The sequence below is a fragment of the Streptomyces sp. NPDC052225 genome, from assembly GCF_040679615.1.
GTDB lineage: Bacteria > Actinomycetota > Actinomycetes > Streptomycetales > Streptomycetaceae > Streptomyces.
The window spans coordinates 167,311-282,653 of the sequence record NZ_JBFAVD010000001.1; the positions used below are offsets into that span (position 1 = coordinate 167,311).

Genomic DNA, 115,343 nt, shown 5'->3' on the forward strand with positions numbered 1-115,343 from the left:
GTACGGCGGCGGCAAGCACACCACCCTCACTCAGAACTCGTCCGGCGTACCCGGCACCGCCGAGACCAAGGACAACTTCGGCTACGACACGGCCTACGGCGACTTCGACGGCGACGGCTACGACGACCTGGCCGTCGGCTCGCCCGGCGAGGACGTCGGCTCCGACACCAATGGTGGCACCGTCGCCGTCCTGTGGGGTTCCGCGAACGGCCTCACCAGCGGCACGACCATCGCCGACCCGCGCGTCCAGAGCCACGACTGGTTCGGCGCCCGTCTCGAAGGCGCCGATCTCGACGGCGACGGCAAGGACGACCTGGCCGTGGGCACGACCAACTCGGCCACGATCGACGTGATCCGCGGCGACGACGCCCGCACGGGCACCCTGGGCGGCCGCTACACCGTGAAGGCCCCGGTACAGAGTAGCGCCGAAGGAGTCGGCGTCATGAACCTGCACTCCGGCGACATCAACGGCGACGCCGTCGACGACCTGATCGTCAACGGCTTCGAAGGCGACGGAGAGGGCTGGGACGCCAACTACTACCTGCCCGGCACCACCGCGGGCGTCACCGCGAACGGCGCCGTGAAGCTGCCCTCCGGGATCATCACGGACGTCGGGGACGTGGACAGCGACGGCAAGGGCGACGTCGTCATCGGCATGAACTGGGACCCGGACACCGACGTCGCCGGCGCCCAGCTCGGCGGAGCCGTCCTGATCGCCCACGGCACCGCGAACGGCCCCGACGTCTCGGGGATCCAGACCATCGACCAGGACACCGCGGGCGTCCCCGGTGCCGGTGAGAAAGGCGACAGCTTCGGCGAGGAGCTCGACCTCGGCGACGTGAACGGCGACGGACGCCTCGACCTCGTCGTCGGCGCGCGGGGCGAGAACCTCGACGGCGTCGCCAACGCGGGCTCTGTCACCGTCCTGTACGGCGCCGCGGACGGCTCCGGCATCACCGGTGCGGGCGCCAAGTTCTACAGCCAGAACACCCCGGGCGTGCCCAACTCCAACGAGACGAACGACGGCTTCGGCTCCGACGTCCACGTCGACGACCTCGATGACGACGGCCGCGGCGACGTCGTCGTGGGCGCCTCGGGAGAGAACGGCTACAACGGCGCGGTCTACGCACTGCACTCGAACACGGACGACACCCTGTCGGCCTCGGCCGGCATCTACACGTCCACGCTGGGCATCTCCGCCTCCGGCTCGGCCCAGCTCGGCATCAACTTCGCCGACTGACCCACAGCTTCCGCGATTCGCACATCTCCAGGAGCACCCCCATGGGCAAGCACAGACGTATCCCCACCCCCTCCCCCACCCGCGTCCGCCTCGCCACCGCGACGGCCACCGCCGCCGCCGTCACCGGCGGGCTGATCGCCGTGTCCGCGGGCACCGCCGGCGCCGCCGACTCGGTCCACCACCAGGAAGCCGACTTCAACGGCGACGGCTACGGCGACGTCGCGTTCTCCGCGGGCAACGCGACGGTGGGCGGCAAGTCGGGCGCCGGCGACATCGTCGCCCTGTACGGCTCGGCGAGCGGCATCACGTCCACCAAGCGCCTCACCATCAGCCAGAACACCACCGGTGTGCCCGGCTCCGCCGAGACCAACGACGCCTTCGGCTGGGTGAGCGCGTACGGCGACTTCAACCACGACGGCTACGACGACCTCGCCGTCTCCGCCGAGCACGAGAAGGTCGGCACCGACGCCGACGGCGGCACCGTCGCCATCCTGTGGGGCTCGGCCTCCGGCCTCTCCGGCGGCACCACGCTCGCCGACCCGGCGGTCTCCTCGCACGACCGGTGGGGCCGGACCCTCGCCGCGGGCGACTTCGACGGCGACGGCGTCGAGGACCTCGCCGTCGGCTCGTCCGCCAGCACGGTCTACGTCTTCAAGGGCGGCATCTCCAAGTCCGGTGCCGTGGGCGGCCGTTACACGATCAAGCCGAACATCCAGAGCGGGGTTCCCACCGGCCCCCTCATGCTGTTCGCCGGTGACGTCAACGGCGACAAGATGACCGACCTCGTCGTCGACGGCTACGAGACGGACAGCGACTACGGCTGGAACACGAACTACTACGTGCCCGGCTCCGCCTCCGGCCTGACCATGACCGGCGCCAAGGAACTCAAGCGCGGCGTCATCACCGGCATCGGCGACATCAACGGAGACGGCTTCGGCGACATCGTCACCGGCCAGGACTGGGACCCGGCCAAGTCCGGTTCCGACGAGCCGTCCGTCCCCGAGTCGGTCATCGGCGGCCAGGTCCACGTCAGTTACGGCTCCGCCACCGGCCCCGGCACCTTCGCCAACGTCACCCAGAACACCGGGAACGTCCCCGGCGGTTCCGAGCGCGGCGACGGGTTCGGCGGCGAGTTGTCCCTCGGCGACATCAACGGGGACGGCTACGCCGACCTCGCCGTGGGCGCGATGGGCGAGGACCTGAACGGTGTCAGCAACGCCGGCTCCGTCACCGTCCTCTACGGCTCGGCCGACGGCCTGAACACCACGACCGGCGCCCAGTTCTTCGCCCAGTCCACGGACGGTGTCCCCGGCACGGACGAGACGGACGACTCGTTCGGCAGCGAGCTCAAGCTCACCGACGTCAACAACGACGGCAAGGCCGACCTCACCGTCGGCGCGTACTACGAGAACACGGGGAACGGCTCCCTGACCTACCTGCCGTCCGACGGCACGAAGATCACCACGACCGGCTCCCGCGGTATCTCCCCGTCCGCCGTGGGCGTCGACACCGCCGGCCAGCCCATCTTCGGCGGCAACGCCGCCAACTGACGTACACAGCACACCCGGCCGGGCCCGCGTCGCACACACGCGGGCCCGCGCCCGGAATGGGGCCGCACCGCGTACGGCGACTTCGACCACGACGGGTACGACGACATCGTCACCGGCCGACCGACCCCCTAGGTGGCCGTCCCCTAAGGGATGTCACAGCTCAGCCGCAATGCCGGGCCCGATTCCCGGCCCCGGCATCGGCCCCCGTAAAACCAGGTACGTTCGATACGTGGCTGGATTCAGGAACGGACGCGGCCGGGACAACCGCGAAGCGCCGCAAGGGCAACCGCAGTACTACGGCGGGCAGCAGCAGTGGCCCCAGAGCGGCAACGGGCACGGTGAGCCGGAGTACTTCGGCGGGCACCAGGGCCAGGGCCAGGGCGGTTACGACCCGTACGCGGCGAACAACCCCGGCCACACCCAGGCGTTCTCGGTGAACCCGGACGACCCGGACCCGTACACGCAGGGCGCCACCTACCAGGCGGGCGCGGCCCCGGCCGGGCCGATCGGCCCCCGCCTGCACTGGAAGCAGCTGCTCAGCGGAGTCGTGCTGCGCCCGGCCCCCACGTACCTCCAGATGCGCGACTACGCGATGTGGGCCCCGGCCCTCATCGTGACGTTCCTCTACGGACTGCTCGCGATCTTCGGCTTCGACGGCGCCCGCGAGGACGTGATCAACGCCACGCTCTCGTCGGCGATCCCGTACGTCCTCACCACCGGCGTCGCCGTCACGATCAGCTTCTTCATCCTCGGCGTGGTCACCCACACCCTGGCCCGCCAGCTCGGCGGCGACGGTGCCTGGCAGCCCACGGTCGGCCTGTCGATGCTGATCGTCGCGCTCACGGACACCCCGCGCCTGCTGTTCGGCATGTTCCTCGGCGGCAACGAGATGTTCGTCCAGCTCCTCGGCTGGGCCACCTGGGCCCTGGCCGGCGCCCTGCTGACCACGATGGTCTCCAAGTCCCACGACCTGCCGTGGCCGAAGGCGCTCGCGGCGTCGGCGATCCAGCTGATCGCGCTCCTGTCGATCATCAAGCTGGGCACGTTCTGACGCTCTGAGAAAGACATACGAGGAGGGGCCCCTCGCGACGGCGAGGGGCCCCTTCTCATATGTCAGCCGTGGCTCAGGCGTCGAGCACCTGCCCGCTGCGCTTCACCACGGGCGGCTCCACGCTCCACGGGAAGTTGATCCAGTCGTCGGTGCGCTTCCACACGTACTCGCACTTCACGAGCGAGTGCGACTTCTCGTAGACGACGGCGGACCGCACCTCGGCCACCGTGTCGAGGCAGAAGTCGTGCACGAGCTTGAGCGTCTTGCCGGTGTCGGCGACGTCGTCGGTGATCAGCACCTTCTTGTCGCTGAAGTCGATCGCGTTCGGGACGGGCGCGAGCATGACCGGCATCTCCAGGGTCGTCCCCACCCCGGTGTAGAACTCCACATTGACCAGGTGGATGTTCTTGCAGTCCAGCGCGTACGCGAGACCCCCGGCGACGAAGACACCGCCGCGCGCGATGCTCAGCACGACGTCGGGCTCGTAACCGTCGTCGGCGATGGTCTGCGCGAGCTCGCGCACGGCGACCCCGAACTTCTCGTACGTAAGGTTCTCGCGCACGGGGCTGACGTCACTCATGTCGCTGCTGCTCACACCTGGGTCCGATGGAAATTGAGGAAGGAACGGGAGGCGGTCGGCCCGCGCTGCCCCTGGTACCGCGAGCCGTAGCGCTCACTGCCGTACGGGAACTCGGCCGCCGACGTCAGCCGGAACAGGCACAGCTGCCCGATCTTCATGCCGGGCCAGAGCTTGATGGGGAGCGTCGCGAGGTTCGACAGCTCCAGCGTGACGTGGCCGCTGAAGCCCGGGTCGATGAACCCGGCGGTCGAGTGCGTGACGAGCCCGAGGCGGCCCAGCGAACTCTTGCCCTCGAGCCGCGAGGCGAGATCCTCGGGAAGCGAGATGACCTCGTACGTCGAGGCGAGCACGAACTCGCCCGGGTGCAGGATGAACGGCTCGTCGCCCTCCGGCTCCACGAGCCGCGTCAGGTCGGCCTGCTCGATGCTCGGGTCGATGTGCGGGTACTTGTGGTTCTCGAACACCCGGAAGTACCGGTCGAGACGCACATCAATACTCGACGGCTGAACCATCGACTCGTCGTAGGGATCGATGCGCACCCGTCCGGCGTCGATCTCGGCCCGGATGTCCTTGTCTGAGAGAAGCACGCACCGAGGATACGCAGAGCGCGCGGGCCCGCCACAATCGGCGGGCCCGCGCGCTTCACCTGGTCGGTACGACTGCGGCTACCTCTTGTCCGGTCCCACAGGAACGGCGTGCCGCAGCCGAGCGCACCGCGGGCACCGGATGAGCCGGCCGGGACCGAGGCGGTCGGCCTGCTGCATCGGGAACGTAGCGGTGCTGAACACGTGCCCTTCGGCACAACGGACGACGGTGCGTTCCATCGAGTCCATCAAGTCCCGGAGTCCCTTCCCCATGAAGCCATTGGGCCAGTTTCCTGACCGACGACGAGGGGTCACATTACGGGATGAAAGGGACGCCGATCCAGGCGACTCCCCGACCCTGGACAACCCTCTCGCGGTCCCCCCACCGTACGCCTCAACTCCCTTCACCCGCAGTCACTTCCACCCCCACACAACGCAGCCGGGCCCCGGCGCGGAGGCGCCCGGGACCCGGCATGAGGTACAGTGTCCGGCAGTACGGATCGCTTCAACGGCCGTACTACGCGGGTGTAGTTTAATGGTAGAACATAAGCTTCCCAAGCTTAGAGCGCGAGTTCGATTCTCGTCACCCGCTCCACGAAGAAGCCCCAGGCCAGCAGCCCGGGGCTTCTTGTTGTGCTCGGGGTAGGGGTTACGGCCTACGGGCCGACCGGCGGGCGAAGGCTCCGGCGGTGAGGGCCAGGGCTGCCAGGAGGACGGCGAAGAGGGTCCAGTTCCAGGTGCCGGTGTCGGCCAGGTGACCCTTGTCCCCGTGGTCGGGGGTGTGGTCGGGCTCGAAGGTGTTGGTGATGTCGACCGAGGTGGGCGAGGACACCGTCACGTCGCCGTCGTCGCCGCCGTCCGACGTCTTGTACGTGACCGTGTCGCCGGACGGGACGTCCGTCTCCTGCACGGTGCACGCCGCGCCCTGCGGGACGCCGATCGTGCGGGTCTCGCCGTCCGAGAGGGAGAAGGCGCGGTCGGCGTCGGCCAGGGGGACGTCGCCCTCGTCCGTGGTGCAGGAGAGGGTGAAGGAGTAGGGGCCCGCGTCCCCGCCGACCACGTGCTTGGTGACGGTCAGGTCGGCGGCCGGGAAGGTGTTCGTGATGGTGATGGAGGCCCCGGTTCCGGGTCGGTGCCCGCAGTGATGATCGCCGGGTTCGACGCCGTGCCGTGGTCCACGACCGCCTTCGCCGCGCCGCCGGTGCCCACCTCCTGTGCCCAGCAACGGGAGTTCACCGGAAGGGGCTTGATGGTCACCGGCTCGTCCGCGCTCACCTCGTACGTCTTGTCGAGGACCCGGTCGCTCGCGCCGCCGGCCGCGTTGGGCAGGGCGCAGGAGACCTTGACGTCGTAGGTGCGGCCGTCGGCGTAGGAGGCCGCGTCGCCGTCGACCGCCTTGTTCAGCTGGAGTGCGCCGAACTCGAAGGTGTTGGTGATGCGGGCCGTCCGGACCGAGGTCGTGCCGAGGCCCGGCTTGATCGTGACCTCGACCGGGTCGCTCCCGGGGTGGTCGGACTGCCCGCCGCGGGCCGCCGTCTCCCAGACCTGGCAGTCGGCGCCGGCCGGGATGCCGGTGACGGTGACGGGCTTGCCGGCCGAGACCCGGTAGTCCTCGTCGACGACCGTGCGGTCGCGGCCGCCCTGCGGGTGGATGACGCAGGTGACATGGAACGGGAAGCGCTGCTTCTTCAGTACGCCGTCCAGCTGGTCGGGGTGGGCGCCGAGCTGCTTGACCAGCTTCAGGTCCCCGTAGGCGAGGGCGACGCCGACCTGGATCGGTTCGTTGGGCTGGAGGACGCGCGGGGAGCCGGAGCGGTCGGTGGTCTCGTTGTGGGCGTAGGAGTTCCAGGCGATGGTCGGGTCGCCGTTCTTGGTGACGTCGAGCGGGGTGTCCATCGCGTACGTGATGTCGACCGCGCCGCCCGGGGCGAGCGGGGCGGGGAAGAGCAGGTGGAAGCGGGCGCCTACCGCGGCCGCGCCGAAGCCGTCGTCCCAGACCGAGGAGTCGCACTGGTCGGCGGTGGAGCCGGCGCCGCCCATGTCCAGGTCGTCGGTGCACAGCGGCTCGTCGTTCTCGTACGAGACCGTCATGTCGCCGGGGCCCGACAGGCGGGGCCGGGTGGCGAGGGTGGGGCGCTTGTCCCAGGCGGTGCCGCGCTCCTGGTCGAGGATGACGCCCTTGTCGCCCTGGACGGGGAAGCGGTCGACGATGCGCATGGCGGTACCGGACTCGGTGCCGGAGTTCTGGACGCGCATCAGGTAGTGGTAGCGGTCGCCGGGGTTGACCAGGGCCACGCACGGGCTGCTGGTGTAGCGGCGGCCCGCGTCGTCGGTGGTGGACAGGCAGGAGTCGTCGCCGGCCGGGACGGTCTCCTTGGTCAGGGCGTTGTACCAGCCGAGGCTGTCCCGGCCCGATACCCACTTGCGGGCCGTGAAGGCCGCACCGGCCTTGGCGGTAAGGGTCGCGGAGGCGACGCAGTACAGGCCGGTGCCGAAGCCGCCGTCGGTCTGCGATGTGCCGTCGCAGGCGAGGTCGGGGTCGGAGGAGGTGGCGCCCATCGTGTTGGTGACCACCTGGCCCGCGGTGATGCCCGCCTCCAGCTTGACGTGGATCTCGATGGTGAAGGTGGAGCCGGGCGCGAAGACGAACGGCTTCCCGCCGGCGTCCTTGGAGAAGTCCCAACTCAGGCCCGACACGCGGCCGTTGCTCGTCGTCTGCTTGAAGACGGGGGTCGGCAGGGCCGGAGTGCCGTCGGGCACCTTCGCGTCGTTGATCTTGTACGGCTGTCCGTCGTCACCGGCGAAGGTGTCCACGAACGCGATGCCGGGCGGGAGTTCGTCCTTCACCACGAGGTTCGGGACGTTCGCGGTGCCGGTGTTGGTGACCTTCAGGTAGAAGGGCGCGTCCTCGCCGGGGGCCAGGACCGTGTTCGGGGTCTTGCTGACGTCGAGGACCGGGTCGCCCTTGACCAGGTTGAGGGTGGCGTCGACGGGGTCGATGGACTTGGGGCTGTCCTCGTCCTCCACCTTCGTCAGGAACTCGCCGCTGACCGTGTCCTCCAGGTGCGCCGGGACCGGGTCGCCGCTGGAGCGCAGCGCGGGCCGCGGGCTGACGTCGAGCGTGAGGATGCCGGCGCAGCTGTTGGAGGAGCAGGGGGTGAGCGTGTAGCCGTCGTTGGAGGTGCTGGTGGAGGAGTAGGTGGCGCGGATGCCGGTGACGTCGGCGGCGTTCACCCCGGAGGGCAGGGCGGCGGAGGAGGCCGGGGTGCCGTTGACCCAGGCCCCGTTCACGTACGCGTCGATCTGTACGCGGTTCGCGCCGGCCGGCATCTGGTTGGACTTGACGGAGACGAGGTCGACGGCGTCGAAGAAGTCCGCGTCCTGGTCGGTCATCTTCAGGTACTTGGCCGACATGTTGCCGGTGTTGAGCACGGTCAGCGCCATGTTCGCGTGCTGGCGCGGCAACCCGGGTACGTACTCGGGCAGTTCACCCGGGCTGATCGACTTGTTGAGGGAGGCCGAGTCGTCGGCGGGGCCGGTGGTCAGGCCCGGGGAGCAGATGTCGGCGCCCGGCGTGTAGTCGCCGCCCGCGTCGATCGAGTAGCAGTTGTCGAAGGTCTCGCCGTTCTCGACGCCTTCGCGGCGCTCGGTGACGAGGTCGACGGTGAAGCTGGTCTGGGGCGGCATGTCGCCGTCGTACGCCGCCCGTACACCGGTGGCGCGGTGGCGTACGTCCTCGGAGGCACTGTCGTACGCGACCCAGGCGCCGGCGCCGCTGTCCGCGTCCGGGTCCCACAGTTCGATGGTGACCGGGGCGTCGGACGGGGACACGGACACGGAGTCGATCTGGAGGATGTCGAAGGGGCTCACGCCGGTGGGCTTGCCGTCGGGGCCGGCCGGCGGGTCGGTGAGCACCGGGTCGACGAGCGGCTTGTTGCCGTTGTTCTCCAGCTTGAGGTGCATGGGGATGGGCTGGCCCGGCGGCACGTCGGTCTGGTCGACGGTCTTGGTGCCGGAGCCCGAGGTGTGGGGCGCCTCGACGGGCAGGTTCTGGCAGGCCGTGCCGGAGGCGGTGCCGGAGCCGTCGGTGCGGCCCGCGTCGCCGTTGAAGCCGGCGCAGTTGTCGATGCCGGGGCTGGAGCCGGACGGCAGGTCCTCGTCGGTCACCTGGCTGTTCAGGGTGCCGTGCAGGTCGAGGCCCGCGTCGGCGCCCTCCTTGATGGTGGGGTTCCCGTCGCCGTCGACACCGGTGTACGTCACCTCGACCTGGGTGACGGTGGTGCCGCTCTTCGCGACGTCGACCGTCTGGTTCCCGGTGTACGTCTTCGTGGTCGTGGTGCCGTCCGCGTACGTGACGTCAGCTTCGCCTCGGTGGCGCCGTCGGGGAAGCGCAGCCGCACCCGCGAGATGTCGACCTTGTCGAACTCGCTGGTGGCCGTGGCGTCCGGCTCGGTGATCGTGATCGACTTCACCGGGAACGGCGACTTGTTCGTCACGTCGACCATCATCGAGACCGGCGAGTTCTCCCCGACGACCGCGTGCTCACCGGTGTCCTGCGTGAAGTCCCCGTCGGTGTCCGGGAAGAACTTCTTCGTGCCGTTCAGGATCAGCGTGTCCGGCAGGATGTCGTACGTGTCGCAGGCCTGGGCGCCGTCGACGTCGCCGTCGGTCTTCTCCTCGGCCGCCGGCGTCGCGCAGTTGTTCACCGTGATCTTGTCGGTGGGCTTGAGGTCGGAGCCGTCGGAGCGCTTGGTGTCGCGCAGCTTCAGGCCGACCTCGACGGTGCCGCCGTTCTCGTCGTACGGGAGCGGGTCGCCGGAGCTGTTGGTGAAGACGATCTCGAAGCCGGTGACCTCGTCCGGGTCGACGCCGCGCGGCAGCGGGAGTTCGCCGGGGGCGGTGATCGTGGCGCCGGTGTGCTCGGCGCCGTCGGCCGTGGTGACCACGAGGTGGGCCTGGTCGGCGCCCTTGGGGAACGTGGTCACGCTCGCCGACGTGAAGTCGAAGTACTCGAAGGTGTCCGCGGTGGTGTCGGACACCGACAGCTCGGTGACCTCGGCGGACGACGAGGAGTTGTTGCGCACGTTCAGCGTGAGCGTGGACTCCTCGCCGCTGCCCGCGACCGCGGAGCCGTCCTCCCACGTCTTGGTCGCCACCGGCTTGACGACGCGTGGGACGGAGACGGTGACGTCGGTGCTGGAGTCCTTCGGGTCCGCGTTGTCGGCGGACACCTCGGCGGTGTTGGTGATCGTCGTGCCGTCCGCGAGCCGGGTGTCGGCCGGCAGCCGCATCCCGATCTCGACGGCGCCCGCCTGCCCGGCCCGCAGGCCGGTCTTGCCCGCCGGGTTCTGGAGGGACTGCTTGTAGACGACGGTCAGCGTGCGCGTGCCCTCGTCGTACGTGACATCGCGCGTCGTCGTGGACTTCGGCAGGCTCGTCACGTCCAGGCCCTCGGGCAGGACGTCGACGACCGTGAAGTCGACGCAGTCGACCGTCAGGCCCGAGCACTGGCCGTTGATCGTGTAGATGAAGTCGTCACCGGGCTTGAGGGGGTCGCCGCCGGTGCTGTTGGTCTTGGTGATGCCGACCGAGCTCATGGGGTCGTCGGCCGCGGAGGCGAGGGGCAGCGCGGCGGCCTGGGAGCCGAAGATCACCGCCAGGACCGTCACAAGGGCCGCTGGTAGCCGGGCCGGCGTCGGCCGACGTCTGAACATGGATGATCCTCCGCCTCCGTCAGGGCAAGTCCCCGGAGAGTAGAGCGGGCGAAGGCGCATTCCGGCTCGATCCGGACGCTTTAAATGATGATCCGTCAGATATTTGGCCCATCCGGCCCAGCCGCGGCGCCGGCCCGCCCGCGCCGCGATCACACGAAGGGGCGCATTCCCCGTAACCGCACTCCGGGCGCGCGACCGCCGACCGAGGATCGCCCCAGGCCCACCCGCTCCCCCGCCCCGCGAAGGAACCGAAAACCCTGTGGAAGTCTGGCTGCTCAACCACCTCAGCACCCTCGCCCTCGCCGCGCTCCTCGTCGGCGGCTGCGTCTTCGTCGCCCTGGCCGGGGCGGTCTTCATGCGGCACAAGTTCCCGCGTCTCGTGGCGAAGGGCGAGTACAACGAGATGATCGGCGTCGTCCTCGGCATGTACGCCGCGATCTACGGCATCATCCTGGCGTTCGTCGTCGTCGCCGAGTGGGAGAGCCTGAACGCGGCGCAGACCAACGTCGCCACCGAGGCCACCCAGACCGCCGAGGTGCTGCGCGACGCCGACGCCTTCCCGCCCGGACAGCGCGCGAAGGTCCGGGACGCGATGGGCGACTACGTCCGTGCCGTCGTCGACGAGCAGTGGCCGCTGATGCGGTCGGGCACCCCCGACCCGTCCCTGACGAACCCTCAGGTCACCGCTCTGTACGGGGTGTTCCAGGACTACGAGCCGAGGACCGAGGCCGAGAAGACGTACTACTCCCAGTCGGTCGCCACCCTCGCCGACATCGCCTCGGCCCGCCGCGCCCGCCTCTCCGACGCCCAGCAGCAGCTTCCCCTGCTGCTGGCCGTCCTCGTCTACGGCGGAGCCCTCGTGATGCTCCCGCTGACCTGCCTGTACGGCATCCGCAGCGCCCGCGCCCACCTGATGTTCGTGGCCGCGGTCGCCGCCCTGATCGGCGTGAGCGTGCTGCTCTGCCTGACCCTGGACCGCCCGTACTCGGGGGATCTGGCGGTGAGCCCGGCGCCGTTCAAGGAGGGGGTGCTCGCGCAGTACTGGCGCTGATCCGGCCGCCGAAGTTGTTCATGTTCCTGAACAAGAAACACGTACGTAACCATTGACGTGTGCATGATCACAGCTCTAACGTCCGGAACTGAACGAGAGAGAGCGCTTTCCAGACCCCACCCCCTGCACCCTGGAGACGAACGATGAAATCGAGAGCCGTCATCGCGTCCATAGGCCTTCTGACCGGCACCGTCGCCGCGCTGGCGGGCGGCGCCACCTTCAGCCCGGCCGCGGCGGCCGAGAGCACCCTGTACGTCGCGCCCGGCGGGACCGACTCCGCCGCCGGCACCTCGTCCGCCCCGACCACGCTCACCTCGGCGATCAGCCGGGTCGCGGCGGGCGGCACCATCTACGTGCGCGGCGGCACCTACGCGTACTCGTCCACGGTCACCATTCCCGTCGGCAAGGACGGGACGTCGGCCGCGCGGACGAAGCTCGTCGCCTACGGGAGCGAGAAGCCGGTGCTCAACTTCTCGGCGCAGAGCGAGAGTTCGAGCAACCGGGGGCTTCAGCTGAACGCCTCGTGGTGGCAGGTGAACGGGCTCACCGTCGAGCGGGCCGGGGACAACGGCATCTACGTCGGCGGCAGCCACAACGTCATCGAGCGGACCGTGACCCGCTACAACCGGGACACCGGGCTCCAGTTGGGCCGGATCTCGTCCAGCACGCCCGCCTCGCAGTGGCCGTCCGACAACCTGATCGTGAGCGCCGAGTCGCACGACAACGCCGACTCGGACGGCGAGGACGCCGACGGGTTCGCCGCGAAGCTGACCACCGGCACCGGGAACGTGTTCCGCTACGCCGTCTCCCACAACAACATCGACGACGGGTGGGACCTGTACACGAAGTCCGACACCGGGGCGATCGGCCCGGTCACCATCGAGGACTCGCTGTCGTACAGCAACGGCACCCTCTCGAACGGCACCGTGAACACCAACGGCGACCGCAACGGCTACAAGCTCGGCGGTGACGACATCGCCGTCAACCACGTCGTGCGCCGCTCGATCGCCTTCGGCAACGGCCACCACGGGTTCACGTACAACTCCAACCCGGGCTCGATGACGATCTCGAACAACCTGAGCATCGACAACAAGGAACGCAACTACTCGTTCGACGCCGGGACGTCGAAGTACAGCGGCAACACCTCGTGCCGGTTCAACGTCAGCGGATCGAACGACAAGACCGTCGGAACCGTGGACAGCACGAACCAGTTCTGGACCGGGACCAACGGCTCGCGCTGCGCCAACTTCAGCGGCGCGCTCAAGTGGTCGTACGCCTCCGACGGCAAGCTCGCCGTGACGCTGGGCGGGCGTGCCGTGACCCTCTAGACGTACGGCTTGTGGGGAGCCCCGGGCAGCACGCCCGGGGCTCTTCGCGGCCTTCACGTCCTCCGGTCGCCGCCGCCGCGCCGGAGGTTGCCGCTCCCCGGCGCGGTTTCAGGGACGCACGGCCGCGGCTACGGCTTGCGGCCGACGCCGCCGAACATCGCGACCTCCGCGGGCGGTTCGCCGGTGGTGTCCTGCGGGCGCCAGCGCGAGCAGGAGACCACGCCGGGCTCCAGGAGCTCCAGGCCGTCGAAGAAACCGGTGATCTCCTGCGGGGTGCGCTGGTTGAGGCGCGGGGTGCCGTTCTCGTTCCAGAACGCCACGGCCGCGTCCACGTCCGGCATCGCCGGACTGGTGATGGTGTGGGACAGGACGAGGTGGCTGCCGGAGGGCAGGGCGTCGAGCAGCCGACGGACGATGCCGTACGGGTCCTCGTCGTCGCCGACGAAGATGACCACGCCGAGCAGCATGAGCGCCACGGGCCGGGTCAGGTCCAGGGTCTTGGCGGCGGTCTCCAGGATCTGGTCGACGTCGCGCAGGTCGGCGTCGATGTAGTCGGTGCGGCCCTCGGGGGTGCTGGTCAGCAGGGCCTGGGCGTGACGCAGGACGAGCGGGTCGTTGTCGACGTAGACGATCTTCGCGTCCGGGGCGATGCTCTGGGCGACCTGGTGCGTGTTGTCGACGGTGGGCAGGCCGGTGCCGATGTCGAGGAACTGGCGGATGCCGACCTCGCCGGTCAGGTACCGCACCGCGCGGCCGAGGAAGGCCCGGTCGGCGAGGGCGTAGTCGGCGATGCCCGGGTGGAGCTGCCTGATCTGCTCGCCGGCCGCTTCGTCGACGGGGTAGTTGTCCTTGCCGCCCAGCCAGTAGTTCCAGATCCGCGCGGTGTGCGGCCTGCTGGTGTCGATCCTGTCGCGCAGGCCGCCGGCGGTGGCGTCACTGGTCACGGAGTCCTCATCTCGCATCCGACGATCACCTTCCCGGGCCCAGCCTAGACGCTCTCCCTGGATCAACAGGTCGGCTGGGTACGGGGGTTGGCGGATGCGGGCGCGGGGCTACCGGGCCGGCGTCACCTCCACCGTCAGGTGCTTCATCAGCGGCTGGTCGCTCTGGGGGCTGTAATCACCCAGCGGGCACAGGGAGTTGAGCTCCGGCATGTAACCGATGGCGCAGCCGCGCGGCAGGTCGTAGGTGAGGGCGCGGTAGCCGTGCACGGAGCGGCGGCTGCCGTCCCTGGCGATGCTGGTGATGTCGACGAGGTCCATGTCGGTCAGGCCGCGCTCGCGCATGTCGTCGGCGCTGAGGAAGACGAGAGTGCGCAGGTTGCGCACGCCCCGGTAGCGGTCGTCGGACGAGTAGATCGTGGTGTTCCACTGGTCGTGCGAGCGGACCGTGGCGAGGGTGAGCAGGCCCTCGCCGGGGTTCGGGTCGGGCAGCGCCGCGAGGCTGAACTCGGCGCGCCCGGACGGGGTCTGGAAGATGCGCTCGCGGGCCGGCTGGCGCAGCCGGAAGCCGTGCGGGCCGCGCACCCGCCGGTTGAACGCGTCGAATCCGGCGAGGGCGTGCTCCATCGTGTCGCGGATCCGGTCGTAGTCGTCGACGTACGACTCCCAGGGCGTCGCCGAACCGGGGAGCGTGGCCCGCGCCATCGCCGCGATGATCGCGGGCTCGGAGAGCAGGTGCGGGGACGCCGGGCGCTTCATGCCCCGCGACAGGTGGACCATGCTCATCGAGTCCTCGACCGAGACGGCCTGCTCGCCGGCCTCCTGGAGGTCGCGCTCGGTGCGGCCGAGGCAGGGCAGGATGAGGGCGCGGCGGCCGTGGACGATGTGCGAGCGGTTCAGCTTCGTGGAGACCTGGACGGTCAACTCACAGTTGCGCAGAGCCTGTTCGGTGAAGTCGGTGTCCGGTGCGGCCCGGACGAAGTTGCCGCCCATGCCGACGAAGACCTTCGCCGCGCCGCTCGCCATGGCCTCGATGCCGTGCACCGTGTCGAGGCCGGGCTCGCGCGGCGGGTCGATGCCGCACGCGTCGGCGAGCCGGTCGAGGAACTCCTGCTTCGGGCGGTGGTCGACGCCGCAGGTGCGGTTGCCCTGGACGTTGCTGTGGCCGCGGATGGGGCAGGGGCCCGCGCCCTCGCGCCCGATGTTGCCGCGCAGGAGGAGCACGTTGACGATCTCGCGGACGGTGTCGACACCGTGCTCCTGCTGCGTGATGCCGAGGCACCAACTGATGATCGTGCGGAAGGAGTTGAGGTAGACGTCGCCCGCCGCGCGGATCTCGGAACGGGGCAGGCCGCTGGCCGCCTCCAGGTCCTCCCACGGGGTCGCCGCGCACAGGTCGCGGTACGCGTCGAACCCTTCCGTGAAGCGGTGGAGGAACTCCTCGTCGATCGCCTTCGGGTCCTTCTCGGCGGCCTCCAGGACGTGCTTGGCGATGCCGCGCAGCAGGGCGAGGTCGCCGCCGATGCGCGGCTGGAGGTTCAGGGTGCCGGTCGGGGTCGCCTTGAACGTGGCCATCGCGCCGAACTCGTGCGGCACGATCGTGCGCCCGGCCGCGGCCTCGATGAGCGGGTTGACGTGCACGACCTGGGCACCGCGGCGGTAGGCGTCGGCGAGGGCGGTGATCATGCGGGGCGCGTTCGAGGCGGCGTTGACGCCCATGACGAAGAGGGCGTCGGCGGTGTCGATGTCGTTGAGGTCGACGGTGCCCTTGCCGGTGCCGATCGCGGCGGTCAGCGCCCGGCCGCTCGCCTCGTGGCACATGTTGGAGCAGTCGGGCAGGTTGTTCGTGCCGTACTCGCGGGCGAAGAGCTGGTAGAGGAACGTCGCCTCGTTGCTGAGCCGCCCCGACGTGTAGAAGAGCGCCTCGTTCGGGGAGTCGAGGCCGCGCAGGGTCTCGCCGATGAGCGCGAAGGCGTCCGCCCAGGAGACGGGGACGTAGTGGTCGGTCTCCGGGTCGTACGAGAGCGGCCCGACGAGGCGGCCCGCGGCCTCCAGGTCGTAGTCCGGCCAGGTCGCGAGTTCGGAGACGGTGTGCGCGGCGAAGAACTCCTTGCCGGCGCGGTCGGGCGTCATCTCCCAGGTGGCGTGCTTGATGCCGTTCTCGCACAGGTCGAGCTTGAGGCCGTGCAGATCGTCGGGCCAGGCGCAGCCCGGGCAGTCGAAGCCGCCGTCCTCGTGGTTCATCACCGTCATCAGGCGGGTGCTGCTGACGGGCTCCTTCGCGCGGGCGAGGACCTTGCCGACGGACTTGGCGGCGCCCCAGCCCGCGGTGGGGTGCTCGTAGGGCTCGCGGGAGGGTTCGCCGCCGGTGGGGCCGTAGCCGCCGGCGGGGGTCTTGGTGCCGGGGCCGGTGCCGGTGCCTGCGTCGCTCTCGGTGGTCATCTCGTACGGGCCTTTCGCGCGGGGGTGGACACGGGATCCCAGTACCTCGTCCGCCTCCTTTCGAACGTACGCGGCGGGGGCCGGGCCCGCTCGGTGAGCGGGGACGGCGACAGGGCGCCGCCGGCGTTCGCGCCGGGGCCGGGAGGCCGGGCCCGACCGTGCGCCCCGGTGGCCACCGGGACCCCCTTCGCCCCACCTCTTGTCGCGCCCCGGCCCCTCTGACATCCTCCGGCGGATGGAGGTCACCGTGGAGATGTCCCGCAGACGCCTGCTCGCCGCCCTCGCCGCCACCGGGGTCCTCGCCGCCGTCCCGACGGGGTGGGCGAGCGCCGCCGAGGCCGACGCCGGGGCCGCGCGGCTGATCGAGAACACGGTGGGGATCTTCGCGGGCACCGCCGCCGCCAACAGCCGCCCCGAGACGGCCGCCAAGCTCGCCGCGATCGAGAAGACGGCCCGCACGAACCTCGCCGCGCTGGACGCCGCGAGCGGCGACGGCGAACTGTTCGCCGGGCTCCCGCTCGGCACCAGCGACCCGAACCTCAACAGCTCCTTCCAGCGGCTCTACGAGATCGCGCTCGCGACGCGCACCCCCGGCATCCCCCCCGACCTGTACGGGAGTCCGGCCGTGCAGGACCGCGTCCTCGACGGGCTCGCGTGGCTGCACACCCGCTTCTACGGGGACCAGTCGAAGGGGTACTACGGCAACTGGTTCTTCTGGGAGATCGGGATATCGCAGCACGTCAGCAAGACGCTCGTGCTGCTGGCCGAGCGGGCGCCCGCCGAGCTGACCGCCACGTACATCGCCTCCATGGACGCGTATCTGCGCAACGGCAAGGACGGCGACGTCGACCTCGACTCCCGCTTCCACACCGGCGCCAACCTCGCCGACATCACCACGAACCGCATCCTCCAAGGCGCCCTGACCGCCGACGAGGCGCGCATCCGCAAGGCGCTCACCGACCAGCTGACCGTCTTCACGACCATCGACCCGTACGCCCTCGACCACGGTGTGACGGACGGGTACTACGCCGACGGATCCTTCATCCAGCACGCGTCCGTCGCGTACACGGGCTCGTACGGGAAGGGGCTGCTCACGCGGGTCGTGCAGACGCTCAAGATCCTGGACGGGACCGGGTTCGCGCACGGCGACGAGCTGGTGCCGACCGTGTTCGGGTGGGTGCGGGACGGGTTCGCGCCGCTGATCTTCGAGGGCTGGATGATGGAGGCGGTGAAGGGCCGGGCCGTATCGCGCACCGGCTCGGGTTACGACGATGTCGCCGTGGTCGTCGAGGCCGTCGTCGATCTCGCCTCACTGGCCGAGGGCGAGCGGGCCGCCGCCCTCAAGTCCTATGTGAAATACGTGCGTTCGACGTCGCGGGCCGATCTCGACACCGCCGCCTTCGTGTCGCCCGTCAGCATCGTCCGCTACGCCGACATCCTCGCCGACGCCACCGTCCCGGCCGCCGACCTCAACCCGCCCGCCCGCTCCGTCGCCTTCAACGCGATGGAACGCACCGTGCACCGCCGCCCCGGCTACGCGTTCGCCCTGTCCCGCAGTTCGCGGCGGATCAGCAAGTACGAGTACATGAGCGGCGAGAACCTGCGCCCCTGGTTCCAGGGCGACGGCGCGCACTACCTCTACCTCTCGGGCCAGGACCAGACGCAGGCGTTCGGCGTCGACTACTTCACCACCGTGTCGCCGTACGGACTCGCCGGAGTCACCGCCCCCGTCGAACCGCGCCGCACCGTCCCGGAGCTGTACGGCCTTCCTTACTACGACAACCCCTCCCACCCCCTCAACTTCACCGCGTCCTCCGAGTCGCAGAACACGTACGTCTACTTCCCGACCGCCACCCAGGCCTACTCGGGCGGCGCCGTGCTCGGCGCCTACGGGGCCGTGGGCTGGGTCGCCTCCGACGACGTGCCGTGGCGGGACAAGCAGGCGGGCGTCCTGCCGGACGACTTCGTCGCGTACCGCGGCGCCCGCGCCACCCGGTCGTGGTTCCTGCTCGACGACGAGATCGCGGTGCTCTCGGCCGGGGTCGGGGACGCGCCGGGCGGCGGGCGGGCCGTGACGACGACGGTGGACGCGCGGATCGCCGCCGCGGGCGACCGGGTCGACGTCACCGAGGGCGAGGGATGGGTGCGGTACGCGAACGTCACGCGCGGCGCCGCCGTCGGATACGTACGGCTCGACGGGCCCGCGCCGAAGGTGCGCCTCGACACGGTCACCCGCAGCCGCCGCTCCGTCCGCACCGCGAACCCCGACACGGCGGTGACCAAGCAGGTCTTCTCGGTGAGCATCGAGCAGGCGGCCGGGGCCGAACTCGACGCGTTCGCCTGGGTGTTGATGCCGCACGCGACCGCGTCCGCCGTACGTGCCCCGTCCGCCGTACGCGTCCTCGCCAACACCCCGCGCCTCCAGGCCGTACGCCACGACGGCCTCGGCCTGACCGCGCTGAACACCTTCACGCCCGGCGCCCACCGCACCGCGGGCCTCACCGTCGACGGACCCGCGTCCGTCCTCGTACGCAAGGAGGGCGGGGAGACCTCCGTCGCCGTCTCCGATCCGACGACCGGACGGGACACCGTCTCCGTCGTGCTGCACGGGCGGGCGCTGCGGAAGGTGTCAGGGGACGACACGGTGCGGGTGAGCGCCGTCCCCGGCGGGACGCGGATCGAGGCCGTGACACGCCACGGCTACGGGCGCAGCCACCTCGTCACCCTGAGGTAGCCTCTGCGCTCTCCTCTGACAGGTCACTCCCACCAGGCGGCACGCACCCGTAGGGTCCCGGTGTCCGTGCAGCCGGCTCCGTTGGAGATCTCCTCGGTGTCCAGGTTCCAGCCGACGACACCGTTGCCCTTGCGGCCGAGTTCGATGAGGCGCTGCGCGGAGACCCGCGTGCCGTTCTGCACCTGGCAGTCGAGGACCGTCGTCCACGCCGTGCCGTCGAGCGCGGAGGCCGCGGCGAGGAGCGGGAGCGCGACGACCGTCAGCGCGAGCGCCACCCACTGCTCGGCGGCGGCGGCCCGGCGCAGCCAGGCGGGCGGCCGGTAGCCCTCGTCGTGGTGCGGCCCGTCGTGGTGCCCGCCGCCCCGGTGGTGCCCGCGGCGACCGGTGCGGTACTCGACGACGACGCCCTGCCGCAGCCCGTACGCCACGAGCGCGGTGGCCAGGCCCCACCACGGCCCGTACACGCACAACGCGATCAGGCCGACCGCGAGCGGGTTGGCGACGGTCAGTGCGAGCCGCCGGGCCGCCCCCTTCCAGCCACCGCCCGACGGCACCGCGCCGCGCGCCGCGAACAGCGCGAACACGACGCGCGAGACGACGACGCCGAGGACGCAGCCGAGCAGCGGGTCGGAGAGAACCATGCCGAGCAGGACGTCCGGCCAGTTCGACGGCTCCATCCCGAAGAACACGTCGCGCACGGCTTCACCGCCGCCGACGGTGTAGGCGACCTTCGCGACGGGCACGGCCAGCGCGAGCGCGAGCAGCACGGTGTGCCCGGGCCCGCCTTTCCGGTCGGCCTGGCCGCTCTGCCCGCTCCGCTTGCCCGGGCTGTCCGGATCATCCTGATGGCTCTGGTCGCTCACGCAGCCAGTGTCCACGTCACTCCGGCGGCCGCCCCACCAGCACCAACAGCGTGTCGTCCGCCGCTTCCCCGGCCCGGTGCTCCCGCAGCCGGCTCCCCAGTTCCCCGACGAGTTCGGCGCCGCCCCGGCCGGAGAGGTCCGCCGCCGCGTCCGCCACCGGGAAGAAGCGGCCCTTCGGGTCCCGGCATTCGGTGGCCCCGTCGGTCATCAGCAGGATGCGGCCGCCCGGCGCGAACGGCAGGTACGTCGTCTCCGCCCAGGTTCCGGCGACCCGGGCGAGGCCGAGCGGCGGTTCGGGCGGCATCGCGTCCGCCCATGCCGCGCGGCCCGCGCCGATCACGAGCGCCGGCGGGTGGCCGCAGCGCACGATCTCGCAGCCGCGTCCCTCGAAGAACGTCAGGAGTATCGCGGAGACGAAGAGTTCGGGGTCCTCGGCGGTGGCCAGGTCGTCGATCCGGCTGTCGAGGCGCAGGGCGATCCCGCGCAGCGTCGGCTCGCGCGGGCACAGCTGCCGCCAGTCGTCGATCACGCGCTGGGCGGTACGGGCGGCCGCGGGACCGCTGCCCCGCACATCGCCCACGATCATGCGGACCCCCGCCGGGATCGTCACGACGTCCCAGAAGTCCCCGCAGGGCAGCCCGTCGGCCTCCCCCGAACTTGCCCGCGCGTACACGTCGATACTCAGTCCGGGACAGGGCGGCGGCGGGCGGCCCGTGGTGTAGTACCGGCGTTCGTGTCCGTCCCGGTGGTCCTGTCCGTCCCGGTGGTCCTGTCGGTCCTGGCTCCGAGGGAGTTGCACAGCCCTCGCCTCCCTGGTGGTGCCGCCCCGTGCTGCCCGTGCGCGGGAACGCGGGCGAGCGTAGCGAAGCGCGGGAGCACGCACCGGCGGATGCGCCGGAAACCACCCGTCCTGGTCACCCGGCCGGATGGCGGAGCCTGCGGGCACCGTCAGTGGTTGCGCTCCCTGCGCCGCATCACCGTCTCCTGACCGGGCACGGAGCGCAGGCTCTCCAGGCCGAACTGGGCTTCCGCCGGGCCCAGTTCGAAAGCGTCGGGCGCCCGGCGCACCACCGAGGCGCGGACGAGCCCGCCGAGCGCCACGGGCACGTCCCGCTCCGGGAGCAGCCGGTCCGCGCACACCTCCGCCGCCCGCCGCGCCGTGAACGGTCCGGGGAACACCGCGAGCCGCGCCCACAGCAGCCGCTCCTGCGGGTCGCACAGCGCGTGGCTCCAGCCGACGGCGGCCCGCATCGACCGGTGCCGCACCGGTCTGCGCCGCGTCGTCTCGTCGGCGAGGCCGAGCAGTCCGCCGGGGGCGGCGAGCGCGCCGAGGACTTCCCCGGTGGTGTGCCGGCGCAGCTGCCGCGCCGCCAGTTCGACGGCGAGGGGCAGTCCGCCGAGCCGCTCGCCCAGCAGTCTGCGGGTACGGCCCGACGCGCCGCTCATGAACGGCGCCCGCGCGACGAGCAGCGCCTGTGACCCGGCCTCGGTGAGCGGTTCGAGCGGGATCACCCGCTCGCCGCCGACGCCGAGCGCCGCACGGCTGGTCGTGAGGAGGCACAGCCGGGGGCAGTCCGCGAGGAGCCGTTGCGCGCAGGCCGCCACGGCGTCGACGAGGTGCTCGCACGTGTCGACGAGCAGCAGGACCGCCCGCCGGCCGACGGCCCGCGCGACGGCGTCCAGCATGTCGCGGTCCGGTTCGTCGGCGACCCGCAGGGCGCGAGCCAGGGCGTGCGGCACCAGCGCGGGTTCCCGCAGCCCGGCCAGGTCCACCCGGCGCACGGGCCGGTCGGCGCCGGCCGCGGCGGCCGCGGCGAGCGCGCTCTTGCCGATCCCCGCGGCGCCGCGGACGGTGACGAGGCGGGCGTCGCCCAGCTCACCGGCGAGCGCGGCGCCCTCGTCCGCACGACCGACCAGCGCTTCGGTGGGGCGGCCGGACAGGATCGCGTTCATGACCCCCGAGTGTTCCGGCCGCCGCGTCCCCCGCCATCGGCACGTTCACCTATGCGGCACACCTAAATCCGCCGGGCGCCCCGCCTAGGTGTACCTACCTGAGGCCTAGGCCTCGTCCTCCAGGTCGCCCTCGGTCTCCAGGTACACCTGGCGCAGGGCTTCGAGGACCTGCGGGTCGGGCTTCTCCCACATGCCGCGCGACTCGGCTTCGAGCAGCCGCTCCGCGATGCCGTGCAGGGCCCACGGGTTGTTCTCGCTGAGGAACTGCCGGTTCGTCGGGTCGAGTACGTACGTCTCGGTCAGCTTGTCGTACATCCAGTCGGCGATGACCCCGGTCGTCGCGTCGTAGCCGAACAAGTAGTCCACGGTGGCGGCGAGTTCGAAGGCGCCCTTGTAGCCGTGGCGGCGCATCGCCTCGATCCACTTGGGGTTCACGACGCGGGCGCGGAAGACACGGGACGTCTCCTCGACGAGCGTGCGCGTACGGACCGTCTCCGGCCTCGTGGAGTCGCCGATGTACGCCTCCGGGGCAGTGCCCCGCAGGGCGCGTACGGTCGCGACCATGCCGCCGTGGTACTGGAAGTAGTCGTCCGAGTCCGCGATGTCGTGCTCGCGGGTGTCGGTGTTCTTGGCGGCGACCGCGATCCGCTTGTAGGCGGTCTCCATCTCCGTACGGGCCTGCCGCCCGTCCAGACCGCGCCCGTACGCGTAACCGCCCCACACCGTGTACACCTCGGCGAGGTCGGCGTCGGTGCGCCAGTCCTTGGAGTCGATCAGCTGGAGCAGGCCCGCGCCGTACGTGCCCGGACGCGACCCGAAGATGCGGGTGGTGGCCCGGCGTTCGTCGCCGTGCTCGGCGAGGTCGGCCTGGGCGTGGGCCCGTACGTGATTGACGTCGGCGGGCTCGTCGAGCGACGCGGCGAGCCGGACGGCGTCGTCGAGCAGCCCGATGGTGTGCGGGAACGCGTCGCGGAAGAACCCGGAGATGCGCAGCGTCACGTCGATGCGCGGCCGCCCCAGCTCCTCGTACGGGATCGGCTCCAGGCCGGTGACGCGGCGCGAGGCGTCGTCCCAGACGGGCCGGATGCCGAGCAGCGCGAGCGCCTCGGCGACGTCGTCCCCCGCCGTCCGCATGGCGCTTGTGCCCCACAGGGACAGGCCGACGGAGGTCGGGTACTCCCCGTTGTCGTCCTTGTAGCGGGTCAGCAGGGACTCGGCGAGGGCCTGCCCGGTCTCCCAGGCGAGCCGCGACGGAACGGCCTTCGGGTCGACGGAGTAGAAGTTCCGCCCGGTCGGCAGCACGTTGACGAGCCCACGCAGGGGAGACCCGGACGGCCCGGCAGGCACGAAGCGCCCTTCCAACGCCCTTACGGCATTGGTGAGTTCGGCACTGGTCCCATCGAGCCGGGGCACGACTTCCCGAGCGGCGAACTCAAGAATGGCGGCGACCGAATCAAGCCCCTCAGGGGACACCTCCCGGACGAAGTCTGGGAGAGATTGAGGAGCGGGGTCCGGGGCAGAGCCCCGCAACGTGGAGCTCACGACCCCCCGCACCGCGTCCGGCGCCCAGTCAACGGCCTCCATCGCCTCGACGAGCGCCCGCGCGGCCGACTCCGCCGCGTCCGCATCCGTACGGGTCGCCGCGGACTCGTCCAACCCCAGCGCCTCCCGCAACCCGGGCAACGCCTGATTCCCGCCCCAGATCTGCCGGGCCCGCAAAATCGCCAGTACGAGATTGACCCGGTCGCCACCAGCGGGCGCCTGCCCGAGAACGTGCAGCCCGTCCCGGATCTGCGCGTCCTTGACCTCGCACAGCCACCCGTCGACGTGCAGCAGGAAGTCGTCGAACCCGTCGTCGTCCGGCCGGTCGTCGAGCCCCAGGTCGTGGTCGAGCTTGGCGGCCTGGATGAGCGTCCAGATCTGCGCGCGGATGGCGGGCAGCTTCGCCGGGTCCATGGACGCGATCTGCGCGTACTCATCAAGAAGTTGCTCAAGCCGGGCGATGTCCCCGTACGACTCCGCGCGCGCCATCGGCGGCACGAGGTGGTCGATGAGCGTGGCGTGCACGCGCCGCTTGGCCTGGGTGCCCTCGCCGGGGTCGTTGACCAGGAAGGGGTAGATCAGCGGCAGGTCGCCCAGAGCGGCATCCGGCGCGCAGGCGGCCGACAGCCCGGCGTTCTTGCCCGGCAGCCACTCCAGGTTGCCGTGCTTGCCGAGGTGGATCATCGCGTCGGCGCCGAATCCACCGTCGTCGGCGGACGCCGCGATCCAGCGGTAGGCCGCCAAGTAGTGGTGGGACGGCGGGAGATCGGGGTCGTGGTAGATCGCGATCGGGTTCTCGCCGAAACCGCGCGGCGGCTGGATGAGGATGAGGAGGTTGCCGCGGCGCAGGGCGGCGAGCACGATGTCGCCCTCCGGGTTGCGGGACCGGTCGACGAACATCTCGCCGGGCGGCGGCCCCCAGTGCCGCTCGACGCTCTCGCGCAGCTCCTGGGGCAGGGTCGCGAACCAGCGCCGGTAGTCGGCGGCCGGAATCCGCACGGGATTCTTGGCGAGCTGCTCCTCCGTCAGCCACTCCTGGTCGTGGCCGCCGGCCTCGATGAGGGCGCGGATCAGCTCGTCGCCGTCACCGGAGACAAGGCCCGGGATCTCGGCCCGCGCGCCGAAGTCGTACCCCTCCTCGATGAGCCGGTCGATCAGCCTGACGGCGGACGCGGGGGTGTCGAGCCCGACCGCGTTGCCGATCCGGGAGTGCTTCGTCGGGTACGCGGACAGCACGAGCGCGAGCTTCTTCCCGGCGGCCGGAATGTGCCGAAGTCGCGCGTGGCGTACGGCGATTCCGGCCACGCGGGCGGCGCGCTCGGGGTCGGCGGCGTACGCGGGAAGGCCGTCCTCGTCGATCTCCTTGAAGGAGAACGGGACGGTGATGAGCCGTCCGTCGAACTCGGGCACCGCGATCTGGCTCGCGGCGTCCAGCGGCGACACGCCCTCGTCGTTCTCCTCCCAGTCGGCCCGCGAGGAGGTCAGGCACAGGGCCTGGAGGATCGGCACGTCGAGCTGGGTGAGCGCGCCGGCGTCCCACGACTCGTCGTCACCGCCGGCCGAGGCCTCGGCGGGGCGCGTGCCGCCGGCCGCGAGGACGGTGGTCACGATGGCGTCGACGGGCCGCAGCGCGTCGATCAGCTCGGGCTCGGGCGGCCGCAGCGAGGCCACGTACAGCGGAAGCGGACGGGCCCCCGCGCGCTCGATCTCGTCGCACAGGGTGTGCACGAAGGCGGTGTTGCCGCTCATGTGGTGGGCGCGGTAGTAGAGCACGGCGACGGTCGGGCCGTGGTGCTCCGCAGCGGCCGGGCGCTCCAGGGCGCCCCAGGTCGGCGCGGGCTCCGGCGGTTCGAAGCCGTGGCCGGTGAGCAGCACGGTGTCGGAGAGGAAGCGGGCGAGCTGGTCGAGGTTGGCGGGGCCGCCGTGCGCGAGGTAGGCGTGCGCTTCGGCGGCGATGCCGATGGGCACGGTCGACGTCGCCATGAGCTGGGCGTCCGGGGCCTGTTCACCGGTGAGGACGACGAGCGGGACGCCCGCGGCGGTGAGCCGGTCGATGCCGTCCTGCCAGGCGCGGACGCCACCGAGGAGGCGTACGACGACGAGGGCGACGCCGTCGAGCAGCGCGGGCAGTTCGGTGTCGACGTCGATCCGGGAGGGGTTCGCGAAGCGGTAACCGACCGGGGCGCCCGCGGCGTTCGCGGCGCGGGCGCTCAGCAGGTCGGTGTCGGAGGTCGACAGGAGCAGGAGCTCACCGTGGGGCGTGGGCTGCGACTGCTGGGGCTGCTCGGGCATGCGTCGTCTGGCCTTCCTCGGGGTGTCCGCGCCCCGGGTGGTCTGGACGGCAGGAGTTCCTGACTCACCCCGTGGTGGCGTCCACGGAGTTCACAGTGGCGGGACCGCGCCGGATTCGCACCGGCTTCCTCCCCTGTCGCCGTCGCTGGCGATGTGACGGCCCGGGCTCGGACCGTCACGGTCATCGTACGGGGCCGGTCCGCGGGGCGGTACGTGATGGTGGCCTCCGTCACGGAGGCCGCGGTGGTGCCCATGGGTATGCTCCCCGGCATGTCCCCCGCCCCCATATCCACCCAATCCCCAGGTCCGGCCGCCTCCGGCGACGCCTGCCCCGGTGCGCTGCGGCTGCACGCCGCCGACGACGGGGGGCTTGCCCGGATCCGGGTTCCCGGCGGGGTGCTTCCGGTGGGGCGGGCGCGGGCCCTCGGGGACGCGGCCCGGCGGTTCGGGGACGGCGTGGTGCGGATCACGTCGCGCGGGAACGTGGAGGTCCGCGGCCTCGACCCCGCGTGCGGCGGCGAGTTCGCGACCGCGCTCCAGGAGGCGGGACTCCTCCCCTCGGCCGCGCACGAACGCGTCCGCAACATCCTCGCGTCGCCGCTGTCCGGCCTCGACGACCAGGGCTTCGTCGACGTACGCGACTGGCTCCTCGGCCTCGACGACCTGCTCTGCGCGAGCACGCGCACGCCGGCCCTCAGCGGCAAGTTCCTCTTCGCGCTCGACGACGGCCGGGGCGATGTCGCACCCCTCGGCGCCGACGTCCTGCTGCGCGGCGAACCCGACGGCTCGGCCGTCCTGCGGCTCGGCGCCGAACCGTACGAACTGCGGATCGCGTACGAGGAGGCCGCGCGGGCCGCGGTCTGCGCGGCGGAGGAGTTCGTCGCGGCGGCGAAGGACGACACCGGCCGGGGCTGGCGCGTGGCCGAACTCGCCTTGCGCGCGGGCGAGTTGACGCGCCGGGTGGGCGAGCGCCTCGGCACCGCCCCCGAACCCGTCCGCGAACGCACCACCGCCGGCCCCACCCCGCTCGGCACCGTCACCGATGCCCGCGGCACCGTGCGCGCCCGGTCCGTCCTCGTCCCCTTCGGCGCGGTCACCGCCGACGCGTGGACGGCCCTGCTCGACGCGGCCGGCCCGGAGATCCGCCTCACCCCGTGGCGCGGCGTCGTCCTGCCCGGCGCGCACCGCCCCGAGAACGCGGACCTCGTCACCGAACCCGGCTCCCCGTGGACGCGGGTGAGCGCCTGCGTCGGCAGCCCGGGGTGCGCGAAGTCCCGTACGGACGTACGCGCCGACGCCGCCGAAACCGTCCGCTCCGGCGACCTCGCGGCGGCCGGACACCCCTGGCACTGGTCGGGCTGCGAACGCCGCTGCGGCCGCCCGAAAGGCCCGCACACCGACGTGGTGGCGCGGGAGGACGGAACGTACGACGTGACGCCGCCGGGCACCACCGACTGACGTGCACACCTGAGCCGTTGAGCCATACCGAACCCCCCGCCAACCCTCGTCATCCCTTGAGAGAGCCGATCCCCGTGTATGAATACGAGAAGGACGGCGCGGCGATCTACCGCGAGTCCTTTGCCACCATCCGCGCCGAGGCGGCGGACGGCCTCGCCGCTCTGCCCGCCGACGTCGCGCAGGTCGCGGTCCGCATGATCCACGCCTGCGGCCAGGTGGATCTCGTCCAGGACATCGGCTACTCGACCGGCGTCGTGGCGCAGGCCCGCGCCGCCCTCCGCGCCGGGGCCCCCATCCTCTGCGACGCGCACATGGTCGCGAGCGGCGTCACCCGCAAGCGCCTGCCCGCCGACAACGACGTCGTCTGCACCCTTCGCGACGCCGAAGTGGCGTCCCTCGCAGCCGAGTTGGGGACGACGCGCAGCGCGGCGGCTCTCGAACTCTGGCGCGACCGCGGTCTCCTCGAAGGCTCCGTCGTCGCCATCGGCAACGCCCCCACCGCCCTCTTCCACCTCCTGGAGATGATCGCGAAGGGCGCCCCGCGCCCGGCGGCGGTCCTCGGCATCCCCGTCGGCTTCGTCGGCGCCGCCGAGTCCAAGGACGCCCTCGCGGCGAACGACCTGGGCCTGGAGTACCTCGTCGTACGGGGCAGGCGCGGCGGAAGCGCCATCACGGCCGCCGCCCTCAACGCGATGGCCACCGAGGCCGAGATCATGGAGGACCGCGCATGAGCGGCAAGCTGTACGGGGTCGGACTCGGCCCGGGCGACCCGGAGTTGATGACGGTGGCGGCCGTGAAGGCCATCGCCGGGGCGGACGTGATCGCGTACCACTGCGCGCGCCACGGCCGTTCCATCGCCCGCTCGATCGCCGCGGAGCACATCCGCGAGGACCAGATCGAGGAGCGGCTCATGTACCCGCTCACCGTCGAGACGACGGACCACCCCGGCGGCTACCGGGGCGCGCTCGACGACTTCTACGCCGAGGCCGCGGCGACGCTCGCCACGCACCTCGACGCGGGCCGCACGGTCGCCATCCTCGCCGAGGGCGACCCGCTCTTCTACGGCTCGTACCAGCACATGCACAAGCGCCTCGCCGACCGCTACGACACGACGGTCATCCCGGGCGTGACGTCCATCAGCGCGGCGGCGGCCCGCCTCGGCGAACCGCTCTGCGAGGACAAGGAGACGCTGACGATCATCCCGGGCACGCTGCCCGAGGACGAGCTGACGGCGCGGATCGCGGCGGCGGACTCGGCGGTCGTCATGAAGATGGGCCGTACGTTCCCCAAGGTGCGTGCGGCGCTGGAGAGTTCGGGTCGCCTGGAAGACGCCCGGTACGTGGAACGAGCCTTCATGGACGGCGAGCGCACGGGCGCGCTGGCGGACATCGACCCGTCCTCCGTCCCGTACTTCTCGGTGGCGGTGCTGCCGTCCCGTATCGACGCGACGCCGGCGGAGTCACCCGGCCGGGGTGAGGTCGTGGTGGTCGGCACCGGCCCGGCGGGCGCGCCCTGGCTGACACCGGAGTCGCGCGGCGCTCTCGCGAACGCCGACGACCTGGTCGGCTACACGACCTACCTGGACCGGGTCCCGTCCCGCCCGTGGCAGCGGCGGCACGGCTCGGACAACAAGGTCGAGTCGGAGCGCGCCGAGTTCGCCCTCGACCTGGCACGGCGCGGGCACCGCGTCGCGGTGGTCTCGGGCGGCGACCCGGGCGTCTTCGCGATGGCGACGGCGGTCCTCGAAGTGGCCTCCGAGGACCGCTACACGGACATCCCCGTACGGGTCCTGCCGGGCGTGACCGCGGCCAACGCGGCGGCGGCGAAGGCGGGCGCCCCGCTCGGCCACGACTACGCGACGATCTCCCTCTCCGACCGCCTCAAGCCGTGGGAGGTCATCGCGGAACGCCTGCGGACGGCGGCCGCCGCCGACCTGGTCCTGGCGCTCTACAACCCCGGCTCACGCAGCCGCACCTGGCAGGTCGGCAAGGCGCGCGAACTGCTGCTCGAACTCCGCCTCCCGGACACCCCGGTCGTCCTGGCCCGCGACGTCGGCGGCCCCGAGGAATCCATCCGCGTCGTCGAACTGGCCGACCTCGACCCGGCCGTCGTCGACATGCGGACGCTCCTGATCGTGGGGTCGTCACAGACGCAGGCGGTGGTGCGGGGCGACGGACGAACGGTGACATGGACCCCACGCCGCTACCCGGAGCCCGCTTCAAGCCCCTCCGGCGCACATTCAAGCCCCTCCGGCGCACATTCAAGCCCCTCCGGCGATTGAGGAGCGGGGTCCGGGGCAGAGCCCCGCGGCCTCCAGCCAGGTGACCGCCGCCTCCACGGTGGCGGCCACCGGCACCCCCTCCGGCACGGCAGGCCTCCGCACCACAACCACCGGAACCCCCGCCTCCCGCGCAGCAACAAGCTTCGGCGCGGTGGCGGCACCCCCACTGTCCTTCGTCACCACCACATCGATCCGATACCGCGCAAGAATCTCCCGCTCCCCCTCCAACGTGAACGGCCCCCGATCGAGAAGCACCTCCATACGCGGCGGAAACGGCGGCTCCGGCGCGTCCACGGACCGTACGAGGAAGAACGCGTCGTCGACCCCGGCGAACGCGGCGAGCCCCATCCGCCCGGTCGTCAGGAACACCCGCCCGGCCCCGGCCACGGCCCGCGCCGCCTCCCCCAGCGTCGCGACCTCCCGCCAGTCGTCACCCTCCCCCGGCACCCAGCCGGGCCGGCGCAGCGCGAGCAGGGGAACATGGGCGGTGGCGGCGGCCCGCGCCGCGTTGAAACTGATCGTCTCCGCGAAGGGATGGGTGGCATCGATGACCGCGTCCACGGCGTGCTCGCGCACCCAGGCCGCCATCCCGTCGGCCCCGCCGAACCCGCCGATCCGCACGTCACCGGGCGGCAGCCGCGGCGCCGCCACCCGGCCCGCGAGCGAACTGGTCACCCGGACGCGCGGATGCAGCACTTCGGCAAGACGACGGGCCTCGGTGGTCCCCCCGAGAACGAGAACATGCGGTACGGGCGTGACAGGCGGTACGGGCAACGGTGAACTCCATGACTGAACCGGCAGGCGGCGGAGGCGGCGGTCGCGACGCCCAACTCAAACACACGGGCCTGCGCCCCGGCTGGACGACCGGTGCCTGCGCGACAGCGGCGACGACGGCCGCGTACACGGCGCTCCTGACCGGCGACTTCCCGGACCCGGTGACGATCACGCTGCCGAAGGGCCAGACCCCGTCGTTCGCGCTGGCGGTCGAGTCACGGGACGGCGACTCGGCGACGGCCGGGGTGGTCAAGGACGCGGGCGACGACCCGGACGTCACGCACGGCGCCCTCGTACGCTCCACGGTCCGCGCGCTGCCCCCCGGCTCCGGGGTGGTCTTCCGGGCGGGCCCCGGCGTGGGCACGATCACCCGCCCCGGCCTGCCGCTGCCCGTCGGCGAACCGGCGATCAACCCGGTCCCGCGCGAAATGATCCGCACGCACATCGCGGAGCTCGCGACGGCGCACGGCGCCCCCGGGGACGTAGAGGTCACGATCTCCATCGACCACGGCGAGGAGATCGCCCGCTCCACCTGGAACCCCCGCCTGGGCATCCTCGGCGGCCTCTCCGTCCTCGGCACGACGGGCATCGTCGTCCCCTACTCCTGCTCGGCGTGGATCGACTCGATCCGCAGGGGCGTGGACGTGGCCCGAGCGGCAGGCCGCACGCACGTAGCAGGCTGCACGGGCTCGACGTCCGAGAAGACAGTCATCCGCGAACACGCCCTCCCCGAGGACGCGTTGCTCGACATGGGCGACTTCGCGGGCGCCGTCCTCAAGTACATCCGCCGCCACCCGGTCGACCGCCTCACGATCTGCGGCGGCTTCGCCAAACTCTCCAAACTGGCGGCCGGCCACCTGGACCTCCACTCGGGCCGCTCCCAGGTGGACAAAGAGTTCCTGGCGACCCTGGCCCGCCGCGGCGGCGCATCCGACTCTCTGGCAGCCGAGGTCGAGACGGCCAACACAGGCCTGGCAGCACTCCAGTTGTGCACGGCGGCAGGCGTCCCCCTGGGCGACCTGGTGGCCGTAGAGGCCCGCGACCAGGCCCTCCAGGTCCTGCGCGGGGCACCGGTGGCCGTGGACGTGATCTGCATCGACCGGGCGGGGAACGTGGTGGGGCGCAGCGCGGTCCGCTGACCCGCGGCTTTCCGGACGACCGGCCCGGGCGCCTCAGCCGGCGCAGGGACTGCCACCGAGCCAGGTCGTGCCGTCACGTGCCGTACGTCGGGCAGCCGCCAGTCCGGCCAGATCTCCACCGGCCAGACGGCCGGTTCCTGTTCGGGCGTGACGGCGGCCAGTACGGCGTCGGCCCGCGCGACGGGCCGTCCGGCCACGTCGGGCTCGCCCGCGACCACCCCGGCGAACATGAGCCCGCTGTCCGTCCAAGGCGCCTTTCAGCGCTGCGCGTTCCACATCCGCCACCTCCGAGCCGGACGCTGCATCGGGGGTCCGACAGCGAACGGTGGCGTTCGTCCCGTGGGTCAGGGAGGACCCGGAGGGCAACGGGTTCTGCGTCCTGCGAAGCGAGCCGGAACGGGCCGTTGTCAGCAGCCCACGTGCCGTTCCCGCTCCGTCGAGTACAGGTGGCTGTCCCTGAACTGGGATGCGGCCAGGGTGCGGCCCACCAGGATGACCGCCGTGCGGAGCACGCCCGCCGACTTCACCTGGTCCGCGATGTCGGCGAGCGTGCCGCGCAGGACGAGTTCGTCGGGGCGGCTGGCGTAGGCGACGACGGCTGCGGGGCAGTCCGCGCCGTAGTGGGGGGTGAGTTCCGCGACGATGCGGTCGACGTAGCGGGCGCCGAGGTGCAGGACCAGGAGGGCGCCGGACGCGCCCAGCGTCGCGAGGTCCTCGCCGGGGGGCATCGGCGTCGCCTGTTGTGCGATACGGGTCAGGATGACGGTCTGGCCGACCGTGGGGACCGTCAGTTCGCGCTTGAGGGCCGCTGCCGCCGCCGCGAACGCCGGGACGCCCGGGACGACCTCGTACGGGATGCCGTGCGCGTCGAGGCGGCGCATCTGTTCCGCCACCGCCGAGAAGACCGACGGGTCGCCGGAGTGGAGCCGGGCCACGTCCAGGCCCGCCTCGTGCGCCGCGAGGAGCTCCGCCTCGATGGCGTCCAGGTCCAGGTCCGCCGTGTCGACGAGCTTCGCGTCCGGCGGGCACTCGGCGAGGAGTTCGCGGGGGACGAGTGAACCCGCGTACAGGCACACCTGGCACGAGGCGAGGGTGCGTGCGCCGCGCACCGTGATCAGGTCGGCGGCTCCGGGGCCCGCTCCGATGAAGTGGACGGTCATGACTTATCAACCTCGGTTTTCGAGAGGGGCTTCGTTACGGGGCTTCGTCACGGACCATTGCGTTACCGGCATCGCCTGCCGCCACCCCGTGAAGCCGCCGACCGGCACGGCGTGCGCGACGGAGAGTTTCGTCAGGTCGCCGCCGTGGCGGCGGTACCACGTCGTGAGCAGCGCCTCGGATTCGAGCGTGACGGTGTTGGCGACCAGGCGGCCGCCCGGTTCCAGTGCGTTCCAGCAGGTGTCCAAGAGGCCCGGTGCCGTGAGGCCGCCGCCTATGAACACCGCGTCTGGAGAGGGGAGTTGGGCCAAGGCTGCGGGAGCCGCTCCCGTCACCACCGTCAGGCCGGGCACTCCCAGGCGCGCCGCGTTGCGCTCGATGCGCGCCGCCCGCTCCGCGTCCCGTTCCACCGCGTACGCCCGGCAGGTCGGGTGCGTGCGCATCCACTCCACGCCGATCGAGCCCGAGCCGCCGCCGACGTCCCACAGGAGTTCGCCGGGGGCGGGCGCGAGCGCGGCCAGGGTCGCGGCGCGGATGTGGCGTTTGGTGAGCTGGCCGTCGTGCTCGTACGCGGCGTCGGGCAGGCCGGGGACCGCGCCGAGGCGCAGGGCGTCCGCGTCCCGTACGCAAATGATCGCGACGACGTTCAGGGGGTCGCCGGGGCCGGTCCTCCAGTCGCGCGCCACATCCTCGTACGAGGACTCGGTCTCCGCGCCCAGTTGTTCCAGGACCGTCATGCGGCTGGGTCCGAAGCCGCGTTCGGTGAGGAGTGCCGCGACCTCGGCGGGGGTGTCCGCGCCCGCCGACAGGACGAGGATCCGGCGGCCGTCGTGCAGCGCGGCGGCGAGCCGCTCGACGGGACGGCCGACCGCCGTGACGACCTCGGTGTCCTCCACGGGCCAGCCGAGGCGGGCGCAGGCGTAGGAGACGGAGGAGGGGTGCGGCAGGACGTGGACCGCCGCCGCGCCCAGCGTCTCGGTGAGGGTGCGGCCGATCCCGTAGAACATCGGGTCACCGCTGGCCAGGACCGCGATCCGGCGTCCCGCGTGTTCGGCGACGAGGCCGGGGACCGCGGGGCGGAGGGGGGACGGCCACGGGACGCGGTCGGCCGCGCAGTCCGCGGGCAGCAGGGCCAGCTGGCGCGGGCCGCCGAGGACGACGTCCGCCGCGAGCAGTGCCGTACGGGAGGAGTCGGGGAGCCCCGGCCAGCCGTCCGCGCCGATCCCGACGACGGTCACGGGGTTCTCGGGCGCGTTCACGGGAGTCACTGCCTGGTACCTCGTACGTGGTGCGTCGTGCTCGGGAGGATGACGTGAAGTCAACGGAGCCGCACTCTATCGGGCGACATCCGCGCCCCCGCTGACGCCCCTTGAGCGCCGGTAGCGACGCGCCGCCCGGCCGTCCGGTCCCCTCGGCGGCCGCCTCCACGGTGTTACCTCAAAGGCGGGGTGGCACCGAGGCGGGTGACACCGAGCGGAGCGGAAGGTACGGGACGACATGACGGGATACGGGGCGGCGCGGGCCTGGGTCGTGTCCGCCGTGGTGCTGGGGGCGTCGGCGCTGCCGGGGGCGGCGCGGGCCGCGGACGGGGACACCGTGCACGCGGCCGTCGTGTGGCCGGTGACGGCGACCCCGCATCTGACGGCGGCGGCGCTCGGCTCCGGCTCGGGGGCGCAGGCGGTCCTCGACGACGACGCGCTCGCCGATCTGTTCGCGGCGGGCGGGCGGCTGCGCGAGGTCGTGGACGCGGGCAGGGACCGCGAGGTCAGCTGGGTCGTCGACCCGGATCTGGTGATCGCCGCGCAGGCCATGGCGAACGGCTACCGGGTGGCCGGCAGCGACGGTTCCAGCAACCCGCAGGACAGCACCCAGGGCACCGGGCAGAACGCGGCGAAGTCGTGGCTGGCCGCTCTGAAGGACGCCGTCAAGGGCCGTGACGTATGGCTGCTGCCGTACGCGGACGCGGACATCGCCTCGCTCGCCCACCACCCCTCCGCCGACACCGACGATCTGACGGAGGTCGTCGCGGGGCTCGCGGACGGGGCGAAGGAGCGGGTCGACCGGATCCTCGGCACCGGCACCCGGGCCGGCCTCGGCTGGCCCGCCGACGGGGCGCTCGACTCCCAAGTGACCTCGCTGGGCATGAAGTTGGGGATGACGCGGGTGCTCGCGTCGGGCTCCGGGCTCACCCCGGACGGCGCCGACCCGGTGACGCTGGGCAGCGACGACGCGCCCCTGACGGCGTTGCCCTACGACGCGAACCTGACGACGGCGCTGGCCCGGATCACGGACCCGGCGGACCCGGCGGGCACGGAGGACCCGGACGAGAGCGCCTCGCCCTCGGGTTCGGCCTCCGCGTCCCCGTCCCCGTCCCCCAGCGGCTCCGGCACCGCCGACAGCGACGACACCCCCGACCCCGCCACCGTCACCCGGCTCGCCACCCTCCTCAAGGGCGACACCCGCCCCGTCCTCGTACCGCCCCGCGACCTGTCCGGCACCGCGGCGAACGCGCTCGGCGCCGCCCTCGACTCGGGCACCGAGGAGGGCTGGCTCGACCTCCAGGGCATCAGGACCTCCGACAACGACCCGGTGGCCGGTCGGGCCGGCGCGAGTGCGGCCCATCCGGCGCGGCTGCGGTCCACCGAGCTGACGTCGGCCCAGCTCACGGACGTGGCCGGCAGTCTCGACGGGCTCGCGACGCTCTCGAAGGTGCTCGCCGACCCGAAGGCGACCACGGCGTCCGTGCACGCGGCGATGGCCCGCGCCCTCTCCACGGCCTGGCGGGCCGAGGAAGACGCCGCTCAGGAGTCGTTCCAGCAGCGCACGACCGACTTCCTGTCCACGTCCATGGCGTCGCTGCGGCTCGTCCCGAAGACCACCGTCACCCTGACCTCGGGCGACGCGACGATCCCGGTGACCGTCGACAACGGCCTCCAGCAGCCGGTCGCGGGACTCGAACTGCGGGTCACCTCCAGCGACTCGGAGCGCCTGGAGGTCAACGACCCGAAGCTCGCCGTGGAGGCCGCGGGCTCCGCGAGCCACACCGCCCCCATCCGCGTCACCGCGCGGGCCAACGGCAAGGCGACGCTGACGGCGCAGCTCTACACGACGAGCGACGGGAAGCCGTGGGGCGACCCGATGACGTTCGACGTCGACGTCACGTCGGTGTCGTCCGGGGCGATCGCGGTGGTGGCGGCCGGGGTCGTGCTGATCGTGCTGGCGGCGGCGTTCCGGATGCGGCGCGTGCGCCGGCGGCGGCCCCCGCAGCAGCCTCCGCAGGAGTGAGCCCGGTCCTCCCGCGCCTCAGTCCTTGTCGTCCGCCTTCTTCACCGCCGCCTGCGCGTCCACGATGCCCAGGCCCAGCTTGGGCAGGTTCTTCGGGTTGGTGGCCGTCTCGCGGATCGTCGACATGATGTCGTCCGGCTTCAGGCCCTCGTCGTGCAGGAGCGCGGCGAGCGCGGACACGTAGGGCGCGGCCATCGACGTGCCGGACAGCTCCCCGTACCCGGAGGTGTCCGTCAGCGTCTCCTTCGTCCGGTACGTGGGCAGCGTGGACAGGATCTTGTCGCCGGGGGCCGAGACGGCCTGCTCCGCGCCGAAGTTGGAGTAGTTCGCCGCGACGCCCGCCTCGGTGCTCGCGCCGACCACCAGGACCGGGGTCTCCACCTTGTACGGCTGGGTGTCGGCGCCGTCGTTGCCGGCCGCGGCGACGACGACCGCGCCCTTGTCGTGGGCGTGCTGGATGGCCCGGTTGAGGATGCCCCCCTGGAGCAGCTTGGTCATCAACTGGCCCTCGCCGAGGGAGAGGTTGATGACGTCGGCGCCGTGGTCGGCGGCCCAGACGATGCCCTTGGTGATGTTGCCGTTGGAGCCCGAGCCGTCGGCGCCGAGGACCCGCACCGGCATGATCTTCGCGTCGGGGGCGCCGCCCGCGATGCCGATGCCGTTGTCGGTGTGGGCGGCGGCGATGCCGGAGACGTGCGTGCCGTGGCCGTTGAGGTCCTTGGGCTCGTCGTCGTTGTCGACGAAGTCGTAGCCGTCGACCAGGCGGCCCTTGAGGTCCGGGTGGTCGAGGTCGGCACCGGTGTCGACGACCGCGATGACCGTGTCCTCGCCCTTGGACGTGTCCCACGCGTCCGGCAGCTTGATCGCGTCCAGCGCCCATTGGTCGTCCCGCATGGGGTCGGGCTTGCTGTCGTCCCCGCAGGCGGTGGCGAGGAGGAGGGTGGCGAGGGTCGCGGCGACGAGCGGTGTACGGATGCGCATGGTTCGAGCGTGCGGGCGGGAGCGGCGTCACGCATGTGGGGGCGGGCCTTGCGGGCTACGACCAGTCGGGCGTCCAGTGCTCCCCGGGGCGCGGGGCGGCGTAGGCGCGTACCAGGTGGTCGCGCAGCGCCGTCAGGCCCGGGTGCGGGTTGTCGTCGCGCCACAGCAGGGAGTGCGGGTACACCGGCGTCGGGGAGTGGACGGGGATCGTGCGCAGGTCCAGGCCCGCCGGGTACGCGAGCGGGGTGCGCGGGCCCATGAACGTGGCCGCCGTCGCCGATCCCGACACCGTCTGCAACAGGTAGTCCGCGCCGAACGACGGCCCCGAGGTGTCGATGTCGAGGCGGAACTCCCGCGCCAACTCGGCGTAGTACGCGGCCCATTCGCTGCCCTCGGCGAGACCCGGCATGAGGATGCGGTGCCCGGCGAGCTCCGCCGGGGTGACCTGCTCCGCGCCGGCCAGGGGATGCGCGGCCCCGGTGACGAGGAGCATCGGCTCGTCGTAGACGCGGGTGCTGCGCACGCCGGGCGGCAGCCGGTCCGCGGGCATCCGCTGGGCCCAGAACCCGGCGTCGACGCCGCCCTCCCGTACGGCGGCGAGCACGGCCCGCCCGTCGCTCTTGGTCGCCACCACGTCGAGCGGGATCTCCGGCCGCTCCCGGTGGAAGTCCTGGACGAGGCCCGCGACGCTCACCCGGGTGCCCATCACGTCCACGCGCAGGGGCCGCCGGCCGGGGCGCACGGACGCGGCGGCCTTGTCGACGGCCTTCAGTACCGTCCTGGCGTGCGGCAGGAACGCCCGCCCGTCGAGCGTGAGCCTGGCGCCGCGCGGGGTCCGGGTGAAAAGGCGTACCCCGAGCTGCCGCTCCAGGGCGGCGATCCGCTTGGAGGCGGCCTGCTGGCTCACGCCGAGTTCCTGTGCGGCGATCTGGATCTGCCCCTGGTCGGCGACGGCGACGAAGGTGCGTACGGCCTCGACATCCACCTCGCCATACAACCACGGGTTGTACGGGGAGGGCGCGTCGGTTGTTTGATCCGGCCCCGACCCGACCGGTTGGATCGCAGGTCATGAGGGGTGCGAGAGACAACAGGCTGGGGCGGGACTTCGGGTGGCTGTGGGGCGCGTACGCGGCGAGCGCCGCCGGGTCCGCGCTGGCGCTCGGCGCGTTCCAGCTGATCGCGGTGATCGCGCTCGACAGCTCGCCCGCGCAGGTGTCGTTCCTCGCGGCGGCCGGGCTCGCGGTGGGCGCGGTGGCGGCGGTGCCGCTCGGGCCGTGGGTGGAGTTCCGGCACAAGCGGCCGGTGATGATCGGGGCGGATCTGGCGCGGTGCGCGGCGCTGCTCAGCCTCCCGGCCGCGTACGCGCTCGACGCGCTCACCTTCACTCAGCTCGTGCTCGTCTCGGTGGTGGTCGCGGGCGCCGACATCGTCTTCAAGGCGGCGAGCGGCGCGCATCTGAAGGGGCTCGTCCCCGCGGACCGGCTGATGACCGCCAACTCCCGCTTCGAGAGCACCATGTGGACGGCCACCGCGCTCGGCCCGCCGCTCGGCGGCGCGGCGATCGGCGTCTTCGGACCGCTGACGACGGTCGTCGCGGACGCGGTCAGTTATCTGCTTTCCGCGGTCGGCGTCCGCGCCATTCGTACGCCCGAGCCGCAGCCGCCCCGGCGGGCGCGGACCGGGGTCGGCCTCGCGGGCATCGCCGAGGGCTGGCGCCGCATCTGGGGCGATCCGCGGCTGCGCGGGCTCTTCCTCAACACGGTGCTGTTCAACAGCCTCGTGATGGCGGGCGCGCCGCTGCTCACCGTGCTGCTCGTCGGCGACCTCGGGTTCGCGCCGTGGCAGTACGGGCTCGCCTTCGGCGGCATCCCCTGCCTGGGCGGCCTGGTCGGCGCCCGTCTGTCCCGGCCGCTGGCCGCGCGCTTCGGCGAGCGGCGCCTGATCGTGGCGTCCGGTGCGGCACGCGCCGTCTGGCCGGTCGGCCTCGCCTTCATCGGGCCCGGCACGGCGGGGCTCACGCTCGCCGTGCTCGTCGAGTTCGGGCTCGTGACCTGCTGCGGGCTGTTCAACCCGGTCTTCGCGACGTACCGGCTGCGCCGCACCGAGCCGGAGCGGGTGGCCCGGATGCTGTCGGCGTGGTCGGTCACGAACAGCGCGGTGACCGCCTTGATGACGGCGCTGTGGGGCGCGGTCGGTGTGCTCATCGGTACGCGCGAGGCGATCGGCGCGGCGGGGCTGCTGCTCCTGGCGACACCGCTGCTGCTCCTTCCGCTGCGCCGCCCGGCCCCGCTGCCCGTGCCCCAACTCCCCGCCACCTGAACGGTCCCCAGCGGATGCCCGGCGCCGTCCCCCTGTGCAGAGTGACGGCATGGCCGCCCCCTCCCCCCACTACGGCGCCGTCCCCCTGGTTCCCGGCGCCGAACCGCTGCCCGAGCTCGATGTCCCGCCGCCCGGACGGCAGAGCCGGCTCACGGTGCTGCCCCGGCTGCTCCTGCTGCTTCCGCACGCCGTGATCCTCGCGCTGCTGTCCGCCGCGATGCTCTTCGTGACGGCGGCCGCCTGGTGCACGACGCTGCTGTTCGGCCGGGTCCCCGATCCGCTGGAGCGGCTGCTCGCCGAGTACCTCGGATACGAGACACGGGTCAACGCCGCGGCGATGCTCCTGACCGACCGCTACCCGCCGTTCCAGCTGACGGCGGTGCCCGGCTACCCGGCGCAGGTGCGGCTCCGCTCCACCGCGCAGAACCGGCTCGCCGTCCTGTTCCGGCTGCCGCTCGCGCTGCCCGCCCTGATCCTCGGCGCGCTCGCCCTCGCCGGCTGGTGGGCGGTCGCGGTCGTGTCGTGGCTGGTCGTGCTCGTCCTCGGCCGGATGCCGCAGCCCCTGTTCGAGGCGACGGCGGCGGTCCTGCGCTACCGGATGCGGGTCGCGGCGTACGTGCTGCTCCTGACGTCCTCGTACCCCAAGCGCCTCTTCGGCGACCAGGCCGCCCCGGACGCGGTCCTCGGCACCGTGAGCGGCTCCTCCGCGACCCGGCCGCTGTTCGTCGGGGGCAGCGGGAAGATCCTGGTCGGCGCGTTCCTCGTGCTCGGCCTCGTGGGGTGGGCGGGGAGCGCGATGCGCGACGACGGCGGCGCCCCCGTCAACTCGGCTTTCTGGTCCACGCGTTGACCTGATACGGGCTTCTCGGACGGGGAGCGTGTCCAGCCCCGCCCGCTCTCCCACCATCGGGCTGCGCGAGCGCTTCGTCCCGCCGGACATCTGGGGAGTCTCCCCGGCCACGTAGGAGCGATGACGGCGTGTACACCCCGCTCCGCCCCGGCCGCGCTGCCACAGTGACCACGAACACACGCCCCAAATAACCCCTTTACCCCTGTCAGGGTGTCAAAGGTCCTATCAGGGAGCATTCGTGGCACACGTACACGTGATCCTCAATCAGAAGGGCGGCGTGGGAAAGTCCACGCTCGCCGTGAACCTCGCCGCCGTCACCGCGGACGTCCTCGGCGGTCCCGCCCCGGACGGACAGCCGCCCGTCGTCGCCGTCTCCATCGACCCGCAGGGCTCCGCCGTGTGGTGGTCCGAGCGGGTCGGCGACGGCCTGCCGTTCGACTTCGTGCAGGCCCACGACGACCTCGCGGGCCTCGCCGCGCTGTCCCGCATCCCGTCCGCGCAGCACGTCTTCGTCGACACCCCGGGCTGGCTCGACCTCGCCGAGGACGACGGCGCCGACCCGCTCGGCAAGGGCGCGGCGGCCGACGCCCTGCGCGCGGTCCTGTCCAACGCCACCGACGTCATCGTCCCCGTCGAGCCCGAGCCGCTCGGCTTCCAGCCGACGCAGCGCACGGTCGAGCGGGTCGTGAAGCCGCGCGGACTGCCCTTCCGCGTCGTCATCAACAACTGGGACCCGCGCGACGGCAAGGCCGACCTGGAGCAGACCCGGGCGTTCGTCGAGGGCCAGGGCTGGCCCCTCGCGCGCACCGTCGTACGTCACTACAAGCTCCACACCCGGGCCAGCGCCGACGGCCTCGTCGTCACCCAGTACGGCGCCAACAAGGTCGCCCTCCAGGCCCGCGAGGACTTCTTCCGGCTCGCCCTGGAGGTCGGGCTCGCGGCGATCCCGAAGCCCGCGCGCAAGCCCCGTACGGCCAAGAAGACAGAGGCCACGAAGGCAGCGGTCAAGAAGACAGAGGCCAAGAAGTCCTCAGGGAGCAAGTCCTCCGGGAGCAGGAAGGTGACCGTCTGATGGGCCGCCGTACCGATCTGTCCTCTCTCCTGTCGTCCCCCGAGGAGACCGCGCCCGCCCCGCGCAAGGCGCGCGACAGCGCACCGCTGACCGTCCCCGTCGGGGACCTCACCGAGAACCCCGACAACCCGCGCCATGAACTGCGCGACCTCGACGGGCTCGCCGAGACGGTCCGGGAGCGCGGGGTGCTCCAGGCCCTCGGGGTCGTCCCCGCCGCCGTGTTCCTCGCCGCGTACCCGCACCACGAGAAGGCCGTCGGCAAGGCCCCGTACGTGGTGCTGCACGGCCACCGGCGGCTCGCCGCCGCGAGGATGGCGGGCCTGGACGAGGTGCCGGTGCTCGTGCGGCAGGACGCGACGCGCTCCGACGAGGACGCGCTCATCGAGAACGTCCAGCGCGACGACCTCACCGAACTGGAGCAGGCCCAGGCCATCCAGGGCCTCATCACCGCGCACGGCTACTCGCAGCGGCAGGTCGCGGCCCGGATCGGCAAGACCCAGGGGTTCGTCTCGCAGCGCCTGTCCCTGATGAAGCTCCGCGACGACCTCCAGGAGGCGCTCGCCGACGGCCGTGTCTCCGTCGAGGACGCCCGGCGCATCGCCCGCCTGCCCCAGGAGGAGCAGGCGCTCCCCGGCGAGCAGGGCGCCGCGACGGTCCCCTCCGCCCGCAAGGAGAAGCGCGGCCGTGATTACGGCGTAATCAGGATCGACAGCCGGGGCACCCCCGAGGACGTGGTCGAGGCCCTGCGCCGCCACCTCGCCCCCGCGGCCCTCGACCGCGTCGTGGAACTGCTCAGCCGGTAGTCGCTTACCGTGGCCCCGTGCTCGAAGTGTCGTCCGTGTCCGTGACCCCGCCGCCCGCCGAGGCCGTCGCCCCGCTGATGCGCGGCCTCGACGTCCTGCGGCGCCTCACGGACGCGGAGGGCACCCTCGCCCTCGCCGAGCTCGCCCGCGCCACCGGCCTGGCCCGTTCCACGGTCGACCGGATCTGCGCGACGCTGGCCCACCTCGGGTACGTACGCCTCGACGGGCGCGACGCGTCCCTCGCCCCGCCGCTGATGGCCGTCGCCAACGCCTGCCTGGACGCGCTGCGGATCCCCGGGCCGCTCGGCCCGCTCGCCGACCGGCTCGCGGACGAACTCGACGAGTCGGTGTCGATCGCCGTCCCCGACGGGCCCGACATCCGGTTCGTGCACCAGGTGCTGCGCCGCCGCGCCCTGTCCATCAGCTTCCGCGTGGGCGATCTGCTGCCGGGCGAGCGGTCCGCGCCGGGCCTGGTCTTCGGGCGCGGGGTCCCGTGGGCGGTCGACGACCAGCTGGTGGAGCGCGGGCTGATCGCGGTCGCGGCGCCGGTGCACGGGCCCGACGGCGCCGTGGTCTGCGCCGTGAGCGTCGTCAGCCACACCAGCCGGCACACCGCGCAAGGGCTCGGCGAGACGGTGCGCGGACCGCTGGAGGCATGCGTACGCGAGATGGAGCGGGTCCTGGCCCGTCCCGGACCCGCCGCCGGGACGACGGAGACCGGCACCGCTCCCCCGGAAGACGCGCCCGTCGTCTCGCTCGCCCGCGGCCTGACCGTCCTCACCGCGTTCGACGCCGCCCACCCGGCGCTGCCCCTGAGCCGCATCGCCGACGCCACGGGCCTGCCCCGCGCGACGGCCCGCCGCGCCCTGCTCACGTACGAGCACCTCGGCTACGTGACCCGCGGGGACGCCCTGTACCGGCTCACCCCGCACGTCCTCGGCCTGGGCTGCGCCCCCTTGTCCCGTACGACACTGCCGCGCATCGCCGCGCCCCACCTCACCGCACTGTCCGGGCTGCTCGGGGAGTCGGTCGGTCTGTCCGTGCGCGAGGGGGACGCCGTCCGGTGCACCGCGCGGGTCGCTCCGCGCCGGGTGATGAGCGTCGACATCGGTGTCGGGTCCCGGCTGCCCGCCGCGCGCACGGCCGCCGGGCACGTGCTGCGGGACGGGGGAGCCGAGGCCGTCGTCGACGGGCCCGAGGCCGGGCTGCGGTCCATGGCCGTGCCGCTGCGCGACCGGGCCGGACGGGTCGTCTCCGCCCTCGACGTGACCGCCCACCAGGGGCGCGGCGAGGACGGCGCGTGGCGGGAGGCGCTGCGGGCGGCCGGGGCGCGGATCGAGGCCGAGCTGCACGTGACGTCACGGTTCGTGAGCGTGCCGGCGCACTGATCCACCCGGAGAACCGTTGAACTTCGTACGACTGAGACGCGTATCTCACCCGGGTCGGCGCGGGCACGGACCTTAGGCCCTACTCCGGGACGCCGAATGCCCCGCACTCTGCTTATGTCATGCCTTTTCGCAGCTCCAGCAGCTACTACCAGCCGACGCCCCGTGACGGGCGGCAGAGCGCCGCGCGTCCCACGGGCGGCTGGCCTGCCGTCGGTCTGATCGTCGCTTTCATGGTCGTCGGCGTCGTCTCCCTCGACCTCGCGACGCCGCAGGACTTCCGGGCCCGCGCCCTGCTCGGTCTCGTACCGATCGTCGTGGGGATGCTCGCGCCCGTCGTCGCGACGGCGACGATCACCGGTCTGCTCCTGGCCACGTACATCGGCCTGACCGCCTGGCAGCCCACCCCCTCGGGCGGGATCGCCGTGCTCGGCCCGCTGATGATCGGAACCGGCGGTCTGCTCGGCGTCCTCATCTCGCGCCGCAGGGAGGAACAGCACAACAGGCTGCGCATCGTCACCGACATCGCCGAGGCCACCCAGCGCGCGGTGATGCGGGTCCTTCCCGAGCGCATCGAGAACGTGCACATCGCCGACTTCTACCAGCCCGCCGCCCGTTCGGCGCGGGTCGGCGGCGACTGGTACGACTTCCAGCCCTCGCCGCACGGACTGCGCGCCGTCCTCGGCGACGTCAGCGGCAAGGGTCTTGCCGCGGTCTCGGCGTCGTCGGCGCTGCTCGCCGCGTTCCGGGAGGCCGCCTACCACGAGGCGCCGCTGCCGGAGGTGGCCCGCCGCCTGGAGATCGCCATGCAGCGCTACAACGCGTGGACCCGGATGACCCAGGACAGCGACCGCACCGACGCCTTCTCCACGGCGCTGCTGCTCCACTTCCCGACGGACCCGGCCGCCGAGTACGTCGACATCGTCGACTTCGGGCACGAGCCGCCGCTCGTCATCTCCCCCGACGGCCTGGTGCACACGCCCGACCTGTCGGCCGGGCTGCCGCTCGGCATGGGGCCCCTCGGCGTCGACGCGCCCGCGGCGACACGGCTCGCACTGCGGCCCGGCGACACACTGGTGCTCTTCACCGACGGCGTCACCGAGTGCCGGGACGCGGACGGCGTGTTCTACCCCGTACGGGAACGGATGGCGCGCCTGGTCACGGCGGACACGGCGCAGGCGCCGCCCGGCGAACTCCTCCGGCTGCTCGCCGAGGACCTGCACGCGCACCGGCACGGGCCGCCCGCCGACGACGCGGCGATCACCGTGATCCGCCGGACGCAGACGCCCACGAAAGCGTTCGTGGGCACCGAGGACGCGGCGCTGTACGAGGGGCCGCGCGACGTGCCGGCGCAGGCTCAGTACGCGACCGACATGCGCCCTCTGGAGTGGGCGTCCCGCTCGATCTCGTCGACGAAGGCGACCGCGTAGTCCTCGGCGCTGATCCGGCTGTTGCCGTCCGCGTCCGTCATGAGGCGGTCGCCGCCGATGCGGAAGTCGCCGGTGCGCGCGCCCGGCGCGATCTCGGCCGCCGGGGAGATGTACGTCCAGTCCAGGTCGTCGACCGTGCGCAGATACGCGAGCACGTCGCGGTGCGCGAGCGCCTCGCCGAGATAGGCGTCCGGGAAGCCGGGCTGGTCGGCGAGGGCCTGTCCGGGGGCGACCTCCAGGCTGCCCGCGCCGCCCACGACGACCAGCCGGGACACCGCCGACCTGCGCACCCCGTCGACCAGGATCTCGTTGAGCGCGAGGAACGGGGCCTGCGGGTCCGAGCCGTCGCGCGGCGGGGCGACGGCCGAGCCCACGGCGTCGTGCCCGGTGACCAGTTCCGCGACCTTCAGCGGGTCGTTGATCTCCGCGGTGACGGGCGTGGCGCCCGGCGCGGGCACGGCCCCGGAGCGGCTGACGGCGGTGACCTGGTGGCCACGGGCCAGGGCCTCGGCGGCGATACGGCTGCCGACCATGCCGGTGGCGCCGAAGAGCAGGATGTTCATGGCCTCAGCGAAACACGCGGGCCCACACCCCGCATGTTGCGGAACACGCGCCGTGAGCGGTCAATGGAAGACGGGGCGGGGGCATCGAGGGGGGTCGGAGAAAGGAGCCGTCATGGCTCAGCACGCGGCACCCGCACACCGCCGCCGCACCGGCGGCGCGGCCCTCTCACCGACCGGCGCGGCCGTCGTCCTGCCGGCCTTGACCGGCATCGCGTACGGCTTCTGGGCGGCGACCGTGCAGCGCTACGGCGGTGAGATCACCGGCGGCAACATCGCCCTCGGCCTCGTCACCGGCATCCTCGTCGCGGCGCTCTGCTTCGGCATCCACCACTGGTCGAAGCAGCGGGCGGGGCGGCACTTCCTCGCGCGGGCCGGGACGTGGGCGGCCTTCGCGGGCATCGCCGTCGGCTTCCTGCACAGCCTCGCCGACGGCGCGATCCTGTGGTCCGTGGTGCTCGGCGGGGTCGTCGCGGCGTCCTCGTTCGTGGCCGTCTACTACCGCTACTACTCGGCGAGCGAGTACGTGTAGCCCGCGTACGTACGGCTCTAGTACGTGACCCCGAACTCCACCCGGTAGTCCGAGCGGAACCACCAGCCGCTCGGGCTGCCCGGCTGCCGGTCGGGCGGGCACGGCACGGACGAGCCGTCGCAGCTCGGCACGGAGCGACCGCCGGTGTCCACGTAGGCGGCGCTGGCCCAGCCGTGCGCGCCCGTGAACCAGTACCAGGTCGGGTTCCCGTTGACGTACGAGCCGCCGGTCGCGCACTCGATACGGTCCACGCTGCCCGGCGCCATCCGGTAGACGACGGAGTCCGAAGTGCTGGGCCCCGAGCGGAGGTTGAGGTCGCCGCGGGAGACGACCGTCCCCCAGACGACGTCCCCGCCGCCGCTGTTCGCACTCGCGGGCGCGGCGGCCGCCACGGCGAGCACACCGCCCGTGAGGAGAGTCGCCGCGGCAACGGCCACCGGGGCCTTGCGGCTGGTGAATCGGCTGGTCCGGCGCATGATCGGCCTCCTAGCTCCCTCATCCAGGAAACACCCGTTCGGCCCAGTGCTCCACCCGAGGGCCCGGGCGCCGATGAGTTCTCCGTACGCCACCGGTCTGCATCTGTGACGTACCGAGAGGGGCACCGACCATGAGCGACACGGGAAACCACGGCCTGGCCATCGAGACAGCGGGGCTCGTCAAGACCTTCGGCGACAACCGCGCCGTCGACGGGGTGGACCTGACCGTCCCGGCCGGCACGGTCTACGGCGTGCTCGGGCCGAACGGCGCGGGCAAGACCACCACCGTCAAGATGCTCGCGACCCTGCTGCGGCCCGACGCGGGCGAGGCGCACGTCTTCGGGCGCGACGTGGTGCGCGAGGCCGACGCGGTCCGCTCGCGCGTCAGCCTCACCGGGCAGTACGCGTCCGTGGACGAGGACCTGACCGGCCACGAGAACCTGGTGCTGCTCGCCCGGCTCACCGGCCACGGCAAGAAGCCCGCGGCGGCCCGCGCCGACCAACTCCTCGCCGCCTTCGGCCTGTCGGAGGCGGCGGGGCGTCAGGTGAAGAACTACTCGGGCGGCATGCGGCGCCGTATCGACATCGCCGCGTCCATCCTCAACACCCCGGACCTGCTCTTCCTCGACGAGCCGACCACCGGCCTCGACCCGCGCAGCCGCAACCAGGTGTGGGAGATCGTCCGCGCCGTCGTCGCGCAGGGCACCACGGTGCTGCTCACCACCCAATACCTGGACGAGGCCGATCAGTTGGCGGGCCGGATCGCCGTCATCGACAAGGGCCGGGTCATCGCCGAGGGCACCAAGGGCGAGCTGAAGGCGTCGGTCGGCGCCGGCGCCATCCACGTACGGCTGCGTGAAGCGCACCGGCGCCCGGACGCGGAGCGGCTGTTGACGACCGTGCTCGACGCACAGGTGCAGCTGGAGCCCGATCCGGTGGCGCTGACCGCGCGCGTCGCCGCCAGTGACCGGGGCGCCGCCGAGCAGGCCTCGCGGGCCCTGGCCGAACTGGCCGCCGCCGGGATCACCGTCGACAACTTCTCCCTGGGCCAGCCCAGCCTCGACGAGGTGTTCCTGGCCCTCACCGACAAGCCCGCCCAGTCCTTCGAGGAGGCGACGGCATGAGCACCGCGACCACCCCCACCGACGCGCAGGAGCTCACGCCGGTCAGCACCGAGTCGCTGGCCGAGCTGCTCGTCGCCACCGAGCGGCCGCCGCGGCCCGGCGCCGTGTCCACGTCGCTCACGTTCGGCTGGCGCGCGGTGCTGCGCATCAAGCACGTGCCGGAGCAGCTCTTCGACGTCACGGCGTTCCCGATCATGATGGTGCTGATGTACACGTACCTGTTCGGGGGCGCGCTCGCCGGCTCCCCGAGCCGCTACATCCAGTACCTGCTGCCCGGCATCCTCGTGATGTCCGTCGTGATGATCACGATGTACACCGGTGTCTCGGTCAACACGGACATCGAGAAGGGCGTCTTCGACCGCTTCCGTACGCTGCCGATCTGGCGCCCGGCGGTCATGGTCGGCTATCTCCTCGGCGACGCCCTGCGGTACACGATCGCGTCCGTCGTGATGCTCGCCGTCGGCCTGATCATGGGCTTCCGGCCGGACGGCGGCGTGCCCGGCGTCGTCGCAGGGGTGGCCCTGCTGCTCGTCTTCGCGTTCGCGTTCTCGTGGATCTGGACGATGTTCGGGCTGCTGCTGCGCACCGAGAAGTCCGTGATGGGCGTCAGCATGATGGTGATCTTCCCGCTGACGTTCCTCAGCGACATCTTCGTCAAGCCCGAGACGATGCCGGGCTGGCTCCAGGCCTTCGTCAACAACAACCCGGTGACCCATGTCGCGTCCGCCGTGCGCGGCCTGATGGAGGGCGACTGGCCGGTCGGCGAGGTGCTGTGGTCGCTCGGCTGGGCGGCGGTCCTCGTCGCCGTGTTCGGGCCGGTGACGATGCGTCTGTACAACCGCAAGTGACGTCTCCTCAGGACCGTACGTAGTCCGTACGTAGGCCGTATGCAGGCTCCCCGGTCGCGCGGCGCGCGGCCGGGGCCTTGCCTGGAACGGTGATCCGAAGAACCGCCGCCGCCGTCCTGCTCGTCGTCGCCTGTCTGCTCGTCCCCCTCGGCACGCTCTCCACCTGGGCGAAGTACGAGATCGGGAACAGCGACCGGTACGTCGACACGATGGCGCCGCTCGCCACGGAACCGGCCGTGCAGAACGCCGTCGCGGACGCGGTGACCACCGGGATCATGGAGCAGATCCAGGTCGGCCCGCTCCAGTCGACCGTGGAGCAGTACCTGCACGACGCGGTCGTCTCGTTCACGGGCACCGCCGCCTTCAAGAAGGCCTGGGACACCGCGAACCGGGCCGCCCACGACGCCGTGCAACAGGCCCTGGACGACGGCAGCACCGGCGACGTGACGCTCGACCTGGCGCCCGTGACCGAGCAGGTCAAACGGCAGCTGGAGTCCGACAACGTGCCGTTCGCCGCGCAGATCCCCGTCTCCCACACGGAGATCACGATCCTGTCCGCCGGCGACCTCGACCAGCTGCGCAAGGGGTTCCACATGCTTCAGGTCGCGGGCCTCTGGCTGCCGCTCGCCGCCCTCGTGTTCACGGTCGCGGGCCTGCTGCTCGCCGTGCGCCGGGGCCGCGCGCTCGGGGCGACCGGGCTCGGCATGGCGCTCGGCGCCGCGGCGCTCCTGATCGCCCTCACCATCGCCCGCTCCCTGACCCTCGGCGACCTCGCGAACGACGCCGACAAGGCGGCGGCCGGCGCGGTGTACGACGCGCTGACCTCGTCGATGCGGACGGTGTCGTGGGTGATCGTGGGGCTCGGCCTGATCGTGGCGGCGGGGGCGTGGCTGAACGGGCGGTACGGGTTCGCGGACCGGCTCTCGGGACGCGCCGGATCTGCCGCCGGGCAGCCACCCGTTCAGCCGCGCACCGAATGCCGCGAGGCGGCGCCCGGACGAGCATTCCCCTGACGCGACCGTAGTGACGCAGGGAGGCACCCACCATGAGCGAGACCCCGACCGCCCCGCCCGGAACGCCGAACACCCCGCCGCCTCCGCCCCGCGAGCCCGACCCCTTCCGCGGCGACGGCAGCGGCAACGCGTGGGCCGAGGGCGGCACCGTGTTCGCCGGTGTCCTGATGATGGTCACCGGCGTCGTCGGTGTCCTCAACGGCATCGCGGGCATCGCCAAGGACGACGTGTACGGCCGGATCGGCAACTACGTCTACGCCTTCGACCTCACCACATGGGGCTGGATCCACCTGGTCATCGGCGTCCTCGTGGCGCTGACCGGCTGGGGCATCCTCAAGGGCTCGGACTGGGCGCGCGGCGCGGGCATCGGCCTGGCGGCGCTGACCATCGTCGAGTACTTCATGTTCCTGCCGTACGCGCCCGTCTGGTCGGTCATCGCGATCGGCCTGGCCGTCTTCGTCATCTGGGCCCTGGTGACGCAGCCGGGCTCGCCGACGAAGCCCACCCCGCCCAGGACGAAGGCCAAGGCGGTCTGACGGCAACCGTCTGGTCCCGCACCCCGTCTTTCCGGGAGGATTCCCGGAAAGACGGGACCCACCGGAACAACCCACCACGGGAGGCCGGGCCTTGGACCAGGGGCACATCACCGACGAGGCGCCCGGCGCCGTGCGGGACGAACCGCATGGCGCCGGGCGCCGTCGCGTGAACAGAGTCGGAGGGTGGGCGGCCGGGCTGCTGCTCGCCGGGGTCAGCGTCGTCGTGGGCTGCCGGCTCGCGGACAGCGACGGGTTCACGCCTGTACCGCAGCTCCTCGCGTTCCTGCCGTGGCTGGTCGCCCCGACCGCGGCGGCGCTCCTGATCGCGCTCCTCGCGCGCTGGCGCACCGGCCTGGTGTGGGGCGTCGCCGCGCTCGGCGCCCTCGCCTGGTGCATCCAGCCGTACGGCACGGACCACGAGCCGAGCGGGCCGCCCGTCTCCGGCATCCGCGTGCTGGCGTCGAACGTGCAGTTCGGGCGGGGGACCGACGCACTGATCGACGCGATCACCGCGCACGACCCCGGCATCGTCTTCGTCGAGGAGTGCGATGACGGATGCCAGGACGCCCTCGCCCGCAACTCGCTGGAGACCGCGTACCCGTACCGGCAGGCCGTGCGCGCGGGCGGCTCGGAAGGATCGGAGATCCTCAGCAGGTTTCCGCTGAAGGCCGCGCCGGGCGTGGCGGGGACGATGGGCATGCCGGGCGCGACGGCGGACGTGCGCGGGCAGTCCGTACGGCTCCAACTGGCGCACCCCATGCCGCCGTTGCCGCAGCAGCTCGGGGTCTGGCGGCGCGAGCTGGGGCGGCTCGCGGACTTCGCGGGCGCGGGGGACGGGCCGACCATCGTGGCCGGCGACTTCAACGCGACGCAGGACCACGCCGCGTTCCGCCGCATCCTCGACGCGGGGTCCCTGCGGGACGCCAGCCGGCTGACGGGGGACAGCCGCAGGGCGAGCTGGCCGTCGACGGCGCCGCGGCAGCTTGGCACGCAGATCGACCACGTGCTGGTGAGCGAGGCGTTCTCGGCGCAGGACGTACGGTTCCTGACGCTGGCGGACACCGACCACCGGGCGGTGCTCGTGGATCTGACGCTGCACAAGACGCCGCCCACGTCGTCCTGAGGCCGCGCGAAGATCGCATACTGGGCTCATGCCGCCCCACCTGACACCCCCGGACTGGCTGGTCAGAACCCTCAGGCCGCAGCGGGCCGCCGGTGTCCCGTGGGCGGCGGTGACCCGCGCGTCGCTCGCCATGGCCGCCCCGCTGGCCGTGGGCCTCGCGACCGGCCACTTCACGTACGGGGCGCTCGCCTCGATGGGCGCCCTGTCCGGCGTCATCGGCGACACGGCCGACGCCTACCGGATGCGGGTCTTCAACATCGCGGTGCCGCAGCTGTTCGGCGCCCTCGGGGTGACCGTCGGCTCGCTGGTGTTCGGGCAGGGCTGGCCGGCGGTGGCCGTCGTGACGGCGGTCGCGCTCGTCTCCGGGATGATCTCGACGATCGGCGCGGTCGCGTCCGTCTCCGGGCTGCTGCTCCTGCTCAACTGCGTGGTGGGCGCGGGCCTGCCGATGCCCGGCGACTGGTGGCTCGCGCCGCTCCTGATGACGAGCGGCGGCCTGCTCGTCCTGCTCCTCGCGCTGCTCGCGTGGCCGCTGCGGTCGGGTGTGCCGGAGCGGGCGGCCGTCGCGGCGACGTACCGCGCCGTCGCCAACCTCCTGGAGGCGGCGGGCACCGACGCCCTCACGTACGCGGAGACCCGCCTCGCCGTCACCCAGTCCCTCAACCAGGCCTACGACCTCGTGCTCGCCCGGCGCACCCTCGCACACGGCCGCAACCCCGAACTGGTGCGCCTGGTGAGCCAGTTGAACGCCGTCACACCCATCGTGGAGGCCGCCCCCGCCGCCCACCACGCGGGGGTCCCGCTGCCGCCGCGCGTGCCCGAAGCCGTCCGCCGGCTCGCCGGCACGATCGCCTCGGGGCGGGTGCCGCAGGAGCTCGCGCTCGATCTGCCCGAGGCCCGGGACCCCGCATCGCGGGCGGTCGACCACGCGCTGCGGCACGCCGCCGAGGTCGCGTCCCGGCGCGGGGACGCCGACTTCACGAACGTCGACGACCGGCTCGGCCGCCCCGCGGCGCTGCGCGTACGGGCCCGGCGCGGCGCCCGCAACGTCCTGCTCTCCAGCGCCTCCTGGCGCTACGGGCTGCGCCTCGCGCTGTGCATCGGCATCGCGCAGGCGCTGGTCTCGATCGTGCCGGTGCCGCGTTCGTACTGGGTGGCGCTGACCATCACGTTCGTCATGAAGCCCGACTTCGGCTCGGTGTTCTCGCGGGCCGTGCTGCGCGCGCTCGGCACCGCGGTGGGCCTCGTCGTGGCCGCCGCCGTGCTCGCCGAGGTGCCGATGGGCTGGTGGGACGTGCCGGTCATGATGCTGCTCGCCCCGCTCATCCCCGCGCTCACACCCCGCGGCTACGGCTTCCAGACGGCGGCCATCACGCCGGTGATCCTGCTCCTGTCCGACGTCCTCAACCACCAGGGCACGGCCCTGCTGTGGCCCCGGCTCCTGGACAGCCTGATGGGGTGCGCCATCGCCCTCGTAGCGGGGTACCTGCTGTGGCCGGAGAGCTGGCACACCCGGATCGGCGACCGGCTCGCCGACGCGGTCGCCGACACGGCGGGATACGTGGAGTGCGCGTTCGGCGCCCCGGAGGACCCGGCGGCGCGGGCCCGGATGCGGCGCCGCCTGTACCGGGACCTGTCCGTCATCCGCACCGAGTTCCAGCGGGCGCTGACCGAGCCGCCGCCCACGGGGAAGCGGGCGGCGGCGTGGTGGCCGCTGGTCGTCGCGGTGGAGCGGATCGTGGACGCGACGACGGCGGCGCGGGTGCGGGTGCGGCACGGGGCGGCGGCGCCCGGCTCGGCCGAGGTGGCCCAGGTCGCCGGTCAGCTGCGGGAGTTGGCGGACGGGCTGCGGGCCTCGGAGGTCCTGGAGGAGGTGCGGGCGGACTTCGGTACGGGCGGGGCGCGGGACGGGGTCCTGGAGCACGTACGGCAGGAGGTGGCGGCGGCGCGGGCGATCGCGGCGCCGCGGTAGCCGGACCTTGGTCCCGCTCGATTGAGGACCAAGGTCAAAACAGCCTCTGACCTGGTCTTTTGCTCCTGTTGCACGAGCGCGTCCGGGTGTGGGCACGGCTGTTACACGACGTACGGATGACGCACACATCGCAGGCCTAACTTCTTACTCGTCGCCACCGCAAACGGGGCACACCGGGAAAAACCCACCACCCCGACTGGCCGGTCTACGGCCGGCCCGAGCCACGAGGGAAGCACCACGATGCGAGCCACCCGAGCCACCTTCCGCACCGCCGCCATCGCCACCGGCGCCATCGCCGCCCTGGCCGTCCCGGCCACCGCCGCCTTCGCGGACACCACGCCCGCGCCCCAGTCGTCGACCGGCGCGGACGACCAGGGTCAGGACCAGAACCAGGGCGACCAGGGCCAGGGCCAGGACGACCAGAACCAGGGGCAGGACCAGGGGCAGAAGCAGGACCAGGACGATCAGAACGCCCGGCAGCTGATCAGCTCGCCCACCCTCGCCGAGGGCTTCTCCGCCAAGGTCTACACCGTCGGCAGCAACGGCGCCGAGGCCGACATCTTCAAGGACGGCGCCCTCGTCACCACCCTGAAGGCGAACGGCTCCACAGCGAAGACCACCACCGGCGGTTACGTCTTCCAGCTCAGCCCGAGCGGCCAACTCACCGCCGACCAGGACTCCAGCGGCGACAAGACCGACCCGCCGGTCCCCGGTGGCTGGGAGTCCAAGGGCACGACGAACCTCGGCGACGGCTGGTCCGCGAAGGTCGACGTCAACGCCTCGGCGCGGTCGGCCCGCGCGGAGATATCCCAGAACGGCACGGCGAAGGGGAAGCTGGAGGCGTACGACGGAGCCAAGTCCACGAAGATCGGCGACCGCACCTTCACGCTGACCAGCGACGGCACGATCACCTCGAAGAAGGACGCCAAGGACCCGGTCGTCGGCGGCTGGGAGTCCAAGGGCGTCAAGAAGTTCGGCGACGGCTGGTCCGCGAAGGTCCAGGTGAACGCCTCCGCCCGCACCGCCAAGGCCGACATCTCGCACCACGGCACCGTCAGGGGCCACCTCACCGCCTACAACGGCAGCAAGTCCACGAAGCTCGACAACTACACCTTCACGCTGACCAGCGACGGCACGATCACCGCCAAGAAGTCCGCGACGCCGAAGCCGGTGCCGGACCACCAGCGCCGCTACGTGAAGACGGTCAAGCTCGCCGACGGCGTCTCCACCGCCAAGGTCTACAAGCTGGACACCTGCCACTACCAGGCCGACATCTACGCCCACGGCAAGAAGCTCGACACCCTCGACGCCCACGGCAAGACGGCGTACGGCCAGCACAACGGCCTGCACGTCGCCCTGAAGTCCAACGGCGCGGTCACGTCGTGGCTGGACGGCTCGGGCAAGCACGGCTCGGGCAAGCACGGGTCCGCCACCGGTACGGGCACGGGCACGGGGTCCGGCACTGGCACCGGCTCCGGCTCCGGGAGCCGCACGCTGCCGCAGGGCGGCGTGAAGGCCGGCGCGGAGAACGTCGCCGCGCACACCTCGACCGGCTCCGACACGACCCTGCTCGTCGCGGCGGGCGCGGGTGCCGCTGCGCTCGGCGCGGCCGGCCTGGGCTTCTCGGTCTACCGCCGCAAGCAGAACAGCTGACACAACTCGCCGTTCCGATACGACGGTTGGGGCGCCCTCGGGGGTCGCCCTGACCGTCGTACGCGCATAAGTACCGCTACGCGCGCAGGCATTGGCGCCGTGTTGCTCCCGTGCGCTCGGCCGATCGGTCCGACCCTTCCCAAGATCGTCCCCGGCGGCGGCTAACCTTACGTGTCCGCCCTGGCCAGGGGTTCCAGGGATCTTGGGGACGAACTCATGCGGAAGGTTGCGCACATGGGCATTCTGGATCTGCTGCGGAACGCGTTCGGGCGGTCCCGCAAGAAGGACGAGACCGCCACCGCGCCGGAACCGTCCGCTTCCGCGGAGACTCCGGCGTCGCCGGCGCCGCCGTCCACAGCCGAGAAGCCGACGGTGCCCGCACCGTCGAAGGGCGAGGCGGACGACCTGGTGGCAGCGGCCTTCGACAACGTGACGGTCCCGAAGCCGTCCCGCCCGATCGGCTCGGAACACGTGGCTGCCGCCGAGCCGGAGGCCGTCGCCCCCGAGCCCGAGGTGGAGGCTGCCGCCCCGGAGCCCGAAGCCGAGCCGGAGGCAGCCCCCGAGGCCCAGGCACCCGAGGCCAAGCCCGAGCCGGAAGCCACGGTTGCCGAGGCCGAGCCGGAGCCCGAGGCGGAGGCCACTGCCCCGAAGGCCGAACCCGAGCCGCAGCCGACCCCCGAGGTCGAGGTGGAGGCCGCTGCCCCCGCCCCGGCGGCTGACGCCGAGACCACTGCCCCGACCACCGCTGCCGAGCCGAAGGCCGACGCCGAACCGGAAGCCGAGCCCAAGTCCGCCGCGACCGCGACCGCGACCGAGGCGAAGGACGACGCCGAGCCGGAAGCCGCGCCCGTCACCGGGCCCGAGCCGGAAGCCGCAGCCGAGGCGGAGCCCGTCGCCGGAGCCACCCCGCAGGCGGGCGTCGCGCCCGAGCCGCAGGCCAAGCCGGACGCGGAACCCGAGCCGGAAGCAGCGCCCGCCGCCGCAGCCGAGCCCGAGCCGCAGGCCGAAGCCCCCGCGCCCAAGGCCGCCAAGAAGACCGCCGCGAAGAAGGCCCCCGCCAAGAAGGCCGCCGCCAAGGCCAAGCCCGCGCCGAAGGCCGAGCCCGAGACGAAGGCCGCGACGAAGGCCGAGCCCAAGGGCGAGCCCGTCGCCGCCACCGCCGCTTCCACCGGCACCGGCACCGTCACCCCCGCCAAGCTCAAGTCCCGCGCCCCCGGCCTCGTCGCCGCGCACAAGGCCGCCGGGGCCGCGCTCAAGGCGCGGGGGATCGACGGGGCGCGGGCCTCCGTGTACCTCGTACTCGACCGGTCCGGGTCGATGCGCCCGTACTACAAGGACGGTTCCGCCGAGGCGCTCGCCGAGCAGACCCTCGCGCTGGCCGCGCACCTCGACGCGGACGCCACGGTCCACACCGTCTTCTTCTCGACGGACATCGACGCCACCGGCGACCTGACCCTGGACGCGTACGAGGGCAGGATCGACGCGTGGCACGCGGCGGCAGGGCGGATGGGCCGCACCAGCTACCACCGGGCGATCGAGGAGGTCGTCGCCCACCACGAGAAGAGCGCCGACCCCCAGGTCCCGGCCCTGGTGATCTTCCAGACGGACGGCCCGCCGGACGTGCAGCGCCCCGCGAACGAGGCGCTCGCCGAGGCCGCGAAGCACCCGCTGTTCTTCCAGTTCGTCGCGTTCGGCGAGCACGACGCGAAGGGCTTCGACTACCTGCGCAAGCTCAAGGCCGACAACGCCGCGTTCTTCCATGCGGGCCCGACCCCGCGCGAGCTGACCGACGCCGAGGTCTACGAGGGGATCCTCGCGGCCTGGCGCCCGTAAGCCCTCCGCACCCCCACGGACACCCCTGGCCGTCCGCGCTGTAAAACACCGCGCGGGCGGCCCACCCATGTCGGATACGATTTCTGGATTCCACCGGCGCCGAGAAACCACCCGCCGCCGAACGTCACAACCCGGGAGCAGCCCCCGATGGCTCGACACCTCATCACCAGCGCCCTTCCGTACATCAACGGGATCAAGCACCTGGGCAACATGGTGGGGTCCATGCTCCCGGCGGACGTGTACGCGCGGTACCTGCGCCAGCGCGGCCACGACGTGCTCTACATCTGCGCGACCGACGAGCACGGCACCCCCGCCGAGCTCGCCGCGAAGGAGCGGGGCATCCCGGTCGCCGAGTTCTGCGCGCAGGCGCACGACGCGCAGAAGTCGGTCTACGACGGGTTCGCGCTCGCCTTCGACCACTTCGGCCGCTCCTCGTCGCCGCAGAACGCGGAGATCACCCAGCACTTCGCCCGCAAGCTGAACGAGAACGGGTTCATCGAGGAGCGCGCGATCCGTCAGGTGTACTCGCCTGCCGACGGCCGCTTCCTGCCGGACCGCTACGTCGAGGGCACCTGCCCGCACTGCGGCTACGACAAGGCCCGCGGCGACCAGTGCGAGAACTGCACGCGCGTCCTCGACCCGACCGACCTGATCAACCCGCGCTCCGCGATCTCCGGCTCCACCGAGCTCGAGGTCCGCGAGACCAAGCACCTGTTCCTGCTCCAGTCGAAGCTCCAGGTCGAGGTCGAGGCGTGGATCGACGAGGTCGCCGGCGAGTGGCCGCAGCTGGCCTCCTCCATCGCCCGCAAGTGGCTGACCGAGGGCCTGAACGACCGCGCGATCACCCGTGACCTGGACTGGGGCGTCCCCGTCCCGGCCGACACGTGGCCGGAGCTCGCGGCCGACGGCAAGGTCTTCTACGTATGGTTCGACGCCCCGATCGAGTACATCGGGTCGACGAAGGAGTGGGCGGACCAGGCCCCCGACGGCGAGGTCCGCGACTGGAAGTCGTGGTGGTACGAGCCCGAGGGCGCCACCGACGTGCGCTACACGGAGTTCATGGCGAAGGACAACGTCCCGTTCCACTCCGTGATGTTCCCGGCGACGCAGATGGGCGTCCGCGAGCCGTGGAAGAAGGTCGACTACCTGAAGGCCTTCAACTGGCTGACGTACTACGGCGGCAAGTTCTCCACGTCGCAGAAGCGCGGCGTCTTCACCGACCAGGCCCTGGACATCCTCCCGGCCGACTACTGGCGCTACTTCCTCATCGCGAACGCGCCGGAGTCCGACGACTCCTCCTTCACGTGGGAGCACTTCACCGCGACGGTGAACAAGGACCTGGCCGACACCCTCGGCAACTTCGTCAACCGCGTCCTGTCCTTCTCGCGCAAGCGCTTCGGCGACGACGTCCCCGCGGGCGGCGAGCCGGGCGAGGCCGAGCGGAAGCTGGGCGCGGAGATCTCCCGCCTCCTCGCCGAGTACGAGGAGCAGATGGAGGCCCTCCAGTTCCGCAAGGCCGCGGCGGCGCTGCGCGCCCTGTGGTCGGCGGGCAACTCCTACCTGGAGGAGAAGGCCCCCTGGCTGGAGATCAAGACGAACCAGGAGGGCGCCGCGCTCACCCTCCGCACGGCGATGAACCTCATCCACCTCTACTCGGTGGTCTCCGAGCCGTTCATCCCGTCCTCCTCCGCCGCGATGCGCGCCGCGTTCGACCTGGCGGGCGACGACGCCACGTGGGTCACCGCCGAGCAGGCCACGTCCCTGGACACGGTCCCGGCCGGCACCCCGTTCACGGTCCCCCCGGTCCTCTTCGCGAAGATCACCGACGAGGACCTGGAGTCGTACAAGGAGCGCTTCGGCGGCGAGCCCGCCGCCTGAGGCTTCAGGCGTCGCGCCACCTCAGCGCCGTCCACCCGAGGACGAGCGCCCCGCCCGCATAGGCGGCGAGGACACCGATGCCCGTCCAGGGGGCGAGCGGGGCCGTTCCGGTTCCGGTCGTCGTCTGGACGGCGAGGCCCGCCGTCATCGGGGAGAGTTGCCGCACGCGGGCCAGGACGTGGTCCGGCATGTCGATGATCAGGGTCGCGAGGTACGGGCCGTAGAGCAGCGCCATCACCGCCCCGGCCGCCGACGCCGCCTGCCGCACGACCAGCGCCACCCCGATGCTCAGCAGCGCGACGAGCAGCAGATAGACGACCGTGCCGCCCGCCGCCCGCCACAACACGTGGGAGCTGTACGGGAGTTGGGCGAAAGCCGCCGAGTCGCCCGAGTCGGCTGCCATGACCGCGCGGCCCGCCGCCACCGAACCCGCGACCGCGGGGAGCGCCGCGGCCGACACCGTCGCCGCGACCACCGCGGCCTTCGCGAGGAAGACCGTGGTGCGCCGCGGGTTCGCGGCCAGCGTCGTGGCCATCATGCGCGGGTACTCGGAGCAGACCACGGCGACCGCGACGAGGGCCGCCGCCGTCTGCGCCAGGTACACCCCGGACAGGGACAGGGCCGTCGGGGCGAGGACCCCCTCCTCGCCCTCGCCCGCGCTCGCCGCGATCAGCGCCGTGAAGGCGACCATCGCGCCGGCCAGGGACACCACCGTCCACACCTGCCCGGGAACGGTACGGAGTTTGGTCCACTCCCCGTGGAACGCCCGCCGCACGCCCGTGGCCGCCGTCATACGTCCCGCCCGGTCAGCCGCCACCGTGCCGCGCCGAGCACGACCGCCACGTAGAGACAGAGCACGCCGAAGCCCGCCCAGGGTGTCATCACGGTGTCGATGAGCTGCCGCGTCTGCTGGATGGCGAGGCCGGCGGTCGGGGTCGCGCTGCCGACGAAGTCGCTGAACCCGATGGACGTGGACTGCGCGACGATCGGCAGCACGATGAACGTGACGATCATCAGGACGACGGCCGGCACCGCGCGCCGCAGCAGCGCCCCGACTCCCATGCCGAGCACGGCGACCAGCGCGAGGAACGCCGCGCTGCCGACGACCGCGCGGACCGTCGACGGGTCGGTGAGGGACGGCTCGGGGAAGAGCGGCGGGGCGAAGCCGTTGTCGCGCAGGGCGGGCAGGGCCACGTAGAACTCGGCGACGCTCGCGGCCAGGCCGACGGCGAAGACCACCGCGCCGAGCACCAGCGCCTTCGCGGCGAGGACCCGGTCGCGGCGCGGGCTCGCGGTGAACGTGGTGCGCGCCGTCCCCGTCCTGTACTCGGACGTGACGGACAGGACGCCGAGCGCGATCACGGCGATCGTCGCGATCTGGATGCCGTCGTCGAGCGTCATCTTCACCAGGTCGGGCTGCCCGCCCAACTGCCCGACGCCACCCATGCCGAGGCCGCCCAGGTCGCCGCTGCCGGTGACCGTGAAGACGCCGTCCCGCTCGCGGTAGGGGCTCGGGTCGGCGGTGGGGTCGGGCATCTCGCCCTTCTTCACCGCCTGCGCGATGTCCGCCTGTCGCCAGCCGCCGGTGCCGGGGGACGCGGGGAAGTCGACGTGGTCGAAGACGGCCCGGCCGACGGTGGCCACCGGGTGCATGCTCACCTGGCTCGGTCCGGTGCGCTGCTCCGTCCCGGTCGGCGGCGACGTCACGAAGAGGCCCGCCTCGGCGGTCGCCGGCAGCCCGGTGACGGTGAGCGTGCCGATCCTGTGCCAGGTGCGGCCGTCGGCGGAGTCGTAGCCGGTGGCCCGGTCGCCGGCGCGCACGAGCCGCAGCCAGCGCGGCGTGCCCGCGCTCCCGGACCCGGTCAGCTCGTGCTTCCCGTCGGCCATCATCCGCACGCCGTGCCCGGGCGTCACCATCAGGGCGGCGTACGAGGATCCGCTCGCCGTCCCGTCCTTGAGCAGCAGCCCCGCCTTGGCCCAGGGGGCGCTGTGCTTCTGCGAGGCGACGCGCACGGTGAACGTGCCGTCGCCCGCGGTCGGCCGGTGCACGAAGCTGGAGCTGTCGTACGTCGACGGGCCGCCGTAGCCGTAGTGGTTGCCGTTCGACGACGCGACGGTGAGCAGCAGGCTCAGGGCGAGCAGCGCGAACAGGGCGACGGACGTGCTGCGGACGCTGCGGAGCTTGGTCCACTCGGCGCGCAGGGCACGCGCCATGGGCGACTTCACGATGCCTCCTGGGCGCTGAACTCCGCCGCCGCGCCGGTGAGTTCCATGTAGGCCTCCTCCAACGTGGCCCGGTGCCGGGCCAGTTCGGAGAACGGGATGCCGTGCGCGGTGAGCCGGGCGACGACGTCCTCGGCGGTCAGGCCCGTGACGGTGAGCGCGTCCGGCCCGGTCACGGCGACGGTGGCATCGGCGCCCGCGAGCACCGCGAGGGCCTCCGCGCGGCGGCTGGTCCGCAGGGCCATCCGCTCCCCGGACGCCTCGTCGAGCAGCGCGGCCACGTCCGTGTCCGCGAGCAGCCGCCCCCGCCCGATGACGACGAGGTGGTCGGCGGTGTCCTGCAACTCGCTCATCAGGTGCGACGAGATCAGCACCGTACGCCCTTCCGCGGCAAGGGACTTGAGGAACTTCCTGATCCACTGGATGCCCTCGGGATCGAGGCCGTTGACCGGCTCGTCGAGGATCAGCACGGGCGGATCGCCCAGCAGCGCGGCGGCGATCCCGAGCCGCTGCCGCATCCCGAGCGAGAAACCCCCGGCGCGCTTCTTCGCGGCGGAGGCGAGGCCGACCTGGTCGAGGACGAGGTCGACGCGGCGGCTCGGCAGCCCGTTGTAGTGGGCGAGCCACAGGAGATGGTCCCGGGCCCGGCGCCCCGGGTGCAGCGCCTCGCAGTCGAGCAGCGCGCCGACGGCGGACAGCGGGTCGGCGAGGTGCGCGTACTGCTGCCCGCCGATGAGCGCGACGCCGCTGTCGGGCCGGTCGAGCCCCAGCATCATCCGCAACGTCGTCGACTTCCCGGCCCCGTTGGGCCCGACGAACCCGGTCACCCGCCCGGCCTCGACGGTGAAACTCAGCTCGTCCACGGCCACGGTGGCCCCGTACCGCTTGCACAGCCCACGGGCCTCGATCGTCATGTCGGTCATGAAAGCCGACGGTAGGGAAGGAACCCGGGCCGGGTCGTCACGCCGGAGCGTGGTCAGTCGGGGGCCGAGGTCCCCCGCCCGGGGGACTCCTTACATCTGGGCCGGGGAAATGCGCCCCTTCAGGGGCGCGGGGCTGTATCGATCGGCGGCTGCGCCGCGGGGCGCGAGCAACCACGACGAACCCGCACCCGACGCATGCCCCCCCCCCAACGGCGAGTTGCCGGCTCCCCCTCCCCCCGCAGGGTGACGCCCCCGAACCCCACCCCCGCCGATAATCCCCCCATGACCCGGACCTGGCCCACCCCCAGCACCCCGGCCCAGCTGAGAGCCCAGGCCCACCGCATCACGACCGCCCGGGACCTCCCCCTGCTCACCGCGACGGCGCTGACCCTCGTCGCCCTGGGCGAGATCACGGGCCGCGGCCACGACCCCGCGACCCAGTTCCCCGGCCTCCTCGCCCTGGCCCTCGGCGCAACGCTCCCCCTCGCCTTCGTCCGCGCCCACCTGCTCCTCACCGCCACCACCCTCACCACAGCCGCGCTGCTCGCCCCGGTCACCTACGGCCAGACCCTGTACGCGGCCCTGCCGGCCCTCGCCGCGGCCCTCTACGCGGTGGGCCGGCGCAGCCCCGGACGCACCGCCGTCCTCTTCACGATCCCGTTCACGGCCTACGCGCTCACGGACGACGCGGGGCCCTACGGCGTCGCCCTCCTCGCCTGCGCCGCCGCCGCGATCGGCGCGGGCAACGCCCGGCGCGCCCAGGCCGAGGCGGCCCGCCGCACCGCCGCCGACTGGGCGTACGCGGACACGGCCCTCGCCCACGCCGCCCTCGGCGAACGGGCGCGTATCGCACGGGAGTTGCATGACATCGTGGCCCACCACATCTCGACGATCTCGGTCCAGGCGGAGACGGCCCGCTTCACGACGCCCGGCCTGTCCCCGGAGGGCGCCGAGCGTTTCCTCGCGATCGGCGACACCGCCCGCCTCGCCCTCACCGAGATGCGCCGCCTGCTCGGCGTGCTGCGCGAGGAAGCCCCGGCCGAAGCACCCGCCGCACCCGCGCCCCGCACCCCGCAGCCGGGCCTCGACCAGCTCGTCACCCTCGTCGACGAGGCCCGCGCGGCGACCGGCACCGCCGTGCGCCTCATCGTCCGCGGCCGCGTCCCCACCCTCGACCCGGGCCTGGAACTCACCGCGTACCGCATCGTCCAGGAAGCCCTCACCAACGCCCGCAGGCACGCCCCGGGCGTGGCCGTGGACGTGGAACTCCACTACAGGGAGACAGAGTTGGCGATACGCGTACGGGACTGCGGCCCGGGCACGACCGCACCCTCCTCCGGCGCCCCGGGCCACGGCCTGCTCGGCATGCGCGAACGCACCGCGATGGCCGGCGGCACCCTGCACGCGGGCCCGGCCCCGGCGGGCGGCTTCCTCGTAGAGGCGTCTCTGCCGACAGGGAGCACCACCCCGTGACCAACCCCACGGACCACCCCATCCGCATCGTGGTCGCCGACGACCAGGACGTCGTACGGGCCGGCTTCGGCGCCCTCCTCGACAGCCGGCCGGACTTCACGGTCGTCGGCAGCGCGAGCGGCGGCGCCGAAGCGGTCCGCGTCTGCCGCGCGACCCGCCCCGACCTGGTCCTCATGGACGTACGGATGCCCGGCACGGACGGCATCGAGGCCACCCGTCGCATCACCGGCGAGCTGCCGGACACCCGCGTCGTGATGCTGACGACGTTCGACCTCGACGAGTACGTGTACGACGCCCTCGCCGCCGGAGCCAGCGGCTTCCTGCTCAAGGACATGCTCGCCGAGCGGCTCTTCGAGGCGGTCCGGATCGTCGCGGCGGGCGAGGCACTGCTCGCACCGACGGTCACCCGCCGGCTGATCGCCGAGTTCGCCCGGCTGCGGCCGCGCGCGGTGCCCGAACAGGCCCGCGCCGTGCAGACGTTGACCCCGCGCGAGGCGGAGGTGCTCCGGCTGATCGCGGAGGGCCTGTCGAACCAGGAGATCGCGGCCCGGCTCGTCGTCGGCGGCGAGACGGTGAAGACGCATGTCAGCCGCGTCCTCGCCAAACTGGGCGTCCGGGACCGGGCGCAGGCGGTGGTGGCGGCGTACGAGTCGGGCCTGGTCGTGCCGCGGTCGGGCTGACAGCAACGTCTTCGCCTCGGAGAACGGCACCCGCGTCGTCCGCGAAAGCCAAGCGGTCCATGCGGAGAACCTGAACGCCCGGGCAGCGCTCACTGAGCAGGAAGCCACCCGACGCCCCGCCGTCCATGGACGGCGGGGCAGACGGGGACACCCACGCTCACGTGGGCGCGGACGTCACTTCTTCTCGACCGGCTTGCGCAGCTGGATGTTGAGCTCGCGCAGGCGCGACTCGTCCAGCTCGGTGGGCGCGCCCATCATCAGGTCCTGCGCGTTGCCGTTCAGCGGGAAGCCGATGGTCTCCCGGATGTTCGGCTCGTCGGCGAGGAGCATGACCATGCGGTCGACGCCCGGGGCGATCCCGCCGTGCGGCGGGGCGCCGAAGCGGAATGCGCGCAGCATGCCCGCGAACTCGTGCTCGACGGTGTCACGGTCGTAGCCCGCGATCTCGAAGGCCTTGAGCATGATGTCGGGCTCGTGGTTCCGGATGGCGCCGGAGGACAGCTCGATGCCGTTGCAGACGATGTCGTACTGCCACGCCAGGATGTCCAGCGGGTCCTTCTCCTCCAAGTCCTTCATGCCGCCCTGCGGCATGGAGAACGGGTTGTGGGAGAAGTCGATCTTGCCGGTCTCCTCGTCCTTCTCGTACATCGGGAAGTCGACGATCCAGCAGAACCGGAAGACGTTCTCCTCGAACTGGCCGGCGCGCTTGGCGGCCTCGACGCGGACCGCGCCCATGATCTTGGAGACCTCGTCGAACTCGCCCGCGCCGAAGAACACGGCGTGCCCAGCTGCCAGGCCGAGGCGCTCGGTGAGGACCTTGACGTTCTCCTCGGTGAGGAACTTCGCGATCGGGCCCGCGAACGTGCCGTCCTCGCCGACGCGGATCCAGGCCAGGCCCTTGGCGCCCTGCTCGACCGCGTAGTCACCGAGGCCGTCGAAGAACTTGCGGGACTGACCGGCGGTGTCCGGGACGGGCAGCGCGCGCACGTGCTTGCCGGCGAACGCCTTGAACTCGGAGCCCTCGAACACGTCGGTGATGTCGACGAGTTCGAGCTTGGCGCGCAGGTCCGGCTTGTCGTTGCCGTACTTCAGCATCGACTCGCGGAACGGGATCCGCGGGAACGGGCTGGTGACCTCGCGGCCGCCGCCGTACTCCGTGAACAGCTCCGTCATGAGCTTCTCGATCGGCTGGAAGACGTCTTCCTGCTCGACGAAGCTCATCTCGATGTCGAGCTGGTAGAACTCGCCCGGCGAGCGGTCCGCGCGCGCGTCCTCGTCGCGGAAGCAGGGCGCGATCTGGAAGTAGCGGTCGAAGCCGGAGATCATCAGCAGCTGCTTGAACTGCTGCGGCGCCTGGGGGAGGGCGTAGAACTTGCCCGGGTTCAGACGGGACGGGACGACGAAGTCACGGGCGCCCTCGGGGGAGGTCGCGGTGAGGATCGGCGTCGCCATCTCGTTGAAGCCGAGGGCGACCATCTTCGAGCGGATCGAGGCGATCACGGACGAGCGCAGCATGATGTTGCGGTGCATGCGCTCGCGGCGCAGGTCCAGGAAGCGGTACTCCAGGCGGCGCTCCTCGCCCACCCCGTCGTCCTGGTTGATCTGGAACGGCAGCTGCTGCGCGGCACCGAGCACCTCGACCTCGGCGGCCTCGATCTCGATCTCGCCGGTGGGCAGCTCCGAGTTCACGTTGTCCGCGCCGCGGGAGACGACCTTGCCGTCCACACGGACGACGGTCTCCTTGGTGAGCTTGTCGAGGACCTCGGCGGCCTTCGTGCCCGGGCGGGCGACGAGCTGCGTGATGCCGTAGTGGTCGCGCAGATCGATGAAGAGGATGCCGCCCAGGTCTCGGCGATTGTGCAGCCAGCCGCTCAGCCGGACGTCGGTGCCGACGTCAGAGGCGCGGAGCTCGCCGCAGGTGTGGGACCTGTACCGATGCATCGTCGTTCATCCAGCCTTTGCTTTTGGGGTACCCGGGGAGACAACCCGGATCTCCCCAAGGGTACCGGCCGCCCCAGGATCGCTCTGCGAATAGTTCCGCGGCCCCGGGCCCCGGGGACTCTCGGTGGCAGTACGCGATCACCTCTTCCTACAGTGGGGCCATGCACACCGGTGAGCCCCTCCCTCCGGTGGAGGACGTCCTCGCCGCTCTCGCGACCGGCCTGTGGCGCTGGGACAACCGGGCGGGCCTCGTCACCTTCGACGCCGAGGCCGCCCGGCTCATCGGTCTGCCCTCGCCCGACGGCGGCCCTGTCACCCTGACGGAGGCCGGGGCGCGGGCCCGTTTCCACCCGGTCGACTGGAACGAGATCGACGGCGTCGTACGCCTGGCCGTCGCCGAGGGCACCCTCGCCGAGGCCCGGCTGCGCATCATGGACGAGCAGGGCCGCGTCCTGCGCATCGTGCGCAGCCGCTCCAAGCCGGTGGTCCACGGCGACGCCCCCGACTCGTACGAGCTGATCGGCACGCTCCAGGAAGTCACCGAACTGCCGCCGGAGGCCGCCTCCCGCACCCCGGTGACCGGCGACTGGCGGCGCTCGCGCGAGGCGTTCCTGCTGGACGCCGGCCGGGCGCTCGCGGAAGCCCTCTCGACCGCCGAGGTGCTGCGCGTCGCCGCGGGCCTGTCGATGCCCGGGTTCTCGCCGAGCGGCCTCGCGGTCTTCGGCGTCGCGGGCGACCGGCTCACCGTCATCGGGCACCACGGGCAGCAGCCCGGCGACGAGGGCCCCTTCACCGACATGGACCTGGCCACCGACTATCCGGCGGCGGAGGTCTGCCGCACCGGGCGCGCGGTGTATCTGTCGTCGCCGGACGAGTACCGGCGCCGCTACCCGGCGGCCTGGCCGCTCGCGTCCCGCTTCGCGCGGCAGTCGTGGGCGTTCCTGCCGCTGATCGTCGCGGGCCGCACGATCGGCGCGTGGATGGCGGGCTTCGACTACCCGGTGACGTTCTCGCCGGACGAGCGCTCGGTCCTGACGACGGTCGCCCGGATGCTGGCGCAGGCCCTGTCCCGGGCCGGGGTCGCCGAGTCCGAACGGGAGCTCACCGACGGCCTCCAGAAGTCGATGCTGCCCAGCCTCGGCCCGCAGATCCCCGGCATGAACCTCGCCGCCCGCTACGTGCCGACCGGCGGCGGCCTCCAGGTCGGCGGCGACTGGTACGACATGATCCCGCTGCCGGGGGGCACCTCCCGGACGGCGTCCGGGGGAGGCCGGATCGCGCTCGTCATCGGCGACGTCCAGGGCCACGACGTGCGCGCGGCGGGCCTGATGGGGCAGCTGCGGATCGCCCTGCGCGCGTACGCCTCCGAGGGGCACCGCCCGGACGCGGTCCTCTCCCGCGCCTCCCGCTTCCTCTACGGCGTCGGCGAGCCCGGCACGGACCCGCGCTTCGCGACCTGCCTGTACGTCGAGGCCGACCCGGTCACCGGCGTCCTGGAGATCGCCCGCGCGGGCCACCCCGACCCCGCGATACGCATGCCCGACGGCACCGTCCTGATGCGGCCCACGGCCGGCGGGCTGCCGCTGGGCATCGACCCCGACGCGGACTACCCGACGACCCGGCTCGTCCTGGAGCCCGGCGAGACGCTGCTGCTGTGCACCGACGGGCTGATAGAGACCGGCGGGCACGACCTCGACACCGGCTGGGCCCGGCTGCGGAAGATCCTGGAGGAGTATCGCGGCGACAACCTGGAGGACCTCGCCGACGCCCTGGTGCAGGGCGTCCACGGCCCCTCCTCGCACCACGCAACCGGCCCGCTCGCCGACCGCCGCGAGGACGACATCGCGGTCGTCCTGCTCTGCCGTACGGGCCCGGGCTTCGGCTGCGACGGCGGCCTGACCCCCGCTCCGCCCGTGCGCCGCTCGGCGATGACGATCGCGCAGGCCGAGCCCGAGCGGATCGCCGCCGCCCGCCAGCAGTTGCGCGAGCTGCTGCACGACTGGGCCGACGAGGACCAGGTCGACTCGGCGGTGCTGCTCGTCTCCGAGATGGTCACGAACGTCCTGGTGCACACCGACGGCGACGCCCTCCTGGTCACCGAGGTCACCGAGGTCAGCGCGGACGCCCCGCGCCGGCTGCGCGTTCAGGTCTCGGACGCCTCCGACGACCTCCCGCACAAGCGCCGCCCCGGCGAACTGGCTTCGTCCGGGCGCGGGTTGGTCCTCATGGAGCTCCTCGCCCAGCGCTGGGGCGTCGACCCGCAGGGCGAGGGCAAGAGCATCTGGTTCGAACTGGACGAGCCGAAGCCCGTGGAGGCCTGAGAGCTCTCGGCCCCTGCTTCATGTGCTGCATCCCCCGGGGACAATCCCCGGACCCCGGCTGCCAACCACCCTCACACCCCTGTTTCACGTGCTGCAACCCCCGGGGGACAACCCCCGGACCCCGGCCGCCAACCGCCCTCACACCCCTGTTTCACGTACCGCACCCCCCGGGGGACAACCCCCGGACCCCCGGCCGTCAACCACCCTCACACCCCTGTTTCACGTGAAACAACCGGGCCGGGGTCTTCGCTCGCGTACCGCTTCCTGAGCTCCCCCAGGATGCCGAACGCCGCCGCGACCAGCGGGACCGCGAGCAGCATGCCGAGGATGCCCGCGACGGAGGCGCCCGCGGTGATCGCCAGCATGACCATCGCCGGATGCATCTGGACCGTGCGGGACTGGATCATCGGCTGGAGGATGTGGCCCTCCAGCTGCTGCACGGCGAGGATCACGCCGAGCGTCCACAGGGCGATCACCAGTCCCCGGTCGGCGAGCGCGACGAGGACGGCGACGGCACCGGAGATGGTCGCGCCGAGGTAGGGGATGTACGCGCCGACGAACACGAGCGCGCCGAGGCCCACCGCGCCGGGCACCTGGAGGATCAGCAGCCCGACGGTGATGCACAGGGCGTCGATGAGCGCGATGAACGTGGTCCCGCGCATGAACCCCGAGATGGCCTCGAAGGCCCGGCGGCCCATGGCCTCCAGAACCTCCGCGTGGCGCGGCGCGACGGTGTGCGCGAGGCCGACGGCCCGGTCGGAGTCCTTGAGGAAGAAGAAGGTGAGCAGCAGCGTGAGCACGCTGGTTGCGAGCAGCGAGCCGAGCACGGAGAGCCCGGCGAGCACCCCGCTGGCCAGGTTGTCGCCCCACTTGCTGACGAGGTTCTTGGCGTTGTCGGCGGCGTCGCCGAGGTCATCGGCACCGGTGATACCGATGTGCTCCCTGATCCAGTCCCCGGCCTGCCGCAGGGATTCGACGATCTGGTCCCCGGTGTCGATCAGCGCGACCACCACGATGTACCCGGCGCCGCCGACGACGGCGATCAGCGCGATGCAGGTGAGCGCCGCGGCGAGCGCCCGGGGCAGCTTCATCTTGTCGTTGAGCCAGTCGAAGACCGGGGCGAGCAGCGCGCTGCCGAGCAACGCGAGCAGCACGGGCGTGACGGCCGACTGGAAGATGATGACCAGCGCGATCGCGACGGCGGCCACGGCCGTGACCAGGAGTGCCAGCGCGCTCCAGGCGGCGACGCGGCGGGCGGGTTCGGGGAGGAGCGGAGGGCGAGGCTGCACGCTGCCATCCGATCATGGACGTACAGCGGGCCACCCGCCGGGCGGGTCCGGCCGGGTGACGGGCCGTCACAGAACGACGGTCCGTCACTTCCCGGCGGGACCGGGCCGCATCACGTGTGCGGCAGACGCTCCGCGGAGGGGACGACGCCCAGGCGTCCTGCCTGGAAGTCGTCGAAGGCCTGCTGGAGTTCGGCCTGGGTGTTCATCACGAAGGGACCGTAGTGGGCCATGGGCTCACGGATCGGCTGCCCGCCGAGGATGACCACTTCGAGGTCGGGGGTGTGCGAGTCCTGGGACTCGTCGGCGCGCACGGTGAGGGACGAGCCCGCGCCGAACACGGCGGTCTGGCCCATGCGGATCGGCCGCCGGTCGGCGCCGACCGTGCCCTTGCCGGCGAGCACGTACACGAGCCCGTTGTAGTCCTCGCGCCAGGGCAGCGTCGCCTCGGCGCCGGGGCGGACGGTGGCGTGCACCATCGTGATCGGCGTGTGCGTGATGCCGGGGCCCTCGTGGCCGTCGAACTCACCGGCGATGACGCGCAGCAGCGCGCCGCCGTCCTCGGTGGTGAGCAGCTTGACCTGGCCGCCGCGGATGTCCTGGTAGCGGGGGTCCTGCATCTTGTCCTTGGCGGGCAGGTTCACCCACAGCTGGAGGCCGTGGAAGAGGCCGCCGGACATGACGAGGGACTCCGGCGGGGCCTCGATGTGCAGCAGGCCGCTGCCGGCGGTCATCCACTGGGTGTCGCCGTTGGTGATGGTGCCGCCGCCACCGTGGCTGTCCTGGTGGATGAAGGTCCCGTCGATGATGTACGTGACGGTCTCGAAGCCGCGGTGCGGGTGCCAGGGCGTGCCCTTGGGCTCTCCGGGCGCGTACTCCACCTCACCCATCTGGTCCATCATGATGAACGGGTCGAGGTACTTGTAGTTGATCCCGGCGAACGCGCGGCGCACCGGGAATCCCTCCCCTTCGAAGCCGCTGGGCGCGGTCGTCACGGCGAGCACGGGGCGTGCGACGGCGTCCGCGGGCGCCGCCACTCGGGGCAGGGTCAGCGGGTTCTCGACGGTCACAGCGGGCATTTTGGGGACCTCCTTGGCGTCCTCGTGCCTCAACTTTAGTTGAACGTAGAACTTTCTGCCACCCGGAACGCCCGACGCCCGGAGGGCATTCCCTCCGGGCGTCGTTGGTGACCTTCTCCTACGTGGACGTGAACCCTGGCCGAGCGGCCGCCGCGGCAGGCCATCTCCGCGGCATTGTCCGGCAGCGTCACGGGCGCGTCCCGGGCGACGTTCACGGTCGGCGTCAGCGGATCGCCGGCCGCGGGGCCGGCCCCGTCCTTGATGACGACGGTGACGACGGTGACGACGGTGACGAACGAGAGCTTCCGCCCAGAGCTGTTCCGTGCACGCCGAGTGAGCCGCCCGGATGTCCGTACGGCTATGCGCAATGACCCGGGACGGGTGGGTCAGCCGTACATGCGGCGCATGGCGAAGTCGACCATCTGCTCGACGGCCTTCGCGTCGAAGACCATCCGGTGCTCGCCCTCCATGTCGAGGACGAAGCCGTACCCGGTGGGCAGCAGGTCGATGACCTCGGCGCCGGTGATGACGAAGTACTTGGACTCCTTGCCCGCGTACCGCCGCAGCTCCTTGAGCGTGGTGAACATCGGGATCACCGGCTGCTGGGTGTTGTGCAGCGCGAGGAAGCCCGGATTGTCGCCGCGCGGGCAGTAGACCTTCGACGACGCGAAGATCTGCTGGAAGTCCTCGGCGGACATCGAGCCCGTGGTGAACGCGCGGACCGCGTCGGCGAGCGACGGAGGCGACGGCTCCGGATACAGCGGCGGCGCCTGCTGCCCGTACCCGCCCTGCATCCCCTGCTGCGGCGGCGCGTACTGCTGCCCGGCAGCGGCCCCTCCGCCGTGCTGCTCGTATCCGTACATGGGGGCAAGAGTACCGAGGGCGGGCGGGGCCGTGGGCGGGGGACGGATTTCTGTATCGAGGACTAGATAAAGGGGCGAGGGTGCTGGTACGGTATTTCTGTAGCTGTCGATACAGAAATGACGCCGATACGGAAACACGGGGGAATGCCATGCCTGACGAGACGACGACGGTGCGCGGGGCCGGGCCGGGGCTGCTCCTGGCGCACGGCGCGGGGGGCTCCATCGAGGCCAACTACGGCCCGGTGCTCGATGCGCTGACCGCCGGGCACCGGGTGGTCGGGGTCGACTACCCGGGCACGGGCGCGACACCGCGCGCGACATCCCCGCTCCGGCTCGACGACCTGGCGGACCGGCTGGTGGCGGCGGCCGACGCCGAGGGCCTCGACCGGTTCGCCGTGTCCGGGTACTCGCTCGGCGGGGCCGTGGCCGTCCGCATCGCCGCCCGGTACCCCGAGCGCGTCACGGCGCTCCTCCTCACCGCCGCCTTCGCCCACCCCGACCACGGCCTGCGGCTCGACGCCGAGCTGTGGCGCACCCTCGCCCGGTCCGGCGACCCCGGCCCGCTGGCCCGCTTCATCGTCCCGCGCGCACTGAGCGAGCAGGCGCTGCACTCCGTGGGGGACGAGGATCTCGCGGCGCTCCTGGAGGACGTCGGCGCGACGGCCCCGCCCGGCACGGCGGACCACGCCGACCTGGTCACGCGGGTGGACGTGCGCGCGGACCTGCCCCGGATCACGGCTCCGACCCTGGTCATCACGACGACCGGCGACCGCCTGGTCCCCCCGGCACTGCACCGGGCCCTGGCCGGGGCGATACCCGGGGCCCGTCTGGCGGAGATCCCGACGGGCCACCTCCCCTTCGCCGAACTCCCGGACGTGTGGGGCAAGTTGTTGCTGGACTTCTTGAAGGAGACAGGGGCGTGAGGCACGGTTGAGGTGCGCCGGGAGGCACCGTGTTCGTCACAGTTGGCCCTGCGGGGGTTGCTTCTTATTACCGGCGGGTAGCATCCTGTTGTTACTAGTTGGTACGCGTACGAGGACGATCCGCCTCCCAAGCCATTACGGAGCCGTCGCCATGGGGCACTACAAGTCGAATCTCCGCGACATCGAGTTCAACCTCTTCGAGGTGCTCGGCCGCGACAAGCTGTACGGCACCGGCCCGTTCGGGGAGATGGACGTCGACACCGCCAAGAGCATCCTCGAAGAGGTCGCCCGCCTCTCCGAGAACGACCTGGCCGAGTCCTTCGCGGACGCCGACCGCAACCCGCCGGTCTTCGACCCGGAGACGAACACGGCACCGGTCCCGGCCTCGTTCAAGAAGAGCTACCAGGCCTTCATGGACGCCGAGTACTGGCGCCTCGGCCTGCCCGAGGAGATCGGCGGCACCACCGCGCCGCGCTCCCTGATCTGGGCCCACGCCGAGCTGATCCTGGGCGCGAACCCGGCGGTGTGGATGTACTCCTCCGGCCCCGCGTTCGCCGGCATCCTCTTCGAGGAGGGCAACGAGGCGCAGAAGAAGGTCGCCGAGATCGCCGTCGAGAAGCAGTGGGGCTCGACGATGGTGCTGACCGAGCCGGACGCCGGTTCGGACGTGGGCGCCGGCCGCACCAAGGCCGTGCAGCAGGAGGACGGCTCCTGGCACATCGAGGGCGTGAAGCGGTTCATCACGTCCGGTGAGCACGACATGTCGGAGAACATCCTCCACTACGTCCTCGCCCGCCCCGAGGGCCACGGCCCCGGCACGAAGGGCCTCTCCCTCTTCCTGGTCCCGAAGTTCGAGTTCGACTGGGAGACCGGCGAGCTGGGCGAGCGCAACGGCGTGTACGCGACCAACGTCGAGCACAAGATGGGCCTCAAGGCGTCCAACACGTGCGAGATGACGTTCGGCGACAAGCACCCCGCCAAGGGCTGGCTGATCGGCGACAAGCACGACGGTATCCGCCAGATGTTCCGCATCATCGAGTTCGCCCGCATGATGGTCGGCACGAAGGCGATCTCGACGCTGTCGACCGGTTACCTGAACGCCCTGGAGTACGCCAAGGAGCGCGTGCAGGGCCCGGACCTCGCCCAGTTCATGGACAAGGCCGCGCCGAAGGTCACCATCACGCACCACCCGGACGTGCGCCGCTCGCTGCTGACGCAGAAGGCGTACGCGGAGGGCATGCGCGCCCTCGTCCTGCACACCGCGTCGGTCCAGGACGCGATCCAGGTCAAGGAAGCGGCGGGCGAGGACGCGAGCGCCGAGCACGCGCTGAACGACCTGCTCCTGCCGATCGTGAAGGGCTACGGCTCGGAGAAGGGCTACGAGCAGCTGGCGCAGTCGCTCCAGACGTTCGGCGGCTCCGGGTTCCTCCAGGAGTACCCGATCGAGCAGTACATCCGTGACTCGAAGATCGACACGCTCTACGAGGGCACGACGGCGATCCAGGGCCAGGACTTCTTCTTCCGGAAGATCGTCCGCAACCAGGGCGCCGCGCTGAACGGCCTGGCCGAGGAGATCAAGAAGTTCCTCGCGGTGGAGACCGGCGGCGAGGAGCTGGCCGGCGCCCGCGAGTCGCTCGCCAAGGCGGCCGTCGAGCTGGAGGCCATCGTCGGCATCATGCTGACGGACCTGGCCGCCACGGAGCAGGACCCCAAGAACATCTACAAGGTGGGCCTGAACACGACCCGTCTGCTGATGGCGTCGGGCGACGTCGTCGTCGGCTACCTGCTGCTGCGCGGCGCCGCCGTGGCCGCCGAGAAGCTGGCGGCGGGCGCGTCCGGCAAGGACGTCCCCTTCTACCAGGGCAAGATCGCCGCGGCGAAGTTCTTCGCGGCGAATGTCCTGCCGGGTGTGACGGGTGAGCGGAAGCTGGCGCAGGGCACCAGCGCCTCCGGCCTGGACGTCATGGACCTGGACGAGGCGGCGTTCTAGGCTCCGCCGAGCTGGAATCTGCCCCGGGGCCCGTCGTCTCTGTTGAGGGACGACGGGCCTCGTTGTCGTCGTGTGCGGCGCCGTCGTGGCTGGTCGCGCAGTTCCCCGCGCCCCTGAAATGCAGACGCTTCGCGTCGCATTTCCCCGATCAGGGCTGAGGCCATCGGGGAGATGCCGCACCGAAGGTGCGCATCCCAGGGGCGCGGGGAACTGCGCGACCCGCCACACTCAACCCGCACCCGCGAGGGCGCCGCACCCGGCGGACGAAGAGGCGCCGGGCCGCCGAAGGCAGGCCCCCTGCAACCCGCACTACCCTGGCCGCATGCGCACACCCTCCCGCCCCTTCGATCGTGGGCACACCGACGACCTGATGACCTTCCTCGCCGCGAGCCCCACGCCGTACCACGCCGTGGCGAACGTGGCGGCGCGCCTGGAGAAGGCGGGGTTCAAGCAGGTCGCGGAGACGGACGCCTGGGACGGGACGACCGGCGGGAAGTTCGTGACGCGCGGCGGCGCGATCATCGCCTGGTTCGTGCCGGAGGGGGCGCGGGCCCACACCCCGTTCCGGATCGTCGGCGCGCACACCGACTCCCCGAACCTGCGGGTCAAGCCGCAGCCCGACATGGGGAGCAACGGCTGGCGGCAGGTCGCCGTCGAGATCTACGGCGGCCCGCTCCTGAACTCCTGGCTCGACCGGGACCTCGGGCTCGCCGGGCGGATCTCGCTGCGCGACGGCGGCGAGCGCCTCGTGAACATCGACCGGGCCCTGCTGCGCGTCCCGCAGCTCGCCGTCCACCTGGACCGTTCCGTGAACGTCGACGGGCTCAAGCTCGACAAGCAGCGCCACATGCAGCCCATCTGGGGCCTGGGCAGCGACGTCCACGAGGGCGATCTGCTCGGCTTCCTGGAGGACGAGTACGGGCTCGGCCGCGGGGACATCACCGGCTGGGACCTGATGACGTACGCCATCGAGGCACCGGCGTACCTGGGCCGCGACCAGGAACTCGTGGCCGGGCCGCGGATGGACAACCTGCTGTCGGTGCACGCCTGTACGGCCGCGCTCGCCGAGGTGAGCAAGGAGAAGGGGAGCGACGACGATCCCCTGCCGTACATCCCCGTGCTCGCCGCCTTCGACCACGAGGAGAACGGGTCGCAGTCCGACACCGGCGCCGACGGGCCGCTGCTCGGCAGCGTCCTGGAGCGTTCGGTGTTCGCACGCGGCGGCGGTTACGAGGACAAGGCCCGCGCCTTCGCCGGGACGGTCTGCCTGTCGTCGGACACCGGCCACGCCGTGCACCCCAACTACGCCGAGCGGCACGACCCCACGCACCACCCGCGTGCCAACGGCGGCCCGATCCTCAAGGTGAACGTCAACAACCGCTACGCGACGGACGGTTCGGGCCGGGCCGTCTTCGCGGCGGCGTGCGAGAAGGCCGGCGTGCCGTTCCAGTCGTTCGTGTCGAACAACGCGATGCCGTGCGGCACGACGATCGGCCCGATCACCGCCGCCCGGCACGGCATCAAGACGGTCGACATCGGCGCGGCGATCCTCTCCATGCACAGCGTGCGCGAACTGTGCGGCGCGGACGACCCGTTCCTCCTGGCGAACGCGCTGACCGCGTTCCTGGAGGGCTGAGTTCCGGCAACTCGCCGCCCGGCTGTGTGACGTCGAAGGCCCCGGGTACCCGGGGCCTTCACCTATCCGTACGGCATGGCCGTACGTCACACAGAGTCTGGGAGGCGGACCTCATGAGCTTGGGGGGTTGCATCATCCTGGTCGCCGTCGGGGCGATCCTGGCGTTCGCGACCGACTGGCACATGCAGAGCGTGAACCTCGACCTGGTCGGCTGGATCTTCATGATCGTCGGCCTGATCGGGATCTTCGTGTTCCGCAGCATCGGACGGCGGCGGCGCACCGTCGTACCGCCGGCGCAGACGACCGTCGTGGAGGACGAACGGGACCGCCGTTTCTGACGGAGCACCGCCACGTACCCTGATCTTTTGGGGTTCATGGTGAGGGGGGCGCTGTCGTGGAGTTCCGGCTGCTCGGCACGGTCGGTGTCGCGACGGAGAGCGGGGAGCTCCCGCTCGGCCCAGCCAAGCGGCGCAGCCTGCTCGCCGCGCTGCTGCTGCGGCCCAACACCGCCGTCCCCCTGGACCAGTTGATCGACGCGCTGTGGCCGGAGGGCCCGCCCGCGCGGGCCAGGACCGTGGCGCAGGGACATGTGTCGCGGCTGCGGGCGCTGCTCGCTCAGGGCGGCGCCGACGAGTGGGACGTACGGCTCGTGACCCGCGGCGACGCGTACGTCCTGGAGATGCCCGAGTCGCTGCTCGACGCCCACCGCTTCGAGGAGCTCGTCCGGCTCGCCCACGACCAGCGTTCCCCCGACGACGCGGCGGCCCTGCTGCGCGAGGCGCTCGCGCTGTGGCGCGGGCCCGCGCTCGTCGGCGTCGCCACCGCCGGGCCGCTGCGGGTCGCCGCGGCCGGTCTGGAGGAGGCGCGCCTGTCGGCGGTGGAGCAACTGGCGCGCGCGTACGGGGAGTTCGGCAGCCACGTACGGGCCGCCGCGCTGCTGCACGCCGAGGCCGTCGCCCATCCGATGCGGGAGTCCCTCGCCGCGGCGCTGATCCGGGCGCTGTACCGCTCGGGCCGGCAGTCCGACGCCATCGACCAGTACCACCGCACGCGCACCCTCCTCGCGGACGAACTCGGCGTCGACCCGGGGCCCGCCCTGCGGGAGGCGTACGCGGAGATCCTGGCGGGCGAGGACGCGGCCGGCGGTGCCGAGGGCGCCGACGGTGAGGGCGGCGGGGCCTCGACGGCGATCGCCGTCCCCGGCGCGTACGCCGCCACCGGCCGCCCCGATCTGCTCCCCCGCGCCCCACGCGGGTTCGTGGGCCGGGTCGAGGAGCTGGCCGCGGTCGAGGCGGCCGCGCGGCGGGAACAGGCCGTCGTCGTCCTCACCGGACCCGCCGGGGTCGGCAAGACCGCCGCCGCGCTGCACTGGGCGCACACCGTCCAGGACCGCTACGACGGCGTCCTCTTCGCCGACCTCCACGGCTTCAGCGCGGACAGCGGCGAGGAGGACGGCGCGGAGAGCGCCGACGTGCTGCGGGAGTTCCTCATCGCGCTCGGCGTACCGGCCCGCGAACTGCCCGAGACGCCAGGGGCGCTGGCCGCCGCCTACCGCGCGCGCACCGAGCACCGCGCCCACCTCGTCGTCCTCGACAACGCCCGCACCGCCGCCCAGGTCCGTCCCCTGCTCCCCGCCGGGACCGGCAGCGCCGCCCTGGTCACCTCGCGGCTGCGCCTGGACGGGCTCGCGGTCAGCGAACTCGCCCGCACCGTCCGCCTCGACGTCCTCGACGGCGCCGCGTCCGCCGCCCTGCTCGCCGCCGCCACCGGCGCCGGGGACCGGCTCGCCGCCGAACCGGACGCCGCGGCCCGGCTCACCGAGCTCTGCGACGGGCTGCCGCTCGCGCTGCGCGTCGTCGCCGCCCGGATCAACGCCAGGCCCGACCGCCCGCTGGCCGACCAGGCCGACGAACTCGCCGACGAACAGCACCGGCTCGCGCTCCTCGACGTCGGGGACACCGGCGTCGCCGCCGCCCTCGCGCTCACCCTGCGCGCCCTGCCCGCCGACGCCCGCCACCTCTTCGAGCGGCTCGGCGCCCTGCCCGGACCCGAACTCGACCGGTACGCGGCCGCCGCCCTCGCCGGCACGTCCCCCGCCGACGCGGCCGGCGCGCTGGCCCGGCTCGCGGACGCCCACCTCGTCACCGAGCGGACCCCGGGCCGGTACGCGATGCACGATCTCGTACGGCTCCACGCCCGCGGCCTGACCACCGCCGGCACCGGCCCGTCCGAACCCCTGGTCCGCCTCCTCGACCACTACGTCCACACCGCGCTGCGGGCCGCCGCCGCGGCCGAACCCGACGACCGGCCCTGCTGTGTGCCGCCGTCCGACGCGCGCCCCGACCTCGGCGGGCCCGCGCCGGCAGACCGCGCGGCCGCCCTGGCCTGGTTCGCCGCCGAACGCGAGAACCTCGCGGCGGCCGCCGTCGCCGCCCGCGCCGCAGGACTCGACGACCGCGCCTGGCGGCTCGTGGTGCTCCAGTGGCCGTACATCGTCGGATACGTGCGCGACGGCTGGGCCCCGCTCCTCGCCACGGGGCTCGCGGCCGCCGTGCGGATCGGCGACCCGGACGCGGAGTCCCGGGTGCGCGCCCTGTACGGCTGGGTCCTCACCGAGGAGGGCAGGATCGCCGAGGCCCTGGAGCACCTCGAACGCGCCCCCTCACTCGCCGCCCGCGCGGGCGACCCGTCCAGCGAGGCCACCGCCCTGGTCAACCTCGCCATCGCCATGGACCGCGGCGGCACGTACGGCACCGAGTCCCTGGCCCATGTGGCGCGCGCCGCCGCGCTCGCCCGCGCCGGCGGCGACGTACTGACCGAACTCCTGGCCCTGGAGCACCAGGCCCGCCAGCTCGCCGCCCGCGCCGACCACCACGGCGTCCTCGCCTGTACGGAACGGGGGCTCGCGCTGCCCGGAGCGGCCGCCGACGAAGGCCTCGCCCCGCAGCGCCAGATCCTGCTGCGCGTCGCGCGGGGCGCCGCCCTCGACGCGCTCGGCGACACCGAAGCGGCCCGCGCGTGTCTGCGGCAGGCCTACGAGGACGCCCTGGAGCGGGGGTTCGAACCGGGGGTGCGCGCGGCAAAAGCCCAGCTCGCGCGGGGCGACAGCGGAACGGCGACGGGGCGTTAGCGCGGGAACGACGGGACGGCGACGGCGACGGGCACTGTAGTGACCACAGCAGCCGCCCGACCCGCGGCTGTGGTCACACGAAGACATGCAGCCCGCACCACGCATCACGAACCGGGGGAGTACCACCATGAACCGCACCCGTACCCGTACCGCCGTCCTCGCCGCGCTCGGCCTCGCGACCGCCCTGTCCCTGACCGCCTGCAACAGCGGCGACACCGGCAGCGGCGGCACCAAGGACGAGGGCGCCGCCTCCCCGTCGTCGAGCGCGAGCGCGAGCACCGGCTCGGGCACCGGCTCCGGCGAAAGCGCCGGTGACAACGCCGGTGGCAGCAACGCGTCCCCCGCCTCCGACTCCGGCTCCGGCTCCGGCTCCGGCTCCGGCTCCGCCAAGAACAAGGGCACCGGCACCGGCACCGCCGCCAAGTCCTCCCCCGAGTGCAAGGTCACCTCCCTGCGCTACACCCTGGAGCGCAAGAACCCCGAGCAGCAGGGCGACCACCTGCTGATCAAGGCGGTCAACACGTCCGGCGCCGCCTGCACCGTGCAGAAGTTCCCGGTCGTCACCCCGGGCGACGCCAACGGCGACGTGCCGGTCGCCAAGGACGACGTCCAGCCCGCCCAGCCGCTGCTCGTCCCGGCCGGCGGCACCGTCTACTCGGCGCTCCCCGTCTACCAGGAGGTCAAGGCCGAGGACGACTACTTCACGTCCCTGCGCCTGTCCCTGGTCATGAACGACTCCGACGCCTCGTCCGCGTTCGTCACGCTGAAGACGCCGGGCGAGGTCGAGTACGCGGGCAAGCGTGCGGACGGCATCGAGGTCCTGTCCTGGAACCCCCGGATGCCGTACGCCAATTGATCAGCCCTGCCACGCGTGGCCCGTCGTCGAGTCGACATGGTCCGGTACGGGGTCGTGGGCATCGCCCGTCGACGACGTACCGGACGGCTCCAGGAGCAGGATCGCCGTGCCGGGAGCCGCGTGCGGCTTGTGCCAGGTGCCGCGCGGGACGGTGAAGACGGAGCCGCGGGGCAGCACCACCTCACGCTCCCCGGCCGCTTCGCGCAGGCCGATCGTCAGCTCGCCCTCGACGACGAGGAAGAACTCGTCGGTGTCCTCGTGCACGTGCCAGACGTGCTCGCCCTCCGCCTTGGCGAGGCGGACGTCGTAGTCGTTGACGGTGGTGACGATGCGGGGGCTCCACACCGCGTCGAAGGTCTTCAGGGCCGCGTCCAGCGCTACAGGTTCCATGCGGCCCATCCTGCGATGGCGCGCGGTCCCGTACGAGTGCTAGAAATCGCGTATGCCGCAAGGATCCTCGCACCATGTCGTCGTCCTCGTCGACGAAGGCGTCAACCCCTTCGAAGTGGGCGTCGCCACCGAGGTGTTCGGCCTGCCGCGGCCCGAACTCGGCCTCGGCAGGCCCCTGTACGAGCTGACGGTGTGCGCACCCGTCCCCGGGATCCGGCTCAACCAGGGGTTCTTCACGCTCTCCGGCGCCGCGGGCCTCGACGCGTGCGACGCCGCGGACACCCTCATCGTGCCGGGCCGCCCCGACAACGTCGTGCCCCGCGCCGACCCCGTCCTCGACGCGATCCGCCGCGCCCATGCCCGCGGCGCCCGCGTCGCCAGCTTCTGCACCGGCGCGTTCGCCCTCGCCGAGGCCGGGCTGCTCGACGGCCGGCGGGCCACCACGCACTGGCGCTGGGCGGACTCCTTCCGCGCGCTGCATCCGCGGGTACTGCTCGAACCCGACGTCCTGTACGTGGACGAGGGCGACGTCCTGACCGCCGCAGGCAGCGCCGCCGCGATCGACCTCGGCCTGTACCTCGTCCGCCGGGACCACGGGGCCGAGATCGCCAACTCCGTCTCCCGGCGGCTCGTCTTCGCCGCCCACCGGGACGGCGGGCAGCGGCAGTTCGTGGAGCGGCCGGTGCCCCACGTGCCGGACGCCTCGCTCGCCCCGGTGCTCGCGTGGGCGCAGGAGCGGCTCGGCGAGCCCGTCACCGTCGCCGACCTGGCCGCCCGCGCGGCGGTCAGCCCCGCCACCCTGCACCGCCGTTTCCGCGCCGAACTGGGCACGACACCGCTGGCCTGGCTGCTCGGGGAGCGGGTGGCGCTCGCGTGCCGGCTGATCGAGCGCGGCGAGGAACGGCTCGACGTCGTGGCCCGCCTCAGCGGCCTGGGCACCGCGGCCAACCTCCGGGCACGCCTCAAGCGCGAGACGGGCCTGAGCCCTTCGGCGTACCGCAGGAGGTTCGGCGTCAGCTCCTCGGCGGCTACGGGCTGACATCCCCCAGCGGCCCGGCGTCGCCCACCGGCGGCGTCGGGTCCGGTACCTCCGGGGCGTCCAGGAACTCGACCACCGCGAGCGCGAGCACCGCGCAGACCGCGATCCACGCGACGACCGCGCCGGTCGGATAGCTCCAGACCAGCAGCACCGCCGCGGCGACCGCGACGACCGTCCAGTTCAGCCACGTCCGCATCCGGTGCACCCACGGCCCGACGGGCCCCATCGTGCCCACCCCGGTCGCCTGCCGTACGGAGCCGATCGCACCCCGCCAGCCGCCGCGCACCGCCTGCGCCCAGCGGCCGGGGCCGCTCAGCCAGGCGGCGAGGGCGACGACGACGCCGAGGACGGCGATGACGCGGACGCCGGTGCGCAGGAAGCGGACGAGGGTGTCGTAGACCGCGCCGGCCGCGGGCCGCGAGACGTCGGGCGGCAGCGCGTCGAGGTAGAAGGAGCGGCCGAGCCAGAGCGCGAGGCCGAGGACGAGCGCGCCGACCGCGACCGCGAGGGCCGCCCCGATCAGGGCCCGGCGCCTGCGTCCGGCCAGCAGCACGGCGCCGACGACGAGCAGGACGACGATCAACGGCAGGACCCAGGACAGGAGTTGGAGGAGGCGGAAGCCCTTCTTCGCCTTGGCGAGGGTGCCCGTGGACTGCATGAGGGTGATCTGGGTGTGGACCTCGGGGATCTTGCCCGCGACGGTCAGGCCGTTGTCGACGAGGGCCTGCTTGACCCGGTCGACGACCGGGGCGAGATCGAGGGTGACCTCGCCGTCCTCGACCTGGACGGCGCCGTCGCCGTTGCCGGTGAGCGCCTTGTCGACGGCGGCGTGCGCGGTGCGGTTGAGCTGCTTCCACACGGTGGCGAAGGCGCTGGACTGCACGAACTTCTCGGCCGTGGTGTGCACGAGCGAGGTGAGGCCGCTGGTGATCGCGCCGCCGGCCGGGCCGATCGCCTTCTCCAGGCGCGGGCGGTCGGCGGGCGCGGCCCCGCTGAGCAGGTCCTCGACGTCGATCTGCTGCATGACGGCGGTGGTGACCCGGTTCGCGACGGCGTCCTGCACGTCCGGGTCGGAGGCGAGGGGCGCCATCGTGGCGACGTACCGGTTCGTGTCGCCGATCATCGAGTCGGCCCACACGGCGACGGCGCTCAGCGGGGTGAGCACGGCCGCGAACACGATGAGGACGACCGCCAGCGCCGTCTTCCAGCGCGGATGCCGGCGGGCGCGCGGGGCTGCGGCCTCGGCCTCCAACTGGCTCACCCGGGCGCGCAGCGCGGCAAGTTCGGCGTCGTCGTCCTGGGTCATGCCCTCAGGAGACGGCCGCCGGGCACGCGCCGCGCGCCGGGCTACTGCAAACGGGCCTAGCGCAGGGTGGTGCCGAGCAGCGCCTTCGTGGCCGGGGCCGCCAGGTCGTGCGGGTTCACGGCGACCGAGCCGGTGGCCGTGACGCCGGTGGCGGTCGCGGGGAAGGCCCAGACGGCGCCCTCGGACGCGTTCTCCGCGGTGGAGGAGACGGCCAGGTCGCGCCGTCCGTCGCCGTTCAGGTCGAGCAGCGCGCAGTCCGCGCCGAACTTGTCACCGCTCTCGGCGACGCCCGGGACGTCCGCCGAGTTCTGGCTGAGGACCTGCGAGCCGGTGCCGGTGACGCCGGTCGCCGTGCCGTGCAGCAGCGCGAACGTGCCCGCGTCGGTCTTCCCGCCGAAGTCCTCGCCCGCGATGCCGAGCGCGACCTCCGCCTTTCCGTCGCCGTCGATGTCGGCGACGGCGGCGCAGGAGCCGAGCCGGTCGCCCTCCTCCTGGGCGCCGTAGAAGCCGGGCAGCGACTGGTCGAAGGTCTGGAGGTGCTCGCGGGACAGGCCGTCGGCGCTGCCGAAGGCGATCCGGACGGCGCCCGACTCGTCGCCGTTGCTGCCGTCGCTGTCACCGTTGACGACGTCGGCGTAGCCGTCGCCGTTCACGTCGCCGACCGCGAGGGAGCCGTGCGCGCCGGGCGCCCAGCCCTTCTTGAAGCCCGAAGTGCCGCCGTAGAGCACGGAGTTCGCGTTCGTGCCGTCGCCGCCGTACGAGTAGATGGCGATGTCGTCGCGGCCGTCGCCGTTGATGTCGCCGACCGACTTGCCGACGACGGGCCCGGCGATGGAGTGCGGGCCGTCGACGCACTCGTCGGTGGCCTGGCAGGAGGCGTCCTCGGCGCCGTACCCCCACCACTGGGACTTGTCGATGAAATCGCCCTTGGCGGCGGGCACCCCGGTGCGCGAGATCGGGCCCTTGAACAGGGCGGCCCGCTGGTCGACCGGGTCGTCGCCGTACGCGGCGATCCCCGCGAACAGCGCGAGGTCCGTCTTGCCGTCGCCGTCGAAGTCACCGGTCTGCGGCGAGCGCCCGTACGTGTTGATCGCGGTGCCGCCGGTCAGGCCGGCCGCCGAGCCCCACACGATGACGCTGCCGGCGTCGGCGGCGCGGGAGCCGATGACGAGGTCGCTGTAGCCGTCGCCGTCCAGGTCGCCCTTGGTGACGTACTGGCCGAACGACTGCTTGGCGGTGGCCGAGCCCGGGATGCCGGTCGTGGAGCGGGACAGCAGCTTCTTGTTCGTGGCGCTGATGCCCTTCGCGGAACCGTAGGTCACCGCGACATAGCCGGCGTTCGCCTGTCCGGAGACGGTGCCGCCGGGCGCGCCGGAGACGAGGTCGGCGTAGCCGTCGCCGTTGAAGTCGTCGGCCGCGGCCGCCTTGCCCGCGGTCGCGGCCTGGGCCGGCGCGAGCGACAGGGCCGTGAGGCCTCCGCCGATGAGGACGGCGGCGGCCAGCGGCGCGGCGATCCGGGTGCGTGCCTGTGACATGGGGGGTTCCTTCGGTCGTTAGTTCACGTCCACCTCATGTGACCCACGAGTTCCCCGAACGGTTGCACGCCCCATCGAACGGGCTTATTTCTTCAGGGTGTTGAGCACGGCTGCCGCCTGGTGGCCGGCGCCGCGCCGGTTCGGGTGCAGCGGCACGGCGAGGAACGGCGGCTCGGCGCTCAGCGGCACGAACCCCTCGACCCACTTGGTGCCCGGCACCTGGCACACGTCGTGGCCGACGCTGCCGCTGTACGTGTCGACGAACCCGGCGCCCGCCTCCTTCGCCGCCCGCTCCAGCATCGCGTTCAGCTCCTTGAGCTTCTCGCCGAGCCACATCAGGTCGCCGTCCTGCGCCTGCACGTACGGGTAGCAGCCGTGGTCGACGGGCACCCCGGCCAGGTAGTCGACGACGAGCACGGTCGCGTCGGGGGCCGCGGCGGCGCGCACGTCCTCGACCGCCCGGACGAGCTTCGGCTCGGCCTCCGCGATCCGCCGCGACATCAGGTCGGTGCCGTCGGGCTTCACCCAGCCGGACCTGCAGTCCCCGCCGAGCGGCGCCGGCAGCTTCAGGCCGGGCGACAGCTCCAGGGACGGCAGCAGGTCGACACAGCCGACGGCGGCGCCCGCGAGCCCGATGTCGTTGCCGCCGAACCCGAAGGTGACGAGGTCGGTGGTCTTCGAGACCCGCTCCAGCTGCGGCTTGTTGACCCCGTCGAGCAGGCCCGGTACGTACGTGACGTCCTGCGCGGCCCGTAGGTGCGCCGAGGTCGCCGCACCGCAGGTGGCGTCCTTGAACACGGCGACCTTCAGGGCCTTTGCGACCTGCCGCGGGTAGTTCCAGCCGGACTGGGCGCAGCCGCTGGGCGCCTGGTCCGTCCGGATGCCGACGGGCGTGACGTCGGCGCTCCACGAGTCGCCGAGCGCGACGTACTCGTGGTAGCGGTGACCGGCGTCCGCGCCCGCGGGCTGCGCGCCGAGCAGCAGCGGGACGACGGCCAGGGCGGCGGCGACGAGCTGACGGGAACGACGGGGTCTCACGAGGCGTTACCTCCGGGCGCGCTGGGTGACGGTTCTCCGCATCCACTCACCCGCCGGGGCGCACCGGCACCGCCTTCGCGCCGAATTCACCCGCCCGGGCCCGAACAGGGTCCGGGAGGCGGCTTCCGGGCACTCATCGACGTATGCGCTACGAAGTTCGAGAACGCCTCTTCGCCGTGGGCGAGGACTACTGGATCGAGGACGAGAACGGCCGCAAGGCGTTCCTCGTCGACGGCAAGGCGATGCGGATGCGGGACACCTTCGAGCTGAAGGGGCCCGACGGCCGCGTCCTCATCGACATCCACCAGAAGATGTTCGCCCTGCGCGACACGATGATGATCGAGCGCGGGGACGAGCCGCTGGCCAAGGTCAAACGCAAACGCCTCTCCCTCCTGCGCAACCACTACCGGGTCGAACTGGCCGACGGCAGCACGGAGTTGGACGTCAGCGGAAAGATCCTGGACCGCGAGTTCGCCGTCGAGTACGAGGGTGAGCTGCTCGCCGAGATCTCCCGGCGCTGGCTGCGGGTGCGCGACACGTACGGCGTGAACGTGGTCCGCGAGGACGCCGACCCGGCGCTGCTCATCGCCGTCGCGGTGTGCGTGATCCACCTGGCCGAGAAGGAGCGCGGGGTGGTCGACTGAGTCCCGCTCCCGGCCGAAAAGCCCCCGGCCCACCTTGCCGCCGCCGTGGGCGGTCTGCCGCCTGGGGCGGCAGGGTGGGCAAGGCGGCCCCAGCGCCGGGCAAGCGCTTCATCAGGCCCGCACCACAGCACCGAGCCGGTCAGGGACGCCCCGGCACATCCAGCCCCAGCAGCCGGTCCTTCAGCGCGGGGAACTGCTCCCGGGTCACCGCGACCCGCGACGGGTCGAACGACACCCGCAGCACCTCTTCCCCGGCCCCCGCCTCGGCCAGCACCTCACCCCACGGATCCACCACGATGCTGTGCCCCGCCTGCGGCACCCCCGCATGCGTCCCGGCCCCCGCACACGCCACCACGTACGCCTGGTTCTCGACGGCCCGCGCCTGCGCGAGCAGCGTCCAGTGCGCCCGCCGCCGCTCCGGCCACCCGGCGGACACGATCAGCGTCTCGGCCCCGCGGTCGACAAGCCCCCGGTACAGCTCGGGAAAGCGCAGGTCGTAGCAGGTACTGACCCCGACCACCGTCTCCGGCAGCCGTACGGTCACCAGTTCCTGCCCCGCGCTCATCAGCACGGCCTCACCCTTGTCGAAGCCGAACCGGTGGATCTTCCGGTAGGCGGCGGCGAGTTCACCCAAGGGCGAGAAGACGAGCGCGGTGTTGTAGAGCGGCCCTTCCGGGTCCCGCTCGGGGATCGACCCCGCGTGCAGCCACACCCCGGCGTCCCGCGCGGCCTTCGCCATCGCCTCGAACGTCGGCCCTTCCAGCGGCTCGGCCTCCGCCGCGAACAGCTCGTACGCGAACGCCCCCGTCGTCCACAGCTCGGGCAGCACGACCAGGTCGGCGGACCCGGCCTGATCCCGTACCAGTGAACTCACGCGGTCACGCCGCGCGTTGACCGATTCGTCCTCGTTTACTGCGATCTGGATGAGGGAGGCGCGCACACTACCACCGTCCTGGCATTCGAGCCGTCAACACGGGCCTACGATCGTCACACGAAAGCACTGCCGGGGTGCCCTCAGGCAGCGTAACTTCTTAACCACCCATTGCCACTGCCGCCCATTTCATTGCCCGCACACCGCTCCTCGAGGGGTCCCCTTCCGTGAGTCTCCACCCCAGCCTTCAGACCTACGCCGACGCCTGGACCCACTCCGTGGAAGCGATATCCGAGCTGGTCACGCCGCTCGCTGAGGGTGAGTGGAGCCGCGCGACGCCGTGCCCGGGCTGGTCGGTCCGCGACATCGTGTCCCATGTCATCGGCGTGGACTGCGAGATGCTCGGCGACCCCCGCCCGATCCACACGCTGCCGCGCGACCTGTACCACGTGAAGACCGAGGCGCAGCGGTACCAGGAGATGCAGGTCGACGTCCGCCGCCACCACACGGCGCCGGAGATGGTCTCCGAGCTGGAGTACACGATCATCCGCCGCTCGCGTCAGCTGCGGAACGAGACGCGCGACCCCTCGACCCTCGTGCGCGGCCCGCGCGGCGTCCAGGAGACCCTCGAATTCGCCATGCACAGGCGGGCGTTCGACATCTGGGTGCACGAGCAGGACCTGCGCCGCGCCCTCGGCAAGCCGGGCAACCTCGACTCCCCGGGCGCCTACGTGACCCGCGACCGGCTGCTCGCGGAGCTCCCGAAGATCGTCGCCAAGGACGCGGGCGCCCCCGCGAACTCGGCGGTCGTCTTCGACATCCACGGCCCCCTGGAGTTCCTGCGCACGGTCCGCGTCGACGCGGACGGCAAGGGCACGATCGACGGCGCCCCCTCGCTCGGCCCTGCGGCGACGCTGGCCACGGACTGGGAGACCTACGTCCGTCTCTCCTGCGGCCGCGTCACCCCCGAGGCGGTAGCGGACCGCATCAAGATCGAGGGCGACACAGACCTGGCCACGGCCATCCTCAACGCCCTGACCATCACCCCGTAGCCGCCGTCTTGGGCCATCTGCCGCCTGGGGCGGCAGGGTGGGCAAGGCGGCCCCCCAGCGCCGGGCGCGCGTCTCATCAGGCCCGCACCCCAGCCCGGCCCAGCGACCAACGCCCGGCCCAGCCACCAAGGCCCGGCCCAGCGACCAACGCCCGGCCCAGTCCCTGTCACACAGGCACGTGCACAGACGCCACCCGCGAAGCGACAAGCCGCTCCCGCTCCACCCGAGCCGCCCGCCCCCGCAACCGCAGAATCTGACTCACCCCGAGCGCCTGCAACACGAACACCGCCGAGAACGCCACGCGATAGTCGTCCCCGGTCGCATCGAGCAGCACCCCCACCGCGAGCAGCATCGTCATCGACGCGGTGAACCCGCCGACGTTCACGAACCCGGACGCGATCCCCTGCCGCTCCGGCGGATTCGCCGGCCGCGCGAAGTCGAACCCGAGCATCGACGCGGGCCCGCACGCCCCGAGCACCACGCACATCACCACGAGCAGCCCCATCGGCGCCCGCCCCGGCCACACGATCGGCGCGGCCCACAGCACCGCCGTCGTCCCGACCGTGCCGAGCGCCAGCGGCAGCCGCGCCGTGTGGTGCCGCGCCACGATCTGCCCGTACACGAGCCCGATGACCATGTTGGAGAGGACCACCAGGGTCAGCAGCTCACCGGCGGTCCCGCGCGACAGGCCCTGCGCCTCCACCAGGAACGGCAGCCCCCACAGCAGCAGGAACACCATCGCCGGGAACTGCGTCGTGAAGTGCACCCACAGACCGAGCCGCGTCCCCGGCTCCCGCCAGGCCGCCGCGATCTGCCCGCGCACGAACGCGGCCCCCTTGTGCGCGGACGGCACCGGCGCCGGTTCGAACCCCTCGGGATGGTCCTTCAGGAACAGCAGCATCAGCACGAGGACGACCACACCGAGCAGCGCGCTGCCCGCGAACGCCGCCTCCCACCCGACGCCGTGCAGCAGCCGCGCGAGCACCAACGTAGAGATCAGATTGCCTGCCATGCCGACCAGCCCGGCCAGCTGCGCGACCAGCGGACCCCGCCGCGCCGGGAACCAGCGCGTGCCGAGCCGCAGCACGCTGATGAACGTCATCGCGTCACCGCAGCCGAGCAGCGCGCGCGAGGCGAGCGCCATCCCGTACGACGACGAGAACGCGAAGCCGAGCTGTCCGACGGTGAACAGGACCACGCCGAACGTGAGGACCTTCTTCGTGCCCAGCCGGTCGACCATCAGGCCGACGGGTATCTGCATGCCCGCGTAGACGAGCAGCTGGAGGATCGAGAACGTGGACAGGGCCGAGGCGTTGATGTGGAACCGCTCGACGGCGTCGAGGCCCGCGACGCCGAGCGACGTGCGGAAGATGACGGCGACGAAGTAGACGGCGACGCCGATCGACCACACGGCGACGGCCCTGCGGCCGCCGGGCGGATCGCCGGGCAGCTTCACCGAGGCCCCCGAGGACACGCTCATCGCACGTCCCCCCGCGCCAGGCCCTGGAACCAGCCGACGTGCCGGTGGACGACGGCGACGGCCGCCTCCGTGTCCCCGGCGCGCAGCGCGTCGAGCAGCTCGCCGTGCTCGGCGAGGGTCTTGGCGATGCGGTCCGGGTGGGAGTGCATCACGGCGACACCCATCCTCAGCTGCCGGTCGCGCAGCTGGTCGTAGAGGCGGGACAGGATCGCGTTGCCGCCGCTGCGGACGATCTCCGCGTGGAAGCAGCGGTCGGTGGCGGCGGCGTCGGCGAACTCCCCGGCGGCCGCCTGCCCGCGCTGGATCTCCAGGAGTTCCGCGAGCCGTTCCAGGAGCGCCGGCGAGGCGGGGACGGCCTTGCGCACCGCGTGCTCCTCGACGAGCAGCCGGGTCTCCACGACGTCCGCGATCTCCTGCGCGGAGACGGGCAGCACCAGGGCGCCCTTCTTCGGGTAGAGCCGCAGCAGCCCTTCGACCTCCAGCTTGAGCAGCGCCTCGCGCACGGGCGTGCGGGACACCCCGACGGCCTCGGCGAGCTCGCCCTCGGTGAGCAACGTCCCACCCTCGTATCGGCGTTCGAGCACACCACGCTTGACGTGGTCGTAGACGCGCTCGGCGGCGGGCGGACGTTTCTCGGCGGCCTGTTTCGCAGGGACGGTCAAGGGCATGCGCACATCATAGATACAACACGTACGCAAGTCCGGCCCGGTCCACGATGCGGGACGCCAGAACCTGTGCGCCGACTGGGCAACCTCTCACCCGTCCCAGATGTCTCACTAACGCGCGGCCTCGCTCAAGAGCCCGCGCCCTAGGGGCATTTGGGAGCTTTAAGTTGAAAACTCGCATAGCGGGCATGTCCGTTCTCGTCGCGGGAACGCTGCTCACCGGCGGAGCACTGACCACCTCCGCACAGGCCGCGACCCTGGCCACCCCCACGATCGCCGCCAAGGGCGGGTTCGTGATGAACAACGGAACGGGCAAGACCCTGTTCACCAAGGCCGCGGACACGCGCCGGTCCACGGGCTCCACCACCAAGATCATGACCGCCAAGGTGGTGCTGGCCCAGAAGAACCTCAACCTGGACGCCAAGGTCACCATCTCCAAGGCGTACAGCGACTACATCGTCAAGAACAACGCGTCGTCGGCCCGCCTCATCGTCGGCGACAAGGTCTCCGTGCGCTCGCTCCTGTACGGCCTGATGCTGCCGTCGGGCTGCGACGCCGCGTACGCGCTGGCCGACAAGTTCGGCTCCGGCACCACCCGCGCCGCCCGCGTGAAGTCCTTCATCGGCAAGATGAACAAGGCCGCCACCGACCTGGGCCTGAAGAACACGCACTTCGACTCGTTCGACGGCATCGGCAACGGCTCCAACTACTCGACGCCCCGCGACCTGACGAAGATCGCGTCGTCGGCGATGAAGAACTCGACCTTCCGCGCGGTCGTCAAGACCAAGTCGACGAAGCAGAAGGTCACCACGAAGTCCGGCGGCTACCGCTACATGTCCTGGTCCAACACGAACACGCTGCTCGGCACCTACTCCGGCGCGCTCGGCGTGAAGACGGGCTCGGGCCCGGAGGCCGGCTACTGCCTGGTCTTCGCCGCGACCCGCAACGGCAAGACGGTCATCGGCACGGTCCTGAAGTCGTCGTCGGTCTCCGCCCGCACGTCGGACGCCAAGAAGCTGATGGACTACGGCTTCAAGAAGTAGGCCTCGCGTACGTCGAAGGGCGCCCTCCCGGCGGGGTGGGCGCCCTTCTCCGTTCGGCTAGCTCCAGGTGATCAGGCGCTTGGGCCGCTCAAGGATCGCCGCCACATCGGCGAGCACCTTGGACCCCAGCTCCCCGTCCACCAGACGGTGGTCGAAGGAGAGCGCCAGCGTCGTCACCTGACGCGGCCTGACCTTGCCCTTGTGCACCCAGGGCTGCAACTTGATCGCCCCGACGGCGAGGATCGCCGACTCACCCGGGTTCAGGATCGGCGTGCCCGTGTCGACGCCGAAGACACCGACGTTCGTGATCGTCACCGTGCCGCCCTGCATGGCCGCGGGCGACGTCTTGCCCTCGCGCGCGGTGGCCACCAACTCGCCGAGCGCGGACGCCAGTTCGGGCAGCGTCTTGGCGTGCGCGTCCTTGATGTTCGGCACGATCAGACCGCGCGGCGTGGCCGCGGCGATGCCCAGGTTCACGTAGTGCTTCTGGACGATCTCCTGGTTGGCCTCGTCCCACGACGCGCTGATCTCGGGGTTCCGCTTGATCGCGACGAGCAGCGCCTTGGAGATGAGCAGCAGCGGGTTGACCCGCAGCCCGGCCATGTCCTTGTCGGCCTTCAGCTCCTCGACGAGCTTCATCGTCCGGGTCACGTCGACCGTCACGAACTCCGTGACGTGCGGCGCGGTGAACGCGGACCCGATCATCGCCTGCGCGGTCGCCTTGCGGACACCCTTGACCGGGATCCGCGTCTCGCGCACGGAGTCGTACGAGGCGACGGGCGCGGCGGGAGCGGCAGCGGGCGCCGCAGCCGGAGCCGGAGCCGGTGCCGGTGCGGGGGCCTGAGCAGGCACCTCAGGAGCGGCAGGCGGCGCGACCGCCGCGTGCACGTCCTCGCGCGTGATGATCCCGTCCGGGTTCGACGGGATCACGGTGGCGAGGTCGACCCCGAGGTCCTTGGCGAGCTTGCGCACCGGCGGCTTGGCCAGCGGCCGGGTCAGCGCGGGCGTCCCGTTGGCCGCGGCCTCGGGAGCGGCACCCTTGCGGGCCCGCCGCTTCGTCGACGCCTCGGCGACGCCGTAGCCGACGAGCACGGGCTGCCGCCCGCTCGGCGCGGCCTCCTCCTCGGCCTCGGCCTCGGCCACCACCGGCTCGGGCTCGGGCTCAGGAGCGGGCGCGGGCGCGTCCCCCGCCACATCCACCGAGATGATCACCTGGCCGACGTCGACGGTCGTGCCCTCGGGGAACAGCAGCTCCCGCACCACACCGTCGTACGGGATCGGCAGCTCGACGGCCGCCTTCGCCGTCTCGACCTCGCAGACGACCTGCCCGTCCTCGACGGTGTCGCCCGGCTGCACGTACCACTTGAGGATCTCGGCCTCGGTCAGGCCTTCGCCGACGTCCGGCATCTTGAATTCACGAGCCATGATCTTCGGCCCCTCTCAGTACGCCAGCGAGCGGTCGACGGCATCGAGTACCCGGTCAAGGCCCGGCAGATACTCGTCCTCCAGGCGCGCCGGCGGATACGGCGCGTGGTACCCGCCGACCCGCAGCACGGGCGCCTCCAGGTGGTAGAAGCACCGCTCGGTGATCCGCGCCGCGAGCTCCGCGCCGGACCCGAGGAAGACGGGGGCCTCGTGCACGACGACGAGCCGCCGCGTCTTCTCCACCGACTTCTGCACGGAGTCGAAGTCCATCGGCGAGATCGAGCGCAGGTCGATGACCTCCAGGGACTTGCCCTCCTCCTGCGCCGCCGCGGCCGCCTCCAGGCAGACCTTCACCATCGGCCCGTACGCGGCGAGCGTGAGGTCACTGCCCTCACGCGCCACACGCGCCCCGTGCGGCTGCGCGGGGATGGCCTCGGTGTCGACCTCGCCCTTGTCCCAGTAGCGCCGCTTCGGCTCGAAGAAGATCACCGGGTCGTCGCTCTGGATGGCCTGCTGGAGCATCCAGTACGCGTCGCTGGAGTTCGACGGCGTGACCACCTTCAGACCGGGGACGTGCGCGAACAGCGCCTCCGGCGACTCGCTGTGGTGCTCGACCGCGCCGATGCCGCCGCCGTACGGGATACGGATGACGACCGGCGTCTTGATCTTGCCGAGCGCGCGGGCGTGCATCTTCGCGAGCTGCGTGACGATCTGGTCGTACGCGGGGAAGACGAACCCGTCGAACTGGATCTCCACGACCGGCCGGTAGCCGCGCAGCGCGAGGCCGATCGCCGTGCCGACGATGCCGGACTCCGCGAGGGGGGTGTCGATGACCCGCTCCTCGCCGAAGTCCTTCTGGAGCCCGTCCGTGACACGGAAGACGCCGCCGAGCTTGCCGACGTCCTCGCCCATGACGAGGACCTTCGGGTCGTCCGCGAGCGCCTTGCGCAGGGACTCGTTGATCGCCTTGGCGATCGGAAGCTTCTGTACCGCCATGACCGTCAGGCCTCCCCGTCTGCGAACGACGCCTGGTAGGCGGCGAATTGGGCCCGCTCCTCGTCGACGAGCGCGTGCCCGTCCGCGTACACGTTCTCGAAGATGGCCAGGTGGCCCGGGTCCGGCATGGCCCGGACGACCTCGCGCACCCGCTTGCCGAGCGCCTCGCTCTCGGCGTCGAGGTCCGTGAAGAACTCCTCGCCCGTGTCGGTCCGCGACTCCAGGTAGGCGCGCAGGCGCAGGATCGGGTCCTTGGCCTCCCACGCCTGGCGCTCCTCGTCGGCCCGGTACTTCGTCGGGTCGTCGGAGGTGGTGTGCGCGCCCATCCGGTACGTGAACGCCTCGACGAGGGTCGGGCCCTCGCCGTTGCGGGCCCGCTCCAGGGCCCAGCGGGTCACCGCGAGGCACGCGAGGACGTCGTTGCCGTCGACGCGCACGCCCGGGAAGCCGAAGCCCTGGGCGCGCTGGTAGAGCGGGGCGCGCATCTGGCGCTCGGTGGGCTCGGAGATCGCCCACTGGTTGTTCTGGCAGAAGAACACGACGGGGGCGTTGTAGACCGCGCCGAAGTTGAAGGCCTCCAGGACGTCGCCCTGGCTGCTCGCGCCGTCGCCGAAGTACGCGATGACGGCCGAGTCCGCGCCGTCCTTGGCGACGCCCATCGCGTAGCCGGTGGCGTGCAGCGTCTGCGAGCCGATGACGATCGTGTACAGGTGGAAGTTGTTGCTGTTCGGGTCCCAGCCGCCGTGGTTCACCCCGCGGAACATGCCGAGCAGGTTCGTCGGGTCGACGCCACGGCACCAGGCGACGCCGTGCTCGCGGTACGTGGGGAAGACGTAGTCGTCCTCGCGGGTGGCCCGCCCGGAGCCGATCTGGGCGGCCTCCTGGCCGAGCAGCGACGCCCACAGGCCCAGCTCGCCCTGGCGCTGAAGCGCGGTGGCCTCGGCGTCGAACCGGCGGGTCATCACCATGTCGCGGTACAGGCCGCGCAGCTCGTCGTCGGTGACGTCGGCGACGTAGCGGTCGTACGTGGCGTTCTTGACGCGCTTGCCCTCGGGGGTCAGGAGCTGGATCAGCTCCGGCCCGCCGGGGGACTTCTCCGTCGTCCCGGAAGACTTCTTCGCAGCGGCCCGCTTGCGCGGCGGCCGTGCCTGCTGCGCAGCGGCAGTGCTGTCAGCACTGTCTACGGTCACGTGTGCTCCTCCGTCGGTCCGGCCCCCGGGATTGCCGGATGGCCAGTCGGCTCGGCTCGCCTGATCCGTCCGCGCACGGGGTGGGTGCGCTGGTACCGGGTACAGGCGTGATCGGAAAGAACTGCAACTTTCGCGCCCCGGCAAGCACCCTTCACCCAGCACGTTACCCAGTGCGCCGCACATCTGCGAAACCCCATCTGACCTGCGATTTTGCTTGGATTTCCAAGTAACTCGTTGGTTGGATTTCCTAGTAATCGCGAGCGGGACGGAGCGTCGCAGGTCACAGCATGTGCGACCGGCACTTGGTCTCAGCCTGGCAGGGGGCCGGAACACCGGCACGTTATCCCGCTCACCCGTCGGTCATCTAGGGCGTGGCAAGAGTTCGTGTGTGAGACTGAATCCGTGCGCGAAGACGGAAAAATTCACGTATTTCTCCTCGACGACCATGAAGTGGTCCGGCGCGGAGTCCATGAGCTGCTCTCGGTGGAGGACGACATCGAGGTCGTCGGCGAGGCCGGTACGGCCGCCGACGCCCTGGTCCGCATCCCCGCGACCCGCCCCGACGTGGCCGTACTCGACGTGCGTCTGCCGGACGGCAGCGGCGTCGAGGTGTGCCGCGAGATCCGCTCCCAGGACGAGTCCATCAAGTGCCTGATGCTGACCTCCTTCGCGGACGACGAGGCCCTCTTCGACGCGATCATGGCCGGCGCCTCCGGCTACGTGCTGAAGGCGATCCGGGGCAATGAGCTGCTCACGGCCGTACGGGACGTCGCGGCCGGCAAGTCGCTGCTCGACCCCGTCGCCACCGCCCGGGTCCTGGAGCGGCTGCGCGACGGCGGCCGCAGCAAGGAGGACGACCGGCTCTCCGGTCTCACCGAGCAGGAGCGCAAGATCCTCGACCTGATCGGCGAGGGCATGACCAACCGCGCGATCGGCGAGCGCCTCCATCTCGCCGAGAAGACGATCAAGAACTATGTCTCCAGTCTGCTGTCCAAGCTGGGCATGGAGCGCCGCTCGCAGGCCGCCGCGTACGTGGCCCGTATGCAGGCCGAGAAGCGCTGACCCCTCACCCGTATGCCAGGTGACACGGGACCTACGTCCCCCGCGCTGGGGGCGGGGTCCCCTTTCCCGGCACCGCGTCGGCATCGCACAGTGGTGACATGCCCTCCGACACGCAGCCGGACGACCTCCAGCGCGGCTTCGAACTGCTCGCCCGTGTGAACTACGGGCGGGTGGCCACCAGCATGCGCGCGCTGCCCTTCCTCGCCTCCGCCCGCCACATCGTGGCCGACGGCCGGCTCCTGCTGCGCCTGCACCGGGGGTACGGCTACCACGTGGCCTGCATCGGCAGCGTCGTCGCGTACGGCGCGGACAACCTGGGCGGCGAGGACCCCGGGGCGGACGGCCAGTGGTCCGTGCAGTGCGTCGGCACCTGCGAGCAGATCGAGCCGACCACCGCCGAACTCGAACTCTTCGGCCCCGCCCCGCACTTCGCGGACGGCGACCTCTTCGACCCGGTGTACCTGCGCGTCGCCCCGCAGTTCATGACGGTGCACGAACTGCGGGGCGGGTCGGCGCGGGTGGTTCCGCTGGACAGAGCGCCCAGGGGCTGAGGCCCTAGTTGGCGCCGCCGTCGGCGCCGCCCGCGGTCGCGGGGTCGCCGGTGGCGCCGCCGTCCCCGGTCGGCTCGCCGGTGGGCTCGTCCGTCGGCTCGTCCGTCGGCTCGTCGGTGGGCTCCTGCGTCTTCGACGGCGTCGGCTTCGTCGGCTCGTGCGACGGCTGCGTCTCCGTCTCCGACGGCGTCGCCTCGCCCGTGCTCGGCGTGTACGACGGCGAGTAGTCCGTCTCACCGCCGGTGCCGGTGCCCGGGTCCTCGGTCTCGCCCTGCGACGTGTTCTCGTCCGACGACTCGCTGGGCTCGTCCGTCTTCTCGGACTGCGAGGCGGACGGCGACTGCTTGGTGCCGCCCCCGTGACCCTTGTCGTCGTTGCCGGTGAGCGCCCAGGCGACGCCCACCGCGATCGCGATCACGGCGAGCGCGGCGAGGATCCACATCTTGCCGCGGCCGCCGCGGCCGCCACCGCCGTTTCCGTTGCCGTCGAAGCCGCCGTCGTCGCCGCCCGGCGGGCGCAGCATGGGCTGCGCGGCCGTGCCGCCGTCGCCGGGGTGCTGGAGCGCGGCCGCACCGGCCATCCCCATGCCCATGGCCGGGGTGTTCCCGCCCTCGTGCATGTCGACGGGCCCGGTGTTCCAGGTGCCGGTGTGGCCGCCCTGCTCGTACAGCATCTGGAGCGCGTACTGGACGAGTCCGCGCATCTCCTCGGCCGTCTGGAACCGGTCGTCCGGGTCCTTGGCGAGGGAGCGCATGACGAGGCCGTCCAGCTCCGGCGGCGTCGCGTCCGAGGCCTCGGAGGGCGGCGTGGGGATGTCCTGGACGTGCTGGTAGACCACCGACAACGGTGTCTCACCGGTGAACGGGGGCCGCAGCGCGAGGAGTTCGTACAGCAGGCAGCCGGTGGCGTACAGGTCGGAGCGGTGGTCGACGGCCTTGCCGAGCGCCTGCTCGGGCGACAGGTACTGGGGCGTGCCCATGACCATGCCGGTCTGCGTCATCGTCGACTGGGCGCCGTGCAGGGCGCGCGCGATGCCGAAGTCCATCACCTTCACCGCGCCGGTGTTGGTGATGATGACGTTCGCGGGCTTGATGTCGCGGTGCACGATGCCGTGCTGGTGCGAGTAGGCGAGGGCTTCGAGGACACCGGAGACGATGATCAGGGCCTGCTCGGGGCCCGGCGCCTCGGCGTTCAGGAGCAGGTCGCGGATGGTGCGGCCCTCGACGAGCTCCATGACGATGTACGGAACGGTCGAACCGTTCACGTAGTCCTCACCGGAGTCGTAGACCGCGACGACCGCGTGATGGTTCAGGCCGGCGACCGACTGTGCCTCGCGCGTGAAGCGGGCCTTGGAGACCGGGTCCTCGGCGAGGTCGGAGCGGAGCAGCTTGACGGCGACGGTGCGCCCGAGGCGTACGTCCTCGGCCGCGAAGACCTCGGCCATGCCGCCCCGGCCGAGTCTGTGCGTCAGCCGGTACCGGCCGTCCCCGACGAGCCCGCCGTTACCCCACATCTCCGGCGCATCTGACATACCGCCGCCAGTCGCCTCGGGGTCGGACGGGCCCTGAGCGCGCTGCTGCTGTGCCATCAGTCCTCGCCGTCGTTTCTGTCCATGCTTGTCTGGGCTGCCGGATCCATGCATCGGAGGACGCGCGGTGGTGAAATTACGGTCTCCCTCGGGCCACGCTACAGGCTTGAGCCAGGCCCCTGTTCCGAGATGGACCGGACATCAAACCCGTTGCCGTGCACGGGTTGCAAATCGTGCGCGCGTTTTCTGTGCCGGAGCCATGACCGTTCCCGTAACACTTGCGCGACTCTTCTTGCCCGTACGGTCACGGAACGGGCATCGAGCTTGACGTGTCACTGCCCTGGGGCAGACTTGGCCGGGAATAGCTGAATTCGATCACCGGCCGCGCCGACGTCGGGGCGCCTATGGGGGACACAGAAACATGACCGAGGCCAGCGCCGGCGGCGCGCAGAACGGGCGGTACGCGGGGCGTTCCCTGGCGAACGACCGGTACCGGCTGCACGACCTGCTCGGCGAGGGCGGCATGGCGTCCGTGCACCTCGCGCACGACACCCGGCTCGACCGACCGGTCGCCATCAAGACGTTGCACACGGAACTCGGCCGCGAGCAGGCCTTCCGTGAGCGGTTCCGGCGCGAGGCCCAGTCGGTGGCCAAGCTCACGCACACGAACATCGTCTCGGTCTTCGACTCCGGCGAGGACGATCTCGACGGGACCATCACCCCGTACATCGTCATGGAGTACGTGGAGGGCCGCCCGCTCGGCTCCGTGCTCGACGAGGACGTACGCCACCACGGCGCGATGCCCACCGACAAGGCCCTGAAGATCACGGCCGATGTGCTCGCGGCCCTTGAGATCAGCCACGAGATGGGCCTGGTCCACCGGGACATCAAGCCGGGCAACGTGATGATGACGAAGCGCAACGTCGTCAAGGTCATGGACTTCGGCATCGCGCGCGCCATGCAGTCGGGCGTCACGTCGATGACGCAGACCGGCATGGTCGTCGGAACGCCGCAGTACCTGTCGCCGGAACAGGCGCTCGGCCGGGGCGTGGACGCCCGCTCCGACCTCTACTCCGTCGGCATCATGCTCTTCCAGCTGGTCACCGGGCGGCTGCCGTTCGAGGCGGACTCGCCGCTGGCCATAGCGTATGCGCACGTCCAGGAGGAGCCGGTGGCTCCGTCCTCGATCAACCGCGCGCTGCCGCCGGCCGTCGACGCGCTCGTGGCCCGCGCCCTGAAGAAGAACCCGAACGAGCGTTTCCCGAGCGCCGAGGCGATGCGGGACGAGTGCCTGCGGGTCGCCCAGTCGCTCACGCCGGCGGCGCCGAGCATCGTGGCGGGCGCGCAGACGTCGAGCGGCGCCGGTGTCGGCTCGGCCGTCTTCCCGCCGGTCGACCAGAACGGCATGCCGACGCCGGGCCCGGTCCAGACGCCCTACCAGCCGCAGCACCTGACCCCGAACCCGTACGGCGCGCAGACCCCGCCGCCGCAGGCCGGGTACGGCTACCCGCAGCAGGGCATGCAGCAGGCCGGCTACCAGACCCCGCCGCCGGCCGCCCCGTACGCGCAAGCGGGCCAGCAGACCCCGCCGCCGTACACGATCTCGCCCCAGACGGTGTCGAGCCCGGGCGGCTCGGGCGGCGGCGGCAAGCGCAACACGATGGTGATCGTGGCCTCGGTCGTCGTCGCGCTCATCGCCATCGGCGGCCTGATCACGGCGCTGACGATGAACGGCGACGACAGCAAGGGCGGCGGCGACGGCAAGCCGACGAAGTCGGCGGTCGCCGGCCACAAGGGTCCGGATCTGACGAAGACCATCGAGACGGACGCGTGCACCGACCCGGACATCGGCTACAACGACGAGAACAAGATCAAGGTCCCGGACTTCTACCTGAAGAACATCGACTCGGTGAAGGCGTGCTTCCGGGCCGCGGGCTGGAAGGTCGATCTCAGGCACCAGGACGAGAACACGTACGGCGAGGGCACGGTCATGGCGCAGAGCCCGGCCGCCGACACGGAGATCGACCCGGACGACGTGACCATCCAGCTGAGCGTCTCGACGGGCGACCCGTCCTGACCTGAGCCCTCGCTCCGGTACATGGAACTGGGCCCGGCCCGCGCTCTTCGCGCGGGCCGGGCCCAGTTCGTTCGTCCGTGACGGTGTGGGTTCTACGGGTTTACAGGTACGGCCCGCCCGAGCGGCCGACCGTCCTCGGGTCCTCGTCCTCCTCGCCGCCGCCGACGCCCGGCGGCAACGCGCGGCGCATCTGCTCCAGTTGGGCCCGCGCCGCCATCTGCTGCGCGAACAGGGTCGTCTGGATCCCGTGGAACAGGCCCTCGAGCCAGCCCACCAACTGAGCCTGCGCGATGCGCAGTTCCGCGTCCGTCGGGGTCGCGTCGTCCGTGAAGGGCAGGGAGAGCCGCTCCAGTTCCTCGACGAGCTCCGGCGCCAGGCCGTCCTCGAGCTCCTTGACCGAGCTGGCGTGGATCTCCTTGAGCCGCTGCCGGCTCGCCTCGTCCAGGGGGGCCACGCGCACTTCTTCCAGCAGCTGCTTGATCATGCTGCCGATGCGCATCACCTTGGCCGGCTGTTCCACCATCTCCGTCACCGGGACCTCGCGGGATTCGTCGTCTCCGCCGCCGCCCAGAGCCATTCCGTCCTGGCCCACGACCAGGATCTGGGGGTTCTCCGGCGACCGTTCGTTCCTCGGCATCTCCATGCCGCCATTCTCTCGCACCGAGCTGTCACACCACCGTGGTGCCCCCGTTCTGCTCTGATCCACCGTGCTGAAGGGGCCCGAAATCCGGCGTGCCCCTTTTACTGCCTTATGTGAGGCTTGCCGTACGCGTCATGGGGCAGCGGGCGGAAGGGGCAGGTATGCGGCGGCTTCGGTGGGTGGCCGGGCTCTCGGTCGCGGCGGCGCTGCTCGCGCTGTGGGCCGCGGCCGGAACGCCGGCCGCGTACGCCGCCGGGCGGGGGGTCGCGCACGCCGCCGAGCCCTCCCCGCACGGCTCGCTCGCGGGCAGCCGGGCGGGCGTGGGCCGGACACCGCCGGGGCGCACCCTGCCCTCGCCCGCCGTCACGGAGGACGCGCTGCCCCCGCCGCCCGCCGTCGCCGAGACCACCGCCCCCGCGTCGCCCACCCCGCGCACCGAGCGGCCGAACGCCGCGCGGCAGACGGTCCTGCCGGGCGGCGGGCGGGTCGTGAACATCCTGCCGCTGGGGGCCGGGCTGCTCCTGACGGGGCTCGGCCTCGGCTTCCTGGCGCTGCGGCTGCGCCGCTGAGCCGCTGAGCCGCTGAGCCGCTGAGCCGCTGAGCCGCTGAGCCGCTACGAGCGTGTGAGCAGGACCTTGCCGATGTGGCCCGACTCCTCCAGGACGCGGTGGCCCTGCGCGGCGTCGCTCATCGGCAGCGACCGGTCCACGATCGGCCGTACATGCCCCGCCTCGACCAGCGGCCACACGTGCTCGCGCACGGCGGCGACGACCGCGGCCTTCTCCCCGAGCGGGCGGGCCCGCAGCGTGGTCGCGGTGATCGCGCCGCGCTTGCCGAGCAACGTGCCGATGTTGAGCTCGCCCTTGACGCCGCCCTGCATGCCGATGATGGCGAGGCGGCCGTTGACCGCGAGGGCGTCGACGTTGCGGTTGAGGTACTTGGCGCCCATGTTGTCGAGGATGACGTCGGCGCCCGCCCCGTCCGTCGCGGCCTTGATCTCCTCGACGAAGTCCTGCTCGCGGTAGTTGATCAGGATGTCCGCGCCGAGCTCCGCGCAGAAGTCGAGCTTCTCCTTGGTGCCCGCGGTGACGGCGACCGTCGCACCGACCGCCTTCGCCAGCTGGATCGCCATCGTGCCGATGCCGCTGGAGCCGCCGTGCACGAGGAACACCTCGGTCGGCCGCAGGTGGGCGATCATGAAGACGTTCGACCAGACGGTGCAGGTCACCTCGGGCAGCGCGGCCGCCGTGGCGAGGTCGAGCCCCTTGGGCACGGGCAGCAGCTGTCCGGCGGGCACGGCGACCTTCTCGGCGTAACCGCCGCCCACGAGCAGCGCGCACACCTCGTCGCCGACGGACCAGCCGGAGACGCCGGGTCCGATCGCGGCGATCCGGCCCGCGCACTCCAGACCCGGATACGGGGACGTGCCGGGCGGCGGGCTGTAGAAGCCCTGCCGTTGCAGCAGATCGGCGCGGTTGACCGCGCTGGACACCACCTCGACCAGGACTTCGCCCTCGCCGGGTACGGGATCGGGAACCTCCGTCCAGACGAGCGCCTCGGGTCCGCCGGGTTCCGAAATCGTGATCGCATACATGCTCGCGAGGCTACTCCGGCGCTCTGCCGAGGGCCCGGTCAGTCCTGCGGCAGCGGCTTCGAGTCGGGGGCCACCCGCGTCGTGGGCGTGACCCGCACGATCGTGATCAGCCGGTCCGTCAGTTGCAGCACCCCGACGGACGCATCGTCGTATCCGAGCACGCGATGCCCTCGTACGACACTGACGACGAGGTCGTCCGTCTCCTTCGGCTTCAGGCCCACCTCGGCCTTGGTCACCGGCCGCTCCACGAGGTCGAGGCCGCTGCCCTGCTGGATCAGGTCCTCCATGACCATGCCCGCGTGCGGGCTGAGCACCGACAGGCCGAGCAGGCGGCCCGCCGCGCTGGCGCTGGTGATGACGGCGTCGGCGCCGGACTGGCGCAGCAGCGGCGCGTTCTCCTCCTCGCGCACACAGGCGACGATCTTCGCGCCGCGGTTCAGCTGCCGTGCGGTGAGCGTCACCAGGACGGCCGTGTCGTCGCGCTGCGTCGCGATGATGACCTTCCGGGCCTTCTGCACCTCGGCGCGGAGCAGCACGTCGCTGCGGGTGGCGTCGCCGATGACGCCCACGTACCCGAGCGCGTTGGCCGCGTCGATGACCTTGGGGCTCGGGTCGACGACCACGATCTGCTCCGGCTTCAGGCCGGTCGTGCACACGGTCTCCACGGCGCTGCGGCCCTTGGTTCCGAAGCCGACGACGACGACGTGGTCACGCAAGGTGGACCTCCAGCGGTTCAGGCGCCATTCCTCCCGGGTCCGTTCCGTGAGGACTTCGAGCGTGGTGCCGACCAGGATGATCAGGAAGAGCACACGCAGCGGGGTGACGACGAAGATGTTGGTCAGGCGGGCCCCGTCGCTGACGGGGGTGATGTCGCCGTATCCGGTGGTGGAGAGGGTGACGGTCGCGTAGTAGAACGCGTCGAGGAGGTCGACGCTGCCGTCGGAGTTGTCGTTGTAGCCGGCGCGGTCGAACCACACGAGGAGCGCGGTGACGACCAGCACGGCCAGGGCCATCACGACCCGTCGGGCGACCTGGAGCAGCGGACGCTCCACGACCCGCCGGGGCAGCTTCACCCGGTAGGTCGCGGTCCGCTCGTCCGCCTGGCGCGCGATCGCGTCATGGCCGGCCAGTTTCACGTGAAACACCCTTCGTTTCCCGGTCTGTCGACGCCGCACCGGACACGGCGTCCGACCCCGCGTCCATGGCACTCCAGGACCAGGGGAGATCGAGGATCTCCAGCTCCTGGCCCTCCGTGGCGCCGCCGGGCGGCACCACCGCGAGGGCGTCGGCGGCGGCGATGCCGCGCAGCATGGCGGGCCCGTTGTAGTGCAGCGGCACAGCCCACTCGTGCCCGCTTCCGCTGTCCTGACGCAGCACGACGGGGACGAGCCGGGTGTCGTGCGGGTGTCCCTGGACGGGGCTGTGCAGCGGCGTGGTGTACGGGCCTTCGGGTGCGGGGCGGGTCCGGCCCGACAGGGCCCGCAGCAGCGGTTCGGCGAGGGTGAGCAGGCCGGAGACCGCGGCAAGCGGATTGCCGGGCAGGCCGACGAGGTGCTGCCCCTCGCTGAGGCGGGCGAGCAGCATGGGGTGGCCGGGGCGGACGGCGACACCGTCCACGAGGAGTTCGGCGTCGAGGGCGCGCAGCGTGGGGTGGACATGGTCGACGGGGCCCGACGCGGTGCCCCCCGTCGTCACGACCAGGTCGGCCGTCGACCCGCGGACCGCCTTGAGCAGCGCCTTCGCGTCGTCGCCGAGCCGGCGGACGGCGGTGACCTCGACGCCGAGGGCGCGCAGCCAGTGCGGCAGCATCGGCCCGAGCGCGTCCCGGATGAGGCCGTCCCTGGGCAGGCCCGAGGTCAGCAACTCGTCGCCCAGGACGAGGACCTCGACCCGCGGGCGCGGGACGACGGCCAGGTCGTCGTAGCCGGCCGCGGCCGCGAGCCCGAGGACGGCGGGGGTGACGACGGCGCCGGTCGGCAGCAGCAGGTCGCCGCTGCGGCACTCCTGTCCGCGCGGCCGGATGTCCTGCCCGTGCACGACGTCGCGCAGCGGGTGCAGCCGGCCCTTGTCGTCGGTCCGCCCGTGCTCGCTGCGGATGACGGCCGTGGTCTCCGGGGGGATCCGGGCGCCGGTCGCGATCGCCGCCGCCTCCCCGTCGGCCAGCGCCGCGGGCCGGCCGTGCCCGGCGAGGATCCCCTCGTCGCGTACGTCCCAGGGGCCCGGACCCGCGACGACCCAGCCGTCCATCGCGGACGTGTCGAAGGAGGGCAGGTCGGTGAGTGCGGTGAGAGGCGCGGCGAGGACGAGGCCGAGGGCCCGGTCGAGGGGGACCCGGGTCGCACCGCGCGGCGGGGCGTCCGCGCCGGGGTCGAACGTGCCGCTCGGGAACGGGAGTTGGGGTTCTTCGGCGTCGGGGCGCTGCTCCTGCGGTCCGTCCGCCGCCGTACGGGAGCGGTGGTCGGCGGCGCGCCGGCCTGCCCGCTCGGCCGTGCGGCGGGCGGCGGGCCAGTCCGTGGCGCGGTGGCGGTGGGCGGCGTGGCCCTCGGTGGGTCCGGCTGCTGCTGCGCGGGCCGGTTCCCGGTGCGGGGCGGGCTGGGCGCGGCCAGGGGCGGGGACGTCGTTGCCGGGCGGGGGGCCCGGCCGGTGGTCGTTGGCGAGGGCGAGCGCCTCGTCGACGTCGCCCTCCATCGGGTCGGCCTGCGCCGCCCGGCCGCTCGGGGCGGTCATCCCGCGTCCGGCGCGGCGTCGCCCTTGCCGGCCTCGGCTTCGGCCGCGGCCTCGCGGGCCCAGCGGTCGGCGAGCGCGGCCGCCTTCGCCGCGGCCGCCGCGACGGCTTCGGGGCCGCCGCCTGCCTGCGCCGCCGCGTATCCGACGAGGAACGTCGTCAGCGGGGCCGCCGGGCGCGCGACCCCGTGGGCCGCGTCGCGGGCGAGGTCGAGCACGACGCCGGTGTCGACGTCCAGGTCGAGGCCCAGTTCGTCCTTGGCTGCGGAGATCCATTCATCCAACACGTGCCCATGCTCCCTGATACGTGACCGGGCGGCGGCGATGTCGTCCCAGGTGTCGCAGTCGAACGACGCGACGGGGTCGGTGATGCGGGTGAGTCCCAGGTTCCGGGTGAGCAGCCGCAGGGGCAGCCCGGTGAGCGACCCGTGCTCGGCGTCGAGGTCGGCGAGCACCCGGCGCAGCGGGTCCGCCCGGTAGGCGGCGACGAGCGGCTGGTCGCGGCCGTCGCCGTCGGTGAGCAGGACGCCGTCGGTGTTCTCGTGGCTCTCGCTGACGTTCTCGTGGAGGGCGTCGAGCAGCGTGCGTACGGTGCTCGGTGCCAGGAACGGCAGGTCGGCGGAGAGCACGACGACGCTCTGCGCCCTGCCGTCCAGCGCCCGCACACCCGCGTCGAGCGCAGCGAGCGGGCCGCCGCCCGGCGGGTCCTCGTGCGCCCAGGTGACGGGGCGCGCGGTGGGCCGGGGCGCGGCGACCACGACCGTGGTCCGGGCGTCGGCGCAGGCCGCGAGCACCCGGTCGAGCAGCGCGCGGCCGCCGATCCGCACCCCGGGCTTGTCCGCGCCGCCGAGCCGCCGTGCGGCGCCGCCGGCGAGGACGATGGCCTCGTACGCGTTCATCCCCCGAGTATGGGCGTACGAACGATCTATGCCACCCCCGGGACCCGGTCTTTCGGGGTGGTTCGCGATGCGGTCACAGGGAGCGCAACAGCACCGCCGGTCGCTCCACGCAGTCCGCCACGTAGCGCAGGAACCCGCCCGCCGTGCCGCCGTCGCACACCCGGTGGTCGAAGGTGAGGGAGAGCTGGACGACCTGGCGGACGGCCAACTCCCCTTCGTGCACCCAGGGCTTGGCGGCGATGCGGCCGACGCCGAGCATGGCCGCCTCGGGGTGGTTGATGATCGGCGTCGATCCGTCGACCCCGAACACGCCGTAGTTGTTCAGCGTGAAGGTGCCGCCCGTGAGGTCACCCGGCGTCAGCTTCCCGGTGCGCGCGGCGTCGGTGAGCCGGGCGAACTCGCCGCTCAGCGCCTCGGTGCCGCGCCGGTGGGCGTCCCGTACGACGGGGACGACGAGGCCGCGCTCGGTCTGCGCGGCGAAGCCGAGGTGCACCTCGTCGAGGCGGACGATCTCGCGCCGCTCCATGTCGACCGTCGCGTTCAGCTCCGGGTAGCGGGCCAGGGCCGCCGTGCAGATGCGGGCGAACAACGCCAGGACGGAGATCTTCGGGCCCGCGGACGCGCCGGTCGCCGCGTTCATCGCCGCACGCGCGGCGAGGAGTTCCGTGGCGTCCGCGTCCACCCAGCAGGTCGCGTCGGGTATCTCGCGCCGGCTGCGGGCGAGCTTGTCGGCGACGGCGCCGCGGATGCCGCGCAGCGGGGTGCGGTGGCCGTTCACCGCGGAGGGGACCGGTTCGGGCGCGGCCGGAGCGGCGGTGCGGGCCGTCGCGGCACGCTCCACGTCGGCGCGCAGGATGAGCCCGTCGGGACCCGAACCGGCGACTTCCCGCAGGTCGAGTCCATGGTCGCGGGCGAGCTTGCGGACGAGGGGGGAGATGACGGGGACGGGGCCTTCGGGGCGCACAGGCGCGGCGGGAGCGGCCGGTGCCGGTGCCGGGGCCGGGGCGACCACCTTCGCCCGGGGCTCGGGCCGCGGCTCGGCGGCGGGTCGCACCCGCCTGCGCCGCGCCGGAGCGGCGGCGGTGCCGTATCCCACCAGCACGTTCCCCGAACTCTCCGCCTTCTGAGCGCTGTCGGCGGTGCTCTCCGCCGTCCTCGCGGCCGTGCTCCCGGCGGGCTCCGGGACAGGGGCGCCGGACGCCGCGTCCGCCCCGACGGCGACCGTCAACAGCGGTGCCCCCACCGGCAGTTCGGTGCCCTCGTCCCCGTACCGGGCCGTGACGACGCCACCGTACGGGCACGGCACCTCGACGAGCGCCTTGGCGGTCTCCACCTCGACGACGGGCTGGTCGACGGCGACGACGTCACCGACGGCCACCAGCCACTGCACGATGGATGCCTCGGTGAGCCCCTCCCCGAGGTCGGGCAGCTTGAACTCCAGAACCTGCGCCATCAGCCCGCTCCCCTCACTGGTCCCACTGAAGGCGTGCGACCGCGTCCAACACCCGGTCCACCCCCGGGAGATGGTGCCGCTCCAGCATGGGCGGCGGGTACGGAATGTCGAACCCGGCGACCCGCAGGACCGGCGCCTGGAGGTGGTGGAAGCACCGCTCGGTCACCCGCGCGGCGATCTCCCCGCCGGGGCCGCCGAAGCCCCCCGACTCGTGCACGACGACCGCGCGTCCGGTGCGGCGCACGGAGGCCGTGACCGTCGCGTCGTCGAACGGCACCAGCGAGCGCAGATCGACCACTTCCAGGTCCCAGCCCTCGCCACGGGCCGCCTCAGCCGCCTCCAGACAGACGGGCAGCGACGGTCCGTACGTGATCAGCGTGGCACTGGTCCCGGGGCGGCGGACCACTGCCGTACCTATCGGCTCAACGTCCACCGGCTGCTCGGGGTTCCAGGAATCCTTGCTCCAATAAAGCCTCTTGGGCTCCAGGAAGACGACCGGGTCGTCGGAGGCGATGGACTGCCGCAGCAGACCGTACGCGTCCGCGACGGTGGCCGGCGTGACGACGGTCAGGCCGGGCGTCGCCATGTAGTACGCCTCGGACGAGTCGCTGTGGTGCTCGACGCCGCCGATGCCGCCCCCGTAGGGCACCCGCACCGTGATCGGCAGCGGCATGGCACCGCGCGTGCGGTTGCGCATCCGCGCCACGTGGGAGATCAGCTGCTCGAAGGCCGGGTACGCGAACGCGTCGAACTGCATCTCCACGACCGGCCGCAGCCCGTACATGGCCATGCCCACGGCCGTGCCGAGGATGCCCGCCTCGGCGAGCGGCGTGTCCGTGCAGCGGTCCTCGCCGAACTCCTTGGCGAGCCCGTCGGTGATGCGGAAGACGCCGCCGAGCGTGCCGACGTCCTCGCCCATGACGTGCACGGCCGGGTCGGCGGCCATGGAGTCACGCAGGGCGCGGCCCAGGGCCTGCGCCATGGTGGCGGGCTTGGTGGCCGCCTTGGCGGCCTGTTCGGCGACGGTCGTCATGCCGGACCCCCTTCGCCGCCGGACGTCTCGGCCTCGGCGTCGAGCTCGGCGCGCAACTGGGCCGCCTGCTCTCTGAGGTGGGAGGTCTGCTCCGCGTACACGTCGGTGAACAGGTCCATCGGGTCGAGCACCGGGTCCTGGTTCATCTCGGCGCGCAGCGCGGCCGCCATCGTCTCGGCGTCGTCGCGCACGGCCTGGATGCCGGCCTCGTCGATCAGGCCGCGGTGGGTCAACTCCCGCTCCAGGAGCAGGACCGGGTCGTGTCCGCGCCACGTCTCGACCTCGGCGTCGGTGCGGTAGCGGGTCGCGTCGTCGGCGTTCGTGTGCGCGTCCATCCGGTACGTGATCGCCTCGACCAGCGTGGGACCACCGCCCTCACGCGCGCGGGCCACGGCTTCGGTGAGGACCTCGTACATCGCGACCGCGTCGTTCCCGTCGACCAGGCGGCCCGGCATCCCGTACCCGACGGCCTTGTGGGCCAGGGACGGCGCCGCGGTCTGCTTGGCCAGCGGCACGGAGATGGCGAAGCCGTTGTTCTGGACGAGGAAGACGACCGGCGCCTGCCACACGGCGGCGAAGTTCAGCGCCTCGTGGAAGTCGCCCTCGCTGGTGCCGCCGTCGCCGACCATGGCGAGCGCCACCACGTCGTCGCCCTTGAGCTGCGCGGCGTGCGCGAGGCCCACGGCGTGCGGGAGCTGGGTCGCGAGCGGCGTGCACAGCGGCGCGATGCGGTGCTCGTGCGGGTCGTACCCGGTGTGCCAGTCGCCGCGCAGCAGGGTCAGGGCCTGGACGGGGTCGAGGCCGCGGGCGACGGCGGCGAGGGTGTCGCGGTAGCTGGGGAAGAGCCAGTCGCGCTCCTCCAGGGCGAGCGCGGCGGCGATCTCCCCGGCCTCCTGGCCGGTCGTCGAGGGGTACACGGCGAGGCGGCCCTGCTTGGTGAGGGCGGTCGCCTGCGCGTTGTACCTGCGGCCGCGCACCACCTCCGCGTAGAGCCGGCGCAGCAGCTCCGGATCGGTCTGCTCGGCTGCGTCGGTGCCCAGGACCCGGTACGGCTCCGCGTCGGGCAGCAGCGGCGCGGGGTCCGTGCGGGGCTGCCAGGCGGGCGGTGGAACGGGAGCGGGAAGCGTGCCCCGCTGCTCCATGACCGTCATGACGACACCTCCTCGTGGGAGCGGCTTCGAGGGCGCGTCGGATGTGACCCGCCTCACCTACCGATTGTTCGGTCGTCGGCACATTTTGGCTACAGGCACCTCCAGGCTGTGGACAAACGGTTCTCCACAGCCTGAGATGAACGCAGTACGTCCATGGTAAGGAGGCGGGGGCACATGGCATCTGAACAAATGGCCGAAGGCTCCGGCGGGCACCGCCCCGACGAACCCGAGGGGCCCGACCCCGTCGCGCGCCCGCTGGACGCCATCGACCGCGACATCCTTCAGATGCTCCAGAAGGACGGCCGGGCGTCGATACGCTCCGTCGCCGAGCGCGTCCATGTGTCACGGGCGAACGCCTACGCCCGGATCAACCGCCTCATCGAGGACGGCGTGATCCGCGGCTTCGGCGCCCGCATCAACCATGAACGCGCGGGTCAGGGCGCGTCCGCGTACATCACCTTGAAGATCGTCCAGAACTCCTGGCGGACGGTGCGCGACCAGCTGCGCAGGATGCCCGAGGCCTCGCACATCGCGCTGGTCAGCGGCGACTTCGACGTCCTGATCCTCGTCCACACCAAGGACAACCGCGCCCTGCGCGAACTGGTCCTCACCAAGCTCCAGGCCATCCCCGAGGTGCTCAGCACGCGCACGCTGCTCGTCTTCGAGGAGGAGGACCTGGAACCGGACGCGTGACGTACGGGGTCAGCCGGCGGTGCGCAGCCCCTGGAAGACCAACTCGACGACCGCGTCGGCCACTTCGCGCTCCCCCAGGCCGCCGCTGCCCGGCCGGTACCACTCCACGATGGAGTTGATCATTCCGAAGACGAGCCGGGTGGCGAGGCGTACTTCTATGTCACCTCGTACGTCTCCGTCGGCGGCGGCCGCCTTGAGAAGCTCGGCGACCTGGTGGTCGAACTCCCTGCGCCGCTCCATGGCCCACCGCTCGGTGTCGGTGTTCCCGCGCACTCTCAACAGGAGCGTCACGTACGGAAGTTCACCGGTCAGCACCTGGACCATGCGCCGCGTGACGTACTCCAGGCGCTCCATCGCACGTCCCACGCGCGCGGGTTCCTCGTCGAGGATCCCGAAGAGCCCGTCGAGGGCGCGGCTGACAGCGCGGCGCAGCAGCTCCTCCTTGCCGGTCACGTGGTGGTAGATCGACGACTTGGAGATGCCCGCCGCCTTGGAGAGGTGCTCCATGGAGGTGCCGTCGTAGCCGCGCTCGTTGAAGACGGTGACCGCGACCGCGAGCAGGGTGTCGGGCGTGTAGGTGTCGCGGCGCGGCGCCGTGTCGCGGGGTGCGGTGGTCATGCGGAGCCCTCCCACTTCTTGGGGGTGTACGAGTGGCGCAGGAGCGCGAGGGACGGCGCGTACCGGCCCGAGGGATCCCGCTCGTGCAGTTCCTCGAGCACGCCGCAGGCCCAGCTCCTGCCGAGCTTGCGGTCCCATTCGAGCGGCCCCAGCGGGTAGTTGACGCCGAGGCGCATCGCGGTGTCGATGTCCTCCTCGGTGGCCACTCCGCGGGTGAGCGCCTCGTGGGCGAGGTCGATGATGCGGGCCACCGTGCGCGCCACGATCATGCCGGGCACGTCGCCGATGACGCTGACCTTCTTGCCGAGCGCCTGGAAGAGGCCGGTGGCTTCCTTCAAGGTGCGCGGATTGCCGTCCTGGCAGGTCGCCAGGGCGATCCGGGTCGCCGCGCGGTAGTCGAGCGCCAGGTCGAAGTAGACGACGTCCCGGAACTCGACGGACGTCTGGCCGTCGGCCTGGACGAGCTGGCCGCCACTGGGCAGCACGATGCGCGTGCCCTTGTCCTCCTCTTCCTGGACGACCTCGATGCCCGCCTCGCGCATCATCGCGATCAGCTCGCCGGCCGAATCCAGGTCGCCCTCCACGGTCACCCGGGCGGGCGGCTCGGCCGGGGCCGCGGTGTGCGGTTCGGGACGCTCCTCGCCGTCGCCGTACGCGTACCAGCCCCGGCCCGTCTTGCGGCCGAGGCGGCCCGCCTCCACGAGGCGCCGCTGGGGCAGCGAGGGCCTGAAGCGCACGTCCTGGAAGAAGCCCTCCCACACGGAGCGCGTCACGGCCTGGTTGACGTCCTGCCCGATCAGGTCGGTCAGTTCGAAGGCGCCCATCTTGAAGCCGCCGCTCTCGCGCAGCACGGCGTCGATGGTGGCGGGGTCGGCGCCCTGGTCCTCGTAGACCGCGAACGCCTCCGCGTAGAAGGGCCGTGCGATCCGGTTGACCAGGAAGCCTGGGGTGTCGGCGCAGGCCACGGGTGTCTTGCCCCAGGCCCGTGCGGTCTCGTACGCGCGCGTGGCGGCGGTGACGTCGGTGGCGGAGCCGGAGACGACCTCCACCAGGGGCATCAGCGGCGCGGGGTTGAAGAAGTGCAGGCCGACGAAGCGCTCGGGGACGCGCAGCGCGCCGCCGATCGCCGTCACCGACAGCGACGAGGTGTTCGTGGCGAGCAGGCAGTCCTCCGCGACGACGTCCTCCAGCTCTCGGAAGAGCCGCTGCTTGACGTCGAGTTGCTCCAGGACGGCCTCGACGACGAGGGAGGCGTCCGCCAGCTCGCCGAGCGTGTGCGCGGCCGTCAGGCGGGTTCCTGCCGCCGCGCGCTCCGCGGCGCCCATACGGCCCTTCTCGACGAGCCGGTCGAGGCGCGCGGCGATCGACGCGGCGGCCGACTCCGCACGTCCGGGCACGGCGTCGTACAGCCGGACCGGGTGCCCCGCGACCAGGGCCACCTGGGCGATGCCCTGGCCCATGGTGCCGGTGCCCACGACTCCTACGAGGCGGTCAGTTGCTGTCATGCGCCGATCCTTCCGCATGGACCGACACCTCGCGGATCCGGGTCCCGTCGGGTCGGTTGTCCACAGGTTCCACGCACCCTCTTGTCCCGACCGATCGTTCGGTTACTCTAACTCTGACGTACAGCACCTGCCCAGTCCCGCCCGCTCGCCGGCTCGACGAGGAGCCGCAGCCGAGGAGGAGTTGGTCCGCCATGGCCGCCGACATCACCGCGCACGACCTCATCGCCAAGCACCGGCCGACCCTCGACCAGGCGCTGGAAGCGATCCGCACCCGCGCGTACTGGTCCCCGCACCCCGAGCACCCCAAGGCGTACGGGGCCGAGGGCAGCGGGAGCCTGAGCATGGCCGAGGGCAAGGCCGCCTTCGACGCACTGCTCGGCACCCGGCTCGACCTCGGCCAGCCCGGCACGGACGACTTCGTCGGCGGGGAAGTGTCCCCGTACGGACCGGAGTTGGGGGTCACGTACCCGCACGCCGACGTCGACGTGCTGCTGCCGGCCATGCGCGCGGGCATGCGCGCGTGGCGCGAGGCGGGCGCCGAGGTCCGCGCGGTGACGTGTCTGGAGATCCTGGCCCGGATCAGCGCGCGTACGCACGAGTTCGCGCACGCGGTCATGCACACCAGCGGCCAGGCCTTCATGATGGCTTTCCAGGCGGGCGGCCCGCACGCGCAGGACCGCGGCATGGAGGCGGTGGCGTACGCCTACGTGGAGCAGGTGCGCACCCCGGACGCGGCGGAGTGGTCCAAGCCCCAGGGCAAGCGCGATCCGCTGAACCTGACGAAGCAGTTCACGCCGGTCGGGCGCGGTATCGCGCTGCTGATCGGCTGCAACACGTTCCCGACGTGGAACGGGTATCCGGGCCTGTTCGCCTCCCTGGCGACCGGCAACCCGGTCCTGGTCAAGCCCCACCCGCGCGCGGTGCTGCCGCTCGCCCTCACCGTCCAGGTGGCCCGCGAGGTGCTCGCCGAGGCGGGCTTCGACCCGAACCTGGTGGCGCTCGCGGCCGAGCGGCCCGGCGAGGGCATCGCCAAGACGCTTGCCGTGCGCCCCGAGATCAAGATCATCGACTACACGGGTTCGACGGCCTTCGGCGACTGGCTGGAGGCCAACGCCCGCCAGGCGCAGGTCTACACGGAGAAGGCCGGGGTCAACACGGTGGTCGTGGACTCCACCGACGACTACAAGGGCATGCTGGCGAACCTCGCGTTCTCGCTTTCCCTGTACAGCGGCCAGATGTGCACGACCCCGCAGAACCTGCTGGTGCCGCGCGAGGGCATCACCACGGACGAGGGCCCCAAGTCGTACGACGAGGTCGTCGCGGACCTCGCGAAGTCCGTCGGCGGCCTGCTCGGCGACGACGCCCGGGCCAACGGCCTGCTGGGCGCCCTGGTCAACCCGGACGTGAAGGCGCGCCTGGAGGCGGCCGCCTCACTGGGTGAAGTCGCCCTGCCCTCACGGAAGATCGCCAATCCGGAGTTCCCCGACGCCGTCGTGCGCACCCCGGTGATCGTCAAGCTCGACGGCACCAAGCCGGACGCCGAGGCCGCCTACATGAGCGAGTGCTTCGGCCCGGTCTCCTTCGCCGTCGCCGTCGACTCCGCCCAGGACGCGGTGGAGCTGCTGCGCCGCACGGTGCGCGACAAGGGAGCCATGACGGTCGGCGCGTACACGACCTCCGACGAGGTCGCGCGGTCCGTCGAGGACGTCTGCCTGGAGGAGTGCGCCCAGCTCTCGCTCAACCTCACCGGTGGTGTGTACGTGAACCAGACGGCGGCGTTCTCCGACTTCCACGGCTCGGGCGGCAACCCCGCGGCGAACGCGGCTCTGTGCGACGGCGCCTTCGTGGCCAACCGCTTCCGGGTGGTGGAGGTCCGCCGCGAGACCGTCTAGGGAGCCCTACGGGGCGTTGAGGCTGTGCGTGCTCCAGTGGAACAGGGTCATGCCGACGCTGGTCGCCAGGTTGTAGCTGGAGACCTGGGGCCGCATCGGCAGTGACACCAACTGGTCGGCACGCGCGCGTAGTTCACCGGAAAGACCGTTGCGCTCGGACCCGAAGGCGAGCAGCGCGTCGTCGGGCAGCTTCAGGCCGCGGATGTCGGCGCCCTCGGGGTCGAGCGCGTACAGCGGCCCCGCGGGCAGCTCGTCGACCGCGAGCCGCTCGACGGCGGTCGCGAAATGCAGCCCGGCCCCGCCCCGGACGACGGTGGGGTGCCAGGGGTCGAGGCTGCCCGTCGTGACGACACCGGCCGCCCCGTAGCCGGCGGCGAGCCGGATGACGGCGCCCGCGTTGCCGAGGTTGCGCGGGTTGTCGAGGACGACGACGGGCGTGGTGCGTCCGGTGCGGCCGAGCGCCGCGAGATGGTCGGCGCGCGCGGGCCGCCCGGCGAGCGCGGCGACGCCCGTGGGGTGCAGCCGCGGCACGAGCCCCCGCAGGACGTCGTCCGGGACCTCCACGAGCAGCGCGTCCAGATCCCGTACGACGTCGGGGGCGAGGTCCGCGGCCAGGGCGAGCACGGACGCCCGGTCCGTGGCGAGCGCGACAGGGACGTCGGCGCCGAACCGCAGGGCGTGCTTGAGAGCGTGGAAACCGTCGAGGAGCACCGCGGAGTCGGCGCGGCGCCGCCAGGCCCGTACAGCGCCGTCAGGACCCTCGTACGGCATGCCGTCCGCCGTGCTCGCCTCGCTCATGGCAGGAAGCCTACGTGCGCGCCGCGGGGGCCTGCGCAGCCGACGGTTCCACGCCCTCCACCGTGCGCTGGCCGGGCAGCGGCGCACTCTGCGTACGGGAGAACACGCGGCCACGCGCGCGTGCCGCCCATCGTCCGACGCGCAGCAAGAAGGACGTCGGCAGGAACACCGCGTCGGCGGTGATCATCGCGAGCGAGAAGAACGGCAGCCCGAGCGCGACGGCGATGAACACGTGCTCCGTGATCATCAGCACCAGCAGCACGTTCTTGACGCGCCGGTTGAAGACCGTGAACGGGAAGGCGACCTGTACGGCGACCGTCCCGTACGTCACGAGGAGCACCATCGGGCCGAACGTCGTCAGCAGGTCGCCGAGGGCGGGCCACGGCGAGAAGTAGTCCAGGTGCAGCGGGTAGTAGACGGCGGTGCCGTCCTGCCAGCGGCTGCCCTGGATCTTGTACCAGCCCGCGGTGGCGTAGATCAGACACGCCTCGACCATGATCACCAACAGGGCGGCGTTGTGCACGACGTTGGCGACGACGTCGCACAGCAGCCGCGGATCCCCGTGCGGGGCACGCCTGTCGAGGTACCACCACACGCCCTGGACGGCCCACAGCGCCCAGAAGAGGCTCAGCCACCCGCCGCTCACGTCGCCGGTGAAGGTCAGGGCGGACAGCGCGAGACCGACCACCCACCACAGGACCGGGCCGGCCCGGTCCTCGGCGGTCTGCCGCACACGCGCGCGTGCCGCCCGCCGTGCGTCAAGGGACCAGACCTGCCCG

95 protein-coding genes, 1 tRNA gene, 1 pseudogene and 1 riboswitch (2 of these 98 only partly in view) are annotated in these 115,343 nt (G+C 72.3%); of the genes and pseudogenes, 48 read left to right on the forward strand and 49 right to left on the reverse strand.

Features of this window, described 5'->3' with window-relative positions:
* The 4 genes and pseudogenes from AB0L37_RS00845 to AB0L37_RS00860 all read left to right on the forward strand — a co-directional run.
* On the forward strand, positions 1-1,240 hold the 3' portion of the coding sequence (locus AB0L37_RS00845) for an FG-GAP repeat protein (RefSeq protein ID WP_365497950.1). Its footprint begins 239 nt before the window's first position; only the last 1,240 of its 1,479 coding nucleotides appear in the window; its start codon lies beyond the left edge, outside the window; the stop codon is at positions 1,238-1,240.
* A gap of 41 nt (positions 1,241-1,281) precedes the next feature.
* The gene (locus tag AB0L37_RS00850; RefSeq protein WP_365497953.1) at positions 1,282-2,790 is read left to right on the forward strand and encodes an FG-GAP and VCBS repeat-containing protein; all 1,509 of its coding nucleotides are present in this window, start codon (positions 1,282-1,284) and stop codon (positions 2,788-2,790) included.
* 75 nt (positions 2,791-2,865) lie between these two features.
* Positions 2,866-2,922, forward strand: a pseudogene (locus tag AB0L37_RS00855) (hypothetical protein); the annotation flags it as partial.
* A 97-nt stretch (positions 2,923-3,019) separates the two neighbouring features.
* The gene (locus AB0L37_RS00860; protein WP_365497956.1) at positions 3,020-3,841 is read left to right on the forward strand and encodes a Yip1 family protein; all 822 of its coding nucleotides are present in this window, start codon (positions 3,020-3,022) and stop codon (positions 3,839-3,841) included.
* Positions 3,842-3,914: 73 nt separating this feature from the next.
* Here AB0L37_RS00860 and AB0L37_RS00865 read toward each other — a convergent pair whose 3' ends face one another.
* The 3 genes from AB0L37_RS00865 to AB0L37_RS00875 form a co-directional block, all read right to left on the reverse strand.
* Positions 3,915-4,421, reverse strand: coding sequence for a phosphoribosyltransferase (locus tag AB0L37_RS00865; protein WP_365497959.1), 507 nt, complete (start codon positions 4,419-4,421; stop codon positions 3,915-3,917).
* 11 nt (positions 4,422-4,432) lie between these two features.
* The gene (dcd, locus tag AB0L37_RS00870) at positions 4,433-5,008 is read right to left on the reverse strand and encodes a dCTP deaminase (RefSeq protein ID WP_365497962.1); all 576 of its coding nucleotides are present in this window, start codon (positions 5,006-5,008) and stop codon (positions 4,433-4,435) included.
* A 78-nt stretch (positions 5,009-5,086) separates the two neighbouring features.
* Complete coding sequence (locus AB0L37_RS00875) at positions 5,087-5,278, reverse strand: hypothetical protein (RefSeq protein WP_365497964.1); 192 nt, start codon at positions 5,276-5,278, stop codon at positions 5,087-5,089.
* A gap of 248 nt (positions 5,279-5,526) precedes the next feature.
* Between AB0L37_RS00875 and AB0L37_RS00880 the strand changes: the two genes are divergently transcribed.
* Positions 5,527-5,600, forward strand: a tRNA-Gly gene (locus tag AB0L37_RS00880).
* Between the two features lie 54 nt (positions 5,601-5,654).
* Here AB0L37_RS00880 and AB0L37_RS00885 read toward each other — a convergent pair.
* The 3 genes from AB0L37_RS00885 to AB0L37_RS00895 are packed head-to-tail and all read right to left on the reverse strand — an operon-like array spanning position 5,655 to position 10,719.
* Positions 5,655-6,065: a DUF5979 domain-containing protein gene (locus tag AB0L37_RS00885; protein ID WP_365497967.1), complete on the reverse strand. Its 411-nt coding sequence runs from the start codon at positions 6,063-6,065 to the stop codon at positions 5,655-5,657.
* A 14-nt stretch (positions 6,066-6,079) separates the two neighbouring features.
* Positions 6,080-9,265, reverse strand: coding sequence for a DUF5979 domain-containing protein (locus AB0L37_RS00890; RefSeq protein ID WP_365497970.1), 3,186 nt, complete (start codon positions 9,263-9,265; stop codon positions 6,080-6,082).
* On the reverse strand, positions 9,262-10,719 hold the full coding sequence (locus AB0L37_RS00895; RefSeq protein ID WP_365497972.1) for a hypothetical protein: 1,458 nt from the start codon (positions 10,717-10,719) through the stop codon (positions 9,262-9,264). Before AB0L37_RS00895 ends, AB0L37_RS00890 begins: the two co-directional genes overlap by 4 nt.
* 259 nt (positions 10,720-10,978) lie before the next feature.
* Here AB0L37_RS00895 and AB0L37_RS00900 point away from each other — a divergent pair, with 259 nt between their 5' ends.
* On the forward strand, positions 10,979-11,770 hold the full coding sequence (locus AB0L37_RS00900; protein WP_365497975.1) for a hypothetical protein: 792 nt from the start codon (positions 10,979-10,981) through the stop codon (positions 11,768-11,770).
* Positions 11,771-11,913: 143 nt separating this feature from the next.
* Positions 11,914-13,098 (forward strand): right-handed parallel beta-helix repeat-containing protein, encoded by a 1,185-nt coding sequence (locus AB0L37_RS00905; protein WP_365497978.1) that lies wholly within the window; start codon positions 11,914-11,916, stop codon positions 13,096-13,098.
* Between the two features lie 128 nt (positions 13,099-13,226).
* Here the strand turns inward: AB0L37_RS00905 and AB0L37_RS00910 are convergent, their stop codons facing one another.
* Both AB0L37_RS00910 and AB0L37_RS00915 read right to left on the reverse strand, forming a co-directional pair.
* Entirely contained in the window at positions 13,227-14,060 is an 834-nt protein-coding gene (locus AB0L37_RS00910; RefSeq protein WP_365497981.1) for an SAM-dependent methyltransferase, read from the reverse strand.
* Between the two features lie 90 nt (positions 14,061-14,150).
* On the reverse strand, positions 14,151-16,481 hold the full coding sequence (locus AB0L37_RS00915; protein WP_365497983.1) for an FdhF/YdeP family oxidoreductase: 2,331 nt from the start codon (positions 16,479-16,481) through the stop codon (positions 14,151-14,153).
* A gap of 247 nt (positions 16,482-16,728) precedes the next feature.
* Here AB0L37_RS00915 and AB0L37_RS00920 point away from each other — a divergent pair, with 247 nt between their 5' ends.
* On the forward strand, positions 16,729-19,215 hold the full coding sequence (locus AB0L37_RS00920) for a polysaccharide lyase family 8 super-sandwich domain-containing protein (RefSeq protein ID WP_365499163.1): 2,487 nt from the start codon (positions 16,729-16,731) through the stop codon (positions 19,213-19,215).
* A gap of 23 nt (positions 19,216-19,238) precedes the next feature.
* Here the strand turns inward: AB0L37_RS00920 and AB0L37_RS00925 are convergent, their stop codons facing one another.
* The 4 genes from AB0L37_RS00925 to cobN all read right to left on the reverse strand — a co-directional run bounded on the left by AB0L37_RS00925 (position 19,239) and on the right by cobN (position 25,865).
* Positions 19,239-20,078: a hypothetical protein gene (locus AB0L37_RS00925; protein ID WP_365497986.1), complete on the reverse strand. Its 840-nt coding sequence runs from the start codon at positions 20,076-20,078 to the stop codon at positions 19,239-19,241.
* 16 nt (positions 20,079-20,094) lie between these two features.
* The gene (locus tag AB0L37_RS00930; RefSeq protein ID WP_365497989.1) at positions 20,095-20,751 is read right to left on the reverse strand and encodes a PP2C family protein-serine/threonine phosphatase; all 657 of its coding nucleotides are present in this window, start codon (positions 20,749-20,751) and stop codon (positions 20,095-20,097) included.
* Positions 20,752-21,026: 275 nt separating this feature from the next.
* Entirely contained in the window at positions 21,027-22,031 is a 1,005-nt protein-coding gene (locus AB0L37_RS00935) for an AAA family ATPase (RefSeq protein WP_365497991.1), read from the reverse strand.
* Between the two features lie 105 nt (positions 22,032-22,136).
* Positions 22,137-25,865: a cobaltochelatase subunit CobN gene (cobN, locus tag AB0L37_RS00940; RefSeq protein ID WP_365497994.1), complete on the reverse strand. Its 3,729-nt coding sequence runs from the start codon at positions 25,863-25,865 to the stop codon at positions 22,137-22,139.
* A gap of 30 nt (positions 25,866-25,895) precedes the next feature.
* Positions 25,896-26,057, reverse strand: a riboswitch (cobalamin riboswitch).
* A gap of 78 nt (positions 26,058-26,135) precedes the next feature.
* Between cobN and AB0L37_RS00945 the strand changes: the two genes are divergently transcribed.
* From AB0L37_RS00945 to cobJ, 3 genes are all read left to right on the forward strand, one after another.
* The gene (locus AB0L37_RS00945; RefSeq protein ID WP_365497997.1) at positions 26,136-27,323 is read left to right on the forward strand and encodes a cobalamin biosynthesis protein CobG; all 1,188 of its coding nucleotides are present in this window, start codon (positions 26,136-26,138) and stop codon (positions 27,321-27,323) included.
* 74 nt (positions 27,324-27,397) lie between these two features.
* Positions 27,398-28,054 carry a precorrin-8X methylmutase gene (locus AB0L37_RS00950; RefSeq protein WP_365498004.1) on the forward strand — a complete coding sequence of 219 codons (657 nt, stop codon included), beginning with the start codon at positions 27,398-27,400 and terminating at the stop codon, positions 28,052-28,054.
* Positions 28,051-29,604, forward strand: coding sequence for a precorrin-3B C(17)-methyltransferase (gene cobJ, locus AB0L37_RS00955; protein WP_365498007.1), 1,554 nt, complete (start codon positions 28,051-28,053; stop codon positions 29,602-29,604). Before AB0L37_RS00950 ends, cobJ begins: the two co-directional genes overlap by 4 nt.
* Here the strand turns inward: cobJ and AB0L37_RS00960 are convergent.
* Complete coding sequence (locus tag AB0L37_RS00960; RefSeq protein WP_365498010.1) at positions 29,584-30,300, reverse strand: cobalt-precorrin-6A reductase; 717 nt, start codon at positions 30,298-30,300, stop codon at positions 29,584-29,586. The two genes, cobJ and AB0L37_RS00960, sit on opposite strands and share 21 nt — an antisense overlap.
* Before the next feature lie 89 nt (positions 30,301-30,389).
* On the opposite strand from AB0L37_RS00960, the gene AB0L37_RS00965 reads away from it, so the two are divergent.
* A complete protein-coding gene (locus AB0L37_RS00965; protein WP_365498013.1) occupies positions 30,390-31,517 on the forward strand; it encodes a cobalt-precorrin-5B (C(1))-methyltransferase in 1,128 nt (375 codons plus the stop codon).
* Between the two features lie 407 nt (positions 31,518-31,924).
* Here the strand turns inward: AB0L37_RS00965 and cobM are convergent, their stop codons facing one another.
* Both cobM and cbiE read right to left on the reverse strand, forming a co-directional pair.
* Positions 31,925-32,677: a precorrin-4 C(11)-methyltransferase gene (gene cobM, locus AB0L37_RS00970; RefSeq protein ID WP_365498016.1), complete on the reverse strand. Its 753-nt coding sequence runs from the start codon at positions 32,675-32,677 to the stop codon at positions 31,925-31,927.
* A 6-nt stretch (positions 32,678-32,683) separates the two neighbouring features.
* Positions 32,684-33,943 (reverse strand): precorrin-6y C5,15-methyltransferase (decarboxylating) subunit CbiE, encoded by a 1,260-nt coding sequence (gene cbiE, locus AB0L37_RS00975; protein ID WP_365498019.1) that lies wholly within the window; start codon positions 33,941-33,943, stop codon positions 32,684-32,686.
* Between the two features lie 229 nt (positions 33,944-34,172).
* Here cbiE and AB0L37_RS00980 point away from each other — a divergent pair, with 229 nt between their 5' ends.
* Entirely contained in the window at positions 34,173-35,960 is a 1,788-nt protein-coding gene (locus AB0L37_RS00980) for a DUF6049 family protein (protein ID WP_365498022.1), read from the forward strand.
* An 18-nt stretch (positions 35,961-35,978) separates the two neighbouring features.
* Here AB0L37_RS00980 and AB0L37_RS00985 read toward each other — a convergent pair whose 3' ends face one another.
* Positions 35,979-36,941 (reverse strand): S8 family peptidase, encoded by a 963-nt coding sequence (locus tag AB0L37_RS00985; protein ID WP_365498025.1) that lies wholly within the window; start codon positions 36,939-36,941, stop codon positions 35,979-35,981.
* Between the two features lie 55 nt (positions 36,942-36,996).
* Complete coding sequence (locus tag AB0L37_RS00990; protein WP_365498028.1) at positions 36,997-37,926, reverse strand: LysR family transcriptional regulator; 930 nt, start codon at positions 37,924-37,926, stop codon at positions 36,997-36,999.
* Between the two features lie 83 nt (positions 37,927-38,009).
* On the opposite strand from AB0L37_RS00990, the gene AB0L37_RS00995 reads away from it, so the two are divergent.
* The 6 genes from AB0L37_RS00995 to AB0L37_RS01020 all read left to right on the forward strand — a co-directional run bounded on the left by AB0L37_RS00995 (position 38,010) and on the right by AB0L37_RS01020 (position 44,800).
* Positions 38,010-39,260, forward strand: a complete 1,251-nt coding sequence (locus AB0L37_RS00995; RefSeq protein ID WP_365498031.1) for an MFS transporter — start codon at positions 38,010-38,012, stop codon at positions 39,258-39,260.
* Between the two features lie 49 nt (positions 39,261-39,309).
* Complete coding sequence (locus AB0L37_RS01000) at positions 39,310-40,110, forward strand: DUF4389 domain-containing protein (protein WP_365498034.1); 801 nt, start codon at positions 39,310-39,312, stop codon at positions 40,108-40,110.
* 238 nt (positions 40,111-40,348) lie between these two features.
* The gene (locus tag AB0L37_RS01005) at positions 40,349-41,182 is read left to right on the forward strand and encodes a ParA family protein (protein ID WP_365498037.1); all 834 of its coding nucleotides are present in this window, start codon (positions 40,349-40,351) and stop codon (positions 41,180-41,182) included.
* Positions 41,182-41,985 (forward strand): ParB/RepB/Spo0J family partition protein, encoded by an 804-nt coding sequence (locus AB0L37_RS01010; protein ID WP_365498040.1) that lies wholly within the window; start codon positions 41,182-41,184, stop codon positions 41,983-41,985. The genes AB0L37_RS01005 and AB0L37_RS01010 overlap by 1 nt, the downstream gene beginning before the upstream one ends.
* A 17-nt stretch (positions 41,986-42,002) precedes the next feature.
* A complete protein-coding gene (locus AB0L37_RS01015) occupies positions 42,003-43,373 on the forward strand; it encodes a helix-turn-helix domain-containing protein (protein WP_365498043.1) in 1,371 nt (456 codons plus the stop codon).
* 119 nt (positions 43,374-43,492) lie between these two features.
* Complete coding sequence (locus tag AB0L37_RS01020) at positions 43,493-44,800, forward strand: PP2C family protein-serine/threonine phosphatase (RefSeq protein WP_365498046.1); 1,308 nt, start codon at positions 43,493-43,495, stop codon at positions 44,798-44,800.
* Here AB0L37_RS01020 and AB0L37_RS01025 read toward each other — a convergent pair.
* Positions 44,728-45,363, reverse strand: coding sequence for an NAD(P)-dependent oxidoreductase (locus AB0L37_RS01025; protein ID WP_365498049.1), 636 nt, complete (start codon positions 45,361-45,363; stop codon positions 44,728-44,730). The two genes, AB0L37_RS01020 and AB0L37_RS01025, sit on opposite strands and share 73 nt — an antisense overlap.
* Before the next feature lie 112 nt (positions 45,364-45,475).
* On the opposite strand from AB0L37_RS01025, the gene AB0L37_RS01030 reads away from it, so the two are divergent.
* Positions 45,476-45,892: a hypothetical protein gene (locus AB0L37_RS01030; RefSeq protein ID WP_365498052.1), complete on the forward strand. Its 417-nt coding sequence runs from the start codon at positions 45,476-45,478 to the stop codon at positions 45,890-45,892.
* A gap of 17 nt (positions 45,893-45,909) precedes the next feature.
* On the opposite strand, the gene AB0L37_RS01035 is transcribed toward AB0L37_RS01030, so the two are convergent.
* The gene (locus tag AB0L37_RS01035) at positions 45,910-46,368 is read right to left on the reverse strand and encodes an SH3 domain-containing protein (protein ID WP_365498055.1); all 459 of its coding nucleotides are present in this window, start codon (positions 46,366-46,368) and stop codon (positions 45,910-45,912) included.
* A 131-nt stretch (positions 46,369-46,499) separates the two neighbouring features.
* Here AB0L37_RS01035 and AB0L37_RS01040 point away from each other — a divergent pair, with 131 nt between their 5' ends.
* The 9 genes from AB0L37_RS01040 to metG all read left to right on the forward strand — a co-directional run bounded on the left by AB0L37_RS01040 (position 46,500) and on the right by metG (position 58,348).
* A complete protein-coding gene (locus tag AB0L37_RS01040; RefSeq protein ID WP_365498058.1) occupies positions 46,500-47,492 on the forward strand; it encodes an ATP-binding cassette domain-containing protein in 993 nt (330 codons plus the stop codon).
* Positions 47,489-48,340 carry an ABC transporter permease gene (locus AB0L37_RS01045; RefSeq protein ID WP_365498061.1) on the forward strand — a complete coding sequence of 284 codons (852 nt, stop codon included), beginning with the start codon at positions 47,489-47,491 and terminating at the stop codon, positions 48,338-48,340. Before AB0L37_RS01040 ends, AB0L37_RS01045 begins: the two co-directional genes overlap by 4 nt.
* A gap of 89 nt (positions 48,341-48,429) precedes the next feature.
* Complete coding sequence (locus AB0L37_RS01050) at positions 48,430-49,353, forward strand: hypothetical protein (protein ID WP_365498064.1); 924 nt, start codon at positions 48,430-48,432, stop codon at positions 49,351-49,353.
* Between the two features lie 32 nt (positions 49,354-49,385).
* Positions 49,386-49,889, forward strand: a complete 504-nt coding sequence (locus AB0L37_RS01055; RefSeq protein WP_365498067.1) for a hypothetical protein — start codon at positions 49,386-49,388, stop codon at positions 49,887-49,889.
* Between the two features lie 166 nt (positions 49,890-50,055).
* Complete coding sequence (locus AB0L37_RS01060) at positions 50,056-51,012, forward strand: endonuclease/exonuclease/phosphatase family protein (protein ID WP_365498070.1); 957 nt, start codon at positions 50,056-50,058, stop codon at positions 51,010-51,012.
* 28 nt (positions 51,013-51,040) lie between these two features.
* Positions 51,041-52,984 (forward strand): FUSC family protein, encoded by a 1,944-nt coding sequence (locus AB0L37_RS01065; RefSeq protein WP_365498073.1) that lies wholly within the window; start codon positions 51,041-51,043, stop codon positions 52,982-52,984.
* A gap of 240 nt (positions 52,985-53,224) precedes the next feature.
* A complete protein-coding gene (locus AB0L37_RS01070) occupies positions 53,225-54,637 on the forward strand; it encodes a hypothetical protein (protein WP_365498076.1) in 1,413 nt (470 codons plus the stop codon).
* Positions 54,638-54,871: 234 nt separating this feature from the next.
* On the forward strand, positions 54,872-56,470 hold the full coding sequence (locus AB0L37_RS01075; protein WP_365498079.1) for a VWA domain-containing protein: 1,599 nt from the start codon (positions 54,872-54,874) through the stop codon (positions 56,468-56,470).
* 147 nt (positions 56,471-56,617) lie between these two features.
* The gene (gene metG, locus AB0L37_RS01080) at positions 56,618-58,348 is read left to right on the forward strand and encodes a methionine--tRNA ligase (protein ID WP_365498082.1); all 1,731 of its coding nucleotides are present in this window, start codon (positions 56,618-56,620) and stop codon (positions 58,346-58,348) included.
* 4 nt (positions 58,349-58,352) lie between these two features.
* Here the strand turns inward: metG and AB0L37_RS01085 are convergent, their stop codons facing one another.
* The 3 genes from AB0L37_RS01085 to AB0L37_RS01095 are packed head-to-tail and all read right to left on the reverse strand — an operon-like array spanning position 58,353 to position 61,494.
* Positions 58,353-59,141 carry a hypothetical protein gene (locus AB0L37_RS01085; RefSeq protein ID WP_365498085.1) on the reverse strand — a complete coding sequence of 263 codons (789 nt, stop codon included), beginning with the start codon at positions 59,139-59,141 and terminating at the stop codon, positions 58,353-58,355.
* Positions 59,138-60,574, reverse strand: coding sequence for an ABC transporter permease subunit (locus AB0L37_RS01090; protein WP_365498088.1), 1,437 nt, complete (start codon positions 60,572-60,574; stop codon positions 59,138-59,140). Before AB0L37_RS01090 ends, AB0L37_RS01085 begins: the two co-directional genes overlap by 4 nt.
* The gene (locus tag AB0L37_RS01095) at positions 60,571-61,494 is read right to left on the reverse strand and encodes an ABC transporter ATP-binding protein (RefSeq protein WP_365498091.1); all 924 of its coding nucleotides are present in this window, start codon (positions 61,492-61,494) and stop codon (positions 60,571-60,573) included. The genes AB0L37_RS01090 and AB0L37_RS01095 overlap by 4 nt, the downstream gene beginning before the upstream one ends.
* A 282-nt stretch (positions 61,495-61,776) precedes the next feature.
* On the opposite strand from AB0L37_RS01095, the gene AB0L37_RS01100 reads away from it, so the two are divergent.
* Positions 61,777-62,967 (forward strand): sensor histidine kinase, encoded by a 1,191-nt coding sequence (locus AB0L37_RS01100; protein ID WP_365498094.1) that lies wholly within the window; start codon positions 61,777-61,779, stop codon positions 62,965-62,967.
* Entirely contained in the window at positions 62,964-63,647 is a 684-nt protein-coding gene (locus AB0L37_RS01105; protein ID WP_365498097.1) for a response regulator transcription factor, read from the forward strand. Before AB0L37_RS01100 ends, AB0L37_RS01105 begins: the two co-directional genes overlap by 4 nt.
* 174 nt (positions 63,648-63,821) lie before the next feature.
* On the opposite strand, the gene aspS is transcribed toward AB0L37_RS01105, so the two are convergent.
* Positions 63,822-65,588: an aspartate--tRNA ligase gene (aspS, locus tag AB0L37_RS01110; RefSeq protein ID WP_365498100.1), complete on the reverse strand. Its 1,767-nt coding sequence runs from the start codon at positions 65,586-65,588 to the stop codon at positions 63,822-63,824.
* A gap of 161 nt (positions 65,589-65,749) precedes the next feature.
* Between aspS and AB0L37_RS01115 the strand changes: the two genes are divergently transcribed.
* Positions 65,750-67,909, forward strand: coding sequence for a SpoIIE family protein phosphatase (locus AB0L37_RS01115; protein WP_365498103.1), 2,160 nt, complete (start codon positions 65,750-65,752; stop codon positions 67,907-67,909).
* A gap of 206 nt (positions 67,910-68,115) precedes the next feature.
* On the opposite strand, the gene AB0L37_RS01120 is transcribed toward AB0L37_RS01115, so the two are convergent.
* The 3 genes from AB0L37_RS01120 to AB0L37_RS01130 all read right to left on the reverse strand — a co-directional run bounded on the left by AB0L37_RS01120 (position 68,116) and on the right by AB0L37_RS01130 (position 71,137).
* Entirely contained in the window at positions 68,116-69,198 is a 1,083-nt protein-coding gene (locus tag AB0L37_RS01120; protein WP_365498106.1) for an AI-2E family transporter, read from the reverse strand.
* 110 nt (positions 69,199-69,308) lie between these two features.
* Positions 69,309-70,274 carry a pirin family protein gene (locus AB0L37_RS01125; protein WP_365498109.1) on the reverse strand — a complete coding sequence of 322 codons (966 nt, stop codon included), beginning with the start codon at positions 70,272-70,274 and terminating at the stop codon, positions 69,309-69,311.
* Positions 70,275-70,660: 386 nt separating this feature from the next.
* Positions 70,661-71,137: an SseB family protein gene (locus AB0L37_RS01130; protein WP_365498112.1), complete on the reverse strand. Its 477-nt coding sequence runs from the start codon at positions 71,135-71,137 to the stop codon at positions 70,661-70,663.
* A gap of 149 nt (positions 71,138-71,286) precedes the next feature.
* On the opposite strand from AB0L37_RS01130, the gene AB0L37_RS01135 reads away from it, so the two are divergent.
* From AB0L37_RS01135 to AB0L37_RS01160, 6 genes are all read left to right on the forward strand, one after another.
* Positions 71,287-72,060, forward strand: a complete 774-nt coding sequence (locus tag AB0L37_RS01135) for an alpha/beta fold hydrolase (protein WP_365498115.1) — start codon at positions 71,287-71,289, stop codon at positions 72,058-72,060.
* A gap of 151 nt (positions 72,061-72,211) precedes the next feature.
* Positions 72,212-74,050: an acyl-CoA dehydrogenase gene (locus AB0L37_RS01140; protein ID WP_365498118.1), complete on the forward strand. Its 1,839-nt coding sequence runs from the start codon at positions 72,212-72,214 to the stop codon at positions 74,048-74,050.
* 322 nt (positions 74,051-74,372) lie between these two features.
* The gene (locus AB0L37_RS01145) at positions 74,373-75,686 is read left to right on the forward strand and encodes a M18 family aminopeptidase (RefSeq protein WP_365498121.1); all 1,314 of its coding nucleotides are present in this window, start codon (positions 74,373-74,375) and stop codon (positions 75,684-75,686) included.
* Positions 75,687-75,799: 113 nt separating this feature from the next.
* Positions 75,800-76,024: a DUF6458 family protein gene (locus AB0L37_RS01150; protein ID WP_365498124.1), complete on the forward strand. Its 225-nt coding sequence runs from the start codon at positions 75,800-75,802 to the stop codon at positions 76,022-76,024.
* Between the two features lie 56 nt (positions 76,025-76,080).
* Positions 76,081-78,816, forward strand: coding sequence for an AfsR/SARP family transcriptional regulator (locus tag AB0L37_RS01155; protein ID WP_365498127.1), 2,736 nt, complete (start codon positions 76,081-76,083; stop codon positions 78,814-78,816).
* A gap of 127 nt (positions 78,817-78,943) precedes the next feature.
* Positions 78,944-79,672: a DUF4232 domain-containing protein gene (locus AB0L37_RS01160; RefSeq protein WP_365498130.1), complete on the forward strand. Its 729-nt coding sequence runs from the start codon at positions 78,944-78,946 to the stop codon at positions 79,670-79,672.
* Here AB0L37_RS01160 and AB0L37_RS01165 read toward each other — a convergent pair whose 3' ends face one another.
* The gene (locus AB0L37_RS01165; RefSeq protein ID WP_365498133.1) at positions 79,673-80,071 is read right to left on the reverse strand and encodes a cupin domain-containing protein; all 399 of its coding nucleotides are present in this window, start codon (positions 80,069-80,071) and stop codon (positions 79,673-79,675) included.
* A gap of 43 nt (positions 80,072-80,114) precedes the next feature.
* On the opposite strand from AB0L37_RS01165, the gene AB0L37_RS01170 reads away from it, so the two are divergent.
* Entirely contained in the window at positions 80,115-81,101 is a 987-nt protein-coding gene (locus tag AB0L37_RS01170) for a helix-turn-helix domain-containing protein (RefSeq protein ID WP_365498136.1), read from the forward strand.
* On the opposite strand, the gene AB0L37_RS01175 is transcribed toward AB0L37_RS01170, so the two are convergent.
* The 3 genes from AB0L37_RS01175 to AB0L37_RS01185 form a co-directional block, all read right to left on the reverse strand.
* Entirely contained in the window at positions 81,091-82,407 is a 1,317-nt protein-coding gene (locus tag AB0L37_RS01175) for a hypothetical protein (RefSeq protein ID WP_365498139.1), read from the reverse strand. The genes AB0L37_RS01170 and AB0L37_RS01175 overlap by 11 nt on opposite strands.
* Before the next feature lie 56 nt (positions 82,408-82,463).
* Entirely contained in the window at positions 82,464-83,942 is a 1,479-nt protein-coding gene (locus AB0L37_RS01180) for an FG-GAP and VCBS repeat-containing protein (RefSeq protein WP_365498142.1), read from the reverse strand.
* A gap of 84 nt (positions 83,943-84,026) precedes the next feature.
* Positions 84,027-84,980, reverse strand: coding sequence for an SGNH/GDSL hydrolase family protein (locus AB0L37_RS01185; protein ID WP_365498145.1), 954 nt, complete (start codon positions 84,978-84,980; stop codon positions 84,027-84,029).
* Between the two features lie 143 nt (positions 84,981-85,123).
* Between AB0L37_RS01185 and AB0L37_RS01190 the strand changes: the two genes are divergently transcribed.
* The gene (locus AB0L37_RS01190; RefSeq protein ID WP_365498148.1) at positions 85,124-85,624 is read left to right on the forward strand and encodes an LURP-one-related family protein; all 501 of its coding nucleotides are present in this window, start codon (positions 85,124-85,126) and stop codon (positions 85,622-85,624) included.
* 139 nt (positions 85,625-85,763) lie between these two features.
* On the opposite strand, the gene AB0L37_RS01195 is transcribed toward AB0L37_RS01190, so the two are convergent.
* Complete coding sequence (locus AB0L37_RS01195) at positions 85,764-86,564, reverse strand: carbon-nitrogen family hydrolase (RefSeq protein ID WP_365498151.1); 801 nt, start codon at positions 86,562-86,564, stop codon at positions 85,764-85,766.
* Positions 86,565-86,722: 158 nt separating this feature from the next.
* Between AB0L37_RS01195 and AB0L37_RS01200 the strand changes: the two genes are divergently transcribed.
* A complete protein-coding gene (locus AB0L37_RS01200) occupies positions 86,723-87,547 on the forward strand; it encodes a maleylpyruvate isomerase family mycothiol-dependent enzyme (protein ID WP_365498154.1) in 825 nt (274 codons plus the stop codon).
* A gap of 166 nt (positions 87,548-87,713) precedes the next feature.
* Here AB0L37_RS01200 and AB0L37_RS01205 read toward each other — a convergent pair whose 3' ends face one another.
* Together AB0L37_RS01205 and AB0L37_RS01210 are read right to left on the reverse strand one after the other, a co-directional pair.
* Positions 87,714-89,027: an MFS transporter gene (locus AB0L37_RS01205; protein WP_365498157.1), complete on the reverse strand. Its 1,314-nt coding sequence runs from the start codon at positions 89,025-89,027 to the stop codon at positions 87,714-87,716.
* Positions 89,024-89,695: a GntR family transcriptional regulator gene (locus AB0L37_RS01210; protein WP_365498160.1), complete on the reverse strand. Its 672-nt coding sequence runs from the start codon at positions 89,693-89,695 to the stop codon at positions 89,024-89,026. Before AB0L37_RS01210 ends, AB0L37_RS01205 begins: the two co-directional genes overlap by 4 nt.
* Before the next feature lie 185 nt (positions 89,696-89,880).
* On the opposite strand from AB0L37_RS01210, the gene AB0L37_RS01215 reads away from it, so the two are divergent.
* The gene (locus AB0L37_RS01215; RefSeq protein WP_365498163.1) at positions 89,881-90,735 is read left to right on the forward strand and encodes a D-alanyl-D-alanine carboxypeptidase; all 855 of its coding nucleotides are present in this window, start codon (positions 89,881-89,883) and stop codon (positions 90,733-90,735) included.
* A gap of 57 nt (positions 90,736-90,792) precedes the next feature.
* On the opposite strand, the gene AB0L37_RS01220 is transcribed toward AB0L37_RS01215, so the two are convergent.
* Genes AB0L37_RS01220 through pdhA (AB0L37_RS01230) form a run of 3 tightly spaced genes read right to left on the reverse strand, consistent with a single transcriptional unit; the run spans position 90,793 to position 94,346 of the window.
* The gene (locus tag AB0L37_RS01220) at positions 90,793-92,160 is read right to left on the reverse strand and encodes a dihydrolipoamide acetyltransferase family protein (RefSeq protein ID WP_365498166.1); all 1,368 of its coding nucleotides are present in this window, start codon (positions 92,158-92,160) and stop codon (positions 90,793-90,795) included.
* Positions 92,161-92,175: 15 nt separating this feature from the next.
* Entirely contained in the window at positions 92,176-93,156 is a 981-nt protein-coding gene (locus AB0L37_RS01225) for an alpha-ketoacid dehydrogenase subunit beta (protein ID WP_365498169.1), read from the reverse strand.
* A gap of 5 nt (positions 93,157-93,161) precedes the next feature.
* On the reverse strand, positions 93,162-94,346 hold the full coding sequence (pdhA, locus tag AB0L37_RS01230) for a pyruvate dehydrogenase (acetyl-transferring) E1 component subunit alpha (protein ID WP_365498172.1): 1,185 nt from the start codon (positions 94,344-94,346) through the stop codon (positions 93,162-93,164).
* 402 nt (positions 94,347-94,748) lie between these two features.
* Between pdhA (AB0L37_RS01230) and AB0L37_RS01235 the strand changes: the two genes are divergently transcribed.
* Both AB0L37_RS01235 and AB0L37_RS01240 read left to right on the forward strand, forming a co-directional pair.
* The gene (locus AB0L37_RS01235) at positions 94,749-95,408 is read left to right on the forward strand and encodes a response regulator transcription factor (protein ID WP_365498175.1); all 660 of its coding nucleotides are present in this window, start codon (positions 94,749-94,751) and stop codon (positions 95,406-95,408) included.
* Positions 95,409-95,506: 98 nt separating this feature from the next.
* Entirely contained in the window at positions 95,507-95,959 is a 453-nt protein-coding gene (locus tag AB0L37_RS01240) for a pyridoxamine 5'-phosphate oxidase family protein (protein WP_365498178.1), read from the forward strand.
* Between the two features lie 4 nt (positions 95,960-95,963).
* On the opposite strand, the gene AB0L37_RS01245 is transcribed toward AB0L37_RS01240, so the two are convergent.
* Complete coding sequence (locus tag AB0L37_RS01245) at positions 95,964-97,547, reverse strand: protein kinase (RefSeq protein ID WP_365498181.1); 1,584 nt, start codon at positions 97,545-97,547, stop codon at positions 95,964-95,966.
* Between the two features lie 361 nt (positions 97,548-97,908).
* Here AB0L37_RS01245 and AB0L37_RS01250 point away from each other — a divergent pair, with 361 nt between their 5' ends.
* Positions 97,909-99,564: a protein kinase gene (locus AB0L37_RS01250; protein ID WP_365498184.1), complete on the forward strand. Its 1,656-nt coding sequence runs from the start codon at positions 97,909-97,911 to the stop codon at positions 99,562-99,564.
* A gap of 100 nt (positions 99,565-99,664) precedes the next feature.
* Here AB0L37_RS01250 and AB0L37_RS01255 read toward each other — a convergent pair whose 3' ends face one another.
* The gene (locus AB0L37_RS01255; RefSeq protein ID WP_365498187.1) at positions 99,665-100,207 is read right to left on the reverse strand and encodes a bacterial proteasome activator family protein; all 543 of its coding nucleotides are present in this window, start codon (positions 100,205-100,207) and stop codon (positions 99,665-99,667) included.
* 158 nt (positions 100,208-100,365) lie between these two features.
* Here AB0L37_RS01255 and AB0L37_RS01260 point away from each other — a divergent pair, with 158 nt between their 5' ends.
* The gene (locus AB0L37_RS01260) at positions 100,366-100,773 is read left to right on the forward strand and encodes a hypothetical protein (protein WP_365498190.1); all 408 of its coding nucleotides are present in this window, start codon (positions 100,366-100,368) and stop codon (positions 100,771-100,773) included.
* Positions 100,774-100,817: 44 nt separating this feature from the next.
* Here AB0L37_RS01260 and AB0L37_RS01265 read toward each other — a convergent pair whose 3' ends face one another.
* The 7 genes from AB0L37_RS01265 to pdhA (AB0L37_RS01295) all read right to left on the reverse strand — a co-directional run bounded on the left by AB0L37_RS01265 (position 100,818) and on the right by pdhA (AB0L37_RS01295) (position 109,058).
* Positions 100,818-101,798 (reverse strand): NAD(P)H-quinone oxidoreductase, encoded by a 981-nt coding sequence (locus AB0L37_RS01265; protein ID WP_365498193.1) that lies wholly within the window; start codon positions 101,796-101,798, stop codon positions 100,818-100,820.
* Between the two features lie 38 nt (positions 101,799-101,836).
* Positions 101,837-102,934 (reverse strand): potassium channel family protein, encoded by a 1,098-nt coding sequence (locus AB0L37_RS01270; RefSeq protein WP_365498196.1) that lies wholly within the window; start codon positions 102,932-102,934, stop codon positions 101,837-101,839.
* A complete protein-coding gene (locus tag AB0L37_RS01275) occupies positions 102,915-104,525 on the reverse strand; it encodes a molybdopterin-binding protein (RefSeq protein ID WP_365498199.1) in 1,611 nt (536 codons plus the stop codon). Before AB0L37_RS01275 ends, AB0L37_RS01270 begins: the two co-directional genes overlap by 20 nt.
* A complete protein-coding gene (locus AB0L37_RS01280; protein ID WP_365498202.1) occupies positions 104,522-105,421 on the reverse strand; it encodes an NTP transferase domain-containing protein in 900 nt (299 codons plus the stop codon). Before AB0L37_RS01280 ends, AB0L37_RS01275 begins: the two co-directional genes overlap by 4 nt.
* 73 nt (positions 105,422-105,494) lie before the next feature.
* The gene (locus AB0L37_RS01285) at positions 105,495-106,874 is read right to left on the reverse strand and encodes a dihydrolipoamide acetyltransferase family protein (RefSeq protein ID WP_365498205.1); all 1,380 of its coding nucleotides are present in this window, start codon (positions 106,872-106,874) and stop codon (positions 105,495-105,497) included.
* A 13-nt stretch (positions 106,875-106,887) separates the two neighbouring features.
* Entirely contained in the window at positions 106,888-107,907 is a 1,020-nt protein-coding gene (locus AB0L37_RS01290; protein ID WP_365498210.1) for an alpha-ketoacid dehydrogenase subunit beta, read from the reverse strand.
* On the reverse strand, positions 107,904-109,058 hold the full coding sequence (gene pdhA, locus AB0L37_RS01295) for a pyruvate dehydrogenase (acetyl-transferring) E1 component subunit alpha (protein WP_365498213.1): 1,155 nt from the start codon (positions 109,056-109,058) through the stop codon (positions 107,904-107,906). The genes AB0L37_RS01290 and pdhA (AB0L37_RS01295) overlap by 4 nt, the downstream gene beginning before the upstream one ends.
* A gap of 189 nt (positions 109,059-109,247) precedes the next feature.
* Between pdhA (AB0L37_RS01295) and AB0L37_RS01300 the strand changes: the two genes are divergently transcribed.
* Entirely contained in the window at positions 109,248-109,751 is a 504-nt protein-coding gene (locus AB0L37_RS01300; protein WP_365499166.1) for an Lrp/AsnC family transcriptional regulator, read from the forward strand.
* 9 nt (positions 109,752-109,760) lie between these two features.
* On the opposite strand, the gene AB0L37_RS01305 is transcribed toward AB0L37_RS01300, so the two are convergent.
* Complete coding sequence (locus tag AB0L37_RS01305; protein ID WP_365498216.1) at positions 109,761-110,369, reverse strand: TetR/AcrR family transcriptional regulator; 609 nt, start codon at positions 110,367-110,369, stop codon at positions 109,761-109,763.
* Positions 110,366-111,874, reverse strand: a complete 1,509-nt coding sequence (locus AB0L37_RS01310; protein ID WP_365498219.1) for a 3-hydroxyacyl-CoA dehydrogenase — start codon at positions 111,872-111,874, stop codon at positions 110,366-110,368. The genes AB0L37_RS01305 and AB0L37_RS01310 overlap by 4 nt, the downstream gene beginning before the upstream one ends.
* 191 nt (positions 111,875-112,065) lie before the next feature.
* Between AB0L37_RS01310 and paaN the strand changes: the two genes are divergently transcribed.
* Positions 112,066-113,766, forward strand: a complete 1,701-nt coding sequence (paaN, locus tag AB0L37_RS01315) for a phenylacetic acid degradation protein PaaN (protein WP_365498222.1) — start codon at positions 112,066-112,068, stop codon at positions 113,764-113,766.
* A 6-nt stretch (positions 113,767-113,772) separates the two neighbouring features.
* On the opposite strand, the gene AB0L37_RS01320 is transcribed toward paaN, so the two are convergent.
* Positions 113,773-114,564: a TrmH family RNA methyltransferase gene (locus AB0L37_RS01320; RefSeq protein WP_365498225.1), complete on the reverse strand. Its 792-nt coding sequence runs from the start codon at positions 114,562-114,564 to the stop codon at positions 113,773-113,775.
* Positions 114,565-114,574: 10 nt separating this feature from the next.
* Positions 114,575-115,343: the 3' portion of an HTTM domain-containing protein gene (locus AB0L37_RS01325; RefSeq protein ID WP_365498228.1), read on the reverse strand. The gene runs 446 nt beyond the window's last position; the window shows 769 of its 1,215 coding nt (coding positions 447-1,215); its start codon lies off the right edge, out of view — the gene reads right to left on this strand; the stop codon is at positions 114,575-114,577.

Coding starts and splice junctions, on each gene's coding strand:
- AB0L37_RS01320 (WP_365498225.1), bottom strand. CDS start 114,564: ATGAGCGAGGCGAGCACGGCGGACGGCATGCCGTACGAGGGTCCTGAC.
- AB0L37_RS00980 (WP_365498022.1), top strand. CDS start 34,173: ATGACGGGATACGGGGCGGCGCGGGCCTGGGTCGTGTCCGCCGTGGTG.
- AB0L37_RS01100 (WP_365498094.1), top strand. CDS start 61,777: ATGACCCGGACCTGGCCCACCCCCAGCACCCCGGCCCAGCTGAGAGCC.
- pdhA (WP_365498213.1), bottom strand. CDS start 109,058: ATGACGGTCATGGAGCAGCGGGGCACGCTTCCCGCTCCCGTTCCACCG.
- AB0L37_RS01035 (WP_365498055.1), bottom strand. CDS start 46,368: ATGCGCCGGACCAGCCGATTCACCAGCCGCAAGGCCCCGGTGGCCGTT.
- AB0L37_RS01020 (WP_365498046.1), top strand. CDS start 43,493: ATGCCTTTTCGCAGCTCCAGCAGCTACTACCAGCCGACGCCCCGTGAC.
- AB0L37_RS01300 (WP_365499166.1), top strand. CDS start 109,248: ATGGCCGAAGGCTCCGGCGGGCACCGCCCCGACGAACCCGAGGGGCCC.
- AB0L37_RS01170 (WP_365498136.1), top strand. CDS start 80,115: ATGCCGCAAGGATCCTCGCACCATGTCGTCGTCCTCGTCGACGAAGGC.
- AB0L37_RS01285 (WP_365498205.1), bottom strand. CDS start 106,874: ATGGCGCAGGTTCTGGAGTTCAAGCTGCCCGACCTCGGGGAGGGGCTC.
- AB0L37_RS01280 (WP_365498202.1), bottom strand. CDS start 105,421: ATGAACGCGTACGAGGCCATCGTCCTCGCCGGCGGCGCCGCACGGCGG.
- cobN (WP_365497994.1), bottom strand. CDS start 25,865: ATGCCCGAGCAGCCCCAGCAGTCGCAGCCCACGCCCCACGGTGAGCTC.
- AB0L37_RS01210 (WP_365498160.1), bottom strand. CDS start 89,695: ATGCCCTTGACCGTCCCTGCGAAACAGGCCGCCGAGAAACGTCCGCCC.
- AB0L37_RS01205 (WP_365498157.1), bottom strand. CDS start 89,027: ATGAGCGTGTCCTCGGGGGCCTCGGTGAAGCTGCCCGGCGATCCGCCC.
- AB0L37_RS00985 (WP_365498025.1), bottom strand. CDS start 36,941: ATGCGCATCCGTACACCGCTCGTCGCCGCGACCCTCGCCACCCTCCTC.
- AB0L37_RS01215 (WP_365498163.1), top strand. CDS start 89,881: ATGTCCGTTCTCGTCGCGGGAACGCTGCTCACCGGCGGAGCACTGACC.
- AB0L37_RS01140 (WP_365498118.1), top strand. CDS start 72,212: ATGGGGCACTACAAGTCGAATCTCCGCGACATCGAGTTCAACCTCTTC.
- AB0L37_RS01065 (WP_365498073.1), top strand. CDS start 51,041: ATGCCGCCCCACCTGACACCCCCGGACTGGCTGGTCAGAACCCTCAGG.
- AB0L37_RS01160 (WP_365498130.1), top strand. CDS start 78,944: ATGAACCGCACCCGTACCCGTACCGCCGTCCTCGCCGCGCTCGGCCTC.
- AB0L37_RS01275 (WP_365498199.1), bottom strand. CDS start 104,525: ATGACCGCCCCGAGCGGCCGGGCGGCGCAGGCCGACCCGATGGAGGGC.
- AB0L37_RS01030 (WP_365498052.1), top strand. CDS start 45,476: ATGGCTCAGCACGCGGCACCCGCACACCGCCGCCGCACCGGCGGCGCG.
- AB0L37_RS00905 (WP_365497978.1), top strand. CDS start 11,914: ATGAAATCGAGAGCCGTCATCGCGTCCATAGGCCTTCTGACCGGCACC.
- AB0L37_RS01145 (WP_365498121.1), top strand. CDS start 74,373: ATGCGCACACCCTCCCGCCCCTTCGATCGTGGGCACACCGACGACCTG.
- AB0L37_RS01010 (WP_365498040.1), top strand. CDS start 41,182: ATGGGCCGCCGTACCGATCTGTCCTCTCTCCTGTCGTCCCCCGAGGAG.
- AB0L37_RS01310 (WP_365498219.1), bottom strand. CDS start 111,874: ATGACAGCAACTGACCGCCTCGTAGGAGTCGTGGGCACCGGCACCATG.
- AB0L37_RS01190 (WP_365498148.1), top strand. CDS start 85,124: ATGCGCTACGAAGTTCGAGAACGCCTCTTCGCCGTGGGCGAGGACTAC.
- AB0L37_RS01000 (WP_365498034.1), top strand. CDS start 39,310: ATGGCCGCCCCCTCCCCCCACTACGGCGCCGTCCCCCTGGTTCCCGGC.
- aspS (WP_365498100.1), bottom strand. CDS start 65,588: ATGCATCGGTACAGGTCCCACACCTGCGGCGAGCTCCGCGCCTCTGAC.
- AB0L37_RS01135 (WP_365498115.1), top strand. CDS start 71,287: ATGCCTGACGAGACGACGACGGTGCGCGGGGCCGGGCCGGGGCTGCTC.
- AB0L37_RS01045 (WP_365498061.1), top strand. CDS start 47,489: ATGAGCACCGCGACCACCCCCACCGACGCGCAGGAGCTCACGCCGGTC.
- AB0L37_RS01075 (WP_365498079.1), top strand. CDS start 54,872: ATGGGCATTCTGGATCTGCTGCGGAACGCGTTCGGGCGGTCCCGCAAG.
- AB0L37_RS01165 (WP_365498133.1), bottom strand. CDS start 80,071: ATGGGCCGCATGGAACCTGTAGCGCTGGACGCGGCCCTGAAGACCTTC.
- AB0L37_RS01220 (WP_365498166.1), bottom strand. CDS start 92,160: ATGGCTCGTGAATTCAAGATGCCGGACGTCGGCGAAGGCCTGACCGAG.
- AB0L37_RS01055 (WP_365498067.1), top strand. CDS start 49,386: ATGAGCGAGACCCCGACCGCCCCGCCCGGAACGCCGAACACCCCGCCG.
- AB0L37_RS01175 (WP_365498139.1), bottom strand. CDS start 82,407: ATGACCCAGGACGACGACGCCGAACTTGCCGCGCTGCGCGCCCGGGTG.
- AB0L37_RS00850 (WP_365497953.1), top strand. CDS start 1,282: ATGGGCAAGCACAGACGTATCCCCACCCCCTCCCCCACCCGCGTCCGC.
- cobJ (WP_365498007.1), top strand. CDS start 28,051: ATGAGCGGCAAGCTGTACGGGGTCGGACTCGGCCCGGGCGACCCGGAG.
- AB0L37_RS00865 (WP_365497959.1), bottom strand. CDS start 4,421: ATGAGTGACGTCAGCCCCGTGCGCGAGAACCTTACGTACGAGAAGTTC.
- AB0L37_RS01180 (WP_365498142.1), bottom strand. CDS start 83,942: ATGTCACAGGCACGCACCCGGATCGCCGCGCCGCTGGCCGCCGCCGTC.
- AB0L37_RS00935 (WP_365497991.1), bottom strand. CDS start 22,031: ATGAACGCGATCCTGTCCGGCCGCCCCACCGAAGCGCTGGTCGGTCGT.
- AB0L37_RS01125 (WP_365498109.1), bottom strand. CDS start 70,274: ATGCCCGCTGTGACCGTCGAGAACCCGCTGACCCTGCCCCGAGTGGCG.
- AB0L37_RS01255 (WP_365498187.1), bottom strand. CDS start 100,207: ATGGAGATGCCGAGGAACGAACGGTCGCCGGAGAACCCCCAGATCCTG.
- AB0L37_RS01260 (WP_365498190.1), top strand. CDS start 100,366: ATGCGGCGGCTTCGGTGGGTGGCCGGGCTCTCGGTCGCGGCGGCGCTG.
- paaN (WP_365498222.1), top strand. CDS start 112,066: ATGGCCGCCGACATCACCGCGCACGACCTCATCGCCAAGCACCGGCCG.
- AB0L37_RS00915 (WP_365497983.1), bottom strand. CDS start 16,481: ATGACCACCGAGAGCGACGCAGGCACCGGCACCGGCCCCGGCACCAAG.
- AB0L37_RS00875 (WP_365497964.1), bottom strand. CDS start 5,278: ATGGGGAAGGGACTCCGGGACTTGATGGACTCGATGGAACGCACCGTC.
- AB0L37_RS00945 (WP_365497997.1), top strand. CDS start 26,136: ATGTCCCCCGCCCCCATATCCACCCAATCCCCAGGTCCGGCCGCCTCC.
- AB0L37_RS01290 (WP_365498210.1), bottom strand. CDS start 107,907: ATGACGACCGTCGCCGAACAGGCCGCCAAGGCGGCCACCAAGCCCGCC.
- AB0L37_RS01240 (WP_365498178.1), top strand. CDS start 95,507: ATGCCCTCCGACACGCAGCCGGACGACCTCCAGCGCGGCTTCGAACTG.
- AB0L37_RS01250 (WP_365498184.1), top strand. CDS start 97,909: ATGACCGAGGCCAGCGCCGGCGGCGCGCAGAACGGGCGGTACGCGGGG.
- AB0L37_RS00910 (WP_365497981.1), bottom strand. CDS start 14,060: ATGCGAGATGAGGACTCCGTGACCAGTGACGCCACCGCCGGCGGCCTG.
- AB0L37_RS01115 (WP_365498103.1), top strand. CDS start 65,750: ATGCACACCGGTGAGCCCCTCCCTCCGGTGGAGGACGTCCTCGCCGCT.
- AB0L37_RS01085 (WP_365498085.1), bottom strand. CDS start 59,141: ATGACGGCGGCCACGGGCGTGCGGCGGGCGTTCCACGGGGAGTGGACC.
- AB0L37_RS01225 (WP_365498169.1), bottom strand. CDS start 93,156: ATGGCGGTACAGAAGCTTCCGATCGCCAAGGCGATCAACGAGTCCCTG.
- metG (WP_365498082.1), top strand. CDS start 56,618: ATGGCTCGACACCTCATCACCAGCGCCCTTCCGTACATCAACGGGATC.
- cobM (WP_365498016.1), bottom strand. CDS start 32,677: ATGACCGTCCACTTCATCGGAGCGGGCCCCGGAGCCGCCGACCTGATC.
- AB0L37_RS00995 (WP_365498031.1), top strand. CDS start 38,010: ATGAGGGGTGCGAGAGACAACAGGCTGGGGCGGGACTTCGGGTGGCTG.
- AB0L37_RS01150 (WP_365498124.1), top strand. CDS start 75,800: ATGAGCTTGGGGGGTTGCATCATCCTGGTCGCCGTCGGGGCGATCCTG.
- AB0L37_RS01025 (WP_365498049.1), bottom strand. CDS start 45,363: ATGAACATCCTGCTCTTCGGCGCCACCGGCATGGTCGGCAGCCGTATC.
- AB0L37_RS01070 (WP_365498076.1), top strand. CDS start 53,225: ATGCGAGCCACCCGAGCCACCTTCCGCACCGCCGCCATCGCCACCGGC.
- AB0L37_RS00965 (WP_365498013.1), top strand. CDS start 30,390: ATGACTGAACCGGCAGGCGGCGGAGGCGGCGGTCGCGACGCCCAACTC.
- AB0L37_RS01095 (WP_365498091.1), bottom strand. CDS start 61,494: ATGACCGACATGACGATCGAGGCCCGTGGGCTGTGCAAGCGGTACGGG.
- AB0L37_RS01130 (WP_365498112.1), bottom strand. CDS start 71,137: ATGTACGGATACGAGCAGCACGGCGGAGGGGCCGCTGCCGGGCAGCAG.
- AB0L37_RS00895 (WP_365497972.1), bottom strand. CDS start 10,719: ATGTTCAGACGTCGGCCGACGCCGGCCCGGCTACCAGCGGCCCTTGTG.
- AB0L37_RS01040 (WP_365498058.1), top strand. CDS start 46,500: ATGAGCGACACGGGAAACCACGGCCTGGCCATCGAGACAGCGGGGCTC.
- AB0L37_RS01265 (WP_365498193.1), bottom strand. CDS start 101,798: ATGTATGCGATCACGATTTCGGAACCCGGCGGACCCGAGGCGCTCGTC.
- AB0L37_RS01245 (WP_365498181.1), bottom strand. CDS start 97,547: ATGGCACAGCAGCAGCGCGCTCAGGGCCCGTCCGACCCCGAGGCGACT.
- AB0L37_RS01305 (WP_365498216.1), bottom strand. CDS start 110,369: ATGACCACCGCACCCCGCGACACGGCGCCGCGCCGCGACACCTACACG.